Source organism: Amphritea sp., from assembly GCF_050300915.1.
In the GTDB taxonomy this organism is placed as follows: domain Bacteria; phylum Pseudomonadota; class Gammaproteobacteria; order Pseudomonadales; family Balneatricaceae; genus Amphritea.
Map to the genome: position 1 here is coordinate 1 of NZ_JBNKYN010000010.1, position 82,393 is coordinate 82,393.

Sequence of the window (82,393 nt, forward strand, 5' to 3'; positions counted from 1 at the left end):
GGTAGTCTGATGTGGGTATCCCTGTCACTTGCGCCACTTTGAGTTTAAAGCCCTCCTCCCGCGCTAATGCAAAGATAGATTCAGCAAACCTGCACCAATTGGTTTCACCGGATGGAGCCAGATGATAAATACCTGAATCGTGTGAAGCCATCTGCTGTGAGCGACTAACAGCCAGCGCGGTGATCTCTGCTATCAGTCGCGCAGGCGTAGGCACGCCCCACTGATCATTAACGATACTCAGCTTCTCCCGCTCTGCGCCAAGCCTGAGCATCGTTTTCATAAAGTTGTTGCCCCGGGCACTGTAAACCCAGCTAGTTCTGAAAATCATATAATGACAGCCAGATGCGGCGATATTGTCATCGCCCTGCAACTTGGTTTTGCCATACACAGATAACGGGGCAGTATTATCGGTTTCAGTCCAGGGTGTCGTCCCATTGCCAGGATAAACATAATCCGATGAGTAGTGAAACAGCCAGATATTATTCCTGGCAGCATAACTCGCCAGCACAGCGGGCAGGTCCGCATTAACGATGTGGGCGCTATCCTGCTCCGTTTCCGCTTTATCGACCGCGGTCCAGGCTGCAGCATTGACGATAAGCTCGGGCTTTGCTTCCTCAAGGTATGCAGACACCTGATCCAGGTCCTCAAGGTTCAGGCTCTGCCTATCGGGCGCATCGACACACCCAAAGACCGCCAAACTACGCTGCAGTTCAAAGCCTACCTGACCACTACCACCCGTAACCAGTATGTTCATAGTGACCCCAGACGCTCTCCCTGATAACTACCATCCAGCACTGATTGCCACCAATTCTGGTTACTGAGATACCACTCCACCGTTTTCCTCATGCCCGTTTCAAATGTTTCCTGAGGTATCCAGCCCAAATCCTGTTCAATTTTAGTGGCATCAATGGCATAACGCAGATCATGTCCAGGCCGGTCTGATACATAAGTGATCAGATCCCGATAACTCTCCACTGTTAGTTCTTTATTAGATTGCGCAGGCCTTAGTTCATCAAGCAGGTCACATAAGGTATAGACAACATCAATATTCTGTTTTTCATTATGACCACCAATATTGTATGTTTCTGCTATCTGCCCCTCTTGAGCGACCTTAATCAGAGCCCGGGCATGGTCTTCAACATACAGCCAGTCACGCACCTGCTTACCATCACCATACACCGGTAACGCTTTTCCAGCCAGGGCATTCAGAATCATCAGAGGGATCAGCTTTTCAGGAAAATGATAAGGCCCGTAGTTATTGGAACAGTTGGTTACCAGAGTCGGCAATCCGTAAGTCCGCTGCCACGCCCTGACCAGGTGGTCTGAACTGGCTTTACTGGCAGAATAGGGTGAACTTGGGGCATAAGGCGTCGTTTCTGTGAACAGATCATCTGCATCGTGTAGATCACCATAGACTTCATCTGTTGATATATGGTGAAAACGAAATCGCGACGCTTTTTCGCCATTCTGCGCTTTCAGTTGCTGAAAATACTTGCGAGCAGCTTCCAGCAGTGTGTAAGTGCCCACAACATTTGTCTGTATGAATTCACCAGGGCCATCAATTGAGCGGTCTACGTGGCTTTCTGCAGCCAGATGCATCACGATATCTGGCTGAAAATCGTCAAATATCTTTTCCATCGCATCACGATTACAGATATCCTGATGCACAAAAGAATAACGTTCGCTATCCGATACCGTTGCAAGTGACTGAGTATTCCCTGCATAGGTCAGTTTATCGACATTCACAACCCTGTGCTCTGTATTGAGAATTAACTCCCTGACTACAGCTGAGCCAATAAATCCTGCCCCTCCGGTCACTAAAAACGTCTTACTCATAGCTATACCTTTAATTCTCACATACCGCTTCGTAGTATTTATCTTAACGAAGATTATATAAACAGCTGATTAATCCCGATGATCTTTTATGATCAGCAACAACATCTGCATAATTAACCCCAAAAACAGCGCCACAATCGTATACATAGCAATGTTATGCAACCTCTGCGGTTCCAGCGGGTATTCCGGATATGTCGGGCTTTGCAGCACAGACACCTGCTTGAGTTTGCGGGCAGCTTCAATACGGGTGCTTTGTAGTGCGGCCAACGCCCCGGAATAACTGTCCAGTGCAAACTTCACCTTCAGCTCAAGCGTCTGGTATTCAGCAGTGACTGTATTCAGCGCATTGCCTGACTGCTGTGCCATTCTGTTTTTTTCCTGATCAATTTGATGCCGCACCGCTTTTATCTCATTATCTATTTTAACCATGGCAGGCGAGCTGCTGCTCTGATAACTTTTCAGCATAGTTTTTTCCGCCTGCAGGTTAGATAGCTTCCCCTCCAGTGTTGCCACTACCGCACTGATGCTTTCAACCGTTCCGGTTGGAGAGATCAGTCCATTTTTATTCTGATAATCCAGCAGCTCATTACGGGCAACATTAAAGTTGTCTTTGAGCATCGCAACCTGTTCTTCCAAAAACCGTACCTGCTCCTCAGCAAGCCGCTTGCCCAGCAGGTTCATATGCTTTTCGCCCTCTTGAAGCAATAAGCTGGCAATTTCATTCGCCATCGAGGGGCTGAAAGCTTCTACCTTTATGCGCAGAACATTAGCATAATCATCTAACTCGACAGAAACCCGCTTGAGATAGTACTCATGCAGATCTTCGATTGGCACATCAGCACTGCTAAGCCCAGAAATAAAGTCGATACCTGAATCAGAATAATGCTTACGAAACCCTACTAACTGATCTATATCACGCAGCATATCAACGGATAAGAGATAATCCCTGAGCAACAGCATATCGCCACTTTCCCCGGTAGAGCCGCCAAATAGTGAAGATACATCCATTGTAGGTATAGTTATCTGAGGGCTCTCAAGAACCACATTGGCTTCAGAAACATAGCGGTCACTGGCCAGGAGCCCCCAATAAAAAGCAGACAGTGCAATGAAAACCCCACACACCACCCATACCGGGTTTTTCATTAAAAGTTGTTTCATTAACCATTCATCCCAAACATACATGTTGCGTTTGCTATAAAAATAAAACTATTTGCCCATGTCGGGCGAAGCCTTCGGCTGACTATTGTTGGTGTGATACTCTTCCAGAGCGTCATTAATATCATCAAACCAGGTTACATTGCCTTTATCGATCAGTATGCCCGCTTGACATAGCTGTTTTAGGATTCCTTCACCGTGAGACACAATAATCAGGCTGGCTTTACCCACTTTGTCTTCAAACGCCTTAGCTGCCTTCTGGCGGAAAACCTGATCACCCACCGAGGTAGCTTCATCAGAAAGGTAAACATCGAAGTCAAACGCCAATGACAGCCCGAATGCCAAACGCGCCCTCATCCCTGATGAATAGGTTTTAACCGGCTCGTCAAACGCTTTGCCGATCTCTGCGAAGCTTTCCACTTTATTGAGAATTTCAGCTAGATGCTTTTCTCCCCCATGGATGCGGGCAACAAATTTGACATTTTGCCGGCCGGTCATCGAGCCCTGAAAGCCTCCGGTTAAACCGATGGGCCAGGAAACACTGCAATCACGAATAATTTCACCTTTATCCGCAGTGTCCATTCCACCAATTAACCGGAGCAGCGTTGATTTTCCGGCACCATTCCTGCCGATCAGCCCCACACTGACACCCTTAGGTATATCCAGATTCACATCTTTAAGAACCCAGTCACCGCCATGATGTTTATGGTACCGTTTATAAAGTCCCCTGATACTGATCATTGTGCCTTCAGTCTCGGTTCAAAGCGCATATGCAGCATCAGCCCAAAGGCGATCAGGCAAAAGTTCCAGAGCCACAGATACCCCATATCAACCCCCGCAACATGACGATAATTTTCGAAAAAAGCCATACGCAGCAACTCTAGACCGTGAACGATGGGGTTCCACAGCAGGTACTCCTGAACCCAAAAGGGCAAATAGTTAAGCGGAAAGATCACACCGGAAAGAATCAAAAGCGGCATCGAAGTAATTCGCACTATTTTACCAGCTTCCGGAACTAACTCGGAGACAGCAGAAAACGTTAATGCGGCGCCTACCCCTAAACACCACAGCGAAAACCAGCAAAATAGCGCAAACAGCGGGTCATCCGCAATCAGATCAATATCCAGCAAAACCCCGGCAAAGATAAATAAAACGAGGATAAATGTCTTCAACATCCCTTCAAGAAAGCAGCGTACAAACACAGGATCAGTCGACTTAACCTGACGGTATGCAAATAACCCCTTATAGCCTTGCATCGCTCCTAATGAGCATTGCAGGTTCTCCCTGAACAGGTAAAAGCCCATCAGCCCGACCAGCATCCAGGGGATAAATTCCGCTCCAGCTATATGACGACCACCTGCGATCATCCCCCTTAAAGAAAGCATCACAACGATCATTGCGATCGGCTCAACCAGCATCCAGAACCAGGCAAAGCGGTCACCGGTGGTGCGGGACAATGCTTCCCGCATAAACAAAGCGTACCAAACCGCTTTGGTTACCTGCCAGGATGTTCGTGGGCTAAGCATCTAAACAGCCTTCTTCCATGGGTTCACACCCCATTTCCAAGCTGACAGTTAAGTTAAACATCAGCATTTTACAGGCCCGTCACCACTTTGGTGGCCACCGCAATCTGATAAACGATCTGAGAGATACTGGTTGCCAGTTGCAGATTTTTGGTTGGCACTTCTGGCAACACCAGAATCTCATCTCCGGCTTTCAGTGCAACATCCCCAGCATCACGGACTTCACCATTCTGACGCACAATGAGAATCTTTGACTTATCAGCATGAGAACTAAAGCCACCTGCGCCATTGATATAATCAGCAACACTTTTCCCAGATTCAAATACCACAGACTGAGGTACCAGAACCTCGCCACTGATCAGCAGAGAGTCGGACTTTTCAGGAATAGTAATCACATCACCATCCTGTAAGCGGATATTGGCTATATGATCATTAGAGGCCACAACCAGGCGACCGCTGGGCTCTGCTTTGGAAGCCCGGGCAATAAATTTGGTAATAAGCTCGGCTTCCTGCACACGGATACTGGCTTCCTGTGAGGTGGCCGAAGATGCGCCAAGATAGGTTGCTTCTAAACGTCTCAGGCTTTCATCTAAAGACTCTTTTTGCCGTTGGGCAACACTTTCTCGACGCATGGAGATACTGGTGGTATCGGTAATCCCCTTCGGCACCGCTATTGAATCAAGAAAGTCCTGCAACATTATATTCCGCGGCAGAGAGTAACGGGACGGGCCATAAAAACTGCCTTCAATCTCAACGACAATGGTGTCATAACGCTTATCGATACTTAAAATGACTTCGTCGCCATTTTGCAGTGGCTGCTGTCTGAAGTCAGCCAGTGTAAGGTAACCGGTTAGCGGTCCACTACTACGATCACCCCGTAACAGCACATGAGAGACCCCCGCTTTCATATGGGTAAGTTTAGTGAGTGCAGCTCCGGTCATCTCGTTCTTTGTCAGCTCATATCGATATGACCGCTCGACGTCACCGGTAACCACCACCGAGGCCTGGCGTTCGCCTACCACCAGAGTGTCACCGTCACGAAACTGAGGTCGCACCATCTGACCGTTTAATAAGAAATCGTACAGATCAATGGTTTCGATTGTTTTACCGTTCCGGATCACTTTAATCGCACGGTATGTCCCCATCAGATCATCGATACCACCCGCCTGATTTAGAAAGTAGATAGCGGAATCATTGGGTGTGCCCGCATAACGGCCCGGACGAGAGACAAAACCTGTGACAAAGACACCCACTGGCTGGACGCCCTGAACCTGGGTATACACATTAACATTCTCCGGGTAGATCGCCCGGACAGCCCCTCGAATACGGGTATCAAGATCTTTATGGCTCAGCCCCTGCACCCTGACCGGGCCAATAGTAGGAATAAAGACATTTCCCCGGGCGTCCACCGGCAGTACTCGTTCCATCTCGATCGCACCCCAGATACGTAAAACAACCTGATCTCCCGGAGTGACTTTGTAGTCTGAATTAAGTCCATCTGACCTTAAACCACTGAAGCCGCCATCAAACAACTGACTGCCAAAGGGCCGGATAGCTTCTGTACCGGCAGGGCCTTTTGAGTCCAACTGCCCATAAGTACCCGATTTCCAGTCGATATTTTGTTGCACCTGCTGAGCGTCAATACCCCCTCCGCCACTCATCAACTGCTGCACTGCAGGATCAAGATCACCTGCACTTTCGATAGCCCCATTGGCAAAACTGCAGAACAACAGAGTCAGGCCTGCCACAAAACCTTTACAAATAACGTTTCTACTCTTATTGATGCTGTACAAATTCATAGATGAATTCCATTTAACATTGTCACGAAGGATTATCAGAGCGGTGATAAAATCTGCTATCAGATCGTTACCGGAATCAGTTCCCACTGGGTGTCATCAACAGTACAGGCGAGATAGTTCCGCTGGGACAGATTATCACTGATCACCACCCTGCGGCAGGAACGCCCGCTGGCAGCAAAATAGGTAGCATTAGCCATAAGATTTTTCCCCTGGTACATCCCCGTTGGAATGGCAAGGGAAAGATCCTGAGAATTATCCGTGAGGACCTGGCTCACGTCCTGTGGTAGAACATTATTGTCGATAGCCATCTGAAAAGAATCCCCTGAACTGGCCTTCTGCATTGCCTGGGGGGTACATGCGGATAAAAAAGTCATCAAAAACAAGACAACTACAGAGTTAACTATTCGGGCGGTATTCAGCTTCATCGATCTGCTATCCATAACAAAATTTACAGGCCAAGATCATACAATATTATCCAGCAAACTTACATGTCTCAGAGCAACAACGCTAAAACAGCTCACAATATCTGCATCCACAGACAAAACTGGTTTCTCCTAAGGAATCTGCGATTAAGTGTCCAAGCTTTGCTTAGTTCACTGGCCCCAGAGAAAGTGAGAAAAATACAGCCAAACAGGCCTCTTATCTAACCGTCTGCATCATGATTTCACTGAATGCAGACGGACTTACCCTAAGCTTTCAGCATCTGATCGACTCGTGCGATGTTGGCAAGTGTGAATAACATGGCCAATTTACTATCATTTTTCACCAAACCCGATAACCCGCTTTTACAAAACCAAACGGGTATTTAATGATTCGAAATGGATGTTCAACGTTTACTCGAACGCCAGCCTTAAGATACTCAGTCCGAACTTTCAGCTTATTGATTCTAGGTACTTCTTGAGCTCACGAACCTTTCCTGGCCGCTCTGCAATGTACCAACCAGCGTCAACCTCCTGTAGCTCTGAACGCTTTTCTGCACCTCGGCATCCCGCATCAGCAAAAATAAAACCTTCGTCTCCGCACAAGTGATTACCTGCTTGATTAAGATCATGCTCATTGGCTGCTGTCGTGGTGAAGCTATGAGTGATGCCCATACGGGCATCAACACCGATATGGGCTTTCAGTCCAAAATGCCATTCATTGCCTTTTTGATTTGATGCATTTCTGGATCACCTCACCTGCTTTGTTCTTTGTTGAAGTCGGAGCTTCAATAATCATTGCATCAACCAGCGTACCTTCTTTTAGCAGAACGCCTACTTCTGTCAGCCACTGGTTCACTTCCTTGAGTGGGTATGGGTAATGCGGTTTAATGATCCCCTCCAGACGCTTCCAGGGGATGAGTTTATTCATGCGTCCGAGAAAGATCTCTTTACGGGTTTTCTACGCTTCTGACTGAACTCGCTGTCGGCGAAAGTGAGCTCATGATCCATGGCTTATCTCTGAGAAGGTTGCATCGCAGATTGTCTCAAGAGGAGGGACTTATTCGCAACTTCCCTAGAGATATTGACAGTCGCTACGTTTATATCAAGAATAGATTCCAAGCTATGTACATCACAAAAGGCAACAAAACAGCATAGGCTAAGCCATATTAAAACTATTGGAGTTACTTATCACCAAAACACGCCATATCATATTTTTTATAGCACAAGTTCACTTTCACTTATAGAATCCATTACCCCATAAGCCCAAAACTCCCAAAAGAATATTATATGAAGAATTACTGCTTTATAATAAGATGTATTGATGTCGGGGAAGCCGAGATAAATATATTCAATACTTTAAAGACAAGAATACCAGAAAAAAGTATCTTTTACTTAATAGACCAAGATCAAGACGACCTCCAAAATCATTTATCTCTTCCTAAATTCAGAAGAGAAAAAAAACTCCAAATAGATGACAGAAGACTAGGATGGAAATGCGGTGACTATTGTTTCTACCGTGTTTATGATGAACACCCAGATTACGACTATTACTGGCTAATAGAGTCTGATGTTTATATAGACAATGAGTCCTTAAATAAATTAATAATCGAATCCGACGACAATAACTCAGACCTAATGATACATAATTTCGGACCAAGGACTGAAAAATGGGACTGGCATGGCATTTATAAAAACCACTATCCAAAGCAGGAGATTTACGGCGGATTATTCCCTCTCGTTAGATTAACAGGAAGCGCTATAAAAGACTTATATAGAGAGCGATTAGAATTAATAAAAAAAGGAAACATAGACAATAAAAACATGCCTAACGATGAGTCCTTTGTTTGCTCATTCCTTGCAAATAATGGCTATAAATGCAGTGATATAAAAATAACAAAAAACGGTGATTTCAATCTCACAAGAAAGCATATTTCACACATAAAAAAAGGCGGAATATATCATCCAGTCTTCAGCGATTATGACAGTATATTTGAAAAAGAGTCTTTAAAATTAACAGCAGCGGTATCCGATGGAAGTTTTGCGGAGGTATCATATAAAATATTACAACGAAACAACTTTAATGAAAGCCTATATGAGAAAATAGTAGGAAAGCTATTTAACGGAAATAAGATAGACAAACTAAGAGACTTAGCAAACAGCAACATGATGGAAAGCTTAGATTTTTCATTATCTGCGTTTGAATTAGCAAAAAACTTCCGGCCGGGAGGTCAAATGCTTATTCGGAGGTCTGATGAACTTAGAACCAAGCTCGGCCTGACTAACTCCGTAGGCCTAACGCCAATACTCTCAAAAAAAATCGATAAGAAATCAACAAAATTAGCATCTTACAAAGATTTTAATCTTGGAGTCAGGAGCCTTACAAAACTGCAGGAAATCAACTTTCATCGTTTTAAACCTTTCAGTTATGAAGATAGTAGGCTTTATCTGGTAGACACCGATGAGTCCGCATATAAAGCTCCCTTTTTGTACTCAGAACAAAGAGATAATGCAATAATTCTTTGCGACATCCCTACTCAATCCATATCTGGAAAAATTAATCAAGAGAAGATTACTTTTATATTCTCAATAGGAAGATGTGGATCAACCTTAGTTTCAAAACTACTATCTTCGATTGGATTTTTCGATATTTCAGAATGCGATGTTTTTACCCAAACCGGCGACAAAGATGTCATAAATACATCAGTTTATATATTCCAGAATTTCAACCCTACGAATAATCGCAAGATATCATTTAAATTCAGAAGTCAAACAAATAGGTTTATTGAGGATTATATATCAAATTTTAAAGATGCTAATTATATATTTCTATATAGAAATAAATCAGACTGGGCAAAAAGCTATAGTGGAAAATTCAATTGGAAGGAAGGCGAACTAACCTATACCTACACTACAGGATACAACTGCTTAAAAAAATTAAAAAGCTCAATCAAAAACCTACAAATAATTAACTATGACAAACTAATTAAAGACCCCAAACTTATTTCCTCAAAGCCAGAAGATCTAACCTCAATAAAAGAAACCATGTCTAAGGATAGTCAACAAGGAATTATAGACAATTCGAATAAAGAATTTAACAAAACAGAAGTTTCGAAATTCCTTTCAAACTGCAAACTAGATATAAATGACCTAGTATAATTGTTAAATTACCCCATACCTCTATAGAAAATCAAACAAAACACCAGATACTCACTACCGTTTCTAAAAGAAGACGCCGTAATTTTACTTTTTAAGTCATACCTTAGACGATAAATTTACGGCGTTCATATCACTGTAATATGGCTTATTGCTCTATGGGAAACTGACACCAAGCACCATTTACTTTTTTTACGAAGCACTTATCCTATGGGCGCTTGGGAACCTACCAACAAATCCTTTTTACCTCTCTAGAGACCACATAGATAGGAAGGTAGTAATTAAATTATTAGACTTATTCTCACCTTCCCTAGGCAGCCCTAAGACTTATTTAATTCAGTTTATTCCATAAATCACAATCTAACCGGTTTTCTTGTTCAACCCTAGAAAAGAATTCTTCACCCAACTGTTTTTTTACTTCAACAATTTTTTGGTCTAGATTTTTCTTCACTCCCCTTGAAACATTCTTTTCTATAGGTTGAAGTTTAATATCATAAAATCCATTAAGTTTTAATAGCGACTCCAGCTTCTCTAAAGAAGCTGAATACTGTTCAACAACACCAACAAATGGAAGAGTTTCTATTGCCTGCTGAGCTCTGTAGCTTTCATCACCCACCTTCTCCCCAAACATTGTCGCTAAGCGGTGTGCGTGAAAGTTTCTACACTGACGGTCATTCACAAGCGATAACCGTGTTTCAATATAACCTTTCAATGTGGTATTGCGAGCTAACACGGGGCCAAAACCATCGCCACCCTGCTTTTTTTCAAAAGAGTATGCAGATGCAATTCTATCGATCGGGTGACGCATAAAGATAACAGGAATTATCTTTACTCCTTCGATCTCAGGTACCGGAAAAATAGCAGTATGCGAAGAAAAACACTTAGCCTGCGGGTTATCTATAATCCATTGCTTTAGCTGATCTCGATTTACAGCAGGTTGCGCCGGAAATTCTTTTGTTACCCATTCACCTTCTTTTTCACTGAAATTCTCTTTAAAAGCAGCATCTAATGATGTGCCTGCATTTTTAAAAAGATGATAATGCAAAATAACAGTTCTCATACAATCCTCCTACAGCCGGACAGTTTCAATCTACATAATCTCATTGAGTTGAATAAATACCAACACTAGAAAAAATATCTTTAAACACTTTTTTACCATGCTCAAATGAATATTTTTCGGCCACTAGTGTGTGACTGTTTTCTGCAAATTTATTCCATAAAACCTGGTCGTCATATAATCTGATAATTGCATCAACCCACTCCTGAGGCTCCTGGGCAATCAGTGTGCTGATCCCATGGGTCAGCCCCGTCCCCTCTGCAGCCACTTCGGTTAATACCGTAGGCAAACCATATGCCATAGACTCCAGTACTTTACCTTTAATACCCGCGCCGGAAAGTAGCGGCGCAATAAACACACGATGATTGTGGTAGACACCATCTAAAGACTCAGCAAAACCAAGCATTTTGATATTTTCGGCTTCCATCTCTTTATAAGCTTCAGGCATATTACTACCATAAACATAAAGCGTTATATCCGGGCGTCGCTTACCGAGCAAAGGCATAATATCATTAACCAGATATTCTACTGCCTCTCCATTAGGCGTATGATTAAAACCTCCCAAGAATGCAATTCCATTACGCTTACTAAACTCAGGGCCCTTTGGCTTTGTTTCAAGAACCCATGGAGTTATATGTAGCTTTTCTGCTTCCAAAATATGACTGGTAATAACAGCATGCTCTGTTGCGTTATAGCAAAGAATTGCATCGACTTGACGACATACCGACAACTCTTGTTCACGAGTAGTCAGTGCCTTCTCTAGCAGCAACTGATCTTTCTCTCCCTTTAATGCTGCACGCAGCTCCCGTAGAAAATGTAAATCGGCATTATTAAAAATAATTTTCGCATTGGAATTTGCGCGGATGTAAGAAATAAAGTCCTTAGCTATATGATAGCGAGTGATGTAGACCGCATCCATTTCATGCAGCCGTGATTCAAGCACCTGATTAACACTCACGTAAAAAGGAGCGTAAAGTACCTCAATCCCCATTCGCTGCAGCTCATCTGTATATTTACCAAAATGCGCTAAATTAGCTGGCACAAATGTAACTTTAAAACCAAGCGACTGAATCAGCTTCATCTCCTGAATAGCAGCATAACTGCCTGCATCTTTATTAGGCATTGGAGATGCATAATCGATGACAAGGACACGCTGGTCGACATTCCTGTCTTTTTCAATTCTTAAATTATCTAAACTTGGTGATCCATTATTTCTATATGCTTTAAACCATTTCTGGCGAAACGTCTTTTCATTTATTACCTGATAACGCTTCAACCCCTTTGTCACATCGGTACCATGACTTTGCCCTTCAAAGTGGACAACGACAGAGTGAGGTATATAGACCGTTTTATAGCCTGCCTCTCTGACTTTAAAAGCCAGATCAGTATCTTCGTAATAACAGGGCACCAGCTCTTCGCTGAATAAGCCGACTTCTTTCCATACGCTGTTGCGAATACACATTGCGGCACCGGTCAGGTAATCCACTTCTCTTGCATAATTAAACTCAGGTGTCAGCGGACTTTGGTTACGTCCGACATTCCATGGCTGACCATTTTCCCAAACAATGCCCCCAGCTTCTTGTAGCGAACCATCCAGGTTCAGTAACTTCGAGCCTGTCATGCCAATAGTAGCATCCTGCTCCATTTTATTGACAAGTTCATCGACCCAGAAAGAGGTTACTTCAGTATCATTGTTCAGGAAAATTATGTAATCACCCCGAGCCTTTTCACTAGCCCGGTTACAGCTTTTAAGGAAACGTAAATTTTCTGGATTCCGGGAAATAACCAGATTTTTGATAATCCCCTCCGCTTCAGATGTTTTATCCGTTGAGCAATCATCCGCCAGAATAACCTCGTAGGAGGTTTTATTATAAGCAAGTGCTATCGAAGCGATACAGTGATAGGTCAGCTCAAACTTATTGTAGGCAGGAACGATAATAGATACACAAGGGTTATCACATTCAGGCAGGCTGAATGTGGGATACCGATCTCTTTTTTCATAACCCTCAACCACCACTTTATGAGTAGTTAACAGGTTCTCAACCGTATTTTGACTTGAGCCGTCACTCATTGCCTCAAGTTGAAAGTGTAGAGATTCATACCGGCTATCTGCCTGCTGGGGCATCGATAAAAAACCGGGTTTATTAAAGCTCTCTTTGAGATATTGCCAGGGCGTCTGTATAGCATGGCAACTAACAGTCCCTGCCCCCAAAAGATAAGGAACACCTGTCATACCAATTTTATAAAGCTTGGGCTGGCCATCCTGTAAGCTCAAAGGAATCGGCAAACGCACCTCAAAAGCACTCTGATCTGTTTCAATTAACGTATGACTTATTAACTTATCTTCATTAAAGAGATTAACCTCTTTCTTTCCTACAGGGTCGCGAGACTGTAGCTGAATAACAATATGCCCATGCTCCTCTCCCAACACTTCTGCAAAAATTCTCTCGCCACTGATTGGAAAAAATTTTGCCTCGTTAATGATAGGCTGGCCTGTTTCTGCATCAATGATTAGCAGGCCTACTTCTTGCTTATCAGTAGCCCAATCATCCGCCACATCGATCTGAAAACCGTGTTTACCTGAGCCAATCCCGGCTTTCTCAAGGTCTACACGATAATTGTTGGCAACACCTGTACCAATCACTCTGTCATTACAAACAACATGAATAGATAATGGGGTTGCACTATCTTCGATATCAAGCCCCCAACCGCTTACGACTCCATTTTCAAATAAATCAATATTTCCCCGAAAATGACTAGTTTTTTTCTCTTCAATAACCACTTCTTCAATACCAATTTCTTCAACTGAAGAGTCTTCCATGCTTTTCATAAAATATAACTCTGTTTAATTTAACTTAAGATAAGATTTATTATGAATTTTCCGATTACACTTTTCAGAAAACTTAACATCAGTTTGATTTTCGTTTTTACAGAAAACCCACTTCTTTCATCACCAAAAAACTACGCACAATTATTTTTATAACGCATCCAACTTCATAGTCTATTTTTTGAACCGTATAAAAATTTGAAGAGCAGTTCCGCATTCAGACCTCTTCAACCCAGGCATTTTCATCTCTCACAGATAATACAATATATTCACAGCCAGTTCACTTATCCAGACCCTAGTTTAGCCTAAACTGACTTGCAAATTTATGCGTTGTAATAGTACTTCTTTTGTTGTTGTCAAAAAGCTGTAACACTAAGCCCTCACTGTAAGGCTAATAGATATTGTTTGTGGCAATCACAAATACCGCTAACATTGAAAACCAGCACTATACTGGTCAAAAAACAGACAACTGATCTCATTGAAAAATTGCTTCTAAGTCTAACAGCATTTACCTATATTTTTGATACACTATGTCACTAACTTAGGCAGAAGCTGCATTGTCCTTCACTTTGGATTGACTCAACTGCTTAAATCAAGAGAGTCCAAGGCATGCACAGTCTCTGCGCTTCGGCTTCATAGACGCGCCCCTTAAAAAGCAACCCTTTTAAACCCCAACATATAAGAACCCAATGCCAAAAATCGACACAGCTCCTTCTTCACAACACACCCCCATGATGCAGCAATACCTCAAGATCAAGGCTGAACATCCGGATCAGTTGGTGTTTTATCGGATGGGGGATTTCTATGAGCTGTTTTTTGATGATGCGAAGAAAGCGTCTCAGCTATTGGATATTTCACTAACCGCCAGAGGAAAGTCTGCCGGTGAACCGATTCCGATGGCAGGCATCCCCTACCATTCAGCTGATGGTTATATTGCCAAGATAGTCCGTGCGGGTGAGTCGGTGGCTATCTGTGAACAGATTGGAGACCCTGCCACCAGTAAGGGGCCGGTTGAGAGAAAGGTGATGCGTATTGTCACCCCTGGAACGCTGAGTGATGAAGCACTGTTGGATGAACGGCGCGACAGCCTGCTGATTGCGGTCAATACCGATCTGCAGCGCTACGGTATTGCGATTGTCGATATCAGCACCGGGCGTTTCAGTTTGCTTGAGGTGGCCGGTGAAGAAGCACTGCATGGTGAGCTTGAACGCATCAAGCCCGCTGAGATTCTGTTCAATGATGGTCACAACCTGGCTCAGCCACTTCAATCTTACAAGGGATTGCGCCCTCAGGCCCCCTGGAACTTTGAACTGGAAACAGCCGAACGACTCTTGTGCCAGCAGTTTCAAACCAAGGACCTGACCGGCTTTGGCTGCGACCATCTGCCGGTGGCGCTGGGGGCAGCTGGCTGTTTGCTGCAATATGCCAAAGACACCCAGCGTACCGCGCTCCCGCATATTCGTCGCCTGCTGCTGGAGCAGCGGGATGACAGCGTCATTCTCGATGCAGCTACCCGCAAGAATCTGGAGATAGATATCAATCTGGCGGGTGGACGGGAAAACACTCTGGCCTCAGTCATTGATAGAACCGCGACCCCGATGGGCAGCCGTATGCTGAGACGCTGGCTCAACCGGCCTTTGCGTTGCCGTAATACTTTGCAATCCCGTCAGGCAGCCTTGCAGTGGCTGATCAGTGATTATCGCTTTGAGCAGTTATCGCCCCATCTGAGACAGATTGGGGATATTGAACGGGTGTTAGCGCGGGTTGCACTGCGTTCTGCCCGCCCCCGAGATCTTGAGAGGCTAAAGAACGCTTTCCAGGTTCTGCCAGAAGTGCAGGAGCATTTAACCACAACTCAACCGGCGCTGCTCAAAGCCCTGGCGGAAACCGCCAGCAGCTTTCCGGAACTGTGCGATCTGCTAAATCGTGCTGTGATTGAAAACCCGCCTGTCGTTATCCGCGATGGCGGAGTGATCGCCACCGGTTATGATGCAGAGCTGGACGAGTTACGGGGATTGAGTGAAAACGCCGGTGACTATCTGGTACAACTGGAAACCCGTGAGCGGGAGCGCACCGGCATCCCAACGCTTAAAGTCGGCTATAACCGGGTGCATGGCTATTTTATCGAGATAGGTAAAGCACAGAAGGCAGAGGTGCCAGCAGATTATATTCGCCGCCAAACACTGAAAAATGCAGAGCGCTATATTACCCCCGAACTGAAAGCCTTTGAGGATAAAGCCCTGAGTGCGAAAAGCCGGGCGTTAAGTCGGGAAAAAGCACTCTACGAAGCATTAATTGAAATCCTTGCCGAACAGCTTGCTCCGCTGCAGGACAGTGCTGCGGCACTGGCCGAACTGGATGTGCTGTGCAACCTTGCGGAGCGGGCAGACAGCCTTGATTATGTTGCACCGACACTGACTGAAGAGCCACAAATCCAGATTAGCGGCGGACGCCACCCGGTGGTGGAAGATGTACTGGACGATCCTTTTGTCGCCAACCATCTCAGCCTCTCACCCGAACGTCAGATGCTGATTATTACCGGCCCGAACATGGGCGGTAAATCCACCTATATGCGCCAGGCAGCCCTGATTACCCTCCTCGCCCATATTGGCAGCTATGTTCCGGCGCAAAGCGCAACCATTGGTTTAGTTGACAGGATATTTACCCGCATGGGTTCATCCGATGACCTGGCCGGAGGCCGTTCGACCTTCATGGTAGAGATGACCGAAACCGCCAATATTCTGCATAACGCTACCGAGCAGAGTCTGGTGCTGATGGATGAGGTTGGACGCGGCACCAGCACCTTCGATGGCTTATCCCTGGCTTGGTCGGCAGCGGAATACCTGGCCAACGAAGTCAAAGCAATGACGCTGTTTGCCACCCACTATTTTGAGCTGACCGTACTACCGGAACTCTGTCAGGGAGTATTTAATGTCCATCTGACTGCGATGGAGCATCAGGACCATATCGTCTTTATGCATGAAGTTCAGGAGGGACCAGCCAGTCAGAGCTATGGTTTACAGGTTGCCCAACTGGCTGGCGTGCCCGCCAATGTGATTAGCCGTGCCCGTCAGAAGCTGATTCAACTGGAAGAGGATGCCGGCCAGACGGAACAGCGCCGTCAGCCGCCACCGGTACAGGATGACCTGTTTGTTGCCCCACGCCCCCATCCTGCTTTGGTTCATCTTCAGGCACTGGAACCGGACAACCTGACCCCCAGGCAGGCACTGGAGCTTATCTACAGCCTAAAAAAAGAAGCGGAACGCCATTAAAAGCACTAACACGCAGGTAAAAAAACCGGGCTGATATGCCCGGTTTTTTTTATCGTCATCCGCTATCAGCCTTTCAGCAGGTCTTCACCGCTCAAGCCATTACGTTCAACAATCTCGCGTAACTTGCGCAGCGCTTCAACCTGTATCTGGCGCACCCGTTCACGGGTCAAACCGATCTCCTTACCCACCTCTTCCAGAGTACTCATCTCATAGCCTCTGAGGCCAAAACGACGGGATAACACTTCAGCATGTTTTTCCGGCAGCATCGCCAGCCAGCCTTCTAAGTTACCGCTGATATTGGATTTCTGCAGCAGTGTTTCCGGATCAGAGGATTCCTCATCCGCAAGCGTATCCAGCAACATCTTGTCCGAATCTTTACCAACCGGAACATCGATAGAGGTCACACGTTCATTCAAACCAAACATTTTCTCGACGTTTTCTACCGGTCGGTCCACGGCAGCGGCGATCTCTTCTACAGTCGGTTCATGATCCAGACGCTGAGCCAGTTCACGCGCTGCTCGCAGGTAGACATTCAGTTCCTTAACCACATGGATCGGCAGGCGAATAGTCCGGGTCTGATTCATTATCGCCCGTTCTATGGTTTGCCTGATCCACCAGGTGGCATAGGTGGAGAAGCGAAATCCTCTTTCAGGATCAAACTTTTCAACCGCACGGATCAGCCCCAGATTGCCCTCTTCAATCAGATCCAGCAGTGTCAGACCCCGGTTGATGTAGCGCCGGGCGATCTTCACTACCAGCCGCAAATTGCTTTCAATCATCCGCTTGCGCGAGGCTTCGTCGCCTTTTAGTGCACGGCGGGAGAAATATACCTCTTCCTCAGCGGTCAGCAACGGCGAGAATCCAATCTCGTTGAGATATAACTGGGTTGCATCCAGAGATTTAGCATTCAACAGGTCGTTGTGGGCCATACTGCCCTTTCCCCGACCACTATTAAGGAACTCCGGCTCCTCATTCTCAACATCGTCAATATCTAAATCGTCAACATCTGCTTCATCGATATCGATCGAAACCGTATCCAGCTCCTGCTCACTATTTTCAACATTTACCATTGTTTCATTCCCGAGTAACCTGGCTTTTATAGATTGTTATTAGTTACTGCATAGCGACAATCATATGTGTGTTTATCTTTTACGCGGCAGATACATCATTGGATCCACAGGCTGTCCATCTCTGCGAATCTCAAAATGCAGCATTGTTCGGGCGGCTCCGCTATTACCAATTTCGGCAATTTTGTCACCTGTTTTTACCTTATCATTTTCCTTCACCAGAATGCGACTGTTATGCGCATAAGCACTCAAAAATTTCTCATTATGATGAATAATGACAAGATTTCCGTACCCCAGCAAACCACTCCCGGCATACACCACCCGACCTGACTCAGCAGCATATACCGGCTCACCTTTATTCCCGGAGAAGTTGATCCCTTTATTGATGCTGCCTTTATTACTAAACCCCTGAATCACCTTACCTGATGCCGGCCAGCGCCATGCCAGCGTTCGCTCAGCCACCACGGCAGGAGCCGCTTTGGCAAGCAGCGGCGGCTGAGGAGCTTTCGCTTTCGCTGGCGGCGTGGAAACAGGAGGTTTAGCACTGGCAGGTATTACATGAGTCGCTGCTTTCTTGACGTCCCGGGATTGCGCAGGTTTAACCGCGGGGGTTGCTTTCTGGCTACGTTGAGGAGGGGGAGGAGGGGGAGTCTCTTTTAATACCAACGTCTGTCCCGGGTAGATATCATAACGATCACTGATACCGTTACTACGGGCCAGCTGACGAAAATCCAGCCCATAACGAAAAGCAATTGAATAGAGGGTATCACCCCGGCGCACCTTATACTGCTCGGGGCGAGCCTGACTACTGACAATCTTAACCGGGTGCCGTCCGCTGATTGAGCGCTCATCCACTGGCGAATAAACGCTGCTTGAGCTGCAGGCAGACAGCACCAACACACTGGCAAAAAGCGCCAGAGCGGTGAAGACATCTGCAACAGCTCTCACCATAATCTATTCCTTAGCGGTCTGATAACGCTCCATAACAACAACAATTGCGATACCGATGAGCGTCAGCCCTACCGCCCAGAGCAGAAACGCTGGCTGCCCCGTGATGCTCTCAAAGTTCCAGGGAAGAACATTATCCTGCAACAGTGGCACCTGCTCTCCGTGTCGGTCAATCGTATATGCAAGGGTATATTTCCAGGGCCAGACTTTATTCAGCGAACCCAACATAAAACCCGCCAGCAATGCCAGAGTAACCTGACGGTGATGGCTGAACATCCAGCTCAGCAACCGGGAAAAACTCATAATACCGACGATACAACCCAGCACGAACAGACCAATAAGCTGAAAATCAGCCCCTTTCACGGCCGCCAGAATATGCGCATACATACCCAACAGCAATAAAATAAAACTACCAGAGATACCCGGCAAAATCATTGCACAGATCGCAATCGCCCCCGATAAAAACACCATCAGTGCGGTTGGTTCAACACTGACCGGAGCGATACTGGTGATCATATAGGCGACAATAGCGCCGATGATAAAGCTGGAGATCAGGTTCATACTCCACTGTTCAATATGACTCATCACCAGCCACACAGACGCCAGAATCAGACCGAAGAAAAACGCCCACAACAGAATCGGGTAGTTTGCTAACAGAAACAGCACGCCACCTGCGATAGTGGCAATACTGGCGACGATACCCGCCAACAGGACCAACAGGAATGTACCGTTGACCTGCTGCCAGAAAGCCACCGGACCTTGCTGAAACAACACTCTGACAGCCCCCAGATTAAACCCTTTGATGGTATTGATCAGCTCTTCATAGATTCCGGTAATAAATGCAATCGTCCCCCCGGACACCCCGGGCACCACATCTGCTGCGCCCATCATGACGCCTTTAAAAAACAGTCCCAGAAACTCCCGGGGAGTACGCTTCGTAGTCATTCAATATTCCGTTACATTTATCGGTTCAGCGTATTGTTCCGCTTAACAGAGGCACAAATTTAACCCCTTCGAGCACCGTGGTTTCATATTCTGTTTCTGTGACCCGGATAACCAGCTTTAGTTGCTGATTCTGTGTACCGCCAACCGGAATAACCAGTCGACCGCCCACCGCCATCTGCGCTAACAACTCAGGGGGAACCTGTTCCGGTGCGGCAGTGACCATGATGCCATCAAATGGGCCACGTTCTGCCCAACCCATCCCTCCATCACTATGCCGCAACGAGACATTGTGAATTTTCAGCAACGAAAAACGCTGCCGGGCTTTTTCCTGTAACGGTTTAATCCGCTCAACACTGAAAACTTTATCCACCAGTTGTGCCAGAATCGTTGTCTGATAACCTGACCCGGTACCCACCTCAAGCACCCGTTCAAGCGGACCACCCGCCAGCAGAATCTCGGTCATCCGGGCAACAATATAGGGCTGCGATATTGTCTGATTAAAGCCGATAGGCAGTGCCGTATCCTCATAGGCCCGATGGGACAACGCCTCATCGATAAAAATATGCCGGGGCGTATTGCCCATCACATCCAGCACCTGCTGACCGGTAATCCCCTGCTCTTTGAGCCGTTGCACCAGTCTGCTGCGGGTGCGCTGGGAGGTCATCCCGATCCCCTGCAACTGCAACTTATTCACTCTAAATCCTCAAGCCAGTTACTCAGATTATCCATACCGGAATACTGTGTCATATCGATATTCAGTGGCGTTATTGAAACATAACCGGACTTAACCGCAAAAAAATCTGTACCTGGCCCACAGTCGGCCGCTACTCCCGCCCCGGCAATCCAGAAACGCTGTGTGCCTCGCGGGTCGATAGACTCAACCGGCGCATCGGCCACCACCCGATGACCCAGACGGGTGACATGGATCCCTTTCAGTTGCTCCAGTGGCAGGTCAGGCACATTTACATTCAATACTGTGCGCGGTGCCAGCACCAATCCCCGGATATCTCTGATCAGCTGCCGCACCACTTCTGCCGCGGTGTCATAGTGAACCGGACTGCTTCCCGCCAACGAGACCGCGACAGGAGGCAGATGCAGATGTCGCCCCTCCATCGCAGCAGCAACGGTTCCTGAATAGATAACATCATCGCCCAGATTAGAGCCACAGTTAATGCCGGATATCACCATATCGGGGGGTTCATGATAGATACCACCAATTCCCAGGTGAACGCAGTCGGTCGGCGTGCCATTAATACCGATAAAACCGTTCTGATGATGGTGCGCTTCAAGGGGGCGATCCAGCGTCAGCGAGTTACTTGCACCACTGCGATTACGATCCGGCGCAACCACCGCCAGCTCATGATCCTGTGCGAGAATCCGCGCCAATGCTTCCAGACCCGGAGCATATACCCCATCATCATTGGACAGTAACAATCTCATCAATCAGCCTCCGTTTCCTGCTGCCCTGACGCCGAGGTCACCTGCGCCAGCTCTCTGAGCACACTGGTGGCAAAGCTGCCGGCAGGCAGATTAAAGGCCAGCAGAAACTGATTTTCAGCCTCCTGTTCGATAGTCAGATTAGCAGGCATCAGCCGGATCGAGCGGCGTTCCTGATTCAGCCCCAGACGCTCCAGCCCTTCTAACTGCTCTTGCCAGGGGGCTAGCTGTTGAATCTCCCACGCGGCCGCTTCAGCAGAGCAGATTGAGCGCCCCCGCCCCCACATCGCGGCAGTGAGGTGCAGATCACCTGATGCCAGACGGCTGAGAATAGTCTCATCCTCCACATCGTGAGGAAAGCAGCTCTGACTGCCGTTGATCATCAACACATCCCCCGGCATTGGCTGAGCAAAAAAAGACTGCCCAATACGCTGGGACACCAGCTGATTAAACATAAACGAGCGCACCGCAGAGATATACAGACCTTTCTTATGTCGCTGCCGCTCTTTCAGCTTACCCGCTATCAGCAGGGCACCTTTGGAAAGGTTGCCCTGATGATGACCAAAACGTTGCTCGCCAAAATAGTTGGGCACGCCAGCACGAATCAGTTCTGCCCGCTGCAACAATGCCGCAGGCTCTGTCACCTGACGCAGACGAATCTGAAAGCGGTTACCGTTAAGGCTGCCCAATCGCAACTTGCGGGTATGTTTAACCGCTTTCAACACTTTAATCGTATCGGTTTCAAACAGTGACCAGGTCAAAGGAGCGCGTCCTGGCAGATGCACACTGAACCACTGCTCGGTCACCGCATGACGATCCTTCTTGCCGGCATAGCCCACCTCTTTAGGACTGACCTGACAAAAATGCGCCAGCTGCCGGGCCACCCAGTCGGTGTTTTCACCGGTTTTGCGGATATATAGAAACACATGATCGCCGCTGCCTTCCGGTTCAAAAGAGAGATCTTCTGTTACCTGGAAATCATCGGCTTCAGTTCGGATAACCGCACGACTGGCAGGTTCACCGTAGAGATAGTTTAACTCGGTTGGAAAGTTCATTAACGCTCGGGTTTCCGTTACTGACCGCTATCGGCCGGTGGCTTACCTGGCAACGCCGGGACCAACTGAAAGAAGGACTCCCCCTCTTTCACCATCCCCAACTGATTTCGGGCCCGCTCTTCCAGCGCATCCAGTCCCTGCTTGAGATCTTTCACCTCAGCATCTAACTGATGGTTTCGATTCACCAGAAGGTCGTTTTCTGCCCGTTGCCGCTCAATCTCCTGCTGCAGCGCCTGAACTTCAGCCAGATTCGCTTCGCCAAACCATAGCCGGTACTGCAGCCCGATCAGACTGATCAGCAGCAACAACATAATCGAACGAAATAAACTCAGGCGAAACACAGTCCGACAGCACTCTACTCTGTATATAGTCAAAAAAGGGGGCGTTTAGCCCCCTTAGTATTCCACAGATCCGGTTAAAATTAACCCTGACCTTTAATTTCAGACAGACCGTTGTACACAGCGCCAGCACCCAGCTCTTCTTCGATGCGCAGCAGACGATTGTACTTAGCAACACGATCAGAACGACACAGAGAACCGGTCTTAATCTGACCTGCAGCGGTACCAACAGCCAGATCAGCAATAGTGGTATCTTCAGTTTCACCGGAACGATGAGAAATCACCGCAGTAAAACCTGCATCCTTAGCCATCTTGATCGCATCCAGTGTCTCAGACAGAGAACCAATCTGGTTAAACTTAATCAGAATGGAGTTGCCGATACTCTGTTCGATACCCCGACTGAGGATCTTGGTGTTGGTCACAAACAGATCATCACCCACCAACTGCACTTTATCGCCAATCTTCTTCGTCAGGTAGGCCCAACCGTCCCAGTCAGACTCATCCAGACCGTCTTCAATAGAGACAATCGGATAGTTTTCAGTCAATGCAGCCAGGTAGTCACTGAAACCTTCCGCATCAAACACTTTACCTTCGCCAGACAGGTCGTACTTGCCATCTTTATAGAATTCAGACGCCGCACAATCCAGAGCCAGGGTGACATCTTTACCCAGTTCATAGCCTGCATTTGAGATCGCTTCCTGAATAACAACCAGCGCCTCTTCGTTAGAGGCCAGGTTAGGTGCAAAACCTCCCTCGTCACCAACAGCAGTGCTCAGGCCACGGGCTTTCAGTACCGCTTTCAGCGCATGGAAAATTTCAGCACCACAACGCAGGCCTTCGGAGAACTTGGTAAAGTTTACCGGCTGCACCATAAATTCCTGGATATCAACGTTGTTATCCGCGTGCTCGCCACCGTTGAGGATATTCATCATCGGTACTGGCAGCGAAAACTGACCAGGGGTGCCATTGATTTCAGCGATGTGTGCGTACAGCGGAATACCCTTAACAATCGCTGCCGCTTTGGCTGCCGCCAGAGACACCGCCAGGATAGCATTTGCTCCCAGGTTTTCTTTGTTCTCGGTACCGTCCAGCTCCAGCATCTTGTTATCCAGCGCACGCTGATCGGTTACATCCATACCGATCAGGGCTTCACGAATAACGCCATTCACCGCACCAACCGCTTTCAGAACGCCTTTACCCAGATAGCGGCTTTTATCGCCATCGCGCAACTCAAGGGCCTCGCGGGAGCCGGTAGACGCACCTGACGGCGCACAGGCAGAACCTATTACACCGGACGTCAGGATCACATCCGCTTCAACGGTAGGGTTACCACGGGAATCGAGAACTTCACGGGCCTTAATGTCAGCAATCTGTGCCATTGACTAAACTCCAAATAGTATAGGTATTCTTTATTTTTCGAGATCCTGGTGGGTCAACGCAGCTTCAATGAAGCCGGTAAACAAACCGTGACCATCTCTTGGGGTAGAGGTAAATTCAGGGTGGAACTGACAGGCAACAAACCACGGATGGTCAGGCGCTTCCACAACCTCAACCAGTTCGCCATCAACCGAGCGGCCTGAGATAATCAGACCGGCTTCTTCCAGCTGCGGAACATAGTTGTTATTCACTTCATAACGGTGACGATGACGCTCTTTGATCTCCGTTGAACCATATGCCTGATAGGCTTTAGTACCCTCTTTCAGCGTACATCCCTGGGCACCCAGACGCATTGTGCCGCCCAGATCATCCTTATAACCACGAATCTCTTTAGCGCCCTCTTCCGTCATCCATTCAGTAATCAGGCCGATCAACGGTGAAGCGGCATTGGCGTCAAACTCGGTACTGCTGGCATCGGTAATACCGGCAACATGGCGGGCATATTCAATCACCGCCACCTGCATCCCCAGACAGATACCCAGATAAGGCACCTTGTTTTCCCGGGCATACTTAACTGCTGCAATCTTACCTTCGACACCACGTTCACCAAAACCGCCTGGCACCAGAATGGCAGAGACATCTTCCAGCAGGCCGATACCATCACGCTCAATCTGCTCAGAATCGATATAGATGATGTTCACTTTAGTGCGCAGCGCGATACCCGCATGGGAGATCGCTTCAATCAGCGACTTGTAGGCATCCAGCAGTTCCATGTACTTGCCCACCATCGCTATCGTCACTTCACGATGCGGGTTCAGCTTAGCATCGGACACCCGATCCCATTCGCTCAGATCGGCCGGCGGACACTCCAGATTAAACTGTTCAATAACAATCTGATCCAGTTTCTGCTCACTCAGCATCCGTGGAATGCGGTAGATACAGTCAGCATCCGGCAAGGAGATAACCGCACGCTCTTCAACGTTGGTAAACAGAGAGAGTTTACGCCGGGAGGAGATTGGCAGAGCCAGGTCAGAACGACACACCAGAATATCCGGCTGAATACCGATTGAGCGCAACTCTTTAACCGAGTGCTGTGACGGCTTAGTCTTAATCTCACCCGCAGTCGCGATATAAGGCACCAATGTCAGGTGCATAAACATTGCCCGGCGAGCACCCAGCTCAACCCGCAACTGACGCACCGCTTCCATAAACGGCAGGGATTCGATATCACCTACGGTGCCACCGATCTCAACCAGTGCAATATCTGCATCACCGGCACCCTCAAGCACCCGGCGTTTGATCTCATCCGTAATATGCGGAATAACCTGAACCGTACCGCCCAGATAATCACCCCGACGCTCTTTACGCAGTACGTGCTGATACACCCGGCCGGCGGTAAAGTTATTCCGCTTAGTCATTGTGGTGCGGATGAAGCGCTCATAATGGCCCAAATCCAGGTCAGTTTCGGCACCATCATCGGTAACAAATACTTCACCGTGCTGGATAGGGCTCATTGTCCCCGGATCTACGTTGATATACGGATCCAGTTTCAGCATAGTGACTTTCAGCCCCCGGGCTTCAAGTATTGCTGCAAGTGATGCGGATGCGATGCCTTTCCCCAATGAGGAAACAACACCGCCTGTGACGAAAATATATCGCGTCATGAGGAACCTGTGTCTGGTCGTGAAAAGTGAGTCGAGCCGTTCCGAAAACAGCTACTAAAGATGGGGCTACAGGGTACCAGAATCACCCGGTACAGACAATGCAATTGGCCGCCAATTCAGTGTAAAACCACTGCCTTTTTTTTCACTCTGCCAACCTTCGCAGATACAGATTCCCGGCAACGCAACAATCTCGTCGCCGACAACACAGACCGGCCATGAATTTCGCTGCCAGGCAGGTATCCGGTGTTCCTGAAAAAGTTTCTTCAGGCTACATGAGCCACCCCGTCCGACTGGCTTGCACCGGTCACCATCACGCCGGTTACGCAGGGTCACCCCTGACAGTGAGTTTAACCCGACTCCATCAGCATCGGACTCGACCATTAAACGCCCCTGAGCAGTCACTTCTCCCGCCAGCATCAGGGGACGATCATGCCATTCCACCGCTGCTTCATCCGGCTGTAGCAGCAGCGTTCCATGATAGCGACGCAGCTGCATCCTCCCGAGATCAACAACCGGCTGGCGATCATCAGCAGCGCCAATCAACGCGATAACACTGAGGATTTGACGTTCACCGACAGTCACACCTGCCCGGCGCAACCAGAATCGCAGCAGATTATGCCTGCGTGGTTTACTCAGACGCATTAGTGCTGAGCAGCACAGCCCGCCATCTTTAGCCGCACAGGCATAATCAATGCCAGCAAGATCATGGTGTAACTGCTCCGCCTCTTCCATATACCGGGCGGTATCGGCCCAGCGATGAGAGAACCCCGGCCAGCGTGCCTGTAACAAGGGCAATACGGCATGGCGCAGGTAGTTGCGATCATAGTTTTGGTCTGCATTACTCGGGTCTTCAATCCATTCCAGCTGCTCAGCATCGGCCCATGCCATGAGTTGCTGCCGGGACACCGACAGCAGCGGCCGGAACAGCTCAGCACGACCCAGCGAGCGACGCTCGGGAATACCGGCAAGACCGCGCACGCCAGCCCCCCGCAACAGCCGAAACAGCATGGTTTCAGCCTGATCATCAAGGTGATGGGCCAGCAACAGACAATCACCCGGCTGCAGAATATTCTCAAACGCCTGATAGCGCGCACGACGCGCCGCCCGTTCAAGACTGGCAGAGGCATCAACAATGACTTTTTCACTTCTGAAGGGAAGGTTGAGGGTATTGGCTAAGCAGCCACAGAAAGCGCTCCACTGCGCGGACGCAGCCTGTAACTGGTGATCAATATTGACCACCAGTATCTGATCAGCCGGGAGCGCCCTGGCAGCCAGATGAAGTAACACGACGGAGTCCAGCCCACCACTCAAACCAATTACCCAGCGCGTCACCGTGCCAGATCGACTGTTAAGCTGCTGATTAAAGTGGGACTGTAGATCTTTCATCTGGATAACTTATAACAGCCTTTGACTCTGCAGAGAGACAAAAAAAACCGCCGGGGTAGCCGACGGTTCCGATATTACTGGCTGATGCCGTAGGACATGAGACGCTGGTAACGTCGTTCAATAAGCTCTTCCGGCTCGATCTCGCTGAGTCGATCCAGCGTTTCCAGCAGATGTTTTTTCAGATTCGCAGCAATCAGACCGTGATCACGGTGGGCTCCACCCAGCGGCTCATCAACAATCTGATCCACCAGACCCAGCGCGTGCAGACGATCTGAGGTCAGACCCATCGCTTTGGCGGCATCTGGCGCACGGTCCGCGCTCTTCCACAAAATAGAGGCACAACCTTCCGGAGAGATTACCGAATAAGTAGCATATTGCAGCATCATCAGCTCATCACAGACACCGATAGCCAGCGCACCGCCAGAACCACCTTCACCCACAACGGTCGCGATAATAGGCGTATTCAGGCGGGACATGGCGGCCAGGTTGAAAGCGATCGCTTCCGACTGGCCACGTTCCTCAGCATCGATGCCAGGATAGGCCCCCGGAGTATCAATAAAGGTCAGGATCGGCATCTTAAAACGCTCCGCCATCTCCATCAGGCGCAGCGCCTTACGATACCCTTCAGGACGCGGCATACCGAAGTTGCGACGTACTTTCTCTTTCACTTCGCGGCCCTTCTGATGGCCAATCACCATCACCGGACGCCCTTCCAGACGGGCAATACCACCGACCAGTGCGCGGTCATCCGCAAAATGGCGGTCACCATGAATCTCTTCAAACTCGTCGAAAATCAGTTTCACATAATCGAGGGTATAGGGGCGCCGGGGATGACGGGCAATCTGGGAGATCTGCCACTCACTCAGGTCACTGAAAAGAGATTTGGTCAGCGTCCGGCTTTTGGCCTGCAACTTGGTGATCTCTTCCTCAATGTTCAGCTCATTGTCATCACCAACCAGTCGCAGCTCTTCAATCTTCGCTTCCAGGTCTGCAATTGGCTGTTCAAAATCCAGATAATTGGGATTCATGTATTGATATTCCGTAAGTTTGCTTCGTTCCGGCCGGGACACTGTAGCAGCTAAAGATCAGCCGACGATAAAATTTGGCATAATTCTACCCTGAGTAGCGGTTAAGAACCACCCTGATCAGTAGCGAATCCTGACCGCATCTCCGCCAAACTGATCCTTAAGCTTGATCAGCAGGTCATCGCTGGGTTCCACCTGCCACGCCTCTCCAAGACTAAGCGTCGCCGCGGCATTGCTGCTGCTATAGCGCAGCGCCACTGGCATTTTCGCGCTGCCGGTATGCGCGCTCAGAAGCTCCCCAAAGGCCTTTAATGACCGCTCCTTCAACTGCGTATCCTGACAGTCAATCTCGATATGACGGCCATAACGCGCGCGACATTGGATAATGTCCGTAACTTTATTACCCCGCACTTTAAGTTTATCGGTGCCAGAGTAGCTATCAACGGTGATCTCACCCTCTATCAGCAGTATTGAGTCCTTATTCAGCATGGTGCGATACTCATCGTAAGCTTCGCCGAACAGCGATACTTCAATGCGCGAAGTCCGGTCATCCAGGGTGACAAAACAGAGCGAATCCCCTTTCTTGGTTTTCTTAACCCGCACATCCACCACCAGGCCCAGCATTTTCTGCTGCTGCCCCCGCTGCGGCACCAACTCACTGATACGCCGGGAGATAAAGTTAGGCAACTCTGCTTCATACTCATCTATCGGATGCCCGGTAACATAAAGTCCAAGGGTATCTTTCTCGCCCTGCAAGCGCTCTTTGTCGGTCCAGCACCTCAGCTTCATATATTCGGCATAGGGATCTCGCGGTTCTTCCGCTTCGACATCACCGAACAGATCAAACATACCCGCGCTCTGATTACGTTCAGACTGATCAGCAGCTTTCAGTGCTTCGCCAATGGATGCCCACAGCTGGGCACGATCCGGCCCCAGATGATCCAGCGCACCGGAGCGCACTAACGCTTCCAGCACCCGCTTATTGAGTTTTTTGCTGCCCACCCGTTTGCAGAAATCAAAGATATCCTTGAAATGTCCGCCGTTATTGCGGGCCTCGACAATCGCTTCGATCGGGCCTTCACCGACCCCCTTGATAGCCCCCAGGCCGTATACAATCTCGCCTTTATCGTTAACAGTGAACATATATTCACCCCAGTTAACGTCCGGCAACACCAGTGGCAACTTCATCGTGCGGCACTCTTCGATAAAGATCACCACCTTATCGGTGTTCTGCATATCGGAGGAGAGTACCGCCGCCATAAACGGCGCAGGATAATGGGTTTTCAGCCAGGCGGTCTGATAGGAAACCAGCGCATAGGCAGCGGAGTGGGATTTGTTAAAGCCGTAACCGGCAAATTTTTCTACCAGATCAAAGATGTTACCTGCCAGATCGGGGTCGATGCCATTGGCTGCAGAGCCTTCCATAAAGGAGCTGCGTTGCTTCGCCATCTCTTCCGGTTTCTTTTTACCCATCGCCCGGCGAAGCATGTCGGCACCACCGAGGGTATAACCCGCCATCACCTGAGCGATCTGCATCACCTGTTCCTGATACAGAATGATACCGTAGGTTGGTTCCAGTACCGGCTGCAACATATCCAGCTGATAGTCCGCGTGCGGATAGGCCAGCTCAGCCTGCCCATGCTTACGCAGAATAAAATCATCCACCATACCGGACTGCAACGGGCCAGGACGGAACAACGCCACCAATGCAACAATATCTTCAAAACGGTCCGGTTTCAGGCGCCGCACCAGATCCTTCATTCCGCTGGATTCCAGCTGAAATACCGCGGTGGTTTCTGCCGATTGCAGCAGATTAAAGGTCGCCTTATCCTCCAGATCGATCAACGCAATATCCAGAGGCTCTTCACCGTTTCTGGCGCGGATCCGGTCGATGGTTTTCACCGCCCAGTCGACGATAGTCAGGGTACGCAGCCCCAAAAAGTCGAACTTAACCAGCCCGGCTTCCTCGACATCACTCTTATCAAACTGGGTAACCAGACCATGACCAAATTCATCACAGTAGGTGGCCGAAAAGTCAGTCAGCTTGGTCGGGGCAATCACCACCCCTCCGGCGTGCTTACCCACGTTGCGGGTCAGGCCCTCCAGCTTGAGGGCCATCTCCATGATCTCCTGGGCCTCTTCGCTGGAATCGACAAACTCCTTCATCAACGGCTCTTCTGCCATCGCACGGGAGAGGGTGATACCGACTTCAAAAGGGATCAGCTTAGAGAGCCTGTCTGCCAGACCAAACGCCTTACCCTGTACCCGGGCAACGTCACGCACCACCGCTTTAGCCGCCATGGTGCCAAAGGTGACAATCTGGGATACTGCATCCCGGCCGTAGGTTTCAGCCACATAGTCGATAACCCGGTCACGGTTATCCATACAGAAGTCGATATCGAAGTCAGGCATCGATACCCGTTCGGGGTTAAGGAAGCGCTCGAACAGCAGATCATATTCCAGTGGATCAAGGTCGGTAATTTTCTGCGCATAGGCGACCAGCGAGCCGGCACCTGAACCACGGCCAGGCCCCACCGGCACGCCGTTATCCTTGCCCCACTGGATGAAGTCCATCACGATCAGGAAGTAACCGGGGAAACCCATCTGAGTGATAATATCCAGCTCAAACCGCAGCCGTTCCTCATAAGGGCGACGTTTCTCGGCATAGTCTGGATCGTCCTTGTCCAGCAGAATCTCCAGACGCTCTTCCAGCCCTTTCCAGGAAACATCCGCGAAGAACTGATCCATCGTCATCCCCGCAGGGATAGGGTATTTCGGCAGATAATAGGTGCCAAGATCCAGTTGAACATTGCAACGTTTAGCGATCTCAACGGTGTTTTCTATTGCTGAGGGAATATCGCTGAATAGCTCAGCCATCTCATCTGCAGTGCGCAGATACTGCTGTTCAGTATAGTTCTTCGGCCGATGAGGGTCTTCGAGGGTGCGCCCCTGGTTGATACAAACCCGCACCTCATGGGCTTCGAAATCTTCAGGCCGGAGAAACATCACTTCATTGGTCGCCACCAACGGACAACCGGTCTCGTGGGCCAGCTGCACCGACGCATGCACACAGCTCTCATCACCGGGTCGCCCTGTACGCTGTATCTCAAGATAGAAACGGTCGGGAAACACCTGCCGCCACTCATCCAGCACGGCACGGGCCGAATCGTTGTCGGCCAACGCCCGGCCAATTTCGCCATCTTTGGCTCCCGACAACGCAATCAGGCCAGCTGAGCGCTCAGCAATCCAGCTCTTCTTCAGCAGTGCCAGCTCCGGCTGAATATTTTGTCCCTTCTCGTAAGCCAGCGAGATTAGCTCCATCAGGTTACGATAACCCTTCTCATTCATCGCCAGCAAGGTCATTCTATGGGGCGTTGCTTCCGGGTCGGTTTCATTTTCAACCCAGATATCAGCACCAAAAATTGGCTTAATCCCTGCACCGGTAGTGGCTTTAAAGAACTTCACCAGAGCAAACAGGTTAACCTGATCAGTAATCGCAATAGCGGGTATCTGCTGATCTTTAGCCACGCCGACCAGCTCTTTGATACGCACCAGTCCATCAACCAGTGAGAACTCTGTATGCAGTCGAAGATGTACAAATGCCGGATCAGTCATTTCAGCTCGTTTATTCAGTTAAATTCGTGGTTAAAGATGATTAACAGAGAGTAACTCTGCAACGGGTCTGAAGCTGCGTCGGTGTTCAGACAGCGGCCCTAAAAGACGCAGTTTTTCCATATGCAACGCAGTGGGATAGCCTTTATGCTGGGCAAAACCATAGCCGGGGTGACGCTTATCCAGCTCAGCCATCTCCCGATCGCGATACACCTTTGCCAGAATTGATGCAGCGCTGATCGCAGGCTCTTTAAGATCACCCTTGACGACTGCCTCCGAGGGACAGGGTAATCCCGGGGGGCAACGATTGCCATCAATCAGAGCAAACTCAGGTACAATTTTAAGTTGATTAACAGCACGCTGCATCGCCAGCATAGTAGCATGCAGGATATTCAGTTGATCGATCTCCGCTGGCGTCGCCCAGGCGATTGACCAGGCAAGAGCATTTTCCTGAATCAGCGGAAACAACTGCTCACGCTTTTTCTCGCTGAGTTTCTTCGAGTCGGTCAGCCCGCTAACCGGCTTAGCCGGATCAAGGATAACCGCCGCCGCAACGACATTGCCAACCAAAGGCCCCCGCCCCACCTCATCGACACCGGCGACCAGGCGACCCAGTGCAAAATCAAACCCCTGCGTCTTCACTCAATCTCCCCCGGGATCGCAGCAGCCTGACAATGGCGTCAGCGGCTTTTTTACTGGCATCCTGACGTAACTGCAGATGGATCTCATAAAAGCGCTGTTTCAGCGAGCTCTGCTCATCACTGTCTATCAGCGCCTGCTCAATTGCCGGCCCCAGCACCTCTGGCCGCACCTCATTTTGCAAGATCTCAGGCACCAGCGGCGCATCTGCCAACAGGTTAGGCAGGGAGATATATTTACTACTGAGCAAGCGGGAGATAATTTTATAGGTGATCGGTGCCATCCGGTACGCCACCACCATCGGCTTCTTCAACAGCAGCGCTTCAAGGGTCGCTGTCCCCGAGGCGATCAACACAGCATCGGCAGCAGTCAACACCTCCCGTGAACGCTTTAGCACCAGTTTTATCGGCAGATCACCGTAGCGACTATCAATCAAAGCCCGCAAGTGATCAAAACGCGCCTGATTCGCCGCTGGCATCACGAAAACAAGGTCCGCGTTGCGCTTCAGTAACCAGCGCGCCGTATCGAGGAAAGGTTCTGCCAGATATTTCAGCTCACCTCCGCGACTACCCGGCATCAGCGCAACAATTCGCTGACCATGGGGCAGGTCAAGATCAGACCGGGCAGCAGACTGATCCGGCTCCAGTGGAATCATATTTGCCAGTGGATGGCCGACAAATTCGACCGGCATTGAGTGGCGTTGATAAAACTGAGCTTCAAACGGAAACAGTGTCAGCATCAGATCTGTCGTCTTGAGGATTTTAAACACCCGCTTACTGCGCCAGGCCCAGACAGATGGACTGACATAATGTACTGTCGGAATACCAGCAAGCCGGAGTTTCCCTTCAAGATTAAGAGTGAAATCTGGCGCATCGATACCGATAAAAATATCCGGAGGTTGCTGACTGAAGTGTGACACCAGCGATTTTCGAATACCCAGCAGCTCCCATAGCCTGCCAAGCACCTCAACAAGCCCCATCACCGATAAACGCTCCATGGAATAGAGGCTAACGCAGCCCTCAGCCTGCATCAGCTCACCGCCAATCCCCTCAATCTCGATATCAGGAAAACGCTGTCTGAGTTCTGCCAACAGACCAGCACCCAGAATATCTCCGGATGCTTCGCCCGCGACGATACCGATACGCAGGGTACTCATACCCTAACGAATGATGCCCCGGGTAGAGGCTTTGAGGGAGTCAGATAACAGCTTCAACTCAGGCGTTTCAAGCACCAGAGGCTCAAGTAGATCTATCGCTTCATCCAGCTTCAAACCCTGACGGTAGATGATCTTATAAGCGCGTTTAATATTCTGAATCGCGGCGGCTGAGAAGCCTCTGCGTCGCAACCCTTCTGCATTAATACCGTGCGGCTGTGCACTGTTGCCATTAGACATGACAAACGCCGGAATATCCTTAAGCACTACGCTCCCGGCACCACACATACTGTGGGAACCGATAAGACAAAACTGATGCACTGCGGTAAAGCCCCCGAGGATAATAAAATCCCCCAGATGAACATGCCCCGCAAGGGCGCAGTTATTCGCCAGAATATTATGGTCACCGACGATGCAATCGTGGGCTACATGGACATTTGCCATAAACAGGTTATGGCTGCCAATAACCGTAATACTATTATCCTGGATCGTACCCCGGTGCACGGTACAGCCTTCCCGGAAGACATTGTTATCCCCGATCAGCAGCTGCGTTGGTTCACCGTTGTACTTTTTATCCTGGCAGTCTTCACCAATGCTGGCGAACTGATAGATATGGTTTTGTGAACCGATTTTAGTCGGCCCCTTAATAACGACGTGAGAATGAATTTTAGTCCCGGGACCGACCTCCACATCGGGGCCGATAACAGTCCAGGGACCCACCTCAACATCATCAGCCAGGCGGGCGGACGGGTCAATAATGGCGCTGGAGTGGATCAAGTTTAGACCTTTCTATCTGCACAAAGAATAGTTGCCGAGCTTGCCAGCTCTCCATCAACTGTAGCACGAACATCAAATTTCCAGATACCCCGTTTTTCAGAAACGATCGTAGCTTCCAGCTGCAGTCTGTCACCCGGTACCACCGGACGCTTAAAGCGTACTTTATCAGACCCAACAAAATAATATATTGAACCATCCTGAGGCGTCTTATCCATGGTTTTAAAACCAAGAATGCCAGCAGCCTGCGCCATCGCTTCAACAATCAGTACACCCGGCATCACCGGATGATCCGGGAAATGACCATTAAAGAAATTTTCATTCACAGTGACGTTCTTATAGGCGACGATCGACTCACCCGGCACCAGTTCAACCACGCGGTCCACCAGGAGGAAGGGGTAACGGTGAGGTAAATATTTGCGGATCTCTTTTACATCCATCATCATTCAGGCTGACCTTCAGTATGCTGCTTTACAATTTTTTCTAAACACTTAACCCGACGAGACAGTTCATCCAGCTGACGAAATCTCACCACATTACGTTTCCATTGCTGATGCGGTTCCATAGCCGTGCCGGAAGAGTATGCTCCCGGCTGCAATATCGACTTACTAACCAGCGTCATCGCCGTGATATGCGTACCATCAGCAATAGTCAGATGCCCGGCAATTCCGACAGCACCCGCGATAGTACAATTTTTTCCTATGTGGGTGCTACCAGCAATAGCAGTACAGGCGACGATTGCCGTGTTATCGCCAATATTGACGTTATGGCCGACCTGAATCTGATTATCCAGTATCACACCATCACCAATAACCGTATCTTCCAGCGCGCCACGATCAATAGTAGTGCCTGCGCCAATCTCTACGCGGTCACCAATTTTCACGCTGCCCAGCTGATAAATTTTTAACCACTGCCCACCATCATTCGCAAAGCCAAAACCATCGGCGCCAATCACAGCGCCACTGTGAATAACACAACAGGCCCCCACCTGAACCCCATCATACAGCGTCACATTGGCAGCAATGCGCGTGTTTTCGCCAATCACACAGCCTGGGCCGATAACACTGTTAGCCCCGACTGTTACACCGGCAGCGATCTTAGCGCCATCACCAATAACCACATTAGCCGCGATGGCTACATCTGCCGCTATCACCGCCGACTCGCTTATTTGCGCCGCTGGACTGATGGTAGCCGGGTCAACAGCCTGCTGTTCAGCAAACAGTGCTGTTGCACGGGCATAGGCAATGTAGGGGTCGGCAACAACCAGTGCAATCGAAGCGACATCGTTACGATGTTCATCCCGCACCAGAACAGCACCCGCCCGGGAGCCAGGCAACTGCTGCAGGTAACGCCCATTATGCAAAAATGACAGCTGTTTTTCGTTAGCCGACTGTAATGTCCCAATCCCTTCGATAAGGCGATCAGACGTCACCGTTTCAGCGCCTAACAGCTGGGCCAGCTCAGCAACCGTAAAGGTAGATTTCGCCATCAGCCGCTTACTGCTTATTCAGCAGTTCAACAACCTTTGCGGTAATATCCAACTCAGGCTTTACATAGATGGTGGCTTGTTTGCTCACCACCATATCATAGCCCTCAGTATCGATCAGGCCACGAATAACTGTATCCAGCTTAGGTCGCATCTCTTTCAGGAACTCATCTTCACGCTGGCGCTGTTTCTGTTGTAACTCCTGCCCCAGGCGCTGATACTCACCGAAGGCTTTCTGAAACTGTACCCGCTGCTGATCCTGAACTTCCTTAGACTGAGTACCCTGACCCTTCTTGATATCGTCCTGGATCTTTTTCGCCTGCGACTCAAGATCTAACAACTGCTTCTGATCACCACTGAACTCGGACTTCAGTTTCTCACGAAATGCATCCGCCGCTTTACTGGTCAGGAGAGCCTGCTGAACACTGAGGGTAACCACCTTTTCAGCCATTGCATTGACGCTGAATACCAGCCCTACGATAAGTATCAGTGATCGAAACATAGTCATTCTCCTTAGAAAGTTCGTCCAAGAGCAAATTCGAAGAATCGCTCATCATCTATATCTTTAGCATTCAGCGCCTTAGACAACGCAACTGAGATCGGCCCGATCGGGGTCAGCCAGCTGAATCCAAAACCGACTGAGTAACGCAGCTCATCAAACTTAATCCCGTTATCACAACTGCTCTTTATAGGGCACTCTGTCAGAAAAACATTACCTGCGTCGGCAAATAACAGAGTACGCATAGAGCTGGAGTCTTTAATAAAAGGCACCGGGAAAATCAGCTCAGCACTCATATCAACGGCGACGTTACCGCCGTACGGGTCATCCTTTGAATCACGAGGCCCCAGTGAGTTAGATTTGAATCCACGTACTGAACTCAGACCGCCGCTATAGTAGTTTTTAAAGAACGGGTAAGCGTTATCTCCAAGCTTACCGGAGTAAGCCACACGTCCTCTCAGAGAGCCAATCAACCCCTCCTTATCCTCTGTTAGCGGTCGGTAGATCCGCCCCTTATACTGTTCTTTATGATAGGACAGATCGCTACCCGGAATACCTATCTCAATTGAGGCACTCTGTGAGTATCCCTCGGTTGGGAATACTTTCCGGTTCAGGTGGTTATCACTCCAGCTAAGCTGAACGTTGAAAATATTAAAGTTATCTCCCTCCTGGGCCAGATAGTCTGTTACCTCGGTTGAAACGTCAGTAGACGGTTTAACCTTGATCCCTTCGTAGTTCAGGCCGAAGTTCAACCGCTGATAATCATCCATCGGATAACCGAAGTTAACCCCGGCACCGAGAGTATCGGTGGAGTAGTTACTAACGTTTTCCTGATCATAGTTGGTCTCACGGGAGTAGATGTTATAACCCCGACTGACACCGTCTACGGTGTAGTAAGGCTCGACATAGCTGAACTTGTATTCGGTAATGGTATCACTCTGGGTGACGCCAAAGCCGACACTGTTACCGGAACCAAGGAAGTTATCCTGTTCCACACTCAGGTTCAGAATTGCACCACTGGTCTGGGAGAAGCCGACACTGGCAGAGAAATTACCGGTATTATCTTCAATAACGCTGTATTCCAGGTCCACCTGATCATCCGTACCAGGCACCGGTGCGGTTTCCACATTCACATCTTTAAAATAACCGGTCTGGGCAATCCGTTGTTTAGAACGCTCAATCGCAGCAGAGGAAACCAGACCACCCTCCAGCTGTGACATTGAACGCCGGGCCACGACATCAGCGGTTTTAGTGTTGCCTTTTATTGAGATACGACGCACATAGGTGAGCTTGCCGGGCGCAATAAAGAACTGCAAATCAACCGTATTATCATCATTAATTTTCGGCACCGGGCTGACGTTGGCAAACAGATAGCCCTTATCACCCAGCTTGCGAATCAGCGCATCCTGCGACTCAGTCATTTCGCGCCGGGAGAAAGTCGCTCCCTCGACGACGGTAATCGCATTCGCCAGCTCCTGCTCATCAATCACCAGATCACCAGCAATGGCAACACTGCCAACCGAAAACTTCTCGCCTTCAGTCACACTAACAGTGATGTATACATGTTTTTTATCCGGAGACAGAGAGACCTGAGATGAGTCGATAGTAAAGTTGATATAACCCCGGTCAAGGTAATAAGAGCGCAGCCGCTCAAGGTCACCCGCCAGTTTTTCCCGTGCATATTTATCGGAATCACTGAAGAAATCCCAGAAGCCAGGCAACTTCAGAGAGAACTCATCTTTCAGCTCTGCATCACTGAACACCGTATTACCGACAATATTAATATGCTGAATAGTTGCAACCTTGCCCTCTTTAATATCGATATTCAGAGCGACACGGTTTTCCGAAAGCGTCTCCACCTTCGCATCGATAGCCGCACCATAGCGGCCCTGTCCCGCGTACATACGCAACAGATCCTGGCGAATTTTTTCCAGCGTTGCTCGTTTAAAAACATCACCTTCACGCAGACCATTCTGCTTCAGACCTTCCAGCAGAGCTTTATCGTCCAGCACCTTATTGCCTTCAAGGCGGATCAGACTGACAGCCGGGCGCTCCTGCACCTTCACAATCAGCACATTACCATCACGGGCTATGCTGATATCATCAAAATAACCGGTGCGAAACACCCGTCGGGTCGCCTCAGCGATCTCCGCCTGATCAACGTTCTGCCCCGAATCAATATCCAGGTTACGCAGCACCAGGCCGGGTTCGACCCGCTGCAGCCCTTCCAGGCGCACATCTTCCACCGTAAATGATTGCGCACCAACAACCGCCGAAAACAGTGCCAGGGAAAAGAGAAGTCCGATTCTGATCTTCATGAACTGGTTCTTATATTGAATAGATAATTTAAAGTCGCATCAGATCATTAAAAATTGCGACGCCCATAAGCGAAAACAAAACTGCCATCCCGATTTTCAACCCAACCATCTGTACCTTTTCAGATACCGGCCGCCCCCTTAGCAACTCCACTGCGTAATACAGCAGGTGTCCACCATCTAACATGGGGATCGGTAACAGATTAAGAATACCGAGACTGATACTCAGATATGCCAGAAATCCGGCAAACGCCTCAACACCAGAGGCAGCAGAAGCGCCTGCCACTTTAGCAATGGTTATCGGCCCACTCAAGTTTTTTACCGATAACACCCCTTCAAGCATTTTCCAGATAGAATCCAGAGTCAGGCTAATCATCTGCCAGGTTTTTGAAACTGCACCACCAATGGCGTCAATAACACCATAGCGAACATGCCGCAGCATCTCCGGAGGCCATTCAGTCGGCGCAACGCCTGCACCAATATACCCCACTGTCGCGGTCGCTTCCGCCTTCTCATCCGGCGTAATCATCAATGTGAATCGTTGTCCATTACGTTCAACATCAAACTGAAGCGCCTTCGCGGGGTTGTGGCGAACAATATCGACCAATTGGATCCACTCTGCCACCGCCTGACCATCGATCATCACAACCCGGTCTCCGGCCTGCAAGCCACTGTTAGCCGCCGCACCGCCCTTGACGACCTGCCCGATCACCGACGGATGCTCCGGACGATAGGGTTGAATACCCAACGCCGCCAGAGGGCTTTGGGTTTCGGGGTCAAAATGCCAACCATTCAGGCTTAACTGGTACTCCTGTCGCAGACCGTTTACCCCCTGGCGGACGACCAGCGGTACAACCGCCGACTCACCAATGAATGCCGCCAGCGCAAGATTTACATCATCCCAGGAGTGCGTGTCACGTCCGGAAACAGACAGGATTTCATAGCCTGGCTGCAACCCTGCTTGCTCAGCAACGCTATCGGTAGAGATGCTACCGATCACCGGAACCACTTTTTCGACGCCAGCAACCAGCATCCCCCAGTACACCAACACCGCAAACAGCAGGTTAACCACAGGTCCCGCAGCAACAATCGCTATCCGCTGCAATACCGGCTTACGATTAAACGCCTGATCCAGCAGTTCCGGCGCCACATCCGCTTCGCGCTCATCCAGCATGGAGACATAACCACCCAACGGAATCATGGCGATGACGTACTCGGTATCAAGCCGGTCGCGCCAGCGAATCAACGGCTTACCGAAGCCAACGGAAAAACGTAAAACTTTGACACCGCAACGCCGGGCCACCCAAAAGTGTCCATACTCATGAATCGTCACCAGAATTCCCAGGGTAACAATCAGCGCCAATACGGTATTTAGAATATCCATTGTTCCTCTGAATCAGCTAATCGCTAACAGCTGCACACCCAGCACAAACACCGGCCCGGCTGCAGTAATACTGTCTATCCGATCCAACACTCCACCATGCCCCGGGAGCAACGGGCTACTGTCCTTAATGCCGCGATGACGCTTTAGCATACTTTCGAAAAGGTCACCTAAGACAGAAGCAAGTCCGGCAATCATTGCCAACAGCAACAGATAGACTCCGGTAAGCAGATCAAGTTCAAGATAGAGCACAAAACAGAGAGAGATGACTGCACAGGATGCCAGGCCTCCCCACAGGCCTGCACGGGTTTTACCAGGGCTGACATTCGGCGCCAGCTTAGCCCGCCCCCAGGTTTTACCCGCAAAGTATGCCCCGATGTCAGCGCCCCACACCAGCAGCAACAGCATCAACAACAGAATCCCACCCCGAGGCTGATGATGCAGACTGACCAGTGACATCCAGCTGGAGGTCAGCACCAGAACCCCGATCAGCGCACGCTGCCAGACCGTCTGCCAGCCATTAGCAGCAGGGTAACGCACCACCCAGACCGCTGCCAGCAACCAGAACACCACACTTAGCAGGATAAATCCCGTAAATGCAGCATCTGGAGAATAGTAGTTAAGCGCAGCAATGAGGGCAGCAATCAATGAGGTATAAGCAAAGCGAACAGCAGACACACTCAGACCAGACAGATTGGCCCACTCCCAGGCACCAAACAGAACAATGGCAGCAACAAACAGCTTAAACACTTCAAAACTGGAGAGGAATAGCCCCGCCAAAACCAACGGTGCCAACAGGACAGCAGTCCATACCCTCTCTTTAAGCATTCTCAGCCTCTATCTGCTCACTGGTTTTACCAAAGCGACGTTCACGTGTGGCATAGCTCTGAATTGCAGCACCCAGTGCATACTTGTTAAAGTCTGGCCACAGCAGATCACTGAAGAAATACTCACTGTAAGCCATCTGCCAAATCAGAAAGTTACTGATGCGCTGTTCACCCGCCGTACGGATACACAGATCAGGTGCGGGCAGATCGCTCAGACACACCATCGACCCCAGCAATTCAGCATCCAGCTGCTCTGGAGTAAACTCCCCGTCCACACACCCCTGCGCAAAGCGCTTGGCCGCCTGAACGATATCCCAGCGACCACCGTAGTTAGCGGCCACATTCACCATCAACCCGGTGTTAGCAGCGGTGAGGACTTCCGCCTTATCGATTTTTTTCTGTAACGAGCCACTAAAACGACTCGTATCACCAATAACCCGCAAGCGAATATTATGCTTATGCAGCTTTTTCACTTCACGATCCAGCGCCAGCGCAAACAGCTCCATCAACCCCTTAACTTCCAGGGGAGGCCGCTGCCAGTTTTCACTGCTAAAAGCGAACAGCGTCAGCACTTCGACACCCAGTTCCGCACATCCCTGCACCACACTGCGGACACTATCCACACCTGCGCGATGCCCGGCCAGACTACCCTTTCCATGCTTTTTCGCCCAGCGATTATTGCCATCCATAATGATCGCAATATGCCGAGGGACAGACTTGCCGACAGGCAAACTGAGTTGTAATTTTTCAGACATATCAGATGCCGATAACTGCGTAACAGCTATCGGCTATTCCCTATCAAATTTCCATCAAATCTGATTCTTTGGCCGTAAGCAGCTGATCAACATCAGCAATAAACTTATCGGTCAGCTTCTGAATCTGGTCTTCACCGCGACGCGCGTCATCCTCGGTAATCTCTTTCTCTTTCAGGAGATTTTTGATATCACCGTTCGCATCACGACGAATATTACGGATAGAGACCCGGCCGTTCTCCGCTTCTGCACGCGCCTGTCGAATATAACCCTTACGGGTCTCTTCAGTCAGCGCAGGCATCGGCACACGAATCACCGCGCCAGCGGTAGAAGGGTTCAGCCCCAGATCAGACTTCATAATCGCCTTTTCAATATCCGGAACCAGGTTTGATTCCCATGGAGAGATGGACAGAGTACGGCCATCTTCAACGCTGATGTTTGCCACCTGACTCAATGGGACAGGGGAACCATAATAATTTACATGTACCGTTTCCAGAATACTCGGATGTGCACGACCGGTGCGAATCTTCTTCAGGTTGGTCGCCAAAGCCTCAAGACTTTTACCCATTCGCTCCTGGGCATCTTTCGCTATCTCATTCAGCATATATCTCTCCTACCGTCTCATTATTATCAATGACGGTTCCTTCGTCGCTACCAACAATCAGGTTGGCAAGCGCACCTGGTTTGTTCATATTGAAAACCCTGACCGGCATATCATGGTCACGGGCCAGACAGATTGCAGTCAGATCCATGACGCCCAGCTGCTTATCCAGCGCTTCATCAAATGTCAGATGGCGATAACGCTTAGCAGAGGGGTCTTTCATCGGATCAGCGGTATACACACCATCAACTTTGGTGGCTTTAATGACCACATCCGCATCGATCTCGATGCCCCGCAGACATGCGGCAGAGTCAGTGGTAAAAAACGGGTTACCGGTACCCGCAGAAAAAATAACAACGTCACCCTGTGACAGGTAACGGACCGCATTACGCCGGTCATAATCGTCCACCACACCGCGCATCGGAATAGCAGACATGACCCGGGTTGCAATATTACAACGTTCCAGCGCATCACGCATCGCTAACGCATTCATCACCGTTGCCAGCATACCCATGTGATCTCCGGTCACCCGATCCAGGCCCGCAGCACTTAATGCCGCTCCACGGAACAGGTTGCCGCCACCAATCACCATGCCGACCTGAACACCTATACCCACCAGCTGACCGATTTCCAGCGCCATCCGGTTTAACACTTTAGGGTCGATGCCAAAGTTAGCTTCGCCCATCAGGGCTTCACCACTTAATTTGAGAAGTATACGTTTGTATTTGGAATGCTTATGTGAGGCAGGCATCGGTTCGTCTCCACCCAGACTGAGTTCGTACCAGTGTAACAAGAAAAAAATAGATTGCGCACCCAGAACAGGCGCGCAATCTGCGCAGGATCAGTTTTTAACCTTTCAACTGCTCAGCAACTTCAGCAGCAAAGTCTTTGTGCTCAACTTCGATACCTTCACCTACTTCAATGCGGATAAATGATGCAACAGAAGCGCCTGCATCTTTAACCAGCTGACCCACTTTTACGTCTGGGTTTTTAACAAAAGCCTGTTCTGTCAGGCTATTTTCTGCCAGGAACTTGTTGATCCGGCCAACCACCATCTTCTCAGCAATCTCAGCAGGCTTGCTCGCCATATCAGGCTGAGCCAGGATGATCTCTTTCTCTTTCGCAACAACATCAGCAGGCATATCTTCCGGGCTAACCACTTGCGGGTTAACAGCCGTAACATGCATCGCAACATCTTTAGCCAGTTCAGCGTTACCACCATTCAGAGCCACAAGCGCAGCCAGAGTACCGGTACTGTGAGCATAGGCAGCAACCATTTCGCCTTCAACGATCATGACGCGACGAACACCGATGTTTTCACCGATTTTCTGCACCAGTGCATCACGCACTTCAGTCAGCTCACCCGCCATCAACGCTTCAACATCAGCCTGCTTATCAGCAAACGCTTTTTCCAACACAGTCTCAGCAAAAGCAGTGAAGTTACCGTCACGGGCCGCGAAGTCAGTTTCGGAGTTGATTTCTACTGCAACAGCATAGCTGTTGTCATCAGCAACTTTAACAACAACGATACCTTCAGCAGCAGTACGACCTGCCTTCTTAGCAGCTTTCATACCGGATGCTTTACGCAGCTCTTCGATCGCCAGATCCACATCGCCATCAGCAGCAGCCAGCGCTTTCTTACACTCCATCATACCCAGACCGGTACGATCGCGCAGTTCTTTTACCTGCGTAGCGGAGAAGTTTGCCATTTGGTTTTACCCCATTAACAGTCTATTGATTCAAATTCAAAAAAAGGGGAGCAACTCAGCTCCCCTCCCGCGTGTCTGAATAGTCTATCCAAACCGCTTGACAGTCTGATTACTCAGCAGCAGCGTCGTTTTCAACTTCAACGAATTCGCTCTTTTCACCCGCTTCAACTTCAGCGCCTTCAGAACATGCGTCAGCAATTGCTTTAACGTAGATCTGAATAGCACGCAAAGCGTCGTCGTTGCCTGGAATAACGTAGTCAACGCCATCAGGGTTGCTGTTGGTATCAACGATACCGATAACAGGGATACCCAGCTTGTTGGCTTCGTTAATAGCGATACGCTCGTGATCAACGTCAACAACAAACAGCGCGTCTGGCAGACCGCCCATATCCTTGATACCACCGATAGACAGTTCCAGCTTTTCCATCTCACGCTGACGCATCAGAGCTTCTTTCTTGGTCAGCTGAGCGAAAGTACCATCCTGGCTTTGAACTTCCAGATCGCGGAAGCGACGGATAGACTGACGGATAGTCTTGTAGTTAGTCAGCATACCACCCAACCAGCGGTGATTAACGTACGGCATATTTGCACGCAGCGCTTCTTCTTTGATGGTTTTGCTGGCAGCACGCTTAGTACCAACGAACAAAATCTTGTTCTTGTTGACAGCCATGCCTGCAACTACATCCAGAGCACCGTTCAGTGCTGGAAGAGTGTGTTCCAGGTTGATGATATGAATCTTATTACGAGCACCGAAAATGTATTTACCCATTTTCGGATTCCAGTAGCGAGTCTGGTGACCGAAGTGAACACCTGCTTTCAGCAGGTCACGCATTGTAACTTTTGCCATTATATTTTCCTAAGTATAGGGTTAGACGTCCATGCACCCCAGCTCCCAACCGCAAGCGGCACCCAAGGAGATGTGTCGGTAACATGTGTGGATTTATGAAATCTGCGTTTTCAAACACGAATGTTTTCAAACATAAATTTCGAGCGCGATTTTATACCACAAACGCCCTTTGTTTTGAAGCAGGAATTATCATCTATTTATTCCAAGTGTTTTGTTCTTACTCTTTAAATTCGCTACAATCGGGTAATATCTTCTTACGCCCCAAAGGCTTACAAAATTAAGGGTTTATATGAGCATCACTATCAAAACGCCGGAAGAGATCGAAAAAATGCGCGTCGCAGGCCGCCTGGCCGCGGAAGTATTGGAAATGATCGCCCCTTTCGTCAAGCCTGGCGTGACCACAGAAGAGCTCAACACACTCTGCCACGACTATATGGTCAATGAGCAGAAAGTTATTCCTGCGCCACTCAACTACCACGGCTTCCCGAAATCGATCTGCACCTCGGTCAACCATGTGGTATGCCATGGCATCCCCAATGATAAACCTTTGAAAAACGGAGATATTATCAATATTGATATCACTGTTATCAAAGACGGCTACCACGGCGATACCAGCCAGATGTTCTATGTTGGCAGCGTTGCACCCCATGCCCAGCGGTTGTGTGAAATCACCCAGGAGTGTCTGTACAAAGGGATGGCGCTGGTAAAACCAGGAGCCCGTCTGGGCGATATCGGCCATGTTATCCAGGAATATGCCGAGTCAAATCATTACTCTGTCGTCCGGGAATACTGTGGTCACGGCATCGGCATCGGCTTTCATGAAGATCCTCAGGTGGTGCATTATGGCAAGCCTGGCACCGGCGTTGAACTACAGGAAGGGATGTGTTTTACCATTGAACCGATGATCAACGCCGGCAAACGCCACGTCAAACTGCTGAAGCGGGACGGCTGGACCGTGGAAACGACCGACAAACGGCTTTCTGCTCAATGGGAACATACAATTCTGGTGACAGCTGATGGCTATGAAGCGCTGACCAAACGCAAGGACGAAGCATTCTAACCTACTGCTGACGGGGACAATCCATGTCGCATACCGCTTTTGCTGCCGATGAAACCCTCTTTTCAGCCAGTGAGTTTTCGGCTGCTCTGGCGCAATCCAAATCGCCCATCCCTGTATTTAAAAACGCTCTGAAAGCGGCACAGGAAACCATGGATGCCCGTTTCAGGGACGGCGAGGATATCCGTAAACTGATCTATGGCCGGGCCTGGCTAATCGACCAGTTACTACTGCAGGCCTGGAACCTGTTTGCCTGGCCTGAGGCGAAACATTTCTGCCTGATGGCTGTCGGCGGTTATGGCCGCGGTGAGTTGCACCCCCGTTCTGATGTCGACATCCTGATTCTGCTGGACAACATCAGCGACAGCGAAGTACAGGAGAGTATCAGCGGTTTTCTTACCCTGCTCTGGGATATCAATCTCGATATTGGCTCCAGCGTTCGCACTATTGACGAGTGTTATGACGAAGCGCAAAACGATATCACCATCGCCACCAACCTGATTGAATCACGGCCACTGGTGGGCAATCCCGACCTGCATATTCAGATGTATCTGAGGGTCACTTCCGAGGGCGCCTGGACCGATAAAGAGTTCTTCCTCGCTAAAGTGAACGAACAAAACGGGCGTCACGATAAAACCAATGACACCGAGTACAATCTTGAGCCAAACCTGAAGAACTCCCCCGGAGGGCTGCGGGACCTGCAGACCATCGGCTGGGTGGCAAAACGCCACTTTGGTGCAACCTATATCCGCGATCTGGTAGACCACGGTTTTCTCACCGAGCTGGAGCTGGACACCCTGAATAAAGGCGAGCTGTACCTCTGGACCGTTCGCTACGCGCTGCACATGCTCGGCCAGCGCCGCGAAGACCGTCTGCTGTTCGACCATCAGCGCAGTCTTGCCGACCTGTTCGGCTATACTGATCAGAACGGCGCCCTGGCGGTCGAGCAGTTTATGAACAAATATTACCGGGTCGCTAAAGCGATGTCAGAGTTCAACGGCATGCTGCTGCAATACTTTGATGAGGTGATTCTGCGCCGCGAAGAGGAGCAGGTAATTGAACCGCTGAACAACCGCTTCAACCTGCACAACGGTTTTATCCGGGTAGCCTATGAAAGCGTCTTTGAACACCACCCGTTTGCCATGCTGGAGATGTTTGTACTGCTGGCGCAACACCCTGAGATCAAAGGAGTGCGGGCATCCACCATCCGCCTGATCAGAAACAACCGGCACCGGATAGACGACGAATTCAGAAACGATATTCGTAACACCTCGCTATTTATGGAACTGCTAAAACAGGAAAAAGGGGTTTCTACTGAACTGAAACGGATGAACCGCTTCGGCATTCTCGGCCTGTACCTGCCAGAATTTGGCGATATTGTCGGGCAGATGCAGCACGACCTGTTCCATATCTATACCGTCGACGCCCACACCCTGAAAGTGATTCAGAAGATCCGTAAGTTCCGCCACAAGGATCAACGGGAGAAGTTCCCGATCGCTTATCGTGTTATCAACCAGCTGCCAAAACTTGAGCTGATCTACATCGCGGGCCTCTATCATGATATCGCCAAGGGCCGTGGCGGTGACCACTCTGAACTGGGGGCGGAAGACGCCATAGCGTTCTGTCTGCGCCACCATTTAGGAAAGTGGGACACACATATGGTGCAATGGCTGGTGCGCAACCATCTGCTGATGTCGATGACCGCACAACGCAAAGATATCTCCGACCCTGACGTGATTCTACATTTTGCCAAGCAGGTGCGGGATATCGTCCATCTGGATTATCTCTACATCCTCACGGTCGCCGACATCAATGCTACCAACCACAGTCTCTGGAACAGCTGGCGGGCGACACTAATGCGCCAGCTCTACACCGAAACCAAAAGGGCATTGCGTCGCGGCCTGGAAAATCCGGTGAACAAAGATGATCGTGTTGAACAGATTCAGAGCGAAGCCCTGGCAATTATGCAGCGCAAAGGGTTTAACGAACACGAGGTGATGGAGTTCTGGAACCTGCTGGGCGATGATTACTTCCTGCGCGAACAACCACAACATATCGCCTGGCAAACCAAGGCAATACTGGAGCACGGTGACTCCGACCAACCGCTGGTAATGATTCGCAAAACCTCCTACCGGGCATTTGAGGGTGCGACCGAGATATTTGTCTACATGCCTGATCTGCCAAGGCTTTTCGCCGCCGCAGCTTCGGCGCTGGATCAGCTCAACCTGAACATCCAGGATGCCCGTATTATGGTGGCCGACAACAACCAGGCACTGAACACCTATACGGTACTCGCTGAAGACAACATGCCACTACCTGACGATGATGCGTTTCTGGAAACAATTCGTAAGCATCTGGTAGAAGAGCTGGATGATCCCGACGACTTCCCGGCCATTATTCAACGCCGGATTCCACGACAGATGAAACTGTTTGCGTATCCGACCCAGGTCAACATGAGTACCGATCCGGCAACACAGCTGACCACACTGGAGATCATCACCCCTGACCGCCCAGGACTGCTGGCGCGATTAGGGGGCATCTTTGTTGACTTTGATATCTCGGTGCGCAAGGCAAAAATTGCCAGTATTGGCGAACGGGTAGAAGACTTTTTCTTTATCACCGATGATAAGGGCCACCCAATCAGTGATCCTGATATCTGCATGAAGTTACAACAAACAATCTGTCAGCAACTGGACGAGTACAGTAAATCAGCCTGAGTCCCTGATCATAAAAAGCACGACGAAGAAGAGAAGTAATCATGGATAAACAGATCCAAACCGAACTTGAAGCCGCCGCCTTTCGCCGCCTGGTACAACACCTGGATACACGCAAAGATGTGCAGAACATCGACCTGATGATTCTTGCAGGCTTCTGCCGCAACTGTCTGTCAAAGTGGTATAAAGCGGCCGCCGACGAACAGGGCGTTGAACTGAGTTATGAAGAGGCCTGCGAACAGGTCTACGGTATGCCCTATTCTGAATGGAAAGCGCAACACCAGAAAAAGGCAACCCCGGAGCAGCTGACAGCCTATGAAGCAACTCAGAAGCCAGAATAACCTTTCATAACGCTCGAATATTGATAAAAAATGCCGCTATCATTAACCGGCATTTTTATCACCCAACGACAATCATTACAGCCGCTACTGACTGGCCTGCCAGGCCCGCTGCACCTGATTCAGATCAATCTCAAGGATAGTGGCATAAACATCTGTCTGCACCGGGTAGCTTTTCACTACCCGCGCCCCGCGAACAATCCCGGCCACAGCCCCTTGAAACTGGTTGTTCTGCAGAATCATATCCTTAACCGATGTAGTACCCGCCACATACTGGCCATGCACCAGCGCCGTCAGCTCGCGATAGGCATCCAGCTTTGAGGCCTTCATCGCCATCAGCATCTTATGCTGCTGACTCTGTCCCTCTTGCAGACTGATCGGCGCATAACCGGTTACCTGCACCCAGTTTGGCTCCAGCGGAGTATTATCAACACTGGGCGGCAGATCCGGCAACGCAGAGACGATATCCTTAGTGGACTCAACAAAGGTTTCACAACCGCCCAGCGAAATAATCAGCAACAGTGCCAATAAACTCTGAGTTATTTTTTTCAGCCCGAATTGCAGTTTCACTCTGCGCCCTCCGTCGCCATCTGACGGGTACCATTTTCAATAATCATACCGTCATCCATCGCTTTAATCGGATCATAGCCAGGTAATGCACCTTCCAGCCGCTCTGAGGGAATATTCGTCTGTGCCGCAGCCAGTATCTGGCGACTGGTAGTGTCCAGCACCCGGGCATTGATAATGATGCCATCCGGATGCTGACTGTAGGTGCCGGTCAGTACAAAGTGGATGCGAAAACGGTTGCGTATACCGGACAGGTTTTCTGCGGAAAGTGGATCTTTAACCGTGGTATTCAGGCTCACCGCACGAAAATCCACCAGATTATAGCCATGCTGCTGCAACTGAAAGATAAAGTTCTCACTTAGCCGTTCACCAGTCGGAGTACCGGAGGCTTTATTGCCAAGTTGCACAAAGGGAAGAATAGCGATCGGTAGTCGCTTTACCCTGTTTTCAGTCAGACCAACATTCAACTGTACCGCCATCTGCGCCACCGCTTCGCTTAGCGGGTCAGCGCCCGAAGGCTGATCACCAACTACTTTGACCTCATGTTTAGTCAGTTCCCGCTGCGCTGCAAGATTAGCGGCTTCAGCTTCCTGCATCTGCACCAGCGCCTGCGGATCAACACTCTGCACTGTCACCGGAACCGGCTGATTCAGCACGCATCCAGTCAACAGGATTGAACCAAGCAGTAAAGAATATCTCATCGACACCCGACACCCAGAATTAAATATGCGTTTAAACTAACATAAATCAGGTACTTAAACAGTCCCTGCCGTATTGCAACAGATCAATAATTTGCATACCTTAGTGTATTATCGGTCAGCCAGAAAGTATGTTTAATCCTATGATTCGTATCGTCGCAGCACTCTTGTTCAGCTTTCTCAGCCTGTCACTGCACGCCGTTACGATGGAAGCAGAGGGGCGCGCACTGATATTCGACAAGGATATTGATTCCGCACGCCAGGCTGCTATCAAAAATGCCACTCAGCAAGCATCACTGCAGGCAAGCGCTATTGTCAGCAGCACTCAGACCATTAATCAGGGCGTCCTGAGCATCGACAATATGCAGGTCAGCACCTTAGGTCTGGTGAGCAACATTGAGGTCCTGGATGAAAAAATCCAGGGACGGATGCTGTGGGTCAAAATCCGCGCCGATATCGACTTTGAAGAGGGCTGCGCTGCGGGGGTGTCCGGGCACGGCTACCAGAAATCAGTCGCGATCACTGCATTTCCGCTGCTCTATCCGCAACAGGCTAATCTCGGTTATCTGAGCAATATGCAGACGGAGCTGAGCCATATTCTCAGCAACCAGATCAATCAGACCAGTAATTTGCGGGCACTTAACGCAGGCATGCTCAATGTTCTTGAAACCGCAGCCACAGCGCCCACCCGCCAGCTCAGCGCGGGCGCGCTGACCACCGTACTCGACTATACCCGCCAGCTGGATGTGCAATATATCGTCTCTGGCGTTATCCGCGATATGACCATGTACGACTCGTCAGTGATTGATCCGAATCGCAATATTCTGGTAGATCTGTATAACCGCATGGATTATCGCAGCGAACGTCACCTGCGGTCGCTGGTGCTGGATCTGTATATCCATGACGGCTTTTCCGGCGCACTGCTATTCAGCAAACAATACGCCACCGCCGGCCGCTGGAATCTCGAACCCGAAGCCCGCCCCGGTTTTGCCAGCGCTGAATTCTGGCGGCAGGACTATGGCAAGCAAACCCGCGAACTGCTCAATCAGGTGGCTACCGACCTCAATAATGAACTGCGCTGCATGCCCTTCTCAGCCCGCATCACCAAAAGCGAAGACAACCTGCTCTGGTTCAACGCCGGAGCCCTGGCGGGTATAAAAGTGGGCGACAAACTCACGGTCTACCGCAAATCAAACTTCTTCACCGACGATATGCGCAGCCATGTACAACTCGCCAACACCCGCAAAACCATCACCGTCACCGAAGTACAACCGATGTTCTCCATCGGCCGGCTTATGGAGGATGGAGCGCTGTACAATATACAGCCGGATGATGTCGTGATTTCCTGGTAAGCGCGGAGCGCTTACCAGGCAGACCGCCGCGAAGCGGCTAGCTAGACGCGACTGCGTCGCTTGCTAGGAGCTAGACGAAAAACTTCGTTTTTCTTGCTAGAAAAAACAAAGAAAGCTGAGTAACTATCCTATTTATGTCTGCTTTGCACAAAGCAGACACTCTTTGCATGAAACAAAATATATATGTTTTGATGCATAGTGTTCTAAATCAGCTCCATAGCAGACGTTTTGGCGCAGTTTTGCTACTCAAAAAAATCAAAATGAATCACTTTATGGCATAGCGATTCATTAAGTGTCCGTGTATAAGGAAAGTACAACGATTCACAAATTACAGACACAAAAAAGCCGCATATAGCGGCTTCTTCGCGCTAGTAAGTTGAGAGGCTTACTAGCTAACCCATAGGGTTCTTTCATGATGTAGTCCTACTATAAGCAATTACGCCATATTATGTCAATCTTACTAGCTATCCTATAGGGCTAGGCTAATAGGGGGTCTTAGCCTAATAGGGCGCTCTCATAAAGTGTTCGGATATAAGGAAAGATGACCTATGGTAAGTATGAGCATAATTAAATTTGATTTATTCTTAATCAACAACCCTTTATACTTCAAAGACTTCGTGAATGAAGGTGGTTTGTGGCGACTTTCCGTCTAGCTGTAAAGTTTTGAGCGCTTATTGCTCTATTCGCCCCTTGAACCAGCGGCCTGAGAAACCGCTGCTGGTCTTAGTGATAGGGATCACAAACCCCCTCGCCCGTAGGGTTCTTTCATGATGACCTAGTCCTTGCTGGCCAGTAAGCAGGGCAGGGTGGGCTTCTCTAAGGAGTCTGTATAATGTTAAGTTTTTTTATAGCATTACAAACCCTTCTTGGTGTTATCGGATATGGTGCAATGGCTTATTATTACATCATGAAGATACACAAGGAAGGTTAGGTTTTAGCGACTCGCGAACCTAAAAAGGGGGGCTTCGGCCTCCTTTTTTGATTCTAGCTAGGCTGTTTTGATTCAGAATAAAATTGTTAATATCCACATCACAATGCAGAAGTTATGAGTTATGTAATGCTCCCTTTGTATTGGAAGATAGCCTGTCAGCACCGTCATAGCTTTCTGAAACCTGTTCCGTTGAAACCTGACACTAAATGGAGGTTTCTTATTTATGTTTTTTCTAGCAAGGAAACGAAGTTTCCGTCTAACCACTAGCAAGTGACGAAGTCACGTTCTGACAACCAGTATTGTTATCTTCAGGCAAAATCCATGGTCAGCACGATACGCTTTTCACCTGTGGGGACTGCCGGAGAGCGGTGCACTGCTCCTGCCCCATCATTGCCATACCAGCCTTCGCCTTTTAACAGAACAATATCCCCCGGATTAACCTGTTGAATACAGGCTGGATTGGAGTACAGCCCCGATTTTTCATCACTCATCCCCCTGTTTCCTGCGCCCAGTTTACTGCGGTCTACATCATCATTATTAAGCCATTCTGTTCCCTGCCCCAGGTAAGTGCTGACCAGCCGACAACCCAGCTTGTCGGTATGAAAACGGGGACACATTGCACGATCCAGCACCTGCAGTCTGACACCCACCTCATCGAGTTCAAACAAGCAGGAATACATCTCCAGCAGCAACACCACATCATCGATAAACGCTGCTCGGTTGTGCAGATCTGGCAGTGATGATCTTAGTGACTCGGCGGCTCTTTCTGGTGTGAGGACTGAACGGAAGTTTAAACCCGGCTTACTCTCGACCAGCATCCGGCTATAATCAGACACGTCTGTTGCCAGCGTTCGTTGCAACACCACCAGATTTATCTGTTTCTGATAGATCTGCGTCATCACTTCAGGTGTTAAACCCGAAACACCACCCTGCTCTCCACAAGCGATACCACCGTCCTGACTTACTTCCCGCTCTAGCACATTCACACCAGCACCTACATTTATATTACAATCACCGAAATTAATGTTATGTTATAACATGTTTAACTCTATTATTCTAACGTCGATCACTATGACTCAAAGGTTATTTATGGCAGGAGAGATTGTGATATGAGCAAAGCGTTCTTTCAGCGTCTGGAAGGCAAGGCCCATAACCACAGGCTGCCACTTTCAATGGCAGTGGATAACCTCAGTTTCAATGAACAGGGACTGATTCCGGTTATCACGCAGGATCACTCAACCAAAACGGTATTGATGCAGGCCTGGATGAACCAGGAAGCACTGCATAAAACCCTGCATACAGGACGTATGGTTTACTGGTCCCGCAGCCGTAACCGTCTCTGGGAAAAAGGAGCAACCAGCGGACATACCCAACAACTGATCAGTATGTCATTTGATTGCGATGGCGATGTCATTCTCTGTCAGGTAGCGCAGAAAGGGGCCGCCTGCCATACCGGCCGACCCGCCTGTTTCTATCTTGCCGTTGAGCCTGAACAACAGCAGGTCAGGGTTATCGGGGATGCCTGTCAGCCATGAAAACAACCCTGATTAAACATGCGACTCTGATTAACGAAGGAACAACATGTATTGCCGATCTGCGGATATCGGGCCAGCGTATCGAACAGATCGCAGGAGATATCCCGGCGAATGCCAATGATGACGTTATTGATGCCGCGGGCTGCTGGTTGCTTCCGGGAATGATCGATGACCAGGTACACTTTCGCGAACCGGGGATGACTCATAAGGGCACTATTGCCAGTGAATCCCGCGCAGCCGTCGCTGGCGGTATTACCAGCTTTATGGAGATGCCGAACGTCACCCCGTCAACGACGACACTGTCTGCACTGGCGCATAAATACGATCTGGCGCAACAAAGCTCTGTGGCTAACTATGCTTTCTATCTGGGAGCCACTCAGGATAACCTGGACGAGGTTAAAAGGCTGGACCCATCACGCCACTGTGGTGTAAAAATCTTTATGGGGGCGTCCACCGGTGACCTGCTGGTAGAAGCGCCACAGACACTGGAGTCACTCTTCAGGGAGAGCCCGGTACTGATCGTAACCCATTGCGAAAGCGGGCCGGTGATTAAGCGCAATCTGGATGATTATCAGCGAGCGGGTATCGTTCCAGAGATTACTGACCACCCCATTATTCGTTCCCGTGAAGCCTGTTATGCATCGTCATCCTATGCCGTGGGACTGGCGAAGCGCTATGGCAGTCAGCTGCATGTTTTGCATATCACCACCGAACAGGAACTCAGCTTGTTTGAAGCCGGCCCGGTGACCAGCAAATCGATCACTGCCGAGGCCTGTGTCCACCACCTCTGGTTCTCTGATGAAGATTATCCCGCCCTGGGCAACCTGATTAAATGCAATCCCTCGATCAAAACCAGCAATGACAGGAATGCTCTCATTCAGGCACTGCATACCGGCCAGATAGATATTATCGCCACCGATCATGCTCCCCACACCTGGGAGGAGAAAAATCGCAGCTATATGCAGGCGCCAGCAGGGCTACCATTAGTGGAGCATGCTCTGCTGAGCCTGCTGGATCATGTCCATCAGCAACGTTTCACAGTAGCTCAGGTGGTGGAGAAAACCGCCCATAATCCCGCGCTTCGGTATGGCATTGTGGAGCGGGGCTTCCTGCGGGAGGGCTACTTTGCTGATCTGGTTCTGATTAACCCAGAGGGCCGGACGCAGGCCAGCCATGCTTCATGCCACTATCACTGTGGCTGGACGCCCTTTGATGGTCACACTTTCCATTCACAGATTCTCTCCACCTGGGTCAACGGTACCCGGGTTTTCGATGGCCATCAGCCGGGATCACAACCGGTGGCGATGGCACTTAATTTCTCTCACTGAATATCATAACTAACGAAACCTCTATGCTAAATGTTAAACAACTGCCGGATGTGGCAGCCCACCATGTAGCGTCACACGCACTGACGCTGCAATGGGTAGGGATGGAAGATATCGCACTACCCATCAGACTGGACTGCGGCGATAACCCTCAGCGGCCAATCAGCGCCAGGGCCAACCTCTATGTCAGTCTGGATAGCCCGGATGCCAAGGGGATCCATATGTCCCGGCTGTACCTGCAGATGAACAACCATCTGGCACAAAGCCCCCTGAACAGGGACTCTCTGGCACAGCTATTGTCTTTTATGATGGAATCGCAACAGGGCATCAGCCAGGGGGCACGGATACAGCTACATTTTGATCTGCTGCTGCAACGGAACTCTCTGAAAAGTAATGAACAGGGCTACCAGTCCTATCCATTCACCATCAGCGCGGAGCTGCTGAACGATCACCTTAGCATCCAGCTGGAGATGACGATCCCCTATTCCAGCACCTGTCCGTGCTCTGCTTCATTATCAAGACAGTTGTACAGCGAAGCGATCGACCGGGAGTTTGACGGTACAACGATCAATAAGGAATCTCTGCTACAGTGGCTCCAGTCTGAAGCCGGTTCCATCGCCACGCCCCATAGTCAACGCTCCTATGCCTACCTGAAGCTGACAATGGATGACCACTCTTTCCCTCAGCTCCCCGCGCTGATTGATCGTTTTGAAGCCGCCCTGGGCACCCCGGTACAGACGGCGGTGAAACGCAGCGACGAGCAGGAGTTCGCCCGTCTTAATGCGGAAAACCTGATGTTCTGTGAAGATGCAGCACGACGGATTAAGCGATCGCTGGAAACGATGGATGAGATAACCGATTACTGGTTTAAAGTGGAGCATCAGGAGAGTCTGCATGCTCATAATGCGGTGGTGATCGACCAGAAATACACGACGGGCAACTGAACCATGCTGCGGAAAAACCCTTCAGGCCTCAGTCCCCAGGTGTCGGTGGAAGCCTTTATCGATCCTACGGCTATTATCTGTGGCCATGTCATTATCGAAGCCAATGTATTTGTCGGCCCCTACGCGGTCATCCGTGCAGACGAGGTGGACGCTGATGGCAATATGGCACCAATTACTATTCGGCGTGACTCCAATATACAGGACGGCGTGGTCATCCATTCCAAATCCGGTGCGGCGGTCACTATCGGGCAGCGGACTTCAATCGCCCACCGCTCAATTATCCATGGCCCCTGCATAGTGGGAGATGATGTCTTTATCGGCTTTAACAGTGTGGTCTTCCGGGCACACATTAACGATGGCTGCGTTATCCGCCATAACTGCGTCATTGACGGTCTGGACCTGCCAGCACAGATGCATGTGCCGCCAATGACCAGTATCGGCCCGGAGTTTGATCTGAAGCTGATTAAACAGGTCCCGCCGGACTATTCATCATTTTCTGAATCGGTGGTGGCTGCCAACCACTCGCTGGTAGAGGGCTATAAGAAAATCTCTAACGAACTGTGAAGTGCGGTGTTCGATGGATAGCAACCATCCTGACAGCGTCGAAGCCTGACAAAAAAAACCGCCATATTGGCGGTTTCTTGTTTATGCTTTTTTTCTAGCAAGGAAACGAAGTTTCCGTCTAGCGAGTGACGAAGTCACGTTCTAGCGAGCCGCGAAGCAGCGATCGAGAAATAATTGCTCCGCAATTATTTCTGCGTCCCGCGAATATTCACTTCTACCCGGCGGTTCATCGCCCGGCCACCAGCGGTATCATTGCTGGCGACAGGATAGCGCTCACCATAGCCCCGGGATTGCAGTCTTAGCGCCGCGATGCCTCTACTGGACAGATACTGTGCAACACTGGCGGCACGACGTTCAGACAGAGTCTGATTGGTTTCGAACGATCCGGTACTATCCGTAAAGCCGTCGACACTGACAACCGTCTTATCGAATTTAGCCAGTACTTTCGCGACCGAGTTCAGGGTTGGATAGAAGCCCTGGTCAATATTGTAAGATCCGGTCGGGAAGGTCACATTGCCCGGCATAATCAGGCGAATTGAGTCACCAATCCGTTCAACCCGCACGCCGGTGCCTTCCAGCTCCTGACGCAGCAGCATCTCCTGTTGATCCATATAATATCCAATGCCGCCGCCGACCGCGCCACCCAGCAAAGCTCCGGCAATCGCACCTTCAGTACGTTTACCCTTACCAGCCACAGCATTACCCAGAACGGCACCGGCTACAGCGCCAATACCAGCACCGGTCGTTGCATTACTGGTTTTAGCTTCCTGAGTATAAGGATCTAACGTCTGACAGCCAGCCAGCGCAATCACGCCAGCTAAAACAATAATTTTTTTCATTATCACTCCTTTGGGAATCTGCGAAAAAGCTCAGCCTGACTCAGACACTACTGATTGCTGAAAAAATCGATGAGATCAGCCATTTTTCAATCGGACTTAGTCTCTATTTTGCCTGCTAAGTTCCAGCTTAGCCAATCTAGTTGTTAAATTATCACTTTTTAAGCTGAATATTACCTTAGCGAGACATTTTTACCGATATAGAACTGGCCTCGGGTAACAACAACTTATAGAATCGGCATTAACATATAAGTACGACCTTTGTATTGCGATCGTTTCATTTTTGTCCCGAGGATTATCACTTGTCTCAGCTACCAGTCATCGTGGGTTTCGGCGGCGTCAGCCCAGCCGGAAGAAGTTCCTTTCACCATGGCTACCGTCGCCTGATCCTCGACAAACTGAATGACACGACGCGCACCGAAACGCTTCTCGACCTGGCTACGCTGATGGGATTGGCGGGCTTCAAAGATAATAGCTACCTCGACCAAAAGGGCAATCCCACTCCTGTCAGTGAGCTGCTCGAAAAGATCACACCGCAGGTATGCAACAGCACACTGATTCGTCGTATTGAAAAAGAGTGTTTTGATGTCCACAGTGTCACCTTTAACAAGCCTGCGACAATCTCCTCTGCCGAACCAATCAGCTTCACCCTGCGCAAGCGCCAACTACCGCAGAACATCCCTGCCAACTGGTCAGTCAAGCCACTATCTGCGACCCTGATTGAAGTGACCCTGCAGGGTGATCTGGAGGTTATTTTCCCGGATTTTAAAGAAGCTCAGGTGCAATCGGCCGGACAGTTGCCCAGCGGTTTTCAGCCGGGCAAGCTGTATCAGTCACGCAACCACCCGCGCAATATACAGATGACCGTATTTGGTGCCTCCGATGCACTTCACTCCGCCGGCATTCCGTGGGATACCATTGCTGCTGCGGTACGCCCTGACCAGATCGGCGTCTATGCCAGCAACTCAATCGGTCAACTTGATGACCTGGGCTTTGGCGGATTAACTAAATACCCCTCCATCGGCAAACGCACCACCTCAAAGCAGATGCCACTGGGCTACGCACAGATGCCGGCTGACTTTGTTAACGCCTATATTCTTGGCAGTGTTGGGGTTACCGGTGGGTCACTGGGCGCCTGTGCCACCTTCCTCTACAACCTGCGCAATGCGGTTAACGATATCCGCTCAGGACGCCGTAAGGTAGTACTCGTAGGTGGTAGCGATGCGCCGGTCACTCAGGAAGTAATAGAAGGTTTCCGCTCGATGGGTGCGCTGGCAGAAGATAAAGACCTGCTGGCACTGGATAACCTGACCGAGCTGGGTGCCGATGATTACCGTAAAGCCTGTCGCCCCTTTGGCAACAACTGCGGCTTTACTATTGCTGAGTCTTCCCAGTTTACCCTGCTGATGAGCGATGACCTGGCGCTTCAACTGGGTGCCGATATCTACGGTGCCGTGCCGGAAGTATTCGTCAACGCTGACGGCCATAAGAAATCGATCTCGGCGCCGGGTATCGGCAACTATATTACCCTGGGCAAAGCCGCAGCTCTGGTCAACAACATGCTCGGACAGGAGTCTTTGCAGCAACGTAGTTTCGTCCAGGCCCATGGCACCAGTACCCCGCAAAACCGGGTGACAGAGTCCCATGTTATCAATGAAACAGCCAAGGCGTTCGGTATCCAGAACTGGACCGTCGCAGCCCTGAAATGTTTCATTGGCCACTCTCAGGGAACCGCCGGCGGCGACCAGATGAACCTGTCACTGGGCGTTTGGCAATACGGCTATATTCCTGGCATCACCACCACCCCAGAGTTTGCCACTGATATCCATAGTAGCAACCTCAACCTGAGTAATCAGCATATTGAAGTTGGGCCAACCGGGATGGATTCGGTCATTCTCAACTCAAAAGGGTTTGGCGGTAACAACGCCAGTGCTGTTGTATTAGCCCCTCACATTACCCAGCAGATGTTACTGAAACGTCATGGACAGGAAGCCATCAACCGTTACCAGGATAAGCTTGTTGTCACCCGGGAAGCGGCAGCCGCTTATGACCAGAACAGTATCAAAGGCCTGACCCGACCGATCTATCTGTATGACCACAATGTGCTCACCGGTGAAGACCTTGAAATCAGCAACCAGGAGATCCGACTGCCGGGGTATTGCCAGCCTGTCAGCCTGGAGATAGGCAACCCGTTCGATGATATGCAGTAAACAATAGCAACAGGACCCGCTATATGATGATCGTTCATGGCGAACATTGTTGCTAACACTGCAAAATAAAGACTTAAACAGATCAATATCAGGAAATATCATGCTCAGAGTGATCACTGCAACACTATTGACCCTGGCCCTGACCGGATGCATGGACAGCATCACCAAGCTGGCTGAACCAACCGATGTCAGTTTCTACACAGTGGATCTGAAAAACTTCAGTTATTGTCAGGGAAGCGGATCGACCTGTCATGACCTCAGTTCAATTGTCAGTAGCACCCAGTATGCCGGCCCGATCGAACGGGCCTATGGCAACAAAATCAGTGGCCCCAACTACCGCGGCAGTCTGCTACGGATGATTCTCAATCCTCAAGGCGCACCCTACAGCGCCGAAAAAACCAGTGAGAATGGTCGTTTCTATCGGGTGCCTGCCAATGCATATACCGATACTGTCTGGAAAACGCTGGAGGATATCCACGATGCCCTCTATAACGACAAAATCATCATAGACTGAGAGGTCGTTACCTCGATAATCTCCGTCAGCGGCTGCTGCCTTATCCGGGCAACTGCCGCTGCTATCTGGACCACTCTCTCGGGATAGTTCAACTGTCCCTGATAACCGGATAACGGCATATCGGGGCTGTCAGTCTCCAGCACAAAGCTTTCCAGCGGTAATTCGGCTACCAGTTTTCTCAGTTTTGTCGCGCGATCATAGGTAACAGCGCCACCAATACCCAGCCGGAATCCCAGTTTAAGGTACTCCCTGGCCTGTTGCTCACTACCGGAAAAGGCATGTACCAGCCCGGCATGCTCTGACTTTATCTGACGTAACTGTTTTAGCACCTGATCATGGGCTTTACGAACATGCAGCAACACCGGCTTTTGATAGGTTCTCGCCAGTTTCAGCTGAGGGATCAACACTGCCAGCTGAGCATCGAGATCGGCATCAGGGATAAACAGATCCAGACCTATCTCTCCCACCGCCACCAGCTCCGAACGGTTTTGTAACTCTCGCTCCAGCCGACGTAAGCTGTTCTCTAAATTCGGATGATCGAAACAAGGGTGCAATCCCAGCGCGGGATAGAGGTCTGCATGGCCAGCACACAGGCGCAATAAGCGGCTCCAGTGGGGTTCAGAGACACCGGGGACAACAAAACCTGCCACGCCACTTTTCCGGGCACGATTAAGAACGTTGTCGATGTCATCGGCCAGTTCAGCAAAGTCCAGATGACAATGGCTATCGATGAAGTGGTTATCAATTAGAGGCATAGATTCAGTATAAACAAAAAGCCGGCAATTCAGCCGGCTTTTGTCGTGATGCTTTAATGCTCTCGGGTGGCGCGGAAGCGCATATCCGGCCAGCGTTCTTCGGTAAGGCTGAGGTTAACCCGGGTTGGCGCCAGATAGGTCAGCAGACCGCCGCCATCCAGGGCCAGATTATCACCGCCTTTACGGCGAAACTCTTCCAGCTTACGATGATCTTCACATTCAACCCAGCGGGCGGTTGCAATGGTGACCGGCTCATACATACATTCGACCTTGTACTCATCTTTAAGACGATACACCACCACCTCAAACTGTAGCTGTCCTACTGCTCCGAGAATCAGATCATTCTTGTTGATCGGCTGAAACAGCTGCACTGCCCCCTCTTCTGAGAGCTGCTGCAAGCCTTTCTGTAACTGCTTCATCTTCAGAGGATCTTTGGCCCGCACCCGGCGGAACATCTCCGGTGCAAAGTGGGGAATACCGGTAAATTTTAGATCTTCACCTTCGGTAAAAGTATCACCGATCTGAATCGTACCGTGGTTATGCAAGCCGATAATATCACCAGACCAGGCCTCCTCTACATTGGAACGGTCTCCGGCGAGGAAGGTCACCGCATCGGCTATTTTCACATCTTTTTTGATGCGCACATGACGCATCTTCATGCCTCGGGTATAACTGCCGGAGCAAACCCGCATAAAGGCGATCCGGTCACGGTGTTTCGGGTCCATATTGGCCTGAATTTTAAACACAAAACCAGAAAAGGCTTCTTCATCAGCCGGAACGGTCCGGCTAACGGTTTCCCGGGCAATCGGGGAAGGAGCAAACTCAACAAAACCATCCAGCATCTCCCGCACACCGAAGTTCGACAATGCGGTACCAAAATACACCGGCGTCAGACGACCCGCCAGATATTCATCCTGATCATATTCATGGCTGGCACCACGTACCAGGTCGATCTCCTCAAGAAAATCTTCATAGAGATTTCCGAGCAGCGCTTTTGCCTCATCGCTCTCCAGTCCCTGCACCTGGATATCATCGGGAATAATACTGCCCTGTCCCGGTGTAAACACATGGATAGTGTCGGTATAGAGGTTATACACGCCGCGGAAGTCCTTACCCATGCCAATCGGCCAGGTGATCGGGGCGGCGGCAATCTTCAGCACCTCTTCGATCTCATCGAGCAAATCAACCGGGTCACGAATATCCCGGTCCATTTTGTTCACAAAGGAGAGAATCGGTGTATCCCGCAGACGACAAACTTCCATCAGTTTAATCGTCCGGTCCTCAACACCCTTCGCCCCATCCACCACCATCAGCGCCGAGTCTACGGCCGTCAGTGTACGGTAGGTATCCTCGGAGAAATCTTCGTGTCCCGGCGTATCCAGCAGGTTAACAATGCGTCCCTTGTGGGGAAACTGCATCACCGAAGAGGTAACCGAGATACCCCGCTCCTGCTCCATGCTCATCCAGTCTGAGGTTGCATGACGATCCGATTTTTTACCCTTAACCGTACCCGCTTTCTGAATCAGGTTTCCGAACAACAGCAGCTTTTCAGTAATGGTCGTTTTACCCGCATCCGGGTGGGAGATAATAGCAAAAGTACGACGAATCGATACTTCCTTTGAGATACTAGACATAGAGATCCGGTTGTTTTGGAAACTGCCCTGCACACCAATCGGCAGAAGCCAGAAAATATAATTGGGCGCTATTTTCGCTGATATGCCTCAAATCCACAACTGAAAGCTATTGACTGACCCATCTATTCTGACAGACTAGCTCTTACTGCTAAGGAAAGCAGGGGACAAATGATGATATGGACTATCACTCCGACAACCGCTCGCCCTCTCCTCCTTTTGCTCAACAACCCTGTTCGCGCCCTTGAGTAGCAGATAACGATACTCCGTCGATTTAAGCTTTCACCAAAGTCTGATCATGGAAGACTAAGCCGACTTTAATCAACCAAGGACTCAACAGATGAACCAACCTGCCATAATCGCGGAAGAGACCCGTCCTATCAACCGCAGTGCTGAGCAACATACCCTCCTGAGCCACGATAACAGCGAACTGTTTTACCGCTATTGGCCCGCTATACAACCAACCGATACGCAACGAGCGATTGTGATGTTTCATCGGGGTCACGAACATGGCGGGCGAATGAGTCATCTGGTGGATGAACTACAGCTGCCTGATACCGCCTTCTTTGCCTGGGATGCACGGGGGCTGGGTCAGTCTTCCGGCGCACGGGGCCATGCCGAAAGCTTTGCCACTCTGGTGCAGGATATCGACTGTTTTATTCGCCATATCACCAAGGCCCACGGCTTTAAAACCGATCAGATCATCGTGTTAGGCCAGAGTGTCGGTGCCATCATGCTGACAACCTGGGTGCATGACTACGCCCCTGATATTCGCGGGATGATACTGGCGGCACCCGCATTTGATATTAAACTCTATGTCCCCTTCGCCCGACAGATGATTGCAATGCGGCAAAAGCTCGGGGGTATTTTCACGGTTAACTCCTATGTCAAAGCGAGTCAGCTCAGCCACGATCCTGACAGAATTCGCAGCTACAACGCAGACCCTCTGATTACCCGGCCCATCGCCTCCAACCTGTTACTGGACCTTTATGCCGCAGGTGAACGCTCTGTTAAAGACGCCCACGCTATCAACACACCAACCCTGACACTGGTATCTGGCAGTGACTGGGTAGTCAGAAAACAGCCTCAGTATGAATTTGCGGCACGCCTGGGTAGCAGCAACAAACGGCTGATAGAGCTACCCGGCTTTTTCCATGACACGCTGGGCGAACTCAACCGGGAGCAAGCTCTGACAGAGATACGCCAATTTACCAGCGAACTTTTTGACACGCCCCGACATCAGCCCGACCTGAGACAATCAGATCAGCAGGGGCAGGGTTATCAGCACTATAAAAGTCTGGCCACGGCAGAAACGGGGCTGAAACGAACCTATTGGCAGCTGCTGCAGAAAATGGTCGGTCTGGGCGCACGGTTATCAGAGGGGTATCGGTTAGGTAAAGAGACTGGCTTTGATTCCGGCAGCACCCTCGATTATGTCTATCGCAACCAGCCACAGGGGAAAAACTGGCTGGGCAGGCAGATCGACCAGGTATATCTCAATAGCATTGGCTGGCGTGGTATCCGGCAACGCAAACTTCACCTGGAACAGTTGATTAATCAGGCCATCGATCAGTTACAGGCCAACCAGCAACCCGTCCGTATCGTTGATATTGCCGCGGGCCATGGCCGTTATATTCTGGATGCTATCGCTCCCCGTAAAGATGAGATCGATAGCATTCTGCTGCGGGACTTCAGCGATATTAACGTGACCGCAGGCAGCCAGGCGCTGGCTGAGCGAGGCTTTGACAGATTCGGCACGTTCCAGCAAGGGGATGCGTTTGATCAGGCATCGGTAGCCGCAGTACAGCCAGAACCGACCCTTGCCATCGTTTCCGGACTGTATGAACTGTTCAGCGATAACAGCCTGCTGCAGTCATCCCTTGCCGGGCTGGCCGAAGCGGTGAAACCCGGCGGTTATCTGATCTACACCAACCAGCCCTGGCATCCGCAGCAGGAGCTGATCGCACGGGTGCTGAGCAGCCACCAGAGCAACCAACCCTGGGTGATGCGTTGTCGTTCACAGGGGGAGATGGACCAGTTGGTTGCCGAGGCTGGTTTTGAAAAATGTACTCAGCTGATCGACCAGTGGGGTATTTTCAGCGTCTCAATTGCCCAGCGACGCTAAGCGGAAGCAGCGATGAATACTGAATCCGTCATGTTCGGTGATCAACCGCCACGCCCCTGGCTCAGAGCGCTTATCTGGCTGGCCTTTCTCGGGCCAGCATTTTTTATCAGCTACGGTTTTGCCAATACGTTTACGGCAGGCCGCAGCGATGTTGGGCAGTATGTCTTTGCCTGGGAGACACAGATTCCCTTCTGGGACTGGACCATCATTCCCTATATGTCCATCGACCTGTTGTATGGCATCTCACTATTCCTCTGCACCAGCAAAGCTGAACTTGATCGCCATGCTCTGCGCTTGCTAACCGCTACCGCTGTTTCTGTTAGCTGTTTTCTGCTGTTTCCACTGGAGTTCACCTTTGTCCGCCCACCCACCGATGGACTCTATGGTGAATTATTTAATCTGCTAACCGGCTTCGATAAGCCCTACAATCAGGCGCCCTCTCTGCATATCAGCTTACTGGTACTAATCTGGTACACCTTCAGCCAGCATCTCAGGGGCTTACTGCCGCGCTTGTTAATGCATAGCTGGATGCTGTTAATCGGCATCTCAGTACTGACGACCTGGCAACACCACGTCATCGATGTGCTTGGAGGACTTATCGTTGCGCTAGTGGTGATGTACATGATTCCCCCGGTTGCTCATCACTGGCGCTGGACAGCACAGCGGAAGAGCAAACTGGCCGGCTATTATTGTTTCGCCACCCTGATTCTGAGCCTCAGCGCTATTTTTATCGGCTGTTGGGGCTGGTTATTGTTGTGGCCAGCCACGGCAACAGCCCTGATGGCGCTGGCCTATTGGGGATTAGGCATCTCGGTTTTTCAATATGATAATCAAAAGATGTCGCTGCCGGCATTGATACTATTGACCCCCTACCTCCTCGGCGCCCATCTCAGCGCCCGGTTGCTCAGCAGACACCGACAGGGGTGTGTAAAAGTCACCGACGGAGTCTGGCTGAGTAAAGTCCCGGGCAGGGAGGAATTACAAACCAGCGGCGCCAGTTTACACCTGAACCTAACCGCCGAGATGCGGCCGCTGAGCTATCGTTGCAACCATACATATCGCATACCGATGCTCGACCTGGCGATCCCCGATGAGGCAACACTGTGGACAGCGATTCAGACACTCAATTGCCTGGTTGAGAAAAAGAAAACGGTGCTGGTGCATTGCGCACTGGGATTATCACGCAGTGCACTGGTGGTGGCTGGCTGGCTGCTATACAGCCATAAAGCCTGTTCAGTAGAGCAGGCTGTGGACATGATCACTCAGGTCAGGCCCGACTGCATCCTCCACGAAGGGCACCGGGCACTACTCCATAAGATCAGCAGGCCGACAATGGAGATCGATAATGATCACTAACCAATCCCCAACAGAAACAGCGCTGGCCGAAAAACCTGAGGAGGTGAAAGCAGAAGTGCTGTTAGCGGCCCTGTCATCCACGTATGCGCTTGGTTTTATCTCTGCGGTGCTGGCAGGCTTATGCGGCCTGTTGATTATTTTCGGCGGCTCGCTTCTGGTCAGGTTGATCGCTTTCGCCGGTATACTCATTGCGCTGCTGCAAAGTTATTACTTCTGGCGAGTATCTCTTGATAGAAAATTACTGCCAGTCTTACTCAAACATGGTGCGCAATCCTTTGATCAGGGACTCCGGTTCCTGTTTCCGGCGAAAGCCGATTCACTGATAACCCTGACAATGAGTGACCGTCTACAGGGCATCAGAAAACTATTCTTTCGGCAGTGCTGGCTGGCTATAGTACAATCGCTGCTGACCCTACTCAGTCTGGTTCTGTGCTTAATCAGCGCATATTGTTAATACCTAGCTTGTAAATACAAAGCTCGTTAAAAGGATTTATTCATGCCCAGCGTTTATCAGCTTAAAAGTGCGTTCTCCGATATTCTCCGCCCGATCACGCAACGCCTGGCAGCCGCTGGCGTCACAGCGAATCAGGTCACTATTGCGGCACTGGCCGGTTCTGTTGCGCTGGCAGCCGCACTCTATTTTGGTTCGCTGCTACTGAATCTATCGCCACTCATCTGGCTATCGGTGCCCATCTGGATGTTTATCCGCATGGCGCTGAATAATATCGACGGCATGCTCGCCCGCGAACATGACATGTCGACCCCGAAAGGGGCCATTCTCAATGAGATGGGCGATGTTGTGTCCGACAGCGCCCTGTTTCTGGCGTTTGCCGCGCTGCCGGGTATCAATATTCCGCTGCTGGTTATCCTGGCACTACTCGCGGTAATGAGCGAGATGATCGGCGTTGTCGCTGTGCAGATCGGTGCCAGCCGCCGCTATGACGGCCCCTCAGGTAAGAGTGACCGGGCACTGTTTTTTGGTCTGCTGGGGTTTCTCTATGCCCTGGGCGTTAACCCGGGAATATGGAGTAGCGCGGTATTACTGCTGATTATCGTTTTGCTGGCGGTCACCATTATTAACCGCGCTAAATCAGCCCTGCGCGAGGTTAACAGCAACACCCCATCTGAAGCTGATTAAACCGCCACATCATCAGCTTCAGCAGCAGGCAGGGTCAGGCAATAGCCGGATAACTGTTTAAACGATTCGGTCGCCGAGTTCATAAATCCGGCGGCACTTTCGCGATCAGTCAGATTTTCACCGATCACCACGTCGCAGTTAAAAGGCACCAGCAGCGCTTCACCTTTAGGCAGTGCCCGGCCAAGACCATGCAGCATGGTTGGCACCACCGGAATATCTGCACGATCTTTAATAAGATAATAAACCCCTTTTTTCAGACGACTCAGCTGTTCCGGCTTACCCCGACTGCCTTCAGGAAACAGCACCAGAATTTCACTATTCGCCAATGCCCGGGTGCAACCGCTGAATAACGCCTCACGGTCGGCACCACCACTGCGATCCAGCGGTATAATACCGATACATTTCAATGCCACCCAGGCGAGAAAACCACCATTACCGAGAAAATAATCGGCTGCGGCCACCGGACGTACTTTATGGATCATCGACAATGGAAACAGGCTGAGCAACACCAGCGTATCCAGATGGCTGTTATGGTTGGCGATAACGATAGCCGGCCCCTTATCCGGCAGATTATTCCTGCCGCGAACATTCAACCCCAGCAACAACAGCACCACCGGTTTAACCAGCAGAGCAAAAAACAGCACTTTAATCAGTCTATCCATGGGCTTAACTCCGCCGATCAATAGTAGCTATAAAACAGGAAATGAAAAAACAGCGGCGCGGTAAACATCAGACTATCCATTCGATCCAGAATACCGCCATGTCCAGGAATCAGGCTACCGGTGTCTTTAATCTGCAGATCCCGCTTAACCGAAGAGATCACCACATCACCAAAGAAACCGCTAACACTGATCAGCAGTCCGGCAATCAACCCCTCCCACCAGAGCAACGGCGTTAGTAACGGTGCAGTCAGCCCCGCCAGCAAGGTGATGGAAGCAACCCCGCCGAGAAAGCCTTCCCAGGTTTTGTTCGGGCTGACCTTGGGAATAATCTTATGCCGCCCCAGTTTTTTGCCCCAGATATACTGACAGACATCGTTGAACTGGGTCATAAACAGCAGAAACAGTACCGGGCCGATATAACCTGCAGCTTCATTCTTCACCGGCAAAACCAGCAGATAAGCGATATGACTGATACAGAAGACCGTCAGCATGGTTGCCCAGTGGAGAATTCCCGCGGAGCGGATAAAGCCCCGGGTTTCACCCAGCAGTACCATCCGCACCGGTAACAGTAAAAAGATATACACCGGGATGAAGATAATAAACATGCCGTACCAGCCAATGGCCACCCAGTAGTACTGCACAGGAATCGACAGATACGCCCAGAAGATTACCCGACGATCAGTTTGTCGGGTTGGCACAATCGAAAGAAACTCTTTGAGGGCCAGAAAACTGAGGAAGCCGAAAAACACCACCGCCAGGGTCTGGTTAAACAGCAACGCAGCAAACAGAATACCGATCATCAGCCACCAGGACTGCACCCGCTGTCGCAGCTCGGTGTAATCTTTGTCAGGATGCTGCCGCTCAATGCGGGAACTAATCAGACTGCCGCTGACCAGCAGAATAATCACCAGCAGGATCAGATAAAACGAGTGAATCGGAACGCCAAACATAATGATGCAATATCCCTTTGAACATAATTAGTTACCCGCAACCCACTGATATTTAAAAAATATAGCGTTTTTTGGCGGAGCTTCGGCGCCTCATCGAGGCGATATCATGTGCTGTTTAAAACGCTACAACACACTCACGTCACACAAAATGACGCCACACAGAAGAACGTAGATTGTGACAGGCAGCGTGAATAACAGCAATTGTTATAGCGCAACCAAACGTGTTAACACCCCGCGGCTACCCTGAAATTCACAGCCCTCACTACCCCCAGCACTTTGCACTTCGAATAAGCACCGAAGATGCTCAAGGCTTCACCTTTAAGATTAATGAGAATTATTTTGTTTTGTATTTGAGAATCGTTTGCATTCGCATCTAAAAATAATTAGCATACAGAACTCATCAGACAGGTCGGTAACGACTGCCCACAACGCCCCATAAAAATCAGGGCCCGGCAGCGATTGACTGAAATTTTTCAAGCTACGAGGTTACGTTTTGGCTACCACTATCACCCCTGCAGAACTGCATTCAACTGAAACGCTCACCACAGAGGTTGCACAACCTGAGCTTAAAGTTACCCCTGCTGAATCCAGGCTTTCTGAAACTGAACTGGCTGAACCAACCAACACTCTTTCTGAGGAGCAACTCACCAACGTACCCGATTTTGCCTCTGATCAGTCAGGTCATACCGAGACGCTGCTGACACCCGACTTCCAGACCGGTCTGCCAGAGACCGGCAGCCCAGATACAGGCAATAGTATTTTCGATCTCCCGCTGGCAGATAGCCTGGGGCAGATTCAATCATTACTGGATATTGGCGGGCCGGTTGTCTGGATCCTGGCGGGCATGTCCATCCTCTCCCTGAGCATCATCCTCATAAAGCTGTGGCAGTTTGCCCTGCTCAAAGCGGAGAGCACCAAAGATGTTGAACAGGCGCTGCACTACTGGAAAATGGGTCTGGCAGACAAAGCTTCCAACGCTTTGATAACTACACGCCCGGTATCCGCTCTGGTGTCTACGGCGATGACTGGCATCCGCCAACAACAAAACCCGGACCTGTTGCAAAAAGAGTTAAGCCGCAAAGCAACCCATCAGCTAAATCAGTGTCGTTCATTACTTCGCCCGTTAGAGGTCATTGCCAACTTAAGCCCGTTACTGGGGCTGATGGGGACGGTTTTAGGGATGATAAGTGCCTTCCAGCAGATGGAAGCGGCGGGCAGTCAGGTTGACCCTGCAGTGCTCTCCGGGGGGATCTGGCAAGCATTGTTGACCACGGCGGTAGGTCTGGCCGTAGCGATCCCTGTGGTGGTTGCGTTTAACGGTCTCGACAGGAAAGTAGAGCGCATCGCCAGTTTGATGAACGATGCTGTCACCCAGGTGTTTACCCAACAACCACTGCACAGCGTTGCAAACGCTAAAGACACGGCCATCCAACAGGCGCCGGTCAAAGATGCGTTCATCGAAGCCCGCGAGGCCACACATGCTGCCTGATCTGAGCCGGGTACAACGCCGGCAAGCGATCAGCCTGACGCCGCTGATTGATGTGGTGTTCATTCTGCTGCTGTTTTTTATGCTCTCGTCCAGTTTTATCAAACTCAAACAGATCAACCTGCCGGCCGCCGCACAGGCTGCACAATCATCTGACGAGGTGCTGCTCATCACCCTGCATTCGGGCGGCACGGCATTCAGCGCAGCCGGACAACATTATGAGGTAACAGACCAGTCAGCACTGACAAATCTGGTGACGCAAAATCCGCACACCATTTTCGCCCTTGATGTGGAGCCTCAGGTGTCAACCCAGTCGATGCTGACCCTGCTGGACAACCTCAAGCGAGCCGGTGCCATTAATGTGTCCCTGACAGGAGTGTTGCCCTGATGCTGACAACTGAAACCGCCAAACGACGGCCACAAAATGATGACAATATGATCCCGCTTATCAATGTTGTCTTCCTGATGCTGATTTTCTTCATGATTGCGGGCCAGGTTCAGCCATCAGATGCAGTCCCAATAGAGCTTCCGGGGTCTGTTATAGCCCCCAATCTGGACGACAGCGGCTCGGTGGAACTACTGGTTAGCGCCACCGGAACACTGTTTATCGATGGCAATCAGCTCAGCATCAGTGAACTTAGCCAACACCTGATCAGCAAACTCGATGCAACCCAAGATAGCAATAGTTTCAGGGTCCATATCAAAGCGGATGCCCGCCTGGAGGCGCAGACACTGCAGGAGATCCTGCGCAACATCAAAGCAGCAGGCTTAACCCATGTCTCACTGATCACCCGAAAACAGGAAGGATGATGACTGGAATGATCTCACTTCGTCAGCGTTTTGTTGCGATTATCACCGCAATCTTACTTCATCTGAGTGCCATCCTGCTGCTGACCCATCTCACCCTGGGTGGCGCCCAGGCAGAGGGAGAGCAGGGAATCGAAATCGATCTGGGTATGCTCGGTGATCTGGGTACAGCAACCGCCACCACAACCGAAGCGACTGCAGCCCCTATCGCAACGCATATCGAAACGGAACAACAGCAAGAGATTAGTGAACCCGTCGAGATCCCGCCGGATCCAACGCCGGTCAACCCGCCGACTGTGATGAAGCAGCGCGCCGAACTGACGGTAAAACAGAAGAAAGAGGCGACGCTCACTGACATAGCGAAAGCGAAATCAACTGACACGCCTTTACCTGAAACCCGCTTAGCGGAGGCCCAGCCGGCAACCACTGCTGATAAGGATACTCAGGATCAGGAGGCAGCCCAGAAAATATCGACGGGCAGCGCCAGTGCGCTGACCTCCGGCGGACACGCAGGCTCCAGTCAGACTTATTACTCACTTATCGCAGCGACGTTGGCAAAGTACAAACGTTACCCCAAATCATCCCGCAAAAAGGGCCATGAAGGCACCGCCATACTGACGTTTACCGTACTCAGCAGCGGACGGATAGAAGGTGCCTGGATACAGCAAAGCTCTGGCTATTCAAGACTCGACCGATCCGTAAAAAAAATGCTGCAAGACGCTTCCCCCCTGCCTCCATTTCCAGTGGATATGAGCCAGTCGAAGCTCACCATCAGCATTCCGATCGTTTTTAAACTGAATCAATAAGAGATTGATTCACAAACACATAAGGAGCAATAAGTGTCTAATTTACACCGTCCCACCTCTCTGCGTGCAAAACCCAGGAGCACTCTGTCATCAGGTACTGTCGCAAGCTCTCTGGCACTGGCGATATCCTCAACATTTATTGCGAATGTTAACGCCGAAGAGGTCAGACTTGACTCTTTGGTGGTTGAAGATAATGCGATTCAGCCCGACAGTAACCCCTATGCCCAGCCCGGCGCGGTCTACAAAGCGAAAAAACTGTCTGGCAGTAAACACAGCCGCGATATCGCTGAAACACCGGCTACCATGACGGTGTTGACCAAAGAAGCAATTGCAGACTCTGGTAAGACCGAGCTGAAAGATATTCTCAGTGCACAACCGGGCATTACTCTGGGAACCGGCGAAGGCGGTAACTCATTTGGTGACCGCTATATTATCCGGGGTTATGAGGCACGCAGCGATATCTTTACCGACGGTTTGCGCGAGCCGGGGCTGATTTCGCGGGATACCTTTGCCCTGGAACAGGTTGAGATCAGTAAAGGCCCCAGCTCAACGTTTGCCGGGCGCGGCTCGACCGGTGGCTCAGTCAACAGTGTGACTAAAAAGGCCAGTCTGGATGATGATTTCACCGAACTATCTGGCGGTCTCGGCACTGACGACTATCAACGCTACACCTTGGATAGCAACAAGGTTATCAATGATGATCTGGCCGTCCGCTTTAACGTCCTCTACAGTGAGGCAGGCATTCCCGCACGGGATCCGGCCGATGAACAGCGACAGGGGGCGTTGCTGTCCGGAGTTTATCAGGCGAGCGAAGATCTGAAAGTTTCAGCCGATTATTACCACTACCGCGCCGATGACCGGCCCGATCTGGGGACACGGTTAGTCGATGGTAAACCCTATAAAGGACAGGGCTACCCGGGTATCAAGAATCTCGATTTCCAGCGTTCCGGCGCAGACACGCTTACCCTGACGTTCGATTACCAACTGAACAGTGAGACCCGTCTGGAAAATAAAACCCGTTACGGCAAAACCACCAACGATTATGTCTCGACCACCAAACAGGCTTCGCGTACCACTCCTGTCACCCTGAGCAACCGTACCTTTGCCGGCTGGCAGGACAATACTTACGTCGGCAACCAGACCAATCTGATCATTGATAAAGAGATCGGCGGCAAGCGCCATACGATTATCACCGGAATCGAGCTGGCTCAGGAAAAGGTCAAAGGGGCAACTGATGCGTTTCTCGCCACTGGCAGAAGTGATGGCAATGCGTACAACATCGATTTCAGCACCAACCGTGCGACTAAGCAGCATAGCCCGACAACTGATTTAACCCTGAATACCGCTTCAGCTTACCTGATGGACACTATCACCCTGAATCAGGACTGGGAGCTGTTTGGCGGACTGCGCTATGACTACTTTGAATATGATCTGTGGCTGGCAGCCTCGAATGGTCGCGGTGGCCCGGTGCCGGAAAAAACCTATCAGTATGAAGATGGCTTCCTCAATGGTCACCTTGGGGTGGTCTACTCACCCTGGGAAGATGGCAATATCTACGCCAACGTCAGCAGCTCTTCCAATATCAATGGTGGTGAAGCTGACTCAGCAGGCAACTGCGGTTATGGCGGTATCTGTACCGATGCCGATGGCAACTACTCCAACGCCAAGCCCGAACAGTCAATCAATCTAGAGCTGGGCACCAAATGGAATCTGATGGATGAAAAACTGCTGCTGACTGCGGCCGTGTTCCGGATTACCAAAGATGATGTCATCGAAGGAGGTAATGACTCTTACCAGTCAGGTGGTAGCCTCAATACCGGCAAAAACCGGGTCGAAGGTGTAGAGCTTGGATTATCCGGCAACCTTACCCCTAAACTCAGTGGTCAGTTCGGCATCGCGGTGATGGACTCAGAAACACTGGAATCCTTTAACGCGGAGAACGTCGGTTTACCTAAAGCCAACTTCGCAGATGAAAGTGCCAACCTGCAGCTGCGTTACCAGGCCACCCCCAAATTCGCGGTGGGAGGCAATGCCACCTACTCCAGTGAAATTAAGGGCGGCCAGCCAGATGCCGGCAGCTCAGGCAGGGTCAGCATTCCCGGCTATAGCGTTTATGATGTGTTTGCAACCTATCAATTCAACAATCAGTTTGAGTTGCGCGCCAACATTCAGAACCTGACGGATAAAGAGTACTACACCGCCGTCTATCGGGGAGGCAGCATCGTCTATATCGGTGATGCACGCTCGGCTAACCTGACACTGAGCTACAAGTTCTAAACAGGAGCACTTCAAAAAAATGATGGAGCAATACCTGCCACGGACGGCAACCCTTTAAGGTGAGATCACTATGATTATTCCAATAGAATCGGTATTCAGCAAAGCCGAAGCCGCAGAGATTCGCAGCCATTTGTTGCAGGCTCAATGGCAGGATGGCAAAACCACCGCCGGCAACCAGGCAGCAAATATAAAAAACAACCAGCAACTCGCGGTCGATTCCGACTTAGCACAGCAACTGGGTGACTGCATTCTCAATGCCCTGGCACAGCATCCGCTATTCATCTCTGCGGCGCTGCCCTTAAAAATACTCCCCCCCATGTTCAACCGCTATGATGTCGGAGAAACCTACGGTTTTCATGTAGATAACGCCATCCGTATTGCACCGGGTACCCACACCCGGATTCGCACCGACCTGTCTGCAACTATTTTCTTCAGCGAAGCCGACGAATATGAGGGGGGGGAACTCGAGATAGAGGACAGTTACGGCACTCACATGGTGAAGCTCTCCGCAGGCGATATGATTCTTTATCCATCAACCTGCCGTCACCGGGTAACCCCGGTGACAAAGGGATGCCGCCTGGCGGCTTTCTTCTGGATACAAAGCATGGTCAGAGAGCATGAACAACGTGAGATGCTCTACGATCTGGATCAATCGGTGCAGTCACTCACGATGCAGCATCACCATCAACACCCCGATGTGGTTCGTCTCACCGCCGTTTATCATCGACTGATCCGTCAACTGGCGGATACTTAGAACGGCATAACAACGCAACTAAACAGTACATTAATAACACGTATAAACAGGACTGATCGATGTCAGATATCCCCCAGGCACCACTGTCACAGATTCCATCTGACCTGGTCTCTGTATCAGACTACCCACGTTATGCCCGACAGCATATCCCTCACCCTATCTATGAATATATCGCCGGGGGCGGCGCTGACGAGTTAACCCTGCGCCGCAACCGCCAGGCGCTGGACCAGATTCAATTGCTGCCCCGCATGCTCAACGACTGCACCCAGGGCACAACGGCAACAGAGTTCATGGGGGAACAATTTCGTCATCCGATTCTTCTGGCGCCGGTGGCGTTTCATACGCTGGTGCACCCCCAGGGAGAGATCGCGACAGCACAGGCAGCCAGTGCCCTGGAAACCGGTATGGTTGTCAGCACCCTGTCGAGCTTTAGTCTTGAAGAGATCGCCGCGCAGCTAACCTCGCCAAAATGGTTTCAGCTGTACTTTCAGCAATCGCTCACATTTACCCGCGATCTGGTAAAACGTGCTGAAGCCGCCGGGTATAGTAAACTCATCGTCACCATTGATGCATCACTGCATGGTATTCGCAACCGGGCTCAGCGGGCGGGTTTCACCCTCCCCCAAACGGTCGAGCCCGTCAATCTGCGCGCCAGGCCGCCCCTGCCCCGCAAAACACTGACACCGGAACAGAGTATCGTTTTTCAGGGAATGATGACCGAAGCTCCCACCTGGAAAGAGATCGCCTGGTTGCAACAGCAAACCGATCTGCCCATCATTCTGAAAGGGATTCTCCATCCTGAAGATGCGCTAAAAGCCAAAGAGATGGGTATCGAAGGCGTAATCGTCTCTAATCACGGCGGCCGGACGCTGGACTCAATCCCCGCCGCCATAGAGCTGCTGCCCGCCATCCGCAAAACAACAGGCCCTGATTATCCACTGATTCTGGACGGTGCTATCGAGCGCGGCACCGATGTTTATAAAGCACTGGCGCTGGGTGCCAATCTGGTGATGGTCGGCCGGCCACAGCTCTATTCACTCGCCGTGGCAGGCGCAACCGGGGTCGCCCATATGCTGAGAATCTTACGAGAGGAACTGGAAGTCACTATGGCGATGATGGGGACAGATACCCTCGATAAAATCACCCGGGAAGGGCTGTATGAAAACTGACCACGGCCGAACGTTTCATTTCATCACACCCAAGACATCCAATTCCCGGGCGGCCATATCAATACTCTTTCAATAGGGTTTCAATCTGTGGATCATCAGCGTAATCGCTTATAGTCCGGCCGTAGTGATCCCTCAATGAGGGATCAGCACCATGTTTCAGCAGTGAATGTTCCAGCAGCAGTGGTTGCGCCTGCAGACTCTTTCTCCCTCAGAAAAAGACACACCTAGCCAGTACTGATAGAGTAGTAGCCGCAGTGTGTTTGATACCCCTCTACAATCAATCAACTCAGTAAATATTTCGTTCTAACATTTAAAAAACCACAAAAACTAATTCATCATTAACCGCTGAAGTGTTCCATAACTAAAGCCTGCTTTTTGCTCATCACTCAAACAGTCATACACTTTTTCACCTTTATTATTCTCAATAAAGGCATTAGCATCATTATCAAGATATAATTTTATCATCTGTGCGCAAATGTCCAGCCGATACCTGAAACTGAACGCAAGCGCATGAAGAGGGGTATCCCCATTGTCATCCTGCATCCGCAGGTCAGCCCCAGCCTCAATCAGGGCTAAATGCATTGCAAAATGTGATCCAGCCTCAAAAATAGCAGTCTTTCCAAAGATACCTCGATGATTAACATCAGCACCGGCTGCCAATATTTTTGCGAGAAGAGGTAATGATTCACCTCCAGCTGCGAATCCAAGCGTATTGCGTTTCACACGTGGGATATAGAGGTCCACTCTGGCTCCGTTATCTACCAGAAATTCAGCCAACTTATAATTCTTACGATACAGGGCGGTGCAAAGTGGTGGCTGCTCTTCTTCAATATGGTGAACATCAGCCCCTTGGGTAAGTAAATATTGGGCAAGCTCAACATTATCACTTTGAATACATGCAAAAAGGTTAAAAGAGGGAGGGTTAATTTCAGCTCCTTTATTTTCAATTAACTCAATAGCATTCTCAATATCATCTGTTTTAACAGAAGCGATTAAAGCCGCATTATTTTGAACATGATTCATAACATATTCTTTTTCTGATGCATTCTTTGATAGAAAAATATCGATAATATTAGCTATATCACTTAACAACTCTCCTGAAGCATATATATCTTCACCCGTCAGAATATCATCAAGAATACGACCATCACCGTCCATTTTCACCAGGAATGGCCTTTTAGTGCCACTTAACCCACACTTCATCAACTCCACATAGGATCCAGGTCCACTAAGTTGAATAATGTAAAAGCCTTCAAAAATGCTTCCTAAAGAGGGTTCCCAGAAATTTCTGGTAATACGCCGACATGCTTCACACTCGCCACATACGCCAAGTAACAATGGTTTCAACCCCATCTTTTGGGCATGTGCTCCTGCCTTTTTAAATACATTCCTTAGATACTCACGGCCAGCCTTACGTTTAGAAACATGAAAGTTTTTATAACCTCTCTGCTGAGGTTTTATATATGTCAGCTCCATTTCACAACTTTCAGCAAGCCGTCGAAAGACCGTTCTTTTATTATAAGAAACAACAAAAATATGATAATCATCGTAACCGTTTAAATGAAAAATGGCATACCCACTTTTACTACAAAGGTCGGCTAATACTAATACCCCATCAGAAACTGATTCTATTTCCTCTTCAAACTCCTGAAGAGTTCTATCTATTGCCAACGCCCCTAGCAATCGATCACCGAGAAAAAGCAGGGTTTCAACATCTTTACCATCGACACCCAGGTAGCATTGAGTAGATTTATCAAATTCACTTAGCGATTCGGTAAGAGCATAGTCAAAGCTTTCCCTATTTCTAAGCTGTTGTTCAACTTGTTTCTTTACTTGATCGACTAAAAGCTCAGGAAGGGTTTCACACAATATATTTATTAGCTTTTGTTGTTCTTGAGTCAGCGTGATCATAACAATCCTTGTGAATTTTAAACGTCCAATTTGTTTAGAGCCGCTGCCAGGATCTGTTTTCTGGAACAGCGATTCGCTCTTTTTTAACACACTCATGGGAGATATCGATGGTTTCTGACAGATGCCTATCCCGGCCCTGAGCCACTTCCCGACTGAGAAGATCAACTGTCCAGCCATAAAAAAGGACATTGCACAGTTCAAACTTTTGTATCCCGGCAACCTCATGCTCTGTCCAGTTGCATTCATAGCCAGAGAGAGATCTCACAGTGCCTTTCTCATCCAATAACTCATAAGGAAAAGAGCTATCTCTCTGATCGAGATGAGGACGAACCGTCGCAATATTTTCAGGACTGGAATACTTATAAACCCGGTCAGCCATATCCCACTAGTACCTCTGATATGGAATATATATTTTTTCGCCACGAAACCTTGCTGGGATATCAAGCATGTCACCCTGTTCTTCAGTCAGTTTCATATCCTTCGAGACTATGATGGTCTGCTTACCTTTAAAATCTGCATCATCATTCATAAGTTTAGTGATAACTTTTTTATGAATCACATAAGCAGGCACTTCATCAAGATCACAGTTAAGAGGCTGTTGATCCCGCGCATAGCTATTCGACACAACGACAAGCAGCGTTAATAAAGTCTGTAATCGAAAGAGAAAATTCCGGTTCATATTCAAATCCATTTGATAATCTAAAAATGGTTAAGCAGTGTGTTTTTCAAGTGCCAAACAGGTATGTAGTTTCAGTAAGAAATTGCGCGCTGGCTTCGATAAAAGTGAGGGGATAGCGGTATTCAATCAAGCGGCTCCCTGCCATTTGACGTGCCTGCGCTAGAAAAACCGCAGAACTCAATAGTTATTCAATAAGATAAAGTAACGGTATCAAAGAAACCGCTCAATTTACAAGCGTCGATCTGATTAATAACTGACCGAATCATCCCTGTTTTTCGATCTACCTATCGTATAAGAAGCTTCATTCAGAAAACTTCCAGGGCTTATCTTCAGGCACATATAAGCGCTCTTTTTTGACACACTGCTGACTGATATCCGTTGCTTCAGAAAACAGGATATCCCGCCCCTGGGCTATTTTTCGGGTATATAACGGGATGGTCCAGCCGTAAAAAACCGCTTCGCAGCGCTGGGTTGTCTGCACTCCGGCGAGATCTTCTTCACGCCAGTTACACTGAAACCCGGCAATGGTTCGCACAGAATCACCCGGGGATAACAGTACATAAGGGACTGCACTCTTCTCAATCAGCGGATGCAGCCGCACTCGGGCGATATCGCCGACAGAGTGGTAGGTGTATATCGCATCCGAGGTTTCCCAGCGCTGCTTGCGGTAGGGGGTGTAGACTATTTCACCACGAAGCCTTGCTGCGCTATCCAGCATCTCACCGGTTTCCTCATAGACGCTGGCATCACTGCTTGCGGTAATCACCTGGCGGGCTTTCTTATCCGCTTGTTCATCAATCAACCGGGTAATCACATGATCATAGGTGATTATATACGCAGGCACCTCACCGGAATTACAGCTCAGTGACGTCTGATTCTGAGCAAAACCAGGCGCCGTACTTACCAACAGGATTAACCCGAAGAGCAATCTAATTGTCCTGTTCTGTTCCATATTCAAATTCGTTTTATATTCGCAAAAACAGCTAAGCTAAACCGGAGACTCGCCTGCCAGACTAACAAGATACAGCAAAGTATCAAAGAAACCCGGCCGCTTACAACTATTGAACCGATACAATGCGACAATCTGCCACATTCGTGACACAACGCTCTTGGTTATAATTCTGCTTTCTGCCAAGCTAGCGCTATGAACTACATCAGCAATACCCGCCACCAGCTACTACAGCTCAGTTATATCCGTACGGTCACTATTTTTGGCCAGAGCGGGTTATTGCTATATCTGTTCTTCGGCCTGCATGTCAGCCTTAACTTCTGGCTGATCGCCTTCGCACTGCTGGCGATGGCGCTATTGAATCTGCTATCACTGTTACGCCTGAACTCCCCGCTGCCGCTGACCCAACTGGAATTCTTCTTCCAGCTGATTGCCGATATCGCTTTTTATGTCTGTCTGTTGTACCAGATGGGCGGGGTGAGCAACCCGTTTTCAGCGCTGCTGCTGATCCCGCTGATCATCAGCGCGACCTCACTGCCCCGGCACTATACCTGGCTGACCGCACTGCTGGTCACCCTCAGTTACTCTCTGCTGATGCACTTCTTTATCCCCATCAACCTGCCAGATACCGGACATCAATATCAGGCAATTGCACTCCTGGACCTTCACCTGGCAGGCATGTGGATCAATTTTATTCTCACCGCGGCACTCATCACCTGGTTTGTAGTTAATATTCGCGAAAACCTGCAGCGTCAGGAATTGAAACTTAACCGCGCCAGAGAATCCAGCCTGCGCAACCATCAACTGCTCTCTCTGGCGACCATGGCCGCGGGCACCGCCCATGAAATGGGTACGCCACTGGCCACCATGCGAGTGCTGCTGCATGAGATGAAACTGGATCACAGTGATGATGCTGAACTGCTTGAGGATATCGAGATACTGCAGGCGCAGGTGGAAAACTGTTCCGACCGTCTGAAGCACCTCGCGGAGTCGGTAAAACAGGAGCAGAAGGAGGCCCGGGCACTGCCCGCTGAGCAATTTTTCCATGAGATTATGGATCGCTGGCACTTGCTGCGCCCAACAGCCAGTTTTAACCCGCCGGTGATAAATCTGCAGGGACAGCCAGCCATTTTCAGCTCGATTCCGTTACAGCAGGCCTTTATCAACCTGTTGAATAATGCCGCGGATGCCTCGGATCAACCGTTGCAGATCCAACTTTCATCTGACGAGCAACAGATAGTCTTCACCATTCATGATCAGGGACCGGGAATTCCCCTGGAGCAAGCGGAAAGTCTGGGCAGCCCATTTATCACCACCAAGGGGAAAGGCCTCGGAATAGGATTATTTCTAACAGCATCTGCTCTGGATAGCTATGGCGGTGAAGTCTGCCTGTTTAATCATCCCAACGGTGGCACACTCACCGAAGTTAAACTGCCACTCGTCAAGGAGAGTTCTCACTATGGATACTAATTCAACGCCTCTGCGTTTTCTGATTGTCGATGATGACGAAACCTTCACCCGGGTGCTAAGCCGGGCAGTTAAACGTCGCGGCTATGAAACAGCGGTTGCCAGCTCTGCCGAGCAGGCGCTGCAGATGCTCGAACAGTTTACCCCAGACCTGGCAACCCTCGACCTGAAGATGAACGGTGCCTCAGGTATCACCCTTATTCCCCGGTTAAAAGCGGTGAATGCAGATATCAAAATTCTGATTCTCACCGGCTATGCCAGCATCTCAACAGCGGTAGAAGCAATTAAACTGGGAGCCACCGATTATCTGGCTAAACCGGCCGATACCGACCAGATACTGGCAAAACTGAAAGGCACCGAACCCGACCCGGATGTCGAGATTGCTGACAAACCGATGTCCGTTGGCCGACTGGAGTGGGAACATATTCAGAAAGTGCTGACCGAGCATGAAGGCAATATTTCCGCCACCGCCCGGGCATTAGGGATGCACCGACGCACCCTGCAACGCAAGCTGCAAAAACGTCCGGTCAGGGAAGAGCATTAACGTTGCTCGTTATTGCCCTTCACCCGACCTATACAACAACGCTCTTACAAAGTGTTTAACCTGATCGCTTAATCCTGAAACTATTTAGAAGGCTTTTCCGAGCAACGAACAAGTCACGCTCTTTGTGACGTCGAGCTACGAGTAACGGCTTTTATAGCTCTTTATGATATTCCAGCAACGGCTCTTAACAACCACGTTTCCTGTGACTATCGGGCTAGATTCCCTTACTGATCATCAATATATTTTTTTGCATCAAAGGTGCGGATCCAGTCGGGATAAAACACCATCATTCCGGTCATGATGATGCCGTTCAGCAGTCCTTCCGGAAAGACGATGAGGGGCAGTATCTGAATGTATTCATCGTAGATTTTGCTGCTGCTGTAAACATCGCTTATCCATAGCAGAAAACCCATACTCAACCCGCCGCTCAGGGTCGCTGCCCCTGCCCCTAAAAAGGCACA

General features: G+C 49.9%; 72 protein-coding genes and 2 pseudogenes. 25 read left to right on the forward strand and 49 right to left on the reverse strand.

Annotation, left to right across the window (positions count from 1 at the left end):
- The 8 genes and pseudogenes from rfbD to ACQY8X_RS04255 form a co-directional block, all read right to left on the reverse strand.
- A partial coding sequence (gene rfbD, locus ACQY8X_RS04220; protein ID WP_428033895.1) for a dTDP-4-dehydrorhamnose reductase occupies positions 1-754 on the reverse strand: 754 nt, incomplete at its 3' end.
- A complete protein-coding gene (rfbB, locus tag ACQY8X_RS04225; protein WP_428033896.1) occupies positions 751-1,836 on the reverse strand; it encodes a dTDP-glucose 4,6-dehydratase in 1,086 nt (361 codons plus the stop codon). The genes rfbB and rfbD, both read right to left, overlap by 4 nt.
- 69 nt (positions 1,837-1,905) lie before the next feature.
- Positions 1,906-2,994 carry a chain-length determining protein gene (locus ACQY8X_RS04230; protein WP_428033897.1) on the reverse strand — a complete coding sequence of 363 codons (1,089 nt, stop codon included), beginning with the start codon at positions 2,992-2,994 and terminating at the stop codon, positions 1,906-1,908.
- Positions 2,995-3,042: 48 nt separating this feature from the next.
- Complete coding sequence (locus ACQY8X_RS04235) at positions 3,043-3,732, reverse strand: ABC transporter ATP-binding protein (RefSeq protein ID WP_428033898.1); 690 nt, start codon at positions 3,730-3,732, stop codon at positions 3,043-3,045.
- Positions 3,729-4,517: an ABC transporter permease gene (locus tag ACQY8X_RS04240; RefSeq protein WP_428033899.1), complete on the reverse strand. Its 789-nt coding sequence runs from the start codon at positions 4,515-4,517 to the stop codon at positions 3,729-3,731. Before ACQY8X_RS04240 ends, ACQY8X_RS04235 begins: the two co-directional genes overlap by 4 nt.
- Before the next feature lie 68 nt (positions 4,518-4,585).
- Positions 4,586-6,313 carry a polysaccharide biosynthesis/export family protein gene (locus ACQY8X_RS04245; RefSeq protein ID WP_428033900.1) on the reverse strand — a complete coding sequence of 576 codons (1,728 nt, stop codon included), beginning with the start codon at positions 6,311-6,313 and terminating at the stop codon, positions 4,586-4,588.
- 59 nt (positions 6,314-6,372) lie between these two features.
- Entirely contained in the window at positions 6,373-6,621 is a 249-nt protein-coding gene (locus ACQY8X_RS04250) for a DVU3141 family protein (RefSeq protein ID WP_428033901.1), read from the reverse strand.
- Between the two features lie 380 nt (positions 6,622-7,001).
- A pseudogene (locus tag ACQY8X_RS04255) lies at positions 7,002-7,743 on the reverse strand (IS5 family transposase).
- Positions 7,744-8,022: 279 nt separating this feature from the next.
- On the opposite strand from ACQY8X_RS04255, the gene ACQY8X_RS04260 reads away from it, so the two are divergent.
- On the forward strand, positions 8,023-9,891 hold the full coding sequence (locus tag ACQY8X_RS04260; RefSeq protein ID WP_428033902.1) for a hypothetical protein: 1,869 nt from the start codon (positions 8,023-8,025) through the stop codon (positions 9,889-9,891).
- A 328-nt stretch (positions 9,892-10,219) separates the two neighbouring features.
- Here ACQY8X_RS04260 and ACQY8X_RS04265 read toward each other — a convergent pair whose 3' ends face one another.
- Positions 10,220-10,948 (reverse strand): sulfotransferase family 2 domain-containing protein, encoded by a 729-nt coding sequence (locus ACQY8X_RS04265; protein WP_428033903.1) that lies wholly within the window; start codon positions 10,946-10,948, stop codon positions 10,220-10,222.
- 40 nt (positions 10,949-10,988) lie between these two features.
- Entirely contained in the window at positions 10,989-13,775 is a 2,787-nt protein-coding gene (locus ACQY8X_RS04270) for a glycosyltransferase (protein WP_428033904.1), read from the reverse strand.
- A 686-nt stretch (positions 13,776-14,461) separates the two neighbouring features.
- Here ACQY8X_RS04270 and mutS point away from each other — a divergent pair.
- Positions 14,462-17,044, forward strand: a complete 2,583-nt coding sequence (gene mutS, locus ACQY8X_RS04275) for a DNA mismatch repair protein MutS (protein WP_428033905.1) — start codon at positions 14,462-14,464, stop codon at positions 17,042-17,044.
- A 65-nt stretch (positions 17,045-17,109) separates the two neighbouring features.
- Here mutS and rpoS read toward each other — a convergent pair whose 3' ends face one another.
- The 26 genes from rpoS to rpsB all read right to left on the reverse strand — a co-directional run bounded on the left by rpoS (position 17,110) and on the right by rpsB (position 44,881).
- Entirely contained in the window at positions 17,110-18,114 is a 1,005-nt protein-coding gene (gene rpoS, locus ACQY8X_RS04280) for an RNA polymerase sigma factor RpoS (protein ID WP_428033906.1), read from the reverse strand.
- A gap of 72 nt (positions 18,115-18,186) precedes the next feature.
- On the reverse strand, positions 18,187-19,062 hold the full coding sequence (locus tag ACQY8X_RS04285; RefSeq protein ID WP_428033907.1) for a peptidoglycan DD-metalloendopeptidase family protein: 876 nt from the start codon (positions 19,060-19,062) through the stop codon (positions 18,187-18,189).
- Positions 19,063-19,065: 3 nt separating this feature from the next.
- Positions 19,066-20,004 carry a DUF368 domain-containing protein gene (locus tag ACQY8X_RS04290; protein WP_428033908.1) on the reverse strand — a complete coding sequence of 313 codons (939 nt, stop codon included), beginning with the start codon at positions 20,002-20,004 and terminating at the stop codon, positions 19,066-19,068.
- A 25-nt stretch (positions 20,005-20,029) separates the two neighbouring features.
- Entirely contained in the window at positions 20,030-20,698 is a 669-nt protein-coding gene (locus tag ACQY8X_RS04295; protein ID WP_428033909.1) for a protein-L-isoaspartate(D-aspartate) O-methyltransferase, read from the reverse strand.
- Positions 20,695-21,444 (reverse strand): 5'/3'-nucleotidase SurE, encoded by a 750-nt coding sequence (surE, locus tag ACQY8X_RS04300; RefSeq protein WP_428033910.1) that lies wholly within the window; start codon positions 21,442-21,444, stop codon positions 20,695-20,697. Before surE ends, ACQY8X_RS04295 begins: the two co-directional genes overlap by 4 nt.
- On the reverse strand, positions 21,444-22,496 hold the full coding sequence (gene truD, locus ACQY8X_RS04305) for a tRNA pseudouridine(13) synthase TruD (protein ID WP_428033911.1): 1,053 nt from the start codon (positions 22,494-22,496) through the stop codon (positions 21,444-21,446). The genes surE and truD overlap by 1 nt, the downstream gene beginning before the upstream one ends.
- 17 nt (positions 22,497-22,513) lie before the next feature.
- Complete coding sequence (ftsB, locus tag ACQY8X_RS04310; protein ID WP_428033912.1) at positions 22,514-22,837, reverse strand: cell division protein FtsB; 324 nt, start codon at positions 22,835-22,837, stop codon at positions 22,514-22,516.
- 80 nt (positions 22,838-22,917) lie between these two features.
- Positions 22,918-24,213 carry a phosphopyruvate hydratase gene (gene eno / locus ACQY8X_RS04315; RefSeq protein WP_428033913.1) on the reverse strand — a complete coding sequence of 432 codons (1,296 nt, stop codon included), beginning with the start codon at positions 24,211-24,213 and terminating at the stop codon, positions 22,918-22,920.
- 30 nt (positions 24,214-24,243) lie between these two features.
- Entirely contained in the window at positions 24,244-25,875 is a 1,632-nt protein-coding gene (locus ACQY8X_RS04320) for a CTP synthase (RefSeq protein ID WP_428033914.1), read from the reverse strand.
- Positions 25,876-25,941: 66 nt separating this feature from the next.
- Positions 25,942-27,261 carry a tRNA lysidine(34) synthetase TilS gene (gene tilS, locus ACQY8X_RS04325; protein ID WP_428033915.1) on the reverse strand — a complete coding sequence of 440 codons (1,320 nt, stop codon included), beginning with the start codon at positions 27,259-27,261 and terminating at the stop codon, positions 25,942-25,944.
- A gap of 74 nt (positions 27,262-27,335) precedes the next feature.
- Complete coding sequence (gene accA / locus ACQY8X_RS04330; RefSeq protein ID WP_428033916.1) at positions 27,336-28,289, reverse strand: acetyl-CoA carboxylase carboxyl transferase subunit alpha; 954 nt, start codon at positions 28,287-28,289, stop codon at positions 27,336-27,338.
- A 117-nt stretch (positions 28,290-28,406) separates the two neighbouring features.
- Positions 28,407-31,901: a DNA polymerase III subunit alpha gene (gene dnaE / locus ACQY8X_RS04335; protein WP_428033917.1), complete on the reverse strand. Its 3,495-nt coding sequence runs from the start codon at positions 31,899-31,901 to the stop codon at positions 28,407-28,409.
- Between the two features lie 30 nt (positions 31,902-31,931).
- Positions 31,932-32,540, reverse strand: coding sequence for a ribonuclease HII (gene rnhB / locus ACQY8X_RS04340; RefSeq protein WP_428033918.1), 609 nt, complete (start codon positions 32,538-32,540; stop codon positions 31,932-31,934).
- Positions 32,521-33,693 (reverse strand): lipid-A-disaccharide synthase, encoded by a 1,173-nt coding sequence (gene lpxB / locus ACQY8X_RS04345; protein WP_428033919.1) that lies wholly within the window; start codon positions 33,691-33,693, stop codon positions 32,521-32,523. The genes rnhB and lpxB overlap by 20 nt, the downstream gene beginning before the upstream one ends.
- Positions 33,694-33,696: 3 nt before the next feature.
- The gene (lpxA, locus tag ACQY8X_RS04350; protein WP_428033920.1) at positions 33,697-34,467 is read right to left on the reverse strand and encodes an acyl-ACP--UDP-N-acetylglucosamine O-acyltransferase; all 771 of its coding nucleotides are present in this window, start codon (positions 34,465-34,467) and stop codon (positions 33,697-33,699) included.
- A 2-nt stretch (positions 34,468-34,469) separates the two neighbouring features.
- A complete protein-coding gene (gene fabZ / locus ACQY8X_RS04355; RefSeq protein ID WP_428033921.1) occupies positions 34,470-34,910 on the reverse strand; it encodes a 3-hydroxyacyl-ACP dehydratase FabZ in 441 nt (146 codons plus the stop codon).
- A complete protein-coding gene (lpxD, locus tag ACQY8X_RS04360; RefSeq protein WP_428033922.1) occupies positions 34,907-35,953 on the reverse strand; it encodes a UDP-3-O-(3-hydroxymyristoyl)glucosamine N-acyltransferase in 1,047 nt (348 codons plus the stop codon). The genes fabZ and lpxD overlap by 4 nt, the downstream gene beginning before the upstream one ends.
- Positions 35,954-35,960: 7 nt before the next feature.
- Entirely contained in the window at positions 35,961-36,452 is a 492-nt protein-coding gene (locus tag ACQY8X_RS04365; protein WP_428033923.1) for an OmpH family outer membrane protein, read from the reverse strand.
- 11 nt (positions 36,453-36,463) lie between these two features.
- Positions 36,464-38,767, reverse strand: a complete 2,304-nt coding sequence (bamA, locus tag ACQY8X_RS04370; protein ID WP_428033924.1) for an outer membrane protein assembly factor BamA — start codon at positions 38,765-38,767, stop codon at positions 36,464-36,466.
- A gap of 28 nt (positions 38,768-38,795) precedes the next feature.
- A complete protein-coding gene (rseP, locus tag ACQY8X_RS04375; RefSeq protein ID WP_428033925.1) occupies positions 38,796-40,148 on the reverse strand; it encodes a sigma E protease regulator RseP in 1,353 nt (450 codons plus the stop codon).
- 12 nt (positions 40,149-40,160) lie between these two features.
- Positions 40,161-40,973, reverse strand: coding sequence for a phosphatidate cytidylyltransferase (locus tag ACQY8X_RS04380; RefSeq protein ID WP_428033926.1), 813 nt, complete (start codon positions 40,971-40,973; stop codon positions 40,161-40,163).
- Positions 40,966-41,727, reverse strand: a complete 762-nt coding sequence (gene uppS / locus ACQY8X_RS04385; RefSeq protein ID WP_428033927.1) for a polyprenyl diphosphate synthase — start codon at positions 41,725-41,727, stop codon at positions 40,966-40,968. Before uppS ends, ACQY8X_RS04380 begins: the two co-directional genes overlap by 8 nt.
- 43 nt (positions 41,728-41,770) lie before the next feature.
- Positions 41,771-42,328, reverse strand: a complete 558-nt coding sequence (gene frr / locus ACQY8X_RS04390; protein WP_428033928.1) for a ribosome recycling factor — start codon at positions 42,326-42,328, stop codon at positions 41,771-41,773.
- Positions 42,318-43,076 carry a UMP kinase gene (pyrH, locus tag ACQY8X_RS04395; RefSeq protein ID WP_428033929.1) on the reverse strand — a complete coding sequence of 253 codons (759 nt, stop codon included), beginning with the start codon at positions 43,074-43,076 and terminating at the stop codon, positions 42,318-42,320. Before pyrH ends, frr begins: the two co-directional genes overlap by 11 nt.
- A 97-nt stretch (positions 43,077-43,173) precedes the next feature.
- The gene (tsf, locus tag ACQY8X_RS04400; RefSeq protein WP_428033930.1) at positions 43,174-44,034 is read right to left on the reverse strand and encodes a translation elongation factor Ts; all 861 of its coding nucleotides are present in this window, start codon (positions 44,032-44,034) and stop codon (positions 43,174-43,176) included.
- A 109-nt stretch (positions 44,035-44,143) separates the two neighbouring features.
- Complete coding sequence (gene rpsB, locus ACQY8X_RS04405) at positions 44,144-44,881, reverse strand: 30S ribosomal protein S2 (protein WP_428033931.1); 738 nt, start codon at positions 44,879-44,881, stop codon at positions 44,144-44,146.
- A 289-nt stretch (positions 44,882-45,170) separates the two neighbouring features.
- Here rpsB and map point away from each other — a divergent pair, with 289 nt between their 5' ends.
- Genes map through ACQY8X_RS04420 form a run of 3 tightly spaced genes read left to right on the forward strand, consistent with a single transcriptional unit; the run spans position 45,171 to position 48,993 of the window.
- Positions 45,171-45,941 (forward strand): type I methionyl aminopeptidase, encoded by a 771-nt coding sequence (map, locus tag ACQY8X_RS04410; protein ID WP_428033932.1) that lies wholly within the window; start codon positions 45,171-45,173, stop codon positions 45,939-45,941.
- 23 nt (positions 45,942-45,964) lie between these two features.
- Positions 45,965-48,655 carry a [protein-PII] uridylyltransferase gene (locus ACQY8X_RS04415; RefSeq protein ID WP_428033933.1) on the forward strand — a complete coding sequence of 897 codons (2,691 nt, stop codon included), beginning with the start codon at positions 45,965-45,967 and terminating at the stop codon, positions 48,653-48,655.
- Positions 48,656-48,696: 41 nt separating this feature from the next.
- On the forward strand, positions 48,697-48,993 hold the full coding sequence (locus tag ACQY8X_RS04420) for a DUF1244 domain-containing protein (RefSeq protein ID WP_428033934.1): 297 nt from the start codon (positions 48,697-48,699) through the stop codon (positions 48,991-48,993).
- 84 nt (positions 48,994-49,077) lie between these two features.
- Here the strand turns inward: ACQY8X_RS04420 and ACQY8X_RS04425 are convergent, their stop codons facing one another.
- A complete protein-coding gene (locus tag ACQY8X_RS04425) occupies positions 49,078-49,560 on the reverse strand; it encodes an LPP20 family lipoprotein (RefSeq protein WP_428033935.1) in 483 nt (160 codons plus the stop codon).
- The gene (locus ACQY8X_RS04430) at positions 49,557-50,258 is read right to left on the reverse strand and encodes a FlgO family outer membrane protein (RefSeq protein WP_428033936.1); all 702 of its coding nucleotides are present in this window, start codon (positions 50,256-50,258) and stop codon (positions 49,557-49,559) included. The genes ACQY8X_RS04425 and ACQY8X_RS04430 overlap by 4 nt, the downstream gene beginning before the upstream one ends.
- 128 nt (positions 50,259-50,386) lie before the next feature.
- Between ACQY8X_RS04430 and ACQY8X_RS04435 the strand changes: the two genes are divergently transcribed.
- On the forward strand, positions 50,387-51,607 hold the full coding sequence (locus tag ACQY8X_RS04435; RefSeq protein ID WP_428033937.1) for a flagellar assembly protein T N-terminal domain-containing protein: 1,221 nt from the start codon (positions 50,387-50,389) through the stop codon (positions 51,605-51,607).
- 1,239 nt (positions 51,608-52,846) lie between these two features.
- Here the strand turns inward: ACQY8X_RS04435 and ACQY8X_RS04440 are convergent.
- Positions 52,847-53,524, reverse strand: a complete 678-nt coding sequence (locus ACQY8X_RS04440) for a DUF1826 domain-containing protein (protein WP_428033938.1) — start codon at positions 53,522-53,524, stop codon at positions 52,847-52,849.
- A gap of 123 nt (positions 53,525-53,647) precedes the next feature.
- Here ACQY8X_RS04440 and hisI point away from each other — a divergent pair, with 123 nt between their 5' ends.
- From hisI to ACQY8X_RS04460, 4 genes are read left to right on the forward strand one after another with little or no spacing between them, the layout of a single operon-like run.
- Entirely contained in the window at positions 53,648-54,073 is a 426-nt protein-coding gene (gene hisI, locus ACQY8X_RS04445) for a phosphoribosyl-AMP cyclohydrolase (RefSeq protein ID WP_428033939.1), read from the forward strand.
- Positions 54,070-55,401, forward strand: coding sequence for a dihydroorotase (locus ACQY8X_RS04450; RefSeq protein WP_428033940.1), 1,332 nt, complete (start codon positions 54,070-54,072; stop codon positions 55,399-55,401). The genes hisI and ACQY8X_RS04450 overlap by 4 nt, the downstream gene beginning before the upstream one ends.
- Positions 55,402-55,424: 23 nt before the next feature.
- Entirely contained in the window at positions 55,425-56,342 is a 918-nt protein-coding gene (gene folE2, locus ACQY8X_RS04455; RefSeq protein ID WP_428033941.1) for a GTP cyclohydrolase FolE2, read from the forward strand.
- A gap of 3 nt (positions 56,343-56,345) precedes the next feature.
- Positions 56,346-56,906, forward strand: a complete 561-nt coding sequence (locus tag ACQY8X_RS04460) for a DapH/DapD/GlmU-related protein (protein ID WP_428033942.1) — start codon at positions 56,346-56,348, stop codon at positions 56,904-56,906.
- Positions 56,907-57,091: 185 nt separating this feature from the next.
- On the opposite strand, the gene ACQY8X_RS04465 is transcribed toward ACQY8X_RS04460, so the two are convergent.
- A complete protein-coding gene (locus ACQY8X_RS04465; RefSeq protein WP_428033943.1) occupies positions 57,092-57,745 on the reverse strand; it encodes an OmpA family protein in 654 nt (217 codons plus the stop codon).
- Between the two features lie 299 nt (positions 57,746-58,044).
- On the opposite strand from ACQY8X_RS04465, the gene ACQY8X_RS04470 reads away from it, so the two are divergent.
- Positions 58,045-59,952: a beta-ketoacyl synthase gene (locus tag ACQY8X_RS04470; protein ID WP_428033944.1), complete on the forward strand. Its 1,908-nt coding sequence runs from the start codon at positions 58,045-58,047 to the stop codon at positions 59,950-59,952.
- 100 nt (positions 59,953-60,052) lie between these two features.
- Positions 60,053-60,466: a hypothetical protein gene (locus tag ACQY8X_RS04475; RefSeq protein ID WP_428033945.1), complete on the forward strand. Its 414-nt coding sequence runs from the start codon at positions 60,053-60,055 to the stop codon at positions 60,464-60,466.
- Here ACQY8X_RS04475 and ACQY8X_RS04480 read toward each other — a convergent pair.
- The gene (locus ACQY8X_RS04480) at positions 60,439-61,221 is read right to left on the reverse strand and encodes a TatD family hydrolase (protein WP_428033946.1); all 783 of its coding nucleotides are present in this window, start codon (positions 61,219-61,221) and stop codon (positions 60,439-60,441) included. The genes ACQY8X_RS04475 and ACQY8X_RS04480 overlap by 28 nt on opposite strands.
- A 53-nt stretch (positions 61,222-61,274) precedes the next feature.
- Positions 61,275-62,855 carry a peptide chain release factor 3 gene (locus ACQY8X_RS04485; protein WP_428033947.1) on the reverse strand — a complete coding sequence of 527 codons (1,581 nt, stop codon included), beginning with the start codon at positions 62,853-62,855 and terminating at the stop codon, positions 61,275-61,277.
- 337 nt (positions 62,856-63,192) lie between these two features.
- On the opposite strand from ACQY8X_RS04485, the gene ACQY8X_RS04490 reads away from it, so the two are divergent.
- The 4 genes from ACQY8X_RS04490 to ACQY8X_RS04505 are packed head-to-tail and all read left to right on the forward strand — an operon-like array spanning position 63,193 to position 67,471.
- On the forward strand, positions 63,193-64,977 hold the full coding sequence (locus ACQY8X_RS04490) for a bifunctional alpha/beta hydrolase/class I SAM-dependent methyltransferase (protein WP_428033948.1): 1,785 nt from the start codon (positions 63,193-63,195) through the stop codon (positions 64,975-64,977).
- A gap of 12 nt (positions 64,978-64,989) precedes the next feature.
- Complete coding sequence (locus ACQY8X_RS04495; protein WP_428033949.1) at positions 64,990-66,333, forward strand: phosphatase PAP2/dual specificity phosphatase family protein; 1,344 nt, start codon at positions 64,990-64,992, stop codon at positions 66,331-66,333.
- A complete protein-coding gene (locus ACQY8X_RS04500; RefSeq protein WP_428033950.1) occupies positions 66,323-66,787 on the forward strand; it encodes a hypothetical protein in 465 nt (154 codons plus the stop codon). The genes ACQY8X_RS04495 and ACQY8X_RS04500 overlap by 11 nt, the downstream gene beginning before the upstream one ends.
- A 42-nt stretch (positions 66,788-66,829) precedes the next feature.
- On the forward strand, positions 66,830-67,471 hold the full coding sequence (locus ACQY8X_RS04505; protein ID WP_428033951.1) for a CDP-alcohol phosphatidyltransferase family protein: 642 nt from the start codon (positions 66,830-66,832) through the stop codon (positions 67,469-67,471).
- On the opposite strand, the gene ACQY8X_RS04510 is transcribed toward ACQY8X_RS04505, so the two are convergent.
- Positions 67,468-68,133, reverse strand: coding sequence for a lysophospholipid acyltransferase family protein (locus ACQY8X_RS04510; RefSeq protein WP_428033952.1), 666 nt, complete (start codon positions 68,131-68,133; stop codon positions 67,468-67,470). The two genes, ACQY8X_RS04505 and ACQY8X_RS04510, sit on opposite strands and share 4 nt — an antisense overlap.
- A 17-nt stretch (positions 68,134-68,150) precedes the next feature.
- Positions 68,151-69,083, reverse strand: coding sequence for a phosphatidate cytidylyltransferase (locus tag ACQY8X_RS04515; protein WP_428033953.1), 933 nt, complete (start codon positions 69,081-69,083; stop codon positions 68,151-68,153).
- Positions 69,084-69,576: 493 nt separating this feature from the next.
- Between ACQY8X_RS04515 and ACQY8X_RS04520 the strand changes: the two genes are divergently transcribed.
- The 7 genes from ACQY8X_RS04520 to ACQY8X_RS04550 all read left to right on the forward strand — a co-directional run bounded on the left by ACQY8X_RS04520 (position 69,577) and on the right by ACQY8X_RS04550 (position 76,382).
- Positions 69,577-70,572, forward strand: coding sequence for a MotA/TolQ/ExbB proton channel family protein (locus ACQY8X_RS04520; RefSeq protein ID WP_428033954.1), 996 nt, complete (start codon positions 69,577-69,579; stop codon positions 70,570-70,572).
- Complete coding sequence (locus tag ACQY8X_RS04525) at positions 70,562-70,957, forward strand: ExbD/TolR family protein (RefSeq protein WP_428033955.1); 396 nt, start codon at positions 70,562-70,564, stop codon at positions 70,955-70,957. The genes ACQY8X_RS04520 and ACQY8X_RS04525 overlap by 11 nt, the downstream gene beginning before the upstream one ends.
- Entirely contained in the window at positions 70,957-71,379 is a 423-nt protein-coding gene (locus ACQY8X_RS04530) for an ExbD/TolR family protein (RefSeq protein ID WP_428033956.1), read from the forward strand. The genes ACQY8X_RS04525 and ACQY8X_RS04530 overlap by 1 nt, the downstream gene beginning before the upstream one ends.
- The gene (locus ACQY8X_RS04535) at positions 71,379-72,182 is read left to right on the forward strand and encodes an energy transducer TonB family protein (protein WP_428033957.1); all 804 of its coding nucleotides are present in this window, start codon (positions 71,379-71,381) and stop codon (positions 72,180-72,182) included. The genes ACQY8X_RS04530 and ACQY8X_RS04535 overlap by 1 nt, the downstream gene beginning before the upstream one ends.
- Positions 72,183-72,215: 33 nt before the next feature.
- Positions 72,216-74,459 carry a TonB-dependent receptor gene (locus ACQY8X_RS04540; protein ID WP_428033958.1) on the forward strand — a complete coding sequence of 748 codons (2,244 nt, stop codon included), beginning with the start codon at positions 72,216-72,218 and terminating at the stop codon, positions 74,457-74,459.
- Positions 74,460-74,529: 70 nt separating this feature from the next.
- Positions 74,530-75,213 carry a Fe2+-dependent dioxygenase gene (locus tag ACQY8X_RS04545; protein WP_428033959.1) on the forward strand — a complete coding sequence of 228 codons (684 nt, stop codon included), beginning with the start codon at positions 74,530-74,532 and terminating at the stop codon, positions 75,211-75,213.
- A gap of 59 nt (positions 75,214-75,272) precedes the next feature.
- Positions 75,273-76,382, forward strand: coding sequence for an alpha-hydroxy acid oxidase (locus ACQY8X_RS04550; RefSeq protein ID WP_428033960.1), 1,110 nt, complete (start codon positions 75,273-75,275; stop codon positions 76,380-76,382).
- 327 nt (positions 76,383-76,709) lie between these two features.
- On the opposite strand, the gene ACQY8X_RS04555 is transcribed toward ACQY8X_RS04550, so the two are convergent.
- From ACQY8X_RS04555 to ACQY8X_RS04570, 4 genes are all read right to left on the reverse strand, one after another.
- A complete protein-coding gene (locus ACQY8X_RS04555) occupies positions 76,710-78,293 on the reverse strand; it encodes an ankyrin repeat domain-containing protein (protein WP_428033961.1) in 1,584 nt (527 codons plus the stop codon).
- A 34-nt stretch (positions 78,294-78,327) separates the two neighbouring features.
- Entirely contained in the window at positions 78,328-78,672 is a 345-nt protein-coding gene (locus ACQY8X_RS04560; RefSeq protein ID WP_428033962.1) for a hypothetical protein, read from the reverse strand.
- Between the two features lie 6 nt (positions 78,673-78,678).
- A complete protein-coding gene (locus ACQY8X_RS04565; protein ID WP_428033963.1) occupies positions 78,679-78,972 on the reverse strand; it encodes a hypothetical protein in 294 nt (97 codons plus the stop codon).
- Positions 78,973-79,273: 301 nt separating this feature from the next.
- Positions 79,274-79,900, reverse strand: coding sequence for a hypothetical protein (locus ACQY8X_RS04570; RefSeq protein ID WP_428033964.1), 627 nt, complete (start codon positions 79,898-79,900; stop codon positions 79,274-79,276).
- A gap of 216 nt (positions 79,901-80,116) precedes the next feature.
- On the opposite strand from ACQY8X_RS04570, the gene ACQY8X_RS04575 reads away from it, so the two are divergent.
- A complete protein-coding gene (locus tag ACQY8X_RS04575; protein ID WP_428033965.1) occupies positions 80,117-81,391 on the forward strand; it encodes an ATP-binding protein in 1,275 nt (424 codons plus the stop codon).
- Positions 81,381-81,932, forward strand: coding sequence for a response regulator transcription factor (locus ACQY8X_RS04580; protein ID WP_428033966.1), 552 nt, complete (start codon positions 81,381-81,383; stop codon positions 81,930-81,932). The genes ACQY8X_RS04575 and ACQY8X_RS04580 overlap by 11 nt, the downstream gene beginning before the upstream one ends.
- 224 nt (positions 81,933-82,156) lie before the next feature.
- Here ACQY8X_RS04580 and ACQY8X_RS04585 read toward each other — a convergent pair.
- Positions 82,157-82,393: pseudogene (locus ACQY8X_RS04585) on the reverse strand (energy-coupling factor ABC transporter permease); the annotation flags it as partial.

Bases quoted from the DNA above. Each gene is read 5' to 3' on its own strand.
- ACQY8X_RS04545 (WP_428033959.1), top strand. From the start codon at position 74,530: ATGATTATTCCAATAGAATCGGTATTCAGCAAAGCCGAAGCCGCAGAG.
- ACQY8X_RS04515 (WP_428033953.1), bottom strand. From the start codon at position 69,083: ATGTTTGGCGTTCCGATTCACTCGTTTTATCTGATCCTGCTGGTGATT.
- ACQY8X_RS04245 (WP_428033900.1), bottom strand. From the start codon at position 6,313: ATGAATTTGTACAGCATCAATAAGAGTAGAAACGTTATTTGTAAAGGT.
- ACQY8X_RS04320 (WP_428033914.1), bottom strand. From the start codon at position 25,875: ATGACGCGATATATTTTCGTCACAGGCGGTGTTGTTTCCTCATTGGGG.
- ACQY8X_RS04480 (WP_428033946.1), bottom strand. From the start codon at position 61,221: ATGCCTCTAATTGATAACCACTTCATCGATAGCCATTGTCATCTGGAC.
- ACQY8X_RS04285 (WP_428033907.1), bottom strand. From the start codon at position 19,062: ATGGTGAGAGCTGTTGCAGATGTCTTCACCGCTCTGGCGCTTTTTGCC.
- uppS (WP_428033927.1), bottom strand. From the start codon at position 41,727: ATGTCTGAAAAATTACAACTCAGTTTGCCTGTCGGCAAGTCTGTCCCT.
- mutS (WP_428033905.1), top strand. From the start codon at position 14,462: ATGCCAAAAATCGACACAGCTCCTTCTTCACAACACACCCCCATGATG.
- ACQY8X_RS04235 (WP_428033898.1), bottom strand. From the start codon at position 3,732: ATGATCAGTATCAGGGGACTTTATAAACGGTACCATAAACATCATGGC.
- dnaE (WP_428033917.1), bottom strand. From the start codon at position 31,901: ATGACTGATCCGGCATTTGTACATCTTCGACTGCATACAGAGTTCTCA.
- ACQY8X_RS04490 (WP_428033948.1), top strand. From the start codon at position 63,193: ATGAACCAACCTGCCATAATCGCGGAAGAGACCCGTCCTATCAACCGC.
- ACQY8X_RS04575 (WP_428033965.1), top strand. From the start codon at position 80,117: ATGAACTACATCAGCAATACCCGCCACCAGCTACTACAGCTCAGTTAT.
- surE (WP_428033910.1), bottom strand. From the start codon at position 21,444: ATGAGATTGTTACTGTCCAATGATGATGGGGTATATGCTCCGGGTCTG.
- bamA (WP_428033924.1), bottom strand. From the start codon at position 38,767: ATGAAGATCAGAATCGGACTTCTCTTTTCCCTGGCACTGTTTTCGGCG.
- ACQY8X_RS04270 (WP_428033904.1), bottom strand. From the start codon at position 13,775: ATGAAAAGCATGGAAGACTCTTCAGTTGAAGAAATTGGTATTGAAGAA.
- ACQY8X_RS04495 (WP_428033949.1), top strand. From the start codon at position 64,990: ATGAATACTGAATCCGTCATGTTCGGTGATCAACCGCCACGCCCCTGG.
- ACQY8X_RS04505 (WP_428033951.1), top strand. From the start codon at position 66,830: ATGCCCAGCGTTTATCAGCTTAAAAGTGCGTTCTCCGATATTCTCCGC.
- ACQY8X_RS04415 (WP_428033933.1), top strand. From the start codon at position 45,965: ATGTCGCATACCGCTTTTGCTGCCGATGAAACCCTCTTTTCAGCCAGT.
- ACQY8X_RS04365 (WP_428033923.1), bottom strand. From the start codon at position 36,452: ATGTTTCGATCACTGATACTTATCGTAGGGCTGGTATTCAGCGTCAAT.
- ACQY8X_RS04530 (WP_428033956.1), top strand. From the start codon at position 70,957: ATGCTGACAACTGAAACCGCCAAACGACGGCCACAAAATGATGACAAT.
- truD (WP_428033911.1), bottom strand. From the start codon at position 22,496: ATGAACTTTCCAACCGAGTTAAACTATCTCTACGGTGAACCTGCCAGT.
- ACQY8X_RS04500 (WP_428033950.1), top strand. From the start codon at position 66,323: ATGATCACTAACCAATCCCCAACAGAAACAGCGCTGGCCGAAAAACCT.
- folE2 (WP_428033941.1), top strand. From the start codon at position 55,425: ATGCTAAATGTTAAACAACTGCCGGATGTGGCAGCCCACCATGTAGCG.
- ACQY8X_RS04250 (WP_428033901.1), bottom strand. From the start codon at position 6,621: ATGGCTATCGACAATAATGTTCTACCACAGGACGTGAGCCAGGTCCTC.
- accA (WP_428033916.1), bottom strand. From the start codon at position 28,289: ATGAATCCCAATTATCTGGATTTTGAACAGCCAATTGCAGACCTGGAA.
- ACQY8X_RS04260 (WP_428033902.1), top strand. From the start codon at position 8,023: ATGAAGAATTACTGCTTTATAATAAGATGTATTGATGTCGGGGAAGCC.
- ACQY8X_RS04550 (WP_428033960.1), top strand. From the start codon at position 75,273: ATGTCAGATATCCCCCAGGCACCACTGTCACAGATTCCATCTGACCTG.
- tilS (WP_428033915.1), bottom strand. From the start codon at position 27,261: ATGAAAGATCTACAGTCCCACTTTAATCAGCAGCTTAACAGTCGATCT.
- ACQY8X_RS04240 (WP_428033899.1), bottom strand. From the start codon at position 4,517: ATGCTTAGCCCACGAACATCCTGGCAGGTAACCAAAGCGGTTTGGTAC.
- eno (WP_428033913.1), bottom strand. From the start codon at position 24,213: ATGGCACAGATTGCTGACATTAAGGCCCGTGAAGTTCTCGATTCCCGT.
- ACQY8X_RS04265 (WP_428033903.1), bottom strand. From the start codon at position 10,948: ATGAGAACTGTTATTTTGCATTATCATCTTTTTAAAAATGCAGGCACA.
- ACQY8X_RS04510 (WP_428033952.1), bottom strand. From the start codon at position 68,133: ATGGATAGACTGATTAAAGTGCTGTTTTTTGCTCTGCTGGTTAAACCG.
- rfbB (WP_428033896.1), bottom strand. From the start codon at position 1,836: ATGAGTAAGACGTTTTTAGTGACCGGAGGGGCAGGATTTATTGGCTCA.
- ACQY8X_RS04555 (WP_428033961.1), bottom strand. From the start codon at position 78,293: ATGATCACGCTGACTCAAGAACAACAAAAGCTAATAAATATATTGTGT.
- tsf (WP_428033930.1), bottom strand. From the start codon at position 44,034: ATGGCAAACTTCTCCGCTACGCAGGTAAAAGAACTGCGCGATCGTACC.
- rpoS (WP_428033906.1), bottom strand. From the start codon at position 18,114: ATGGTAAATGTTGAAAATAGTGAGCAGGAGCTGGATACGGTTTCGATC.
- ACQY8X_RS04475 (WP_428033945.1), top strand. From the start codon at position 60,053: ATGCTCAGAGTGATCACTGCAACACTATTGACCCTGGCCCTGACCGGA.
- ACQY8X_RS04420 (WP_428033934.1), top strand. From the start codon at position 48,697: ATGGATAAACAGATCCAAACCGAACTTGAAGCCGCCGCCTTTCGCCGC.
- ACQY8X_RS04485 (WP_428033947.1), bottom strand. From the start codon at position 62,855: ATGTCTAGTATCTCAAAGGAAGTATCGATTCGTCGTACTTTTGCTATT.
- rseP (WP_428033925.1), bottom strand. From the start codon at position 40,148: ATGGATATTCTAAATACCGTATTGGCGCTGATTGTTACCCTGGGAATT.
- ACQY8X_RS04535 (WP_428033957.1), top strand. From the start codon at position 71,379: ATGACTGGAATGATCTCACTTCGTCAGCGTTTTGTTGCGATTATCACC.
- lpxD (WP_428033922.1), bottom strand. From the start codon at position 35,953: ATGGCGAAATCTACCTTTACGGTTGCTGAGCTGGCCCAGCTGTTAGGC.
- ACQY8X_RS04230 (WP_428033897.1), bottom strand. From the start codon at position 2,994: ATGAAACAACTTTTAATGAAAAACCCGGTATGGGTGGTGTGTGGGGTT.
- fabZ (WP_428033921.1), bottom strand. From the start codon at position 34,910: ATGATGATGGATGTAAAAGAGATCCGCAAATATTTACCTCACCGTTAC.
- ACQY8X_RS04450 (WP_428033940.1), top strand. From the start codon at position 54,070: ATGAAAACAACCCTGATTAAACATGCGACTCTGATTAACGAAGGAACA.
- hisI (WP_428033939.1), top strand. From the start codon at position 53,648: ATGAGCAAAGCGTTCTTTCAGCGTCTGGAAGGCAAGGCCCATAACCAC.
- frr (WP_428033928.1), bottom strand. From the start codon at position 42,328: ATGCTGAATGAGATAGCGAAAGATGCCCAGGAGCGAATGGGTAAAAGT.
- ACQY8X_RS04565 (WP_428033963.1), bottom strand. From the start codon at position 78,972: ATGAACCGGAATTTTCTCTTTCGATTACAGACTTTATTAACGCTGCTT.
- lpxB (WP_428033919.1), bottom strand. From the start codon at position 33,693: ATGAGTACCCTGCGTATCGGTATCGTCGCGGGCGAAGCATCCGGAGAT.
- pyrH (WP_428033929.1), bottom strand. From the start codon at position 43,076: ATGCCTGCCTCACATAAGCATTCCAAATACAAACGTATACTTCTCAAA.
- ACQY8X_RS04435 (WP_428033937.1), top strand. From the start codon at position 50,387: ATGTTTAATCCTATGATTCGTATCGTCGCAGCACTCTTGTTCAGCTTT.
- ACQY8X_RS04290 (WP_428033908.1), bottom strand. From the start codon at position 20,004: ATGACTACGAAGCGTACTCCCCGGGAGTTTCTGGGACTGTTTTTTAAA.
- map (WP_428033932.1), top strand. From the start codon at position 45,171: ATGAGCATCACTATCAAAACGCCGGAAGAGATCGAAAAAATGCGCGTC.
- ACQY8X_RS04465 (WP_428033943.1), bottom strand. From the start codon at position 57,745: ATGAAAAAAATTATTGTTTTAGCTGGCGTGATTGCGCTGGCTGGCTGT.
- ACQY8X_RS04460 (WP_428033942.1), top strand. From the start codon at position 56,346: ATGCTGCGGAAAAACCCTTCAGGCCTCAGTCCCCAGGTGTCGGTGGAA.
- ACQY8X_RS04430 (WP_428033936.1), bottom strand. From the start codon at position 50,258: ATGAGATATTCTTTACTGCTTGGTTCAATCCTGTTGACTGGATGCGTG.
- ACQY8X_RS04525 (WP_428033955.1), top strand. From the start codon at position 70,562: ATGCTGCCTGATCTGAGCCGGGTACAACGCCGGCAAGCGATCAGCCTG.
- ACQY8X_RS04380 (WP_428033926.1), bottom strand. From the start codon at position 40,973: ATGCTTAAAGAGAGGGTATGGACTGCTGTCCTGTTGGCACCGTTGGTT.
- rpsB (WP_428033931.1), bottom strand. From the start codon at position 44,881: ATGGCAAAAGTTACAATGCGTGACCTGCTGAAAGCAGGTGTTCACTTC.
- ACQY8X_RS04560 (WP_428033962.1), bottom strand. From the start codon at position 78,672: ATGGCTGACCGGGTTTATAAGTATTCCAGTCCTGAAAATATTGCGACG.
- ACQY8X_RS04580 (WP_428033966.1), top strand. From the start codon at position 81,381: ATGGATACTAATTCAACGCCTCTGCGTTTTCTGATTGTCGATGATGAC.